The organism is Streptomyces sp. NPDC053513, from assembly GCF_044544765.1.
GTDB lineage: Bacteria > Actinomycetota > Actinomycetes > Streptomycetales > Streptomycetaceae > Streptomyces > Streptomyces litmocidini.
The window spans coordinates 67,704-177,126 of record NZ_JBITXP010000005.1 but is presented as its reverse complement, the minus strand read 5'-3'; the positions used below and the strand labels follow the sequence as shown (position 1 = coordinate 177,126).

At 73.4% G+C, this 109,423-nt stretch carries 110 protein-coding genes (1 of these 110 running past the window's edge); 48 read left to right on the top strand and 62 right to left on the bottom strand.

Translation table 11 applies throughout. The annotated features are described in order from the left end of the window. The 3 genes from ACIGW4_RS10940 to ACIGW4_RS10930 all read right to left on the bottom strand — a co-directional run. A protein-coding gene (locus tag ACIGW4_RS10940) for a sigma-70 family RNA polymerase sigma factor (RefSeq protein ID WP_399579794.1) crosses the window boundary here: on the bottom strand, window positions 1-635 show its 5' portion. It extends 337 nt beyond the left edge of the window; the window shows 635 of its 972 coding nt (coding positions 1-635); its start codon is at window positions 633-635; the stop codon falls past the left edge of the window. 84 nt (window positions 636-719) lie between these two features. Then, complete coding sequence (locus ACIGW4_RS10935; RefSeq protein WP_123454990.1) at window positions 720-1,427, bottom strand: L,D-transpeptidase; 708 nt, start codon at window positions 1,425-1,427, stop codon at window positions 720-722. A 90-nt stretch (window positions 1,428-1,517) separates the two neighbouring features. Then, window positions 1,518-2,774, bottom strand: a complete 1,257-nt coding sequence (locus tag ACIGW4_RS10930) for an MFS transporter (RefSeq protein WP_123454992.1) — start codon at window positions 2,772-2,774, stop codon at window positions 1,518-1,520. Between the two features lie 62 nt (window positions 2,775-2,836). On the opposite strand from ACIGW4_RS10930, the gene ACIGW4_RS10925 reads away from it, so the two are divergent. Further along, entirely contained in the window at window positions 2,837-3,832 is a 996-nt protein-coding gene (locus ACIGW4_RS10925; protein WP_123454994.1) for a LysR family transcriptional regulator, read from the top strand. Window positions 3,833-3,948: 116 nt separating this feature from the next. On the opposite strand, the gene ACIGW4_RS10920 is transcribed toward ACIGW4_RS10925, so the two are convergent. Together ACIGW4_RS10920 and ACIGW4_RS10915 are read right to left on the bottom strand one after the other, a co-directional pair. Then, window positions 3,949-4,734, bottom strand: coding sequence for an alpha/beta hydrolase (locus ACIGW4_RS10920; RefSeq protein WP_399579791.1), 786 nt, complete (start codon window positions 4,732-4,734; stop codon window positions 3,949-3,951). A 112-nt stretch (window positions 4,735-4,846) separates the two neighbouring features. Then, window positions 4,847-5,626, bottom strand: coding sequence for a GNAT family N-acetyltransferase (locus tag ACIGW4_RS10915; RefSeq protein WP_359589752.1), 780 nt, complete (start codon window positions 5,624-5,626; stop codon window positions 4,847-4,849). A 91-nt stretch (window positions 5,627-5,717) separates the two neighbouring features. Between ACIGW4_RS10915 and ACIGW4_RS10910 the strand changes: the two genes are divergently transcribed. Both ACIGW4_RS10910 and ACIGW4_RS10905 read left to right on the top strand, forming a co-directional pair. After that, window positions 5,718-6,872: an adenosine deaminase gene (locus tag ACIGW4_RS10910; RefSeq protein WP_123455001.1), complete on the top strand. Its 1,155-nt coding sequence runs from the start codon at window positions 5,718-5,720 to the stop codon at window positions 6,870-6,872. A 179-nt stretch (window positions 6,873-7,051) separates the two neighbouring features. Then, window positions 7,052-7,417: a hypothetical protein gene (locus tag ACIGW4_RS10905; RefSeq protein ID WP_123455003.1), complete on the top strand. Its 366-nt coding sequence runs from the start codon at window positions 7,052-7,054 to the stop codon at window positions 7,415-7,417. A 78-nt stretch (window positions 7,418-7,495) separates the two neighbouring features. Here ACIGW4_RS10905 and ACIGW4_RS10900 read toward each other — a convergent pair whose 3' ends face one another. The 5 genes from ACIGW4_RS10900 to afsQ1 all read right to left on the bottom strand — a co-directional run bounded on the left by ACIGW4_RS10900 (window position 7,496) and on the right by afsQ1 (window position 11,590). Then, window positions 7,496-7,696 carry a PspC domain-containing protein gene (locus ACIGW4_RS10900; protein ID WP_123455006.1) on the bottom strand — a complete coding sequence of 67 codons (201 nt, stop codon included), beginning with the start codon at window positions 7,694-7,696 and terminating at the stop codon, window positions 7,496-7,498. Window positions 7,697-7,786: 90 nt separating this feature from the next. Then, window positions 7,787-8,347 (bottom strand): VanZ family protein, encoded by a 561-nt coding sequence (locus ACIGW4_RS10895; RefSeq protein WP_123455008.1) that lies wholly within the window; start codon window positions 8,345-8,347, stop codon window positions 7,787-7,789. 446 nt (window positions 8,348-8,793) lie between these two features. Then, complete coding sequence (locus tag ACIGW4_RS10890; protein WP_123455010.1) at window positions 8,794-9,387, bottom strand: hypothetical protein; 594 nt, start codon at window positions 9,385-9,387, stop codon at window positions 8,794-8,796. After that, window positions 9,384-10,916: a HAMP domain-containing sensor histidine kinase gene (locus ACIGW4_RS10885; protein ID WP_123455012.1), complete on the bottom strand. Its 1,533-nt coding sequence runs from the start codon at window positions 10,914-10,916 to the stop codon at window positions 9,384-9,386. The genes ACIGW4_RS10890 and ACIGW4_RS10885 overlap by 4 nt, the downstream gene beginning before the upstream one ends. After that, window positions 10,913-11,590 (bottom strand): two-component system response regulator AfsQ1, encoded by a 678-nt coding sequence (gene afsQ1, locus ACIGW4_RS10880; RefSeq protein WP_017239746.1) that lies wholly within the window; start codon window positions 11,588-11,590, stop codon window positions 10,913-10,915. The genes ACIGW4_RS10885 and afsQ1 overlap by 4 nt, the downstream gene beginning before the upstream one ends. A 168-nt stretch (window positions 11,591-11,758) precedes the next feature. Between afsQ1 and ACIGW4_RS10875 the strand changes: the two genes are divergently transcribed. Further along, window positions 11,759-12,484, top strand: a complete 726-nt coding sequence (locus tag ACIGW4_RS10875) for a SigE family RNA polymerase sigma factor (RefSeq protein ID WP_123455014.1) — start codon at window positions 11,759-11,761, stop codon at window positions 12,482-12,484. Window positions 12,485-12,648: 164 nt separating this feature from the next. On the opposite strand, the gene ACIGW4_RS10870 is transcribed toward ACIGW4_RS10875, so the two are convergent. Further along, window positions 12,649-13,272: an ATP-binding protein gene (locus tag ACIGW4_RS10870; RefSeq protein WP_123455017.1), complete on the bottom strand. Its 624-nt coding sequence runs from the start codon at window positions 13,270-13,272 to the stop codon at window positions 12,649-12,651. Between the two features lie 118 nt (window positions 13,273-13,390). Here ACIGW4_RS10870 and ACIGW4_RS10865 point away from each other — a divergent pair, with 118 nt between their 5' ends. Beyond that, window positions 13,391-13,789, top strand: coding sequence for a hypothetical protein (locus ACIGW4_RS10865; protein WP_398707117.1), 399 nt, complete (start codon window positions 13,391-13,393; stop codon window positions 13,787-13,789). Between the two features lie 156 nt (window positions 13,790-13,945). Here ACIGW4_RS10865 and ACIGW4_RS10860 read toward each other — a convergent pair whose 3' ends face one another. After that, window positions 13,946-14,083: a hypothetical protein gene (locus ACIGW4_RS10860; protein ID WP_399579786.1), complete on the bottom strand. Its 138-nt coding sequence runs from the start codon at window positions 14,081-14,083 to the stop codon at window positions 13,946-13,948. On the opposite strand from ACIGW4_RS10860, the gene ACIGW4_RS10855 reads away from it, so the two are divergent. Beyond that, window positions 14,072-14,479, top strand: a complete 408-nt coding sequence (locus ACIGW4_RS10855; RefSeq protein ID WP_399579784.1) for a TetR/AcrR family transcriptional regulator C-terminal domain-containing protein — start codon at window positions 14,072-14,074, stop codon at window positions 14,477-14,479. The two genes, ACIGW4_RS10860 and ACIGW4_RS10855, sit on opposite strands and share 12 nt — an antisense overlap. Window positions 14,480-14,534: 55 nt before the next feature. Here the strand turns inward: ACIGW4_RS10855 and ACIGW4_RS10850 are convergent, their stop codons facing one another. Genes ACIGW4_RS10850 through deoC form a run of 3 tightly spaced genes read right to left on the bottom strand, consistent with a single transcriptional unit; the run spans window position 14,535 to window position 17,822 of the window. Next, window positions 14,535-15,428, bottom strand: coding sequence for an aldehyde dehydrogenase (locus tag ACIGW4_RS10850; protein WP_123455025.1), 894 nt, complete (start codon window positions 15,426-15,428; stop codon window positions 14,535-14,537). Beyond that, window positions 15,421-16,857, bottom strand: coding sequence for an aldehyde dehydrogenase family protein (locus ACIGW4_RS10845; RefSeq protein WP_399579781.1), 1,437 nt, complete (start codon window positions 16,855-16,857; stop codon window positions 15,421-15,423). Before ACIGW4_RS10845 ends, ACIGW4_RS10850 begins: the two co-directional genes overlap by 8 nt. 5 nt (window positions 16,858-16,862) lie before the next feature. After that, window positions 16,863-17,822 (bottom strand): deoxyribose-phosphate aldolase, encoded by a 960-nt coding sequence (gene deoC / locus ACIGW4_RS10840; protein WP_123455029.1) that lies wholly within the window; start codon window positions 17,820-17,822, stop codon window positions 16,863-16,865. 252 nt (window positions 17,823-18,074) lie between these two features. Between deoC and ACIGW4_RS10835 the strand changes: the two genes are divergently transcribed. The 3 genes from ACIGW4_RS10835 to ACIGW4_RS10825 all read left to right on the top strand — a co-directional run bounded on the left by ACIGW4_RS10835 (window position 18,075) and on the right by ACIGW4_RS10825 (window position 21,024). After that, on the top strand, window positions 18,075-19,331 hold the full coding sequence (locus tag ACIGW4_RS10835; protein WP_398707125.1) for a hypothetical protein: 1,257 nt from the start codon (window positions 18,075-18,077) through the stop codon (window positions 19,329-19,331). A 305-nt stretch (window positions 19,332-19,636) separates the two neighbouring features. After that, window positions 19,637-20,272 carry a class F sortase gene (locus tag ACIGW4_RS10830; RefSeq protein ID WP_399579779.1) on the top strand — a complete coding sequence of 212 codons (636 nt, stop codon included), beginning with the start codon at window positions 19,637-19,639 and terminating at the stop codon, window positions 20,270-20,272. 35 nt (window positions 20,273-20,307) lie between these two features. Next, window positions 20,308-21,024, top strand: coding sequence for a PH domain-containing protein (locus ACIGW4_RS10825; RefSeq protein WP_399579776.1), 717 nt, complete (start codon window positions 20,308-20,310; stop codon window positions 21,022-21,024). Window positions 21,025-21,178: 154 nt separating this feature from the next. On the opposite strand, the gene ACIGW4_RS10820 is transcribed toward ACIGW4_RS10825, so the two are convergent. The 3 genes from ACIGW4_RS10820 to ACIGW4_RS10810 form a co-directional block, all read right to left on the bottom strand. After that, a complete protein-coding gene (locus ACIGW4_RS10820) occupies window positions 21,179-22,831 on the bottom strand; it encodes a phospho-sugar mutase (RefSeq protein ID WP_123455039.1) in 1,653 nt (550 codons plus the stop codon). 480 nt (window positions 22,832-23,311) lie between these two features. Beyond that, window positions 23,312-24,115, bottom strand: a complete 804-nt coding sequence (locus tag ACIGW4_RS10815; protein WP_123455042.1) for a purine-nucleoside phosphorylase — start codon at window positions 24,113-24,115, stop codon at window positions 23,312-23,314. 197 nt (window positions 24,116-24,312) lie between these two features. Next, window positions 24,313-24,750 (bottom strand): gamma-glutamylcyclotransferase, encoded by a 438-nt coding sequence (locus ACIGW4_RS10810; protein ID WP_123457457.1) that lies wholly within the window; start codon window positions 24,748-24,750, stop codon window positions 24,313-24,315. Between the two features lie 282 nt (window positions 24,751-25,032). Between ACIGW4_RS10810 and ACIGW4_RS10805 the strand changes: the two genes are divergently transcribed. After that, a complete protein-coding gene (locus ACIGW4_RS10805; RefSeq protein WP_123455044.1) occupies window positions 25,033-26,472 on the top strand; it encodes an NAD(P)H-quinone dehydrogenase in 1,440 nt (479 codons plus the stop codon). 225 nt (window positions 26,473-26,697) lie between these two features. Continuing rightward, the gene (locus ACIGW4_RS10800) at window positions 26,698-27,624 is read left to right on the top strand and encodes a DeoR/GlpR family DNA-binding transcription regulator (RefSeq protein ID WP_399579771.1); all 927 of its coding nucleotides are present in this window, start codon (window positions 26,698-26,700) and stop codon (window positions 27,622-27,624) included. Window positions 27,625-27,691: 67 nt separating this feature from the next. Here the strand turns inward: ACIGW4_RS10800 and ACIGW4_RS10795 are convergent, their stop codons facing one another. Together ACIGW4_RS10795 and ACIGW4_RS10790 are read right to left on the bottom strand one after the other, a co-directional pair. Further along, entirely contained in the window at window positions 27,692-28,237 is a 546-nt protein-coding gene (locus tag ACIGW4_RS10795) for a TetR/AcrR family transcriptional regulator (protein ID WP_399579769.1), read from the bottom strand. Between the two features lie 93 nt (window positions 28,238-28,330). Further along, window positions 28,331-30,085, bottom strand: coding sequence for a biotin carboxylase N-terminal domain-containing protein (locus ACIGW4_RS10790; RefSeq protein WP_123455050.1), 1,755 nt, complete (start codon window positions 30,083-30,085; stop codon window positions 28,331-28,333). A gap of 384 nt (window positions 30,086-30,469) precedes the next feature. Here ACIGW4_RS10790 and ACIGW4_RS10785 point away from each other — a divergent pair, with 384 nt between their 5' ends. Then, window positions 30,470-30,907, top strand: a complete 438-nt coding sequence (locus ACIGW4_RS10785) for a hypothetical protein (protein ID WP_359589743.1) — start codon at window positions 30,470-30,472, stop codon at window positions 30,905-30,907. Window positions 30,908-31,027: 120 nt separating this feature from the next. On the opposite strand, the gene ACIGW4_RS10780 is transcribed toward ACIGW4_RS10785, so the two are convergent. The 3 genes from ACIGW4_RS10780 to ACIGW4_RS10770 all read right to left on the bottom strand — a co-directional run bounded on the left by ACIGW4_RS10780 (window position 31,028) and on the right by ACIGW4_RS10770 (window position 32,562). After that, complete coding sequence (locus ACIGW4_RS10780; RefSeq protein WP_123455055.1) at window positions 31,028-31,633, bottom strand: nucleoside triphosphate pyrophosphatase; 606 nt, start codon at window positions 31,631-31,633, stop codon at window positions 31,028-31,030. Window positions 31,634-31,675: 42 nt separating this feature from the next. Further along, on the bottom strand, window positions 31,676-31,804 hold the full coding sequence (gene mmpB, locus ACIGW4_RS10775) for a morphogenic membrane protein MmpB (RefSeq protein WP_093874383.1): 129 nt from the start codon (window positions 31,802-31,804) through the stop codon (window positions 31,676-31,678). Between the two features lie 71 nt (window positions 31,805-31,875). After that, on the bottom strand, window positions 31,876-32,562 hold the full coding sequence (locus tag ACIGW4_RS10770) for a TetR/AcrR family transcriptional regulator (protein WP_399171582.1): 687 nt from the start codon (window positions 32,560-32,562) through the stop codon (window positions 31,876-31,878). 37 nt (window positions 32,563-32,599) lie between these two features. Between ACIGW4_RS10770 and ACIGW4_RS10765 the strand changes: the two genes are divergently transcribed. Continuing rightward, window positions 32,600-34,018 (top strand): MFS transporter, encoded by a 1,419-nt coding sequence (locus tag ACIGW4_RS10765; protein WP_398707136.1) that lies wholly within the window; start codon window positions 32,600-32,602, stop codon window positions 34,016-34,018. A 69-nt stretch (window positions 34,019-34,087) separates the two neighbouring features. On the opposite strand, the gene ACIGW4_RS10760 is transcribed toward ACIGW4_RS10765, so the two are convergent. Then, window positions 34,088-34,300, bottom strand: coding sequence for an acyl-CoA carboxylase epsilon subunit (locus tag ACIGW4_RS10760; protein WP_123455061.1), 213 nt, complete (start codon window positions 34,298-34,300; stop codon window positions 34,088-34,090). 26 nt (window positions 34,301-34,326) lie between these two features. Next, the gene (locus tag ACIGW4_RS10755; RefSeq protein ID WP_359589741.1) at window positions 34,327-35,931 is read right to left on the bottom strand and encodes an acyl-CoA carboxylase subunit beta; all 1,605 of its coding nucleotides are present in this window, start codon (window positions 35,929-35,931) and stop codon (window positions 34,327-34,329) included. A gap of 134 nt (window positions 35,932-36,065) precedes the next feature. On the opposite strand from ACIGW4_RS10755, the gene ACIGW4_RS10750 reads away from it, so the two are divergent. From ACIGW4_RS10750 to hutH, 5 genes are all read left to right on the top strand, one after another. Further along, window positions 36,066-36,911 carry a biotin--[acetyl-CoA-carboxylase] ligase gene (locus tag ACIGW4_RS10750; RefSeq protein ID WP_399579765.1) on the top strand — a complete coding sequence of 282 codons (846 nt, stop codon included), beginning with the start codon at window positions 36,066-36,068 and terminating at the stop codon, window positions 36,909-36,911. 286 nt (window positions 36,912-37,197) lie between these two features. Beyond that, the gene (locus ACIGW4_RS10745) at window positions 37,198-38,343 is read left to right on the top strand and encodes an adenylate/guanylate cyclase domain-containing protein (RefSeq protein ID WP_123455068.1); all 1,146 of its coding nucleotides are present in this window, start codon (window positions 37,198-37,200) and stop codon (window positions 38,341-38,343) included. Window positions 38,344-38,405: 62 nt separating this feature from the next. After that, window positions 38,406-39,194: an enoyl-CoA hydratase/isomerase family protein gene (locus tag ACIGW4_RS10740; protein ID WP_399579762.1), complete on the top strand. Its 789-nt coding sequence runs from the start codon at window positions 38,406-38,408 to the stop codon at window positions 39,192-39,194. Between the two features lie 169 nt (window positions 39,195-39,363). Further along, the gene (locus tag ACIGW4_RS10735; RefSeq protein WP_399579760.1) at window positions 39,364-40,524 is read left to right on the top strand and encodes a GGDEF domain-containing protein; all 1,161 of its coding nucleotides are present in this window, start codon (window positions 39,364-39,366) and stop codon (window positions 40,522-40,524) included. Window positions 40,525-40,692: 168 nt separating this feature from the next. Continuing rightward, a complete protein-coding gene (gene hutH, locus ACIGW4_RS10730) occupies window positions 40,693-42,234 on the top strand; it encodes a histidine ammonia-lyase (protein WP_123455076.1) in 1,542 nt (513 codons plus the stop codon). Between the two features lie 145 nt (window positions 42,235-42,379). Here the strand turns inward: hutH and ACIGW4_RS10725 are convergent, their stop codons facing one another. Beyond that, a complete protein-coding gene (locus ACIGW4_RS10725) occupies window positions 42,380-42,658 on the bottom strand; it encodes an LPXTG cell wall anchor domain-containing protein (RefSeq protein ID WP_123455078.1) in 279 nt (92 codons plus the stop codon). Window positions 42,659-42,769: 111 nt separating this feature from the next. Between ACIGW4_RS10725 and ACIGW4_RS10720 the strand changes: the two genes are divergently transcribed. Next, on the top strand, window positions 42,770-43,105 hold the full coding sequence (locus tag ACIGW4_RS10720; protein ID WP_123455080.1) for a hypothetical protein: 336 nt from the start codon (window positions 42,770-42,772) through the stop codon (window positions 43,103-43,105). Between the two features lie 203 nt (window positions 43,106-43,308). Beyond that, on the top strand, window positions 43,309-44,577 hold the full coding sequence (locus ACIGW4_RS10715; protein ID WP_123455082.1) for an Ig-like domain-containing protein: 1,269 nt from the start codon (window positions 43,309-43,311) through the stop codon (window positions 44,575-44,577). Window positions 44,578-44,629: 52 nt separating this feature from the next. On the opposite strand, the gene ACIGW4_RS10710 is transcribed toward ACIGW4_RS10715, so the two are convergent. Next, window positions 44,630-45,496: a helix-turn-helix transcriptional regulator gene (locus tag ACIGW4_RS10710; protein WP_123455085.1), complete on the bottom strand. Its 867-nt coding sequence runs from the start codon at window positions 45,494-45,496 to the stop codon at window positions 44,630-44,632. A gap of 130 nt (window positions 45,497-45,626) precedes the next feature. Here ACIGW4_RS10710 and ACIGW4_RS10705 point away from each other — a divergent pair, with 130 nt between their 5' ends. Both ACIGW4_RS10705 and ACIGW4_RS10700 read left to right on the top strand, forming a co-directional pair. Next, window positions 45,627-46,670, top strand: coding sequence for an NAD(P)-dependent alcohol dehydrogenase (locus ACIGW4_RS10705; protein WP_399579757.1), 1,044 nt, complete (start codon window positions 45,627-45,629; stop codon window positions 46,668-46,670). A gap of 72 nt (window positions 46,671-46,742) precedes the next feature. Next, window positions 46,743-47,105 carry a DUF1330 domain-containing protein gene (locus ACIGW4_RS10700; protein ID WP_359589737.1) on the top strand — a complete coding sequence of 121 codons (363 nt, stop codon included), beginning with the start codon at window positions 46,743-46,745 and terminating at the stop codon, window positions 47,103-47,105. Between the two features lie 27 nt (window positions 47,106-47,132). Here the strand turns inward: ACIGW4_RS10700 and msrA are convergent, their stop codons facing one another. Further along, window positions 47,133-47,795, bottom strand: coding sequence for a peptide-methionine (S)-S-oxide reductase MsrA (gene msrA, locus ACIGW4_RS10695; RefSeq protein ID WP_399579754.1), 663 nt, complete (start codon window positions 47,793-47,795; stop codon window positions 47,133-47,135). Window positions 47,796-47,866: 71 nt separating this feature from the next. Next, window positions 47,867-48,976: a hypothetical protein gene (locus tag ACIGW4_RS10690; protein ID WP_123455093.1), complete on the bottom strand. Its 1,110-nt coding sequence runs from the start codon at window positions 48,974-48,976 to the stop codon at window positions 47,867-47,869. A 72-nt stretch (window positions 48,977-49,048) separates the two neighbouring features. On the opposite strand from ACIGW4_RS10690, the gene ACIGW4_RS10685 reads away from it, so the two are divergent. Then, window positions 49,049-50,203: a cystathionine gamma-synthase gene (locus ACIGW4_RS10685; protein ID WP_123455096.1), complete on the top strand. Its 1,155-nt coding sequence runs from the start codon at window positions 49,049-49,051 to the stop codon at window positions 50,201-50,203. Between the two features lie 166 nt (window positions 50,204-50,369). Here the strand turns inward: ACIGW4_RS10685 and ACIGW4_RS10680 are convergent, their stop codons facing one another. From ACIGW4_RS10680 to ACIGW4_RS10670, 3 genes are read right to left on the bottom strand one after another with little or no spacing between them, the layout of a single operon-like run. Beyond that, window positions 50,370-50,621: a hypothetical protein gene (locus ACIGW4_RS10680; RefSeq protein WP_123455098.1), complete on the bottom strand. Its 252-nt coding sequence runs from the start codon at window positions 50,619-50,621 to the stop codon at window positions 50,370-50,372. Then, a complete protein-coding gene (locus ACIGW4_RS10675) occupies window positions 50,618-51,115 on the bottom strand; it encodes a sigma factor-like helix-turn-helix DNA-binding protein (RefSeq protein ID WP_399579751.1) in 498 nt (165 codons plus the stop codon). Before ACIGW4_RS10675 ends, ACIGW4_RS10680 begins: the two co-directional genes overlap by 4 nt. A gap of 31 nt (window positions 51,116-51,146) precedes the next feature. Then, window positions 51,147-51,668 carry a MarR family winged helix-turn-helix transcriptional regulator gene (locus tag ACIGW4_RS10670; RefSeq protein WP_185094619.1) on the bottom strand — a complete coding sequence of 174 codons (522 nt, stop codon included), beginning with the start codon at window positions 51,666-51,668 and terminating at the stop codon, window positions 51,147-51,149. Between the two features lie 149 nt (window positions 51,669-51,817). On the opposite strand from ACIGW4_RS10670, the gene ilvA reads away from it, so the two are divergent. From ilvA to ACIGW4_RS10655, 3 genes are all read left to right on the top strand, one after another. Next, window positions 51,818-53,047 carry a threonine ammonia-lyase gene (gene ilvA / locus ACIGW4_RS10665; RefSeq protein ID WP_123455106.1) on the top strand — a complete coding sequence of 410 codons (1,230 nt, stop codon included), beginning with the start codon at window positions 51,818-51,820 and terminating at the stop codon, window positions 53,045-53,047. A gap of 155 nt (window positions 53,048-53,202) precedes the next feature. Beyond that, complete coding sequence (locus ACIGW4_RS10660) at window positions 53,203-54,228, top strand: ATP-binding cassette domain-containing protein (protein ID WP_123455109.1); 1,026 nt, start codon at window positions 53,203-53,205, stop codon at window positions 54,226-54,228. Further along, entirely contained in the window at window positions 54,225-55,079 is an 855-nt protein-coding gene (locus tag ACIGW4_RS10655) for an ABC transporter permease (RefSeq protein ID WP_398707152.1), read from the top strand. The genes ACIGW4_RS10660 and ACIGW4_RS10655 overlap by 4 nt, the downstream gene beginning before the upstream one ends. A 121-nt stretch (window positions 55,080-55,200) precedes the next feature. Here the strand turns inward: ACIGW4_RS10655 and greA are convergent, their stop codons facing one another. Beyond that, window positions 55,201-55,698 carry a transcription elongation factor GreA gene (gene greA, locus ACIGW4_RS10650; protein ID WP_123455112.1) on the bottom strand — a complete coding sequence of 166 codons (498 nt, stop codon included), beginning with the start codon at window positions 55,696-55,698 and terminating at the stop codon, window positions 55,201-55,203. Window positions 55,699-55,888: 190 nt separating this feature from the next. Then, a complete protein-coding gene (locus ACIGW4_RS10645; protein ID WP_399579747.1) occupies window positions 55,889-56,290 on the bottom strand; it encodes a DUF4307 domain-containing protein in 402 nt (133 codons plus the stop codon). A 98-nt stretch (window positions 56,291-56,388) separates the two neighbouring features. Between ACIGW4_RS10645 and mca the strand changes: the two genes are divergently transcribed. Further along, window positions 56,389-57,270 carry a mycothiol conjugate amidase Mca gene (gene mca / locus ACIGW4_RS10640; RefSeq protein ID WP_123455117.1) on the top strand — a complete coding sequence of 294 codons (882 nt, stop codon included), beginning with the start codon at window positions 56,389-56,391 and terminating at the stop codon, window positions 57,268-57,270. Further along, the gene (locus ACIGW4_RS10635) at window positions 57,263-57,502 is read left to right on the top strand and encodes a hypothetical protein (RefSeq protein WP_123455119.1); all 240 of its coding nucleotides are present in this window, start codon (window positions 57,263-57,265) and stop codon (window positions 57,500-57,502) included. Before mca ends, ACIGW4_RS10635 begins: the two co-directional genes overlap by 8 nt. Window positions 57,503-57,971: 469 nt before the next feature. Here the strand turns inward: ACIGW4_RS10635 and ACIGW4_RS10630 are convergent, their stop codons facing one another. Next, window positions 57,972-61,436, bottom strand: a complete 3,465-nt coding sequence (locus ACIGW4_RS10630; RefSeq protein WP_399579745.1) for a tetratricopeptide repeat protein — start codon at window positions 61,434-61,436, stop codon at window positions 57,972-57,974. Window positions 61,437-61,546: 110 nt separating this feature from the next. Between ACIGW4_RS10630 and ACIGW4_RS10625 the strand changes: the two genes are divergently transcribed. Then, complete coding sequence (locus ACIGW4_RS10625) at window positions 61,547-63,568, top strand: thioredoxin domain-containing protein (RefSeq protein ID WP_185094620.1); 2,022 nt, start codon at window positions 61,547-61,549, stop codon at window positions 63,566-63,568. 151 nt (window positions 63,569-63,719) lie between these two features. On the opposite strand, the gene ACIGW4_RS10620 is transcribed toward ACIGW4_RS10625, so the two are convergent. Further along, window positions 63,720-64,127: a rodlin gene (locus tag ACIGW4_RS10620; RefSeq protein WP_123455124.1), complete on the bottom strand. Its 408-nt coding sequence runs from the start codon at window positions 64,125-64,127 to the stop codon at window positions 63,720-63,722. 94 nt (window positions 64,128-64,221) lie between these two features. Continuing rightward, window positions 64,222-65,262, bottom strand: coding sequence for an LCP family protein (locus ACIGW4_RS10615; RefSeq protein WP_123455126.1), 1,041 nt, complete (start codon window positions 65,260-65,262; stop codon window positions 64,222-64,224). 174 nt (window positions 65,263-65,436) lie between these two features. Between ACIGW4_RS10615 and ACIGW4_RS10610 the strand changes: the two genes are divergently transcribed. Then, on the top strand, window positions 65,437-65,586 hold the full coding sequence (locus tag ACIGW4_RS10610) for a hypothetical protein (RefSeq protein WP_185094621.1): 150 nt from the start codon (window positions 65,437-65,439) through the stop codon (window positions 65,584-65,586). A gap of 81 nt (window positions 65,587-65,667) precedes the next feature. On the opposite strand, the gene ACIGW4_RS10605 is transcribed toward ACIGW4_RS10610, so the two are convergent. Continuing rightward, window positions 65,668-66,078, bottom strand: coding sequence for a rodlin (locus ACIGW4_RS10605; RefSeq protein WP_398707160.1), 411 nt, complete (start codon window positions 66,076-66,078; stop codon window positions 65,668-65,670). A 219-nt stretch (window positions 66,079-66,297) separates the two neighbouring features. Between ACIGW4_RS10605 and ACIGW4_RS10600 the strand changes: the two genes are divergently transcribed. Together ACIGW4_RS10600 and ACIGW4_RS10595 are read left to right on the top strand one after the other, a co-directional pair. Further along, complete coding sequence (locus ACIGW4_RS10600; protein ID WP_359588925.1) at window positions 66,298-66,711, top strand: rodlin; 414 nt, start codon at window positions 66,298-66,300, stop codon at window positions 66,709-66,711. 176 nt (window positions 66,712-66,887) lie between these two features. Continuing rightward, window positions 66,888-67,121 carry a chaplin gene (locus ACIGW4_RS10595; protein WP_359588924.1) on the top strand — a complete coding sequence of 78 codons (234 nt, stop codon included), beginning with the start codon at window positions 66,888-66,890 and terminating at the stop codon, window positions 67,119-67,121. Between the two features lie 102 nt (window positions 67,122-67,223). Here the strand turns inward: ACIGW4_RS10595 and ACIGW4_RS10590 are convergent, their stop codons facing one another. Beyond that, window positions 67,224-68,474: an FAD-dependent oxidoreductase gene (locus tag ACIGW4_RS10590; protein ID WP_399580008.1), complete on the bottom strand. Its 1,251-nt coding sequence runs from the start codon at window positions 68,472-68,474 to the stop codon at window positions 67,224-67,226. 26 nt (window positions 68,475-68,500) lie between these two features. Continuing rightward, window positions 68,501-69,811, bottom strand: a complete 1,311-nt coding sequence (locus ACIGW4_RS10585; RefSeq protein ID WP_398707163.1) for an ATP-grasp domain-containing protein — start codon at window positions 69,809-69,811, stop codon at window positions 68,501-68,503. Window positions 69,812-69,966: 155 nt separating this feature from the next. On the opposite strand from ACIGW4_RS10585, the gene ACIGW4_RS10580 reads away from it, so the two are divergent. Further along, window positions 69,967-71,406 carry a glycoside hydrolase family 26 protein gene (locus ACIGW4_RS10580; RefSeq protein ID WP_399579739.1) on the top strand — a complete coding sequence of 480 codons (1,440 nt, stop codon included), beginning with the start codon at window positions 69,967-69,969 and terminating at the stop codon, window positions 71,404-71,406. A gap of 27 nt (window positions 71,407-71,433) precedes the next feature. Here ACIGW4_RS10580 and ACIGW4_RS10575 read toward each other — a convergent pair whose 3' ends face one another. The 9 genes from ACIGW4_RS10575 to ACIGW4_RS10535 form a co-directional block, all read right to left on the bottom strand. After that, window positions 71,434-72,576, bottom strand: coding sequence for a GNAT family N-acetyltransferase (locus ACIGW4_RS10575; protein ID WP_399579736.1), 1,143 nt, complete (start codon window positions 72,574-72,576; stop codon window positions 71,434-71,436). After that, window positions 72,573-73,250 carry a lipopolysaccharide biosynthesis protein gene (locus ACIGW4_RS10570; RefSeq protein ID WP_123455140.1) on the bottom strand — a complete coding sequence of 226 codons (678 nt, stop codon included), beginning with the start codon at window positions 73,248-73,250 and terminating at the stop codon, window positions 72,573-72,575. The genes ACIGW4_RS10575 and ACIGW4_RS10570 overlap by 4 nt, the downstream gene beginning before the upstream one ends. 13 nt (window positions 73,251-73,263) lie before the next feature. Further along, window positions 73,264-74,397, bottom strand: a complete 1,134-nt coding sequence (locus ACIGW4_RS10565) for a glycosyltransferase (RefSeq protein WP_399579734.1) — start codon at window positions 74,395-74,397, stop codon at window positions 73,264-73,266. Next, entirely contained in the window at window positions 74,394-75,194 is an 801-nt protein-coding gene (locus ACIGW4_RS10560; protein ID WP_123455144.1) for a polysaccharide deacetylase family protein, read from the bottom strand. Before ACIGW4_RS10560 ends, ACIGW4_RS10565 begins: the two co-directional genes overlap by 4 nt. Further along, the gene (murJ, locus tag ACIGW4_RS10555; RefSeq protein ID WP_398707715.1) at window positions 75,094-76,830 is read right to left on the bottom strand and encodes a murein biosynthesis integral membrane protein MurJ; all 1,737 of its coding nucleotides are present in this window, start codon (window positions 76,828-76,830) and stop codon (window positions 75,094-75,096) included. Before murJ ends, ACIGW4_RS10560 begins: the two co-directional genes overlap by 101 nt. A 283-nt stretch (window positions 76,831-77,113) precedes the next feature. Next, on the bottom strand, window positions 77,114-78,424 hold the full coding sequence (locus ACIGW4_RS10550) for an O-antigen ligase family protein (RefSeq protein WP_398707172.1): 1,311 nt from the start codon (window positions 78,422-78,424) through the stop codon (window positions 77,114-77,116). A gap of 2 nt (window positions 78,425-78,426) precedes the next feature. Next, a complete protein-coding gene (locus tag ACIGW4_RS10545) occupies window positions 78,427-79,878 on the bottom strand; it encodes a sugar transferase (RefSeq protein ID WP_399579730.1) in 1,452 nt (483 codons plus the stop codon). Beyond that, window positions 79,875-81,011: a glycosyltransferase gene (locus ACIGW4_RS10540; protein ID WP_398707176.1), complete on the bottom strand. Its 1,137-nt coding sequence runs from the start codon at window positions 81,009-81,011 to the stop codon at window positions 79,875-79,877. Before ACIGW4_RS10540 ends, ACIGW4_RS10545 begins: the two co-directional genes overlap by 4 nt. A 1-nt stretch (window position 81,012) precedes the next feature. Further along, on the bottom strand, window positions 81,013-82,071 hold the full coding sequence (locus tag ACIGW4_RS10535; RefSeq protein ID WP_399579728.1) for a DUF3344 domain-containing protein: 1,059 nt from the start codon (window positions 82,069-82,071) through the stop codon (window positions 81,013-81,015). 382 nt (window positions 82,072-82,453) lie between these two features. Here ACIGW4_RS10535 and ACIGW4_RS10530 point away from each other — a divergent pair, with 382 nt between their 5' ends. From ACIGW4_RS10530 to ACIGW4_RS10510, 5 genes are all read left to right on the top strand, one after another. Further along, complete coding sequence (locus ACIGW4_RS10530; RefSeq protein WP_123455153.1) at window positions 82,454-82,693, top strand: chaplin; 240 nt, start codon at window positions 82,454-82,456, stop codon at window positions 82,691-82,693. Window positions 82,694-82,966: 273 nt separating this feature from the next. Beyond that, a complete protein-coding gene (locus ACIGW4_RS10525) occupies window positions 82,967-83,488 on the top strand; it encodes a hypothetical protein (protein WP_398707180.1) in 522 nt (173 codons plus the stop codon). A gap of 223 nt (window positions 83,489-83,711) precedes the next feature. Continuing rightward, on the top strand, window positions 83,712-83,975 hold the full coding sequence (locus ACIGW4_RS10520; RefSeq protein ID WP_123455156.1) for a hypothetical protein: 264 nt from the start codon (window positions 83,712-83,714) through the stop codon (window positions 83,973-83,975). Window positions 83,976-85,316: 1,341 nt separating this feature from the next. After that, entirely contained in the window at window positions 85,317-85,829 is a 513-nt protein-coding gene (locus ACIGW4_RS10515; protein WP_359588912.1) for a hypothetical protein, read from the top strand. Between the two features lie 297 nt (window positions 85,830-86,126). Further along, on the top strand, window positions 86,127-86,411 hold the full coding sequence (locus ACIGW4_RS10510) for a chaplin (RefSeq protein WP_123455159.1): 285 nt from the start codon (window positions 86,127-86,129) through the stop codon (window positions 86,409-86,411). Between the two features lie 65 nt (window positions 86,412-86,476). Here ACIGW4_RS10510 and ACIGW4_RS10505 read toward each other — a convergent pair whose 3' ends face one another. Further along, window positions 86,477-87,343 carry a tyrosinase family protein gene (locus ACIGW4_RS10505; protein WP_123455160.1) on the bottom strand — a complete coding sequence of 289 codons (867 nt, stop codon included), beginning with the start codon at window positions 87,341-87,343 and terminating at the stop codon, window positions 86,477-86,479. Then, the gene (locus tag ACIGW4_RS10500) at window positions 87,327-87,728 is read right to left on the bottom strand and encodes a tyrosinase family oxidase copper chaperone (RefSeq protein WP_123455161.1); all 402 of its coding nucleotides are present in this window, start codon (window positions 87,726-87,728) and stop codon (window positions 87,327-87,329) included. The genes ACIGW4_RS10505 and ACIGW4_RS10500 overlap by 17 nt, the downstream gene beginning before the upstream one ends. A gap of 151 nt (window positions 87,729-87,879) precedes the next feature. Between ACIGW4_RS10500 and ACIGW4_RS10495 the strand changes: the two genes are divergently transcribed. The 3 genes from ACIGW4_RS10495 to ACIGW4_RS10485 are packed head-to-tail and all read left to right on the top strand — an operon-like array spanning window position 87,880 to window position 90,075. Beyond that, a complete protein-coding gene (locus ACIGW4_RS10495; protein ID WP_221211243.1) occupies window positions 87,880-88,383 on the top strand; it encodes a DUF5949 family protein in 504 nt (167 codons plus the stop codon). Between the two features lie 17 nt (window positions 88,384-88,400). Next, window positions 88,401-89,048 carry a vitamin K epoxide reductase family protein gene (locus ACIGW4_RS10490; protein WP_399579724.1) on the top strand — a complete coding sequence of 216 codons (648 nt, stop codon included), beginning with the start codon at window positions 88,401-88,403 and terminating at the stop codon, window positions 89,046-89,048. Between the two features lies 1 nt (window position 89,049). Further along, on the top strand, window positions 89,050-90,075 hold the full coding sequence (locus tag ACIGW4_RS10485) for a glycoside hydrolase family 26 protein (RefSeq protein ID WP_399579723.1): 1,026 nt from the start codon (window positions 89,050-89,052) through the stop codon (window positions 90,073-90,075). Here the strand turns inward: ACIGW4_RS10485 and ACIGW4_RS10480 are convergent. Continuing rightward, window positions 90,041-90,640 carry a TetR family transcriptional regulator gene (locus ACIGW4_RS10480; RefSeq protein ID WP_398707190.1) on the bottom strand — a complete coding sequence of 200 codons (600 nt, stop codon included), beginning with the start codon at window positions 90,638-90,640 and terminating at the stop codon, window positions 90,041-90,043. The genes ACIGW4_RS10485 and ACIGW4_RS10480 overlap by 35 nt on opposite strands. Window positions 90,641-90,649: 9 nt before the next feature. Then, window positions 90,650-91,336: a hemolysin III family protein gene (locus ACIGW4_RS10475; RefSeq protein WP_123455166.1), complete on the bottom strand. Its 687-nt coding sequence runs from the start codon at window positions 91,334-91,336 to the stop codon at window positions 90,650-90,652. Between the two features lie 196 nt (window positions 91,337-91,532). On the opposite strand from ACIGW4_RS10475, the gene ACIGW4_RS10470 reads away from it, so the two are divergent. After that, complete coding sequence (locus tag ACIGW4_RS10470; protein ID WP_398707192.1) at window positions 91,533-93,356, top strand: phosphoenolpyruvate carboxykinase (GTP); 1,824 nt, start codon at window positions 91,533-91,535, stop codon at window positions 93,354-93,356. 124 nt (window positions 93,357-93,480) lie between these two features. Here the strand turns inward: ACIGW4_RS10470 and ACIGW4_RS10465 are convergent, their stop codons facing one another. The 5 genes from ACIGW4_RS10465 to ACIGW4_RS10445 are packed head-to-tail and all read right to left on the bottom strand — an operon-like array spanning window position 93,481 to window position 99,136. Next, window positions 93,481-94,383: a poly-gamma-glutamate hydrolase family protein gene (locus ACIGW4_RS10465; RefSeq protein WP_399579720.1), complete on the bottom strand. Its 903-nt coding sequence runs from the start codon at window positions 94,381-94,383 to the stop codon at window positions 93,481-93,483. Between the two features lie 17 nt (window positions 94,384-94,400). After that, window positions 94,401-94,991: a hypothetical protein gene (locus tag ACIGW4_RS10460; RefSeq protein WP_399579717.1), complete on the bottom strand. Its 591-nt coding sequence runs from the start codon at window positions 94,989-94,991 to the stop codon at window positions 94,401-94,403. Then, window positions 94,978-96,756 carry a substrate-binding domain-containing protein gene (locus tag ACIGW4_RS10455; RefSeq protein ID WP_399579714.1) on the bottom strand — a complete coding sequence of 593 codons (1,779 nt, stop codon included), beginning with the start codon at window positions 96,754-96,756 and terminating at the stop codon, window positions 94,978-94,980. The genes ACIGW4_RS10460 and ACIGW4_RS10455 overlap by 14 nt, the downstream gene beginning before the upstream one ends. Further along, on the bottom strand, window positions 96,753-97,940 hold the full coding sequence (locus ACIGW4_RS10450) for a toxic anion resistance protein (protein ID WP_260174473.1): 1,188 nt from the start codon (window positions 97,938-97,940) through the stop codon (window positions 96,753-96,755). Before ACIGW4_RS10450 ends, ACIGW4_RS10455 begins: the two co-directional genes overlap by 4 nt. Before the next feature lie 59 nt (window positions 97,941-97,999). Beyond that, window positions 98,000-99,136, bottom strand: coding sequence for a hypothetical protein (locus tag ACIGW4_RS10445; protein WP_399579711.1), 1,137 nt, complete (start codon window positions 99,134-99,136; stop codon window positions 98,000-98,002). 112 nt (window positions 99,137-99,248) lie between these two features. Here ACIGW4_RS10445 and ACIGW4_RS10440 point away from each other — a divergent pair, with 112 nt between their 5' ends. Next, window positions 99,249-99,659, top strand: coding sequence for a hypothetical protein (locus ACIGW4_RS10440; protein WP_398707201.1), 411 nt, complete (start codon window positions 99,249-99,251; stop codon window positions 99,657-99,659). 87 nt (window positions 99,660-99,746) lie between these two features. Here ACIGW4_RS10440 and ACIGW4_RS10435 read toward each other — a convergent pair whose 3' ends face one another. Both ACIGW4_RS10435 and ACIGW4_RS10430 read right to left on the bottom strand, forming a co-directional pair. Beyond that, window positions 99,747-100,139 (bottom strand): hypothetical protein, encoded by a 393-nt coding sequence (locus tag ACIGW4_RS10435; RefSeq protein ID WP_123455172.1) that lies wholly within the window; start codon window positions 100,137-100,139, stop codon window positions 99,747-99,749. A gap of 152 nt (window positions 100,140-100,291) precedes the next feature. Continuing rightward, window positions 100,292-101,503: a pyridoxal phosphate-dependent aminotransferase gene (locus ACIGW4_RS10430; RefSeq protein ID WP_030693207.1), complete on the bottom strand. Its 1,212-nt coding sequence runs from the start codon at window positions 101,501-101,503 to the stop codon at window positions 100,292-100,294. A 127-nt stretch (window positions 101,504-101,630) separates the two neighbouring features. Between ACIGW4_RS10430 and ACIGW4_RS10425 the strand changes: the two genes are divergently transcribed. Continuing rightward, entirely contained in the window at window positions 101,631-102,143 is a 513-nt protein-coding gene (locus ACIGW4_RS10425; protein WP_399579709.1) for a hypothetical protein, read from the top strand. Between the two features lie 119 nt (window positions 102,144-102,262). Next, on the top strand, window positions 102,263-103,669 hold the full coding sequence (mptB, locus tag ACIGW4_RS10420; RefSeq protein WP_359588899.1) for a polyprenol phosphomannose-dependent alpha 1,6 mannosyltransferase MptB: 1,407 nt from the start codon (window positions 102,263-102,265) through the stop codon (window positions 103,667-103,669). 19 nt (window positions 103,670-103,688) lie between these two features. Here mptB and ACIGW4_RS10415 read toward each other — a convergent pair whose 3' ends face one another. Both ACIGW4_RS10415 and ACIGW4_RS10410 read right to left on the bottom strand, forming a co-directional pair. Next, complete coding sequence (locus ACIGW4_RS10415) at window positions 103,689-105,278, bottom strand: D-aminoacylase (protein ID WP_359588933.1); 1,590 nt, start codon at window positions 105,276-105,278, stop codon at window positions 103,689-103,691. Window positions 105,279-105,323: 45 nt separating this feature from the next. Beyond that, on the bottom strand, window positions 105,324-106,589 hold the full coding sequence (locus ACIGW4_RS10410) for an alanine racemase (RefSeq protein WP_399579707.1): 1,266 nt from the start codon (window positions 106,587-106,589) through the stop codon (window positions 105,324-105,326). Window positions 106,590-106,934: 345 nt separating this feature from the next. Between ACIGW4_RS10410 and ACIGW4_RS10405 the strand changes: the two genes are divergently transcribed. From ACIGW4_RS10405 to ACIGW4_RS10395, 3 genes are read left to right on the top strand one after another with little or no spacing between them, the layout of a single operon-like run. Then, window positions 106,935-108,140 (top strand): PfkB family carbohydrate kinase, encoded by a 1,206-nt coding sequence (locus ACIGW4_RS10405; RefSeq protein ID WP_399580004.1) that lies wholly within the window; start codon window positions 106,935-106,937, stop codon window positions 108,138-108,140. Further along, a complete protein-coding gene (locus ACIGW4_RS10400) occupies window positions 108,137-108,898 on the top strand; it encodes an IclR family transcriptional regulator (RefSeq protein ID WP_123455177.1) in 762 nt (253 codons plus the stop codon). Before ACIGW4_RS10405 ends, ACIGW4_RS10400 begins: the two co-directional genes overlap by 4 nt. Then, the gene (locus tag ACIGW4_RS10395; RefSeq protein ID WP_398707209.1) at window positions 108,895-109,305 is read left to right on the top strand and encodes a RidA family protein; all 411 of its coding nucleotides are present in this window, start codon (window positions 108,895-108,897) and stop codon (window positions 109,303-109,305) included. Before ACIGW4_RS10400 ends, ACIGW4_RS10395 begins: the two co-directional genes overlap by 4 nt. Window positions 109,306-109,423: the final 118 nt, after the last annotated feature.

Sequence of the window (109,423 nt, the reverse complement as noted above, 5' to 3'; positions counted from 1 at the left end):
GCCGCGACGTAGCGCTCCAGGAGCGCCTGCTGCTCCTCGTCCAGCGGGTTCGCCGGGTCGGAGGCGGCCGGCGCCTGCTCGGCGAGGGTCGCGCGGGCCCGCTGGAGGGCGCTGTTGACGGAGGCGACGGAGGTGCCGAGGAGCTCGGCGACCTCGCTCGCCTTCCACGCGAGGACCTCGCGCAGGATGAGCACGGCCCGCTGCTTGGGCGGCAGGTGCTGGAGCGCGGCCACGAAGGCGAGCCGGACCGACTCCCGGGAGAGCGCCGTCTCCGCCGGGTCACCGGCGCTCGGCATCACCCGCCCGTCCGGGATCGGCTCCAGCCAGGTGATCTCCGGCTGCTTGACGAGCTGCGCCTGCGCGACGGGCGTCGGCCCGGTCAGGTCCATGGGCCGTGCTCTCCTGTTCCCCGCGTTCAGCGCGTCCAGGCAGACGTTGGTGGCGATCCGGTACAGCCAGGACCGCAGCGAGGAGCGGCCCTCGAAGGAGCCGATGGACTTCCAGGCGCGGACCATCGTGTCCTGCACCGCGTCCTCCGCCTCGAAGGAGGATCCGAGCATCCGGTAGCAGTAACCGGTCAGCTCCCTGCGGTACTTGTCGAGATCTTCGGTCGTCGCGGTCGCGGCGTCGCTCATCGGGTCCACACCCCACTCACCCCTCATCGGCACCCGTTCGGTGCCGATGAGAGGGAAGCTACCGCAGCGGACTGACAGCCGGGGTCAGGTTCCCGGCTTGCGTCCGTAGACGAACACGTCGTCGCCGTTCCTGAGCAGGTTCCAGTACGCCTTCGCGTCCGCCGGCCGCATGTTGACGCAGCCGCCGGAACCCGGCGGGTTCCACATGGACTTGGTGGTCGAGTGGAAGGCCTGGCCGCCGTCGAAGAACTGCGAGTACGGCATGGAGACGTGGTAGAGCGTCGACCAGTGGTTGATGTTCCGCCAGTAGATCTTCTTGGCGCCGGTACGGGTCTCGGTGCCGTCCTTGCCCGTGCGGACCGGCACCGGCCCGTACTTGAGGCGCGCGCCGTCCTGGATCCAGCTGAGCTGGCGGGTCAGGTCGACGCAGGCGATCCGGCCCTTGTTCGTCGGGCAGGCGCCCGAGCGGTTGGGGTTGGTGCCCGCGGCCCTCTGCTGGAGCATGGTGTTCATGGTGCGCCACGTGACCGGTCCGGCGTAGCCGACGGTCGGGGTGATGCCGTGCTTCGCCTGGAACGCCTGGATGGCCTTGCAGTCGGCGAGCGACTGCCGTCCGTCGACCGGCCGTCCGAGGAACTTCTCCACCTGCTTCTGGTACGGCCCCGTCGTCACGTTGCAGGACGCCGCCTGCGCCGGAGCCGCACCGAGCGCGATCGTCATCGGCACCACCAGCGAGGTGATGCCGGCGGCGACGGCCGCCCTTCTGCCCATGTGCCGAGCGATTCGTTTCATGATCGTCAACTCCCCCTCGAGTCCCTGTCCTTGAGGACGTACGGGGGAGTGTGACGGTTGCAGGGTCCGTGCGGGAGAGGACGAACCGGGTCAGGCCGCCAGCCGCAGCCGCCGCGCCTCGACGCGCGCGCTGTGCGTGCCGTACAGGGTGACCGAGACGACCCCGAGGACCGCGACCAGGCCGATCAGGACCGTGCCCGCCCAGCCGCCCGCGTGGAAGGCGATCGCGCCGAGCGTGCCGCCCGCGCTGCTGCCCAGGTAGTACGCGGACTGGTACAGCGCCGAGGCCTGCGCGCGACCCGTCTTCGCCGTGCGGCTCACCGAGGAGGAGGCGACCGCGTGGCCCGCGAAGAAACCGGCCGTGATGAGGACCAGGCCCGCGAGGACGAGGGCGAGCGAGTCGGACAGCGAGAGCAGCAGGCCCGCCGCCGTCGTGGAGACCGCCAGGTAGAGCGCGCCGCGCCGGCCCGTCCGGCCGACCAGCTTCCCGGCCGCCGCCGAGGAGACCGTGCCGACCAGGTAGATCAGGAAGATCGAGCCGATCACGCCCTGCGGCAGCGAGAACGGCGCCTCCACGAGGCGGTAGCCGATCACCGTGTACACGGCGCCGAAGACCGTCATGAACAGCGCGCCGATCACGTACAGGCGCAGGAGCAGCGGGTCGGCGAGGTGGCCCCGGACGGTCCGGGCCAGCGCCTTCGGGTTCAGCGTGCCGGGGGTGAAGTGCCGGGCCTTCGGGAGCAGCGCCCGGAAGACGAGCACGCAGGCCAGGGAGGTCAGGCCGACGGCGGCCAGACCGGCGCGCCAGCCCCACATCTGCGCGACCCAGCCGGTCACGAGCCGACCGCTCATGCCGCCGATCGAGTTGCCCGCCACGAAGAGGCCGATCGCGCCGATCAGCGCCCTGGGCCGCACCTCCTCGGCGAGGTACGCCATCGCGGAGGCCGGGAGCCCGGCCAGCGCGGCGCCCTGGACGGCGCGGAGCGCGATCAGGGACGCCAGGTTCGGGGCGAGCGGCACGAGCAGCGCCACGGCGACCGCGACCGAGAGGGAGGCCGTCATCATCGCGCGCCGCCCGAAGCGCTCCGAGAGGGCGCTGAGCGGCAGGACGCAGAGGGCGAGGGCGCCGGTGGCGGCGGAGACCGTCCAGGAGGCGGCGGAGGCGGTGGCGCCGAACTCGGCCGAGACGGCCGGGAGGAGGGCCTGCGTGGAGTAGAGGAGGGCGAAGGCGGCCAGTCCGGCGGCGAAGAGCGCGAGGCTCATCCGGCGGTGGCCGGGGGTGCCGGGGGCGAGGCGGGTGTCGGCGGACGCGATGGTGGCGGCCGCCTTGGTACTGGCGGAAGGCATGTCACGAACGTAGGCCGGTCCGGTTCATGCGTCCAATGCACGGAACTGCTGTAATCGTTCCCATGGTGCATGAGTACAGGTCACAGCCCCGCCTGTCACCGAACAGTAACGAAGAAGACATGGGAGCGCTGCTCGCGCCGCGGCTCGCGTACTTCGCCGCCGTCGCCCGGCACGAGCACGTGACCCGCGCCGCCGCCGAGATGGGCGTGCCGCAGTCGACGCTCTCGCGGGCCATGGTCCGGCTCGAACAGGACCTCGGCGTCACCCTCTTCGCCCGGCGCGGCCGCACGGTCTCCCTCACCCCGGCCGGCCGCCGCTTCCTCACCGCCGCCGAGCGGGCCCTCGCCGAGGTGGAGCGGGCCGCCGACACCGTACGGGCCGACGCCGACCCGGCCGCGGGACGCGTCGCCTTCGGCTTCCTGCACACCATGGGCTCCGAGACCGTCCCCGGCCTCATCCGAGCCTTCCGCGTCGACCACCCGAGGATCCGCTTCACCCTCGTCCAGAACTACGGCGAGGCCATGATCGAGCGGCTGCGCGCCGGCGACCTCGACCTCTGCCTGACCTCGCCCGTGCCGGACGCCCCCGACCTGGTGGCCCGGCGCCTCGACGAACAGCGGCTGCGGCTCGTCGTCCCGGACGACCACCGGCTCGCGGGCCGCAAGCGGGTGCGGCTCGCCGAGGCCGCGGACGAGACCTTCGTGACCCTGGAGCCGGGGTACGGGCTCCGCCGCATCACCGACGACCTGTGCGCGGAGGCCGGCTTCAAGCCGCGGGTCGCCTTCGAGGGCGAGGAGGCCGAGACCCTGCGCGGCCTCGTCGCCGCCGGCCTCGGCGTCGCGCTGCTGCCGCCGCCCGCCGTCCCCCGCCCCGGCGTCGTCGAGCTCACCGTCACCGCGCCGCGGGCGGTCCGCGAGATCGGCGTGGCCTGGCTCGACGGCCACCCGGACACGGCCCCGGTGGCAGCCTTCAAGAAGTTCCTGCTGAGCAGGCGCGGCCACCTGCTGCCGAAGGAACCGTCGCCTCCGGCCCTGGGGGACCCCTCGGCGTCGGCGTAGGCCCCGCAGGGCCCCGGACCCGGCCGGGATCCCTCGGCGTCGGCGTGAGCCGGGGCCCCGCCGACCTCCTCGGCGCCGGCACGGTCCCCGCAGGGCCCCGGGCCCCGCCGCCCCTCTCAGCGCCGGCGCGCGCCCAGGCCGCCGCCGAAGCCCGCCGCCAGGGGCATCCGCAGACCGAGCGGCGGGGGAGCCGCCATCGCGTCGGTCACCGGCCGGGAGACCGGACGGCCGAAGAGGGCGCCCAGTGTGAAGTCCGCCGCCAGGGCCCGGACCTCAGCCGCGTACTGGCGCAGCGCGTGGCCGTCCGAGTGGACCTCGAAGCGGCAGGTCTCCCGGTTCGCCTTCTTCGCCCGCTCGGCGAACCGGAACGACAGCTCCGGGTCCGTCCGCGCGTCGTTCGTGCCGTGCACGAGCAGCACCCTGCGGCCCACCAGCTGCCGCACCGGCTCCGGCTCCGCCGCCACGTCGTCCTCCGGCAGCCACGGCGCGAGCGCGAGCACCGCGGCGACCGCCGGATGCCCGGCCGCCCGCAGCGCCGCCCGCGCCCCCATCCCGTGGCCGACCAGACAGACCGGGACGTCGCCGTAGCGCCGTACCACCTCCGCGACCGCCCAGGAGGCGTCCGCCACGAGGTCCGCGTCCGCCCCGTTCCAGCCGCGTGCCCGGTAGCGCACCACGTGCGCGGCGAGCTCCTCGGACCGCCCCGCCCGGGCCAGGCCGCGCCCCAGCGGAAGCATCGCCGCGTGCGCCCGCGCGGAGGCCCGCCGCGCCGACAAGGGCTCGCCGTCCGGCAGGAGCAGCACCACACCGCCCACCGCCGCCGACGTGCGGGAACCTCCAACGGGCCGTCCGAGCCGGGGTCTCCGTGCCTCGGGCGGCCCCACGAGTGCGAAGTGCGCCATGACAGAACAGTCTCAGAAGCGGAGGTGTACGGCAGTCGTACGCGCGGTCTCTGTTACGTATCGCCGCCGCCGCGTCGCCGCGTCGCCCCGCGGGCTCGAACGGCCGTGCGCGTCAGACCCGTTCGAAGCGCGCCATCGAGCCGATGGTCGTGAAGCCCTTCCGGCCGTACCAGTGGCGCGGCCAGTCGTCCGCGTGGGCGGTGAGGAAGCGGGTCGAGCAGCCCGCGTCGGCGGCCTCGCGCAGCGCCGTGTCCAGCACCCTCCCCGCGTACCCCTGCCCGAGGTGCGCCTCCACGGTCACCAGGTCCTCGATCTGCGCCACCCCGGTCGCCGGGTCCATGTACAGGTCGACCCACGCGGCCACCTCGCCCGCCGGCGTGTGCACGGCGAAGAACCGCACGACGTCGGCGCCGCGCACCCGGGCCACCCGCCGCTCCACCAGGTCGCGGATGTGCTCCGGCGCCGCGGCCGGGGCGAACCGCGGCCAGGAGGCGGCCACCGGCCCGCGCAGCTCGTCGAAGCCGACCTCCCGCGCCCCGCCGTGCTCCGGCACCGGGCCGGTGTGCGCCATGAGCAGGGTGGTGCCCTCCCGGTACCCGGCCCGCTCCATCGGCGCCCGGCAGGCCTCGGCGACCGTCTCGTCGAGGACGTAGGAGAAGCGGTACGGGAGATGGGCGAGCGCCTCCTCCACGTACCCGGGGAGCGCCTCCGGGTCCACGGCCCCGTCGACGAGCACGTGGTTGTTGCCCCGGGAGTGCCTGTAGGCGTCGTCGAGCACCGCGAAGGCGCCCGGGAAGTCGACGGTGCGGGCCGCCTGGCGGCGGAAGAAGTCGGACAGGAAGCGGTGGACGCGCGGGAGTTCGGACGCGGCCGGGGACGAGGTCGAGGTCATGCGGGCACGCTAGACGGGCCGGTCCGCGCCCCGCCAGGAAAAAACGGCGCCACGGGAGGTGTTCTACGCGCGTAGGGGCTAGAGTGCGGAAATGACGAGCCAGACCCCCAACGTCCCCACCGCGGACCAGATCCGCCGTGCCCCGAAGGTGCTGCTCCACGACCACCTCGACGGCGGACTGCGCCCCGGCACGATCATCGAACTCGCCCGGGAGCAGGGCTACGAGCAACTCCCCGAGACGGAGCCCGACAAGCTCGGCATCTGGTTCCGCGAAGCCGCCGACTCCGGCTCCCTGGAGCGGTACCTGGAGACCTTCGCGCACACCTGCGCCGTCATGCAGACCCGGGACGCCCTCTTCCGCGTCGCCGCCGAGTGCGCCGTCGACCTCGCCGAGGACGGCGTCGTGTACGCCGAGGTGCGGTACGCCCCCGAGCAGCACCTGGAGGGCGGGCTCACCCTCGAAGAGGTCGTGGAGGCCGTCAACGAGGGCTTCCGCGAGGGCGAGCGGCGGGCCAGGGCCGACGGCCACCGCATCCGGGTCGGCGCCCTGCTGACCGCCATGCGGCACGCCGCCCGCGCCCTGGAGATCGCCGAACTCGCCAACCGCTACCGCGACTCCGGCGTCGTCGGCTTCGACATCGCCGGCGCCGAGGCCGGCTACCCGCCCACCCGGCACCTCGACGCCTTCGAGTACCTCAAGCGGGAGAACAACCACTTCACGATCCACGCCGGCGAGGCCTTCGGACTGCCCTCCATCTGGCAGGCGCTCCAGTGGTGCGGTGCCGACCGGCTCGGCCACGGCGTCCGGATCATCGACGACATCGAGGTCGCCGACAACGGCTCCGTCCGCCTCGGCCGCCTCGCGGCCTACGTCCGGGACAAGCGGATCCCGCTGGAGATGTGCCCCTCCTCCAACCTCCAGACCGGCGCCGCCGCCTCGATCGCCGAGCACCCCATCGGCCTGCTCCGCACGCTCCACTTCCGGGCCACGGTCAACACCGACAACCGGCTGATGAGCGGGACGAGCATGAGCCGGGAATTCGAGCTGCTGATCGACGCATTCGACTACACGCTCGACGACATGCAGTGGTTCACGGTCAATGCGATGAAATCAGCGTTCATTCCTTTCGATGAACGACTCGCCATGATCAACGAGGTGATCAAGCCCGGCTATGCCGAGCTGAAGTCCGAATGGCTGTTCCAGCAGACTGCCACGACCAGCGAGTCTTCCCGTACGGCGGGCTGAGAAGCGCCTCATGGAGGGGGCGGGAGCGGCCGGGGTGAGGCGACACCCGGCCGCTTTCCGGTGTTTGCGAAGGCGACGTTCGCTGGTTAGGTTGCAGAGCCGCTCTCGATTCCCCATTCCCAGGATTTCCCCTCCCGGCTTTTCCCGAAGCCCCCGGATTCCCCAAGGAAGATTTTCTGATGAAGCAGTCTGCCGCCAAGAAGCTCGGTGTCGCCGCTCTCGGTGCCGCTTTCGCCGCTGCCGCCGCCGGCACGGCCTCCGCAGCACCGGCCCTGCCGCTCGACGCCGACGCGCTGGGCACGGTGACCCAGGCCGTCCCGCTCGGTGACGGCCTCACCACCCTCCCCGACGGCGCCGCCGAGTCCCTCGGCGCCGGCCAGGGCGCCCTCGGCCAGGGAGTCGACCAGGGTGTGAAGACCCTCCCGGCCGCCGCGGGCCAGGCCACCCAGAACCTCCCGCTCGACGCCGCCGCCGGCGGCCTCGGCGCCACCCCGCTCGGCGGCCTCCTCGGCGGCCTGCCGCTGAACGGCCTGCCGCTCGGCTGACCGGCACCGCACCACGCGGAAGGGGCGCGCACCCGGCGATCGGGTACGCGCCCCTTCGGTGTGCGCCGGTGGCGGCGACTACCAGGCCGTGCTCGCGCTCTTCTCCGCCGGCAGGAAGATCCACAGACCCAGGTAGATCAGGAACTGCGGGCCCGGCAGCAGGCACGAGGCCAGGAAGATCAGGCGCATCGTCGTCGCGGAGGTGCCGAAGCGCCGGGCCAGCGCCGCGCACACTCCGCCGAGCACGCGTCCGTCACGGGGGCGGGTCAGTGCGGCCATGGTGGGCTCCTTCGGAGTAGGTCCGGGAGCCGCTCCTCCGGGCTCCCGATGACTCCATACTCCTGCCGGGAAGGGGGACGAAGCGTCGGTCTACGGGGCGATCGGGACCCTGGAAATCGTCGGGGTCGCACCCTGAGGGGAACCGCCGTCCGGGGTGCTCCCCGCGGAGGAGGACGACCTCCCCGCCTCCCACCTGCGTCGCAGCCGGGTCCGGCCGGCCGGGACCACCAGGAGGTGCGCCAGCGCGACCCCCGCGGTGTTCAGGAGCACGGAGTCCACGTCCACCACCTGACCCGGCACCGCGGTCTGCAGCAGCTCCACGGCCAGCGACACCAGCGCGCCCGCGGCGGTCGTACGGGTCAGGGAGGCCCACCCGGAGACGTGGAGCCGTCCGTCCGCCATCGGGAGCAGCACCCCGAGCGGGGCCAGGAGCAGCAGGCCCTCGCCGATCAGCCGGGCCGCCTCGGCGCCGCCGAGCGCGAGGACGGTGCGGAGGCCGTGCAGCGGGATCGTGTTCGGCGCGGTCACCCAGGCCACGTCGCGTGGACGCAGGCTGAACCAGGCGACGAGCAGCAGATGCGCGAGGAGGAGGACGAACCCCGCCACGCGGACGACCACGGCGGCACTGCCGCCCGAACCTTGACGCTGCACGCCCCCCAAGACGCCCCGAACAGCAAAATCGGTTCCGCCACCACGTCTCCCACCCCGCTGCGAGCCCGCCCACCGGGGCGCCGCCCCGGTTGCGGGCGCGCGCCCGCCGGTGCGGTGCCCCGCCGCCCCCCGTTGTGGGCAGTCGTTCCGCTGGGGCGGAACGGGTGGGCACAACGGACCCGCGCCCTTGCCGGCGCCAGAGGCTCATGTGCCCTGACCCGCACCCCTAGGTGCACCCGGCTCGTGGTGCGGGTTCAGGCGCGGGACGCGGAGGCGCCGCTAAGGGCGCCGTCCCGTGTGCCCACCCGTCCCGCCCCAGCGGGACGACTGCCCACACGGGCGGGGGCACCGCCCCGCAAGGCGCGGGCCTCACACGGGGAGGGGCACCGTCCCGGCGTGCGCGGGCCCTACGCGGGAAGGGCATCGCGGGGCCCCGGTAGGTGGGGTCAGGGGAGCGTCGGGGCCGTTGGCGGGGTGGAGTCGGGGCGCTCGCGGAGTTCCGTCGTGCACCGGTACCGCTTCGGCGCGTACGCCCCCGGCCCGCCCAGCACAGCCGTGTGCCCGCCGGCTCCCGCCGAGCTGTCCGCGAACGTGCAGACGAGCTGCGACAGCGCCGTCGGCGCCAGGTCCTCCGGCTGCCGGCTCAGCCGCAGCGTGCCCGACGGGTCGCCCGGGCGCCCGCCGCCGACCGTCAGCGGCCCGCGGACCTCCGTCGTGAAGCCGGCCTGCCGCTCGCCCTCCGACGGCGCGGCGAGCAGCTGCGCGAGCAGTCTCCCCGCCGTCCGCACCGGATCGCCGGGCACCTTCTCCTCCGGCAGCGGCGTCCGCCGGTCCACCGCCTCCAGCTGGGAGCCGCAGACCAGGAACACCCGGATCGGCACGCCCTGCGCCGCCGCCTCCGTCGTACCGTCCTCGGTCGTGCTGCACGGCACCCGGGAGGGGGCCGCGCCCGCGTCCACCGGGACCGACGTGGTCCGGATGCCGCAGCCGGTGACCAGCGAGGCCAGCGCGGCCACCAGAATCAGAGTGCGGCGCCTCATGCTTCCTCCACCTCGCCCTGACTGCTGCGGGTCTGCACCTCGCGGGTGATCCCCGACGCGTCCAGCGGCAGCCGCAGCACGAACACCGCGCCGTCGACCTTCCCGTCCTCGCCGACCGAGTTCGACGCCGTGATCGAACCGCCGTGGATCAGCGCGTTCTCCATGGCGATGGACAGGCCGAGCCCGCTGCCGTCGGACCGCGGCCGGGACGCGCTCGCCTTGTAGAAGCGGTCGAAGACGTGCGGCAGCACTTCCTCCGGGATGCCGGGGCCGTGGTCCCGCACCGCGATGACCAGCTCGTCCTCCTCCGTGCGGACCGAGACCCGCACCGGCGAACCGCCGTGCTTGAGCGCGTTGCCGATGAGGTTCGCCAGGATCACGTCGAGGCGCCGGGGGTCGAGCGGCGCCACGATCCCGCGCTCCGCGTCGAGTTCCACCGCGTCCAGCCAGGCCCGCGCGTCGATGCACGCGGTGATCTGGTCCGCGATGTCCACGTCGTCGAGGACGAGCCGCGCGGTGCCCGCGTCGAAGCGGGTCACCTCCATCAGGTTCTCCACCAGGTCGTTGAGGCGCCGGGTCTCGCTCACCACGAGCGCCACCGCCGGGGCGATCATCGGGTCCAGGGAGTCCTGCTCGTCCTCCAGGACCTCGGTGACGGCCGTCAGCGCGGTCAGCGGGGTCCGCAGCTCGTGCGACATGTCGGCCACGAAACGCCGCGAGGACTCCTCCCGCGCGCTCATGTCCGCGACCTTCTTCTGCAGCGACTCGGCCGCGCTGTTGAACGTACGGGAGAGGTCGGCCAGTTCGTCCGCGCCGGAGACCCGCAGCCGGGTGTCGAGCTTGCCCTCGCCGAGCTGCCGGGCCGCCTCGCCCAGCCGGTGCACCGGGCGCAGCACGGTCGTCGCCGCGACCTGCGCGAGCAGCACCGAGCCGGCCACCGCGAGGGCGGTGGCGATCCCCAACGACCAGGCGAGCGAGTTCAGATCGGCCTTCTCCGCGGCCAGCGACTTGAACATGTACCCGGCGGGCCCGCCGCCGTCGATCCGCGTGCCGCCGACCAGGTACGGCGTCCCGTTCCGCTCCGTACGCTGCCAGAACAGGTGGTACGGGTACGGATTGGCGTCCGTCACCGGCCGCTTCGTGTCCACGGCCTCCCGCAGCGAGCGCGGCACGTCGGCCAGGGTGAAGTCGTCCGGGTCCGAGGCGCCCACGATCGGCTTGCCCGCGTCCCGCTCGCCGAGCAGCAGCACCTGGTAGTCCGCGGCGCTGCCGGACGCCATCTGCTCGGCGGTCCGCCGCAGGTCGTCCTGGGTGGGCCGGAGCGGCAGCGTCGCCGTCCGGTTCTGCATCTCCTGCCGGAAGTCGCCCAGCGCCCCGTCCTGGGTGCGCGTCAGCACCGCCTCGCGGTTGAGCCAGTACGCGATGCCGGAGGCGGCGACGGCCGCGGTGAGCGCGACGAGGGCGAAGACGACGACGAGCCGCAGCCGCAGGCTGGAGAGCCGCAGCCGCGCGTAGATCCCCTTGCTCACGCAGGAACGTCCAGCCGGTAGCCGACCCCGCGCACCGTACGGATCAGCGTCGGCGAGGACGGCACGTCCTCCACCTTGGCGCGCAGCCGCTGCACACAGGCGTCGACGAGCCGCGAGTCGCCCAGGTAGTCGTGCTCCCACACGAGCCGCAGCAACTGCTGGCGGGACAGCGCCTGCCCGGGCCGCCGGCTCAGCTCCAGGAGCAGCCGCAGCTCGGTCGGGGTGAGCTGGAGGTCCTCGCCGTTCTTGGTGACCGTCATCGCCGAACGGTCGATCACCAGGGAGCCGTACGTCGCCGAGTCCGTCGACTCGCGCTCCCCGCGCCGCAGCACGGCCCGGATGCGGGCGTCGAGCACCCGCCCCTGCACCGGCTTCACGACGTAGTCGTCGGCGCCGGACTCCAGGCCGACGACCACGTCGATGTCGTCGCTGCGGGCGGTCAGCAGGATGATCGGCAGCTGGTCGGTCCGGCGGATCCGCCGGCAGACCTCGAAGCCGTCGATGCCGGGCAGCATGACGTCGAGCACGACCAGGTCCGGCCGCTGCTCGCGCAGCAGCTGGAGACCGTCCTCACCCGTCGCGGCGGTGGCCACCCGGTGGCCCTGCCGGGACAGGGAGAGTTCGAGGGCCGTGCGGATGGCGTCGTCGTCCTCGATCAGCAGCAGAAAAGGCACGGCGACATTCTGTCGCATGGGCCGTCCGAGATCGACCGCTCCCGGACTCGCTTCCGTCTCGTTCCCTGTGACACGGCTGTGACAGTCGACGGACAACGCCATGAAGTCCGGGGGGCAAGCTTCTTGGCACACGGACCGAAACACACTCCAACCGACGGGGGGCGCGAGATGAACGCACTGCACAGCACCACCTCAAGCGCAGTTGTCACGCGTCTCCACGACGTCGTGCGGAGCACGGAGAAGTCCGGCGCTGTCACGAACGGACGGGGGTGCGTTCGCAGCGTCGGGCGTCAGCGCAAGGCGCCGTACATGGTGGCCGTTGCTGACGGGGGAGCGGCGTACGGGGAGGTCACGGGGGAGCGCTCCGGTTGTTCGGAAGCCGAGTTCACGGCTTACGTCCAGGAGCGCCGGGCCTCCCTGTACGCCACCGCCTACCACCTCACCGGTGACCGTTTCGAGGCCGAGGACCTGCTCCAGAGCGCGCTGTTCTCCACGTACCGCGCCTGGGACCGGATCAGCGACAAGGCCGCCGTCGGCGGATACCTGCGTCGCACCATGACCAACCTGCACATCAGCGCCTGGCGCCGGCGCAAGCTCAACGAGTACCCGACCGAGGAGCTGCCGGAGACGGTCGGCGAGACGGACGCGATGCGGGGCACCGAGCTGCGCGCGGTCCTGTGGCAGGCCCTGGCCCGCCTGCCCGAGCTCCAGCGGACGATGCTGGTGCTGCGCTACTACGAGGGCCGGACCGATCCGGAGATCGCGGAGATCCTGGACATCAGTGTCGGCACGGTGAAGTCGAGCATCTGGCGCTCGCTGCGGCGACTGCGCGAGGACGAGGTGCTGAGCTTCGGCCGTGACGAGGAGGAGTCCTTCGGCGAGCTGGTGGCCTGAAGGTCGGGGGGAACGGCCCCGCGGGCGCTCACGGGGGAGACGGAGCGCTCGGGGGAACGGGGGAAACACGGGGGAACCGTACGGGGGTACGGGGAACACGAAGCGGGTCGTACGAGTCCGGGGGGTCTCGTACGACCCGCTTCGTGCGTGAGGGGCGGGCCCGCCTACACCGGTGTGCGGTGCCGGCCCGCCGCCGCGGCCGCCAGGCGCCCCAGCGCCTCCGGCTTCGCGCAGGGATGCGCCCCCAGCGCGGTCTGCCGGGCGACGATCGCGCGCTCGGCGCGCATCAGCCGCCAGCCGCGGCGCAGCAGGAACGGGACGGACTTGCGGCCCTCGCGGAGGTCGCGGAGGAGCCGGCGGCGGAAGGTCGTCGAGGGGCGGCCGCGCAGGCACAGCGCGTCCGCGAGGACGTCCAGCTCGCGGCAGCGGTTCACGATCTCGGCCGCGAAGATGCCCTCCGCCACGAAGAGCGGGGTCCGTGCGATGTCGAGCCGCTCGTGGCCCACCCGGGAGCTGGTGGCGATGTCGTACACGGGGACGTCGGTCCGTCCCGTACGGCACAGTTCGACGATCGCGGCGACGGCGGCGTCCGCGTCCCAGGACCGCGGGGAGTCCCAGTCGATGTCCGTGCTGCCCTCGACGAGCGGGAGCGACGGGTCGTCGGCCTCCTTGTAGAAATCGTCGAGGCGCAGGACCGGAAGGCCGGCGACGGCGGCGAGGGACGACTTGCCGGAGCCGGAGGGGCCCGCGAGCAGGACGACCCGGGTCGGGATCGGTTGGGAACTCACGGGACACCAGTGTGAAGCATTCCCCCGTGCAGGGGACCCCTGAGGTGGACCGTTGGTATCGAGCATCACACCTCGACTACTGTCGGTGGCCGTCCGCTCACCCCCTGGAAGGATCTCCATGGCGCGTCACGCACAACCCCGGACCTCCCGCCGCGGCGCCCTGCTGAGGGCCGGTCTCGGCGTCACGGCGGCGGGCGCCGCGGTGCTCGGCGCCGGTGCCGCGGCCCAGGCCGCCGCCCCCCTGCCGCTGCCCGTCGACTCGCTGGCCAGGACGGACGCCGGCGCGGCCGGGGCGGGCGCGCTGGACGGTGTCACCCACGGCGTGGGCCCGCTGACCCGCCTTCAGCTCGACCCGCTGGCCAACACGGGCGTCGACCCGCTCGACAACGGCCTCGGCACCCAGGTCGCCGACTTCAAGCCGGTCGGCACGAACCTGGTGACCGACCACGTCACGAAGGGCGGCGCCGTGGCCGATCTGCCGGTGGTCGGGGGGCTGGCGCGGGGGCTTCTTCCGTAGGCCGCCGCAGCGGGGTCTCCCGTACGTACCAGGCGGCGGCGAAGGCGAGCGCGGCGAGCACGGCCGTGCCGAGCGGCACCCCGTGGACGCCGCTCGTCACCGCCGCCCGGGAGGCCTCCCGTAGCGGCGCGGGAAGGGCGTCGGCCTGTGCCGGCGTCAGGCCGGGGTCCGCCGCCCCGCCGGCCGCGACGTGAACACCGCGCCGAGCGCCGCCGTGCCGAGCGAACCGCCGATGGTGCGCACGAGCACGACCGTGCCGCTCGCGGCGCCCATGGCGACGGGATGCTGCGCCACCCCTGGCCCACCCGGCTTCCGGTCCCGCTCCTCGCCCCCACCCCGGCCCGGACGGCGGCGGTCGAACGCCGGCTCGCCCCGCTCGACGGTCTCGGCCTCGACGCCGACACGATGACGGCCGCGTTCCGCGCGGTGGCCTCGTACGCGCAGGGAGCCGTGCAGCCGGAGGTCGCCCTCGCCCCGTACACGAAGGAGCAGGGCCGGGGGAGCGGCGACGACACCCGGCGGGCCCTCGCCCCCCAGATGACCTACCTGCTCGGGACCGGGCGCTACCCCACGTGTCCGCGGTACGCGCAGGGGGCGGCGCGCGAGGACGACGCGGGCCGGCAGTTCGAGACGGGCCCGGAGTGCGTGCGGGACGGGGTCGCCGGGCTGATCGGGCGCGCCGGGGCATGACGGAACGGCCCCCGGGCAGTGCTGCTGCCCGGGGGCCGTTCCGTGCGGCGGCCGTCTAGTACGAGGAGCCGCTCGCGCCCAGCGAACCCGTCGGGTGCCAGACCGTCTTGGTCTCCAGGAAGGCGGTCATGCGGTCCGTGCCGGGGGACTCGGTGAAGTCCTCGGTGCGGGGGCGCAGGACGCGCTTCAGGTTGTCCGCCGCCGCGATCTCCAGGTCGCGGGCGAGGTCGCCGTCGGTCGCGCCCGTCAGGTCGAGGGCGTTGACGTCCTGGTGGGCCGCGAGGTGCGGGCCCATCTCGGCGGCCTTGCCGGAGAGGATGTTGACCACGCCGCCGGGGAGGTCGGAGGTGGCCAGGACCTCGCCCAGGGAGAGGGCCGGGAGCGGGGCCTTCTCCGAGGCGATCACGACCGCCGTGTTGCCCGTCGCGATCACCGGGGCGATCACCGAGACCAGGCCGAGGAAGGACGAGTCCTGCGGGGCCACGACCGTCACGACGCCCGTCGGCTCCGGGGTCGACAGGTTGAAGTACGGGCCCGCGACCGGGTTCGCGCCGCCCACGACCTGGGCGATCTTGTCGGTCCAGCCCGCGTACCAGACCCAGCGGTCGATGGCCGCGTCGACGACCTCGGCCGCCTTGTTCTTGGACAGGCCCTCCGCGTGCGCGACCTCGTGCACGAACTGGCCCTTGCGGCCCTCCAGCATCTCGGCGACGCGGTAGAGGATCTGGCCGCGGTTGTACGCCGTCGCGCCCGCCCAGCCGCCGAAGGCCTTGCGGGCAGCGACGACCGCGTCACGCGCGTCCTTGCGGGAGGAGAGCGGCGCGTTCGCCAGCCACTTGCCCTTCGAGTCCGTCACCTCGTACACCCGGCCGCTCTCGGAGCGGGGGAACTTGCCCCCGACGTACAGCTTGTAGGTCTTGAAGACGCTGAGGCGATTCACATCAGACATCGAGGTAGGCCTCCAGACCGTGGCGGCCGCCCTCGCGGCCGAAGCCCGACTCCTTGTAGCCGCCGAACGGCGAGGTCGGGTCGAACTTGTTGAACGTGTTGGCCCAGACGACACCGGCCCGGAGCTTGTTGGCGACCGCGAGGATGCGGGAGCCCTTCTCCGTCCAGATGCCGGCCGACAGGCCGTACTGGCTGTTGTTGGCCTTCGCGACGGCCTCGTCGGGCGTGCGGAAGGACAGCACCGACAGGACCGGGCCGAAGATCTCGTCGCGGGCGATCCGGTGCGCCTGCGTGACGTTCGTGAAGAGCGTCGGGGCGAACCAGTAGCCGGCCGCCGGGATCTCGCACGCGGCGGTCCAGCGCTCGGCGCCCTCCGCCTCGCCCTGCTCCACCAGGGAGGTGATGCGGGCCAGCTGCTCGGACGAGTTGATCGCGCCGATGTCGGTGTTCTTGTCGAGCGGGTCGCCCAGGCGGAGGGTGCTCAGGCGGCGCTTGAGGCTGTCGAGCAGCTCGTCCTGGATCGACTCCTGGACGAGGAGGCGCGAGCCCGCGCAGCACACCTGGCCCTGGTTGAAGAAGATGCCGTTGACGATGCCCTCGACGGCCTGGTCGATCGGGGCGTCGTCGAAGACGATGTTGGCGCCCTTGCCGCCCAGCTCCAGGGTGACCTTCTTGTCGGTGCCGGCGACCGTGCGGGCGATCTGCTTGCCGACGGCCGTCGAGCCGGTGAAGGCGACCTTGTTCACGTCCGGATGGCCGACGAGGGCCGCGCCCGTCTCCCCGTATCCGGGAAGGATGTTGACGACGCCCTTCGGCAGCCCCGCCTGGCGGCAGATGTCCGCGAAGAACAGGGCGGAGAGCGGGGTCGTCTCGGCCGGCTTGAGCACGACCGTGTTGCCGGTCGCGAGCGCCGGGGCGATCTTCCACGCCAGCATCAGCAGCGGGAAGTTCCACGGGATGACCTGGCCGGCCACGCCCAGCGGGCGCGGGTTCGCGCCGTAGCCCGCGTGGTCGAGCTTGTCGGCCCAGCCCGCGTAGTAGAAGAAGTGCGCGGCGACCAGCGGGAGGTCCGCGTCGCGGGTCTCCTTGATCGGCTTGCCGTTGTCCAGGGTCTCCAGGACGGCCAGCTCGCGGCTGCGCTCCTGGATGATCCGGGCGATCCGGAAGAGGTACTTGGCGCGCTCGGAGCCGGGCAGCGCCGACCACTTCTCGAAGGCCTTCCGGGCGGCCTTCACCGCGCGGTCCACGTCCTCGGCGCCCGCCTGGGCGACCTCGGAGAGCACCTCCTCGGTGGCGGGGGAGACGGTCTTGAAGACCTTGCCGTCGGCGGCCTCGACGAACTCGCCGTCGATGAACAGGCCGTAGCTCGGCGCGATGTCGACGACCGAGCGCGACTCCGGTGCCGGCGCGTACTCGAATGCAGATGCCATGTTGATCAGTCCACCGTCACGTAATCGGGGCCGGAGTAACGGCCGGTCGCCAGCTTCTGGCGCTGCATCAGCAGGTCGTTGAGCAGGCTGGAAGCGCCGAAGCGGAACCAGTGGTTGTCCAGCCAGTCCTCGCCCACGGTCTCGTTGACGAGAACCAGGAACTTGATCGCTTCCTTGGTGTTGCGGATGCCGCCGGCCGGCTTCACGCCGATCTGCACGCCGGTCTGGGCGCGGAAGTCGCGCACCGCCTCCAGCATGAGGAGGGTGTTCGCCGGGGTGGCGTTGACCGCGACCTTGCCGGTCGAGGTCTTGATGAAGTCCGCGCCCGCCATCATGCCGAGCCAGGAGGCGCGGCGGATGTTGTCGTACGTGGAGAGCTCGCCGGTCTCGAAGATCACCTTGAGGCGGGCGCGGTCGCCGCACTCGGCCTTGATCGCGGCGATCTGCTCGTACACCTCCATGTACCGGCCGGCGAGGAAGGCGCCACGGTCGATGACCATGTCGATCTCGTCGGCGCCGGCGGCGATGGCGTCGGCGGTGTCGGCCAGCTTCACGGGGAGCGCGGCGCGCCCGGCCGGGAAGGCGGTGGCGACCGAGGCGACCTTGACGCCCGAGTCCCCGAGGGCGGCCTTGGCGGTGGCCACCATGTCGGGGTAGACGCAGACGGCGGCGGTCTTCGGGGTCGTGCGGTCGGTCGGATCGGGGTTGACGGCCTTGGCGGCGAGCGCCCGGACCTTGCCCGGGGTGTCCGCGCCTTCGAGCGTCGTCAGGTCGATCATGGAGATGGCCAGGTCGATGGCGTACGCCTTGGCCGTGGTCTTGATCGAGCGGGTGCCGAGGGACGCGGCGCGCGCCTCCAGGCCGACGGCGTCGACGCCGGGCAGCCCGTGGAGGAAGCGGCGCAGCGCACTGTCGGACGCGGTCACGTCGGCGAATGCGAGAGCTGCGGGTGCAGTGGTGGGCATGGTCACCAGTCGAGCATATCTACGCGCGTAGCGACCTGTACAGGGGAGCCCGTTCGTCGAGCCCGAGGTCACAGGGGGTCCCCCGGCGTGGTGATGCCTGTCACGTGCCTGTGACACGGAGCGGACGGCTCCCGAATACAAGATCAATAGATTTTCTCTCAGCAGCCAGCCAGACCTCACCGGACACAGTCGGACCGAGAAAAAGCGGCATGCGACTCTCCCACCCACCTGCCTGATCTCACAGGAGTCGTTATGCGCACCGCCCTTCGCACCGCCATCGCCACCGCCCTCGTCGCGGGCGTCGCGATCACCGCCCCGGCCCTCGCCGCCGGCGCCGCCTTCGCCGCCGACGGCCCGGTCGCCGTCAGCGCCCCCGGCGCGAAGCCGGCCGACACCGGTGCGAAGCCGGCCGACACCGGTGCCGAGGGCGTTGCCAAGGCCGGCACCGAGGGCGCGGCCGACGCCTCGAAGGGCACCCTCGTCCGCACCGAGACCCTCCTCACCGGCACCGTCGCCAAGATCTACAAGGTCAAGGACCTGCACCACCGCGCCGAGCTCTTCCACCAGGGCAACCCGGTCGGCGTCCTCGACGCCGTCGCCCGCCCGGTCGCGGGCAACGACAACGGCGAATTCTTCGTCCTCTTCGAGGACGGCCACACCCTGAACTGGAGCCGCAACTACGTCCCCGGCGCCCAGCCCGGCACCTACGAGCTCGCCGACGGCACCCTCCTGGAGCTCGCCCGGAAGGACGGCCGCTACGGCCTCCAGCTGATCGAGAACGGCAGGGGCCGCGGCTTCACCTACCTGAACGGCTCCCGCCAGGTCTGGCTGTACGGCAGGGCGGTCGTCGTCCTGGAGCAGGACGGAGGCTTCGCCGCCTACATCCCGGGCGCCTCGAAGCAGGCCGCCCCGAAGCTCGTCGAGACCCCCGACACCACGCCCGCTCCGGCCCCGAAGCCCACCCCGGGCCCCGTCGTCACCCTCGGCGAGTGCACCGTCCAGCAGGACATCCCCTCGGTCTTCGCGCTGCTGACCGTGACGCTCACCAACGACCTGGAGAAGGGCCCGAAAGCCGTCCTCAAGGACGAGGCCGGCAAGCCCGTCGTCACCCTCGACCGCGACCACGCAGCCGACCTGGGCCAGGGCCTCACCATCAAGGGCGCGAACACCACCACCCCGCAGCTCGGCCAGCGCACCCAGGGCGGCGACACGCCGTACGCCTGGACCGCCTTCCCGAAGCTCCCCAAGGGCTGTGAGAAGGACGCCGCCACGCCCACCCCGGCACCGTCCACCACCACCCCGGCGCCCGCGGGCAACACCGGCACCACCGTGAACAACGGCGGCCAGACCTCCGTCGTCCCGAAGGGCGGCGTCGCGGCCGGCGCCGAGCTCGCCGCCGAGGGCGACTCCACCGCGCTGATCGCCGCCGGCGCGGGCGCGGCCTCGCTCGCCGCCGCGGGCCTCGGCTTCGTCGTCCTGCGCCGCCGGTCCGCCGGCGCCCGCGGCTGACCCGTACGGCACGGGCGGCACGGCACGGGCGGCACGCCCTCACCCGTACCGCCCGCTCCGTACCGCGCACCCCGTACCCCGGCCGCCCGCGGCCGGCCCGCACCGCCTCCTGCCCCGACCCGAGCAGGCACCACCCCACCCCAGGCCGGGGGGGGCGGCCCCCCCCCCCCCCCCCCCCCCCCCCCCCCGCGGCCGGGCGGCCCCCCCCCCCCCCCCCCCCCCCCCCCCCCCCCCCGGCCCCCCCCCCCCCCGCGGGCCCCCCCCCCCCCCCCCCCCCCCCGGCCGCACCACGTCCGGAGCCTTCCGTGAACCGCCGCAGCCCCCGGCCCCGTACCGCCGCCCTCCTCGTCGCCGCCCTCGCCGCGCTCACCGGCTGTTCCGCCGGAACCGACCCCGGGGCCGCCACTCCGCCCGCCCACATCTCGCAGGCCACCGCCCCGCCCGCCCCGAGGACGACCGCGGCCCCCGTCCGGCCGCTGGCGCGCTCCCTGCCCGTCCGGGTCCGGGTGCCCGCCGCCGGGGTCGACGCCGACTCCGTCCTCTCCCTCGGCCTGAACGCCGACGGCACCGTCGAGGTGCCCTCGGTCGCGGACGCCGACCGGATCGGCTGGTACGACAAGGGCGTCACGCCCGGGGAGACCGGCCCCGCCGTCCTCATCGGCCACTTCGACACCGCGCGCGGCCCGGCCGTCCTCAAGAACGTCTCCCGGGTCCGGATCGGCGACGAGATCACCGTGACCCGCGCCGACGGCACGACCGCCGTCTTCCGCGTCCGGGAGCTGCAGCAGGTCGACAAGGACGCCTTCCCGACGGCCAAGGTGTACGGGAACACCACCCGCCCCGAGCTGCGCCTCGTCACCTGCGGCGGGGAGCTGGTCGACGGCCACCGCCCCGACAACATCATCGTGTACGCGGATCTGGTGGCCGCACGGGCCGCCTGAGCCCCGCCCCCGCCCGCTGAGGCACAATCGGCGGCATGACGACCCCCGAGCCGACCCCCGAGCCCAGCCACGAGCCGAGCCGCGAGTCGACCCCCGAGCAGCCGTCCGCGGGGCAGACCCCCGGCGGGCAGGCCCCCGCCGCGCCCGCCTCCGCCGACAAGGTCCACCGGTCGCCCCTCGGCGTCGCGAGCGGGATCTTCCTGCTGCTCCTCGCGGCCCTGTTCGCCGGGGACGCGATCGCCCGCGGCGAGGGCCGCACGCCCTGGCTCGTGCTCGCGGCCCTCGTCCTCGCCGTCCCGCTGATCGTCGCCTTCACGATCCGGCCCGCCGTGTACGCGAACGAGAACCGGCTCCGGATCCGCAACCCGTTCCGGTCGATCACGCTGCCCTGGGCCTCGGTCGCCGACGTCCGCGCCGGCTACTCCAGCGAGGTCTTCACGCAGGAGGGCACCAAGTACCAGCTGTGGGCGATCCCCGTCTCGCTGCGCCAGCGGAAGAAGGCCGCCCGCAGCGCCGCTCGCGCCTCCCAGGACGATCCGCACGGCCGCACCTCCGTCACCGCCGACGTGCGGAACGGCGCCTCCCGGTTCGCGCCCGCCGACAAGACCATCGCCGAGCTGCGCGAACTCGCCGAGGTGCACGCCACGGCCCCGGGCGCGCAGGGCGAGCCGCAGGTGCGCTGGGCGTACGAGATCGTCGGGCCCGCGCTGGCCGGGCTGCTGCTGCTCGTGATCCTGCTCGCGACGGGCTGAGCCCGGATCCGGCTCCCGGCTCTCGGAGCCGCCCGCACACGCCGAAGGGCCGGTACGGAATCGCTTCCGCACCGGCCCTTCCGCGTGCCTGCGTACTCGCGCACTCGCGTGCCCGCGTACTACTCGCGCACTCGCGTGCCCGCGTCCTCCCGTCCTACAGCCCGGCGGCCTCGGACAGGTCCCGCTTGATCGCGGCCAGCAGCTCCGCGGCCGTCGCGCGGGCCGCCGCCAGTTCGCTCGCGTCGGCGACCGGGACGACGACCTCCAGGTAGCACTTGAGCTTGGGCTCGGTGCCGCTCGGGCGGACGATCACCCGGGCCTTGTAGTCGCCCTCCAGGTGGTAGCGCAGCCCGTCCGTCGGCGGCAGCGACTCCGTGCCCTTCGTCAGGTCCTCGGCCGAGACGACCGTCAGACCGGCCAGCCGCACCGGGGGCTTCCCGCGCAGGGCGGCCATCGCGTTCGCGATGATCCCCAGGTCCTCGACCCGCACCGACAGCTGGTCCGTGGCGTGCAGCCCGTGCGCCACCGCCAGGTCGTCGAGCAGGTCGGTGAGGGTCCGGCCCTGCTCCTTGAGGACCGAGGCCAGCTCGGTGACGAGCAGCGCCGCCGTGATGCCGTCCTTGTCGCGGACGCCCTCCGGGTCGACGCAGTAGCCGAGCGCCTCCTCGTAGCCGTACCGCAGGCCGTCGACGCGGGCGATCCACTTGAAGCCGGTCAGCGTCTCCTCGTAGCCGACGCCCGCCGCCTCGGCGATGCGGCCGAGCAGCGAGGACGACACGATCGACTCGGCGAACACGCCGGTGGCGCCCTTGTGCACCAGGTGCGCGGCGAGCAGCGCGCCCACCTCGTCGCCGCGGAGCATCCGCCAGCCGCCCTCGACGGCCGCGTCCGGCACGGCCACGGCGCAGCGGTCGGCGTCCGGGTCGTTGGCGATGACGATGTCGGGGTCCACGGCGCGGGCGGCCTCGAAGGCCAGGTCCATGGCGCCCGGCTCCTCCGGGTTCGGGAAGGCGACCGTCGGGAAGGCCGGGTCCGGGTCGGCCTGCTCGGCGACGAGCGCGGGCGGCGGGAAGCCGGCCCGGTCGAAGGCGGCCGTCAGGACCTCCTTGCCGACGCCGTGCATGGCCGTGTAGACGGTCCGCGCGGTACGGGGGGAGCCGGGGGTCAGGACGGCGTCCGTGCGCTCCAGGTAGGCGTTCAGGACCTCGTCGCCCAGCGTCTCCCAGCCCTCGGCGGGGCGCGGCACGTCCTCCAGCGAGCGGACCGCGGCGATCTCGGCGGCGATCTCCGCGTCGGCCGGCGGCACGATCTGCGAGCCGTCGCCGAGGTAGACCTTGTAGCCGTTGTCGCGCGGCGGGTTGTGGCTCGCCGTCACCTCGACGCCGGCGACGGCGCCCAGGTGCCTTATGGCGTACGCGAGGACGGGCGTCGGCAGCGGGCGGGGGAGCAGCGCGGCGCGCAGCCCGGCACCCGTCATCACGGCGGCGGTGTCCCGGGCGAAGTCGGCCGACTTGTAGCGGGCGTCGTAGCCGATGACGACGAGACCGCCGGTCTCGCCCTTCGCCTTCAGGTACGCGGCGAGGCCGGCGGCGGCCCGGATGACGACCGAGCGGTTCATCCGCATGGGCCCGGCGCCGAGCTCGCCCCGGAGGCCGGCGGTGCCGAACTGCAGGGTGCCGCTGAAACGGGCGGCGAGCTCGTCGGTGGCGTTGCGGTCGAGGAGCGCGGCGAGTTCGTCGCGGGTCTCCTGGTCGGGGTCCTCGGCGAGCCACGCCTGGGCCCGGGCGAGGAGGTCGTCCTGCGTCACGGTGGTGTGCCTTTCGGGATTGCGGGCGTGTTCGGTGCGGCGGGGTGGGTGCGGGGCCTGGGCGGGTGCGGTGCCGGTCGCCGGTGTGTGTGCGGGCCGGTGGGGCGTGCGGGTGGCCGCTGCGCGGAGCCTTTCCCCACCCCGCCCCTTCCCGAACCGGGGGCAGGCCCCCGGGCCCCCGTACGGCCTTCGGCCGTGTCCTCGAACACCGGACGGGCTGGATACGGCCCCGTCGGCGTTCGAGGCGCGGGGTCCGGGGCGGAGCCCCGGTTCGGGAAGGGGCGGTGTGGGGGGAGAAGGCCTCGCGCAGCGGGCCCCGGCACCCCGGACGGTCCGGCGGGGAGGCGGCCCCGGCGCCCGGACGGTCCGGCGGGGAAGCGGCCCCGGCGCGCCGGACGGCCCGGCCGCCGGAGGCCGCCGCGGCGCTCCGAAGCCCGGTCCGCCCCCGGGGCCGACCGGGGCGAAGAGCGCCGGAAGGACTCAGATCCGGTCGAGGACCCGCGTCAGCAGCTCACCCATCCGCGCCGCCGAGTCGCGCCCCGCCTGGAGCACCTCCTCGTGGTTCAGCGGCTCGCCCGAGAGGCCCGCCGCCAGGTTGGTGACGAGGGAGATGCCGAGGACCTCGGCGCCGGCCTCGCGGGCCGCGATGGCCTCCAGGACGGTGGACATGCCGACGAGGTCGCCGCCCAGGACGCGGACCATGTTGATCTCGGCCGGGGTCTCGTAGTGCGGGCCGGGGAACTGGACGTACACGCCCTCCTCCAGCGTCTCGTCGACCTCCTTGCACAGCGCGCGCAGGCGCGGCGAGTACAGGTCGGTGAGGTCGACGAAGTTCGCGCCGACGATCGGGGAGGCGGCCGTCAGGTTGATGTGGTCGCTGATGAGGACCGGCTGGCCGGGGCGCATGCCCTCGCGGAGGCCGCCGCAGCCGTTGGTCAGGACGACGGTCTTGCAGCCGGCGGCGACGGCGGTGCGGACGCCGTGGGCGACGGAGGCGACGCCCCGGCCCTCGTAGAAGTGGGTGCGGCCGAGGAAGACCAGCGCGCGCTTCTCACCGATCTTGTACGAGCGGACCTTGCCGCCGTGGCCCTCGACGGCCGGCGGCGGGAAGCCGGGGAGCTCGGTCACCGGGAACTCGGCCTCGGGGGCGCCGAGGGCGTCGACGGCGGGCGCCCAGCCGGAGCCCATGACCAGGGCGACGTCGTGGTTCTCGACACCGGTCAGCTCGCGGAGACGTGCGGCAGCGGCCTCGGCGGCCTCGTACGGGGTGGCAGTTGCGTTCACTGACTCTCTCGCCTCGGGGAGGGGGGTCCGAGGGGAACCCCGGACGGATTTGGTACGCGAAGCAGCGTAGCCGGAGAATTCCTACGCGCGTAGATGACGATGCTGACGGACATGCGATCGTTGTCTTGTCGTTTCCGACGAACGGCGGAAATCGGTCACCCGGACGGAGCGACGGGCCCGCCGGGGACCGGCCCGGCTCAGCAGGGACGCTTGCGCAACTCCATCACGTAGTCGTGCGGCGCGCCCGCCGACTCGGCCGCGTCGGCGATCTCGCCCAGGTACCGCGCGGACGGCAGCCCGCCCTCGTACGCGTTGAGGACGTACACCCAGGCCGGCTCCTCGCCGTCCAGGGTGTGCACCCGCACCCGCATCCGCCGGTAGATGTCGAGGCCCACGCCCTCCCACCGGTCCATGGAGTCCTCGTCCATCGGCGCGATGTCGTACAGCGCCACGAAGACCTGGGAGCGCGGGGCCTCCACGATCGTGGCCAGCGCTCCCTCCCAGCCCATCTGCTCGCCGCCGAAGGTGAGCCGCCAGCCGTTCAGCCAGCCGGTGCCGCGCAGCGGGGAGTGCGGTGCGCGGCGGCTCATCAGCCGCGCGTCGAGGTTGCCGGCGAAAGCGGCGTAGAGCGACATGGGACCGAGAGTACGGGAGGGGCCGGGGTGCCCGACGAAACCCGAGGTGGGGGCCGTCCGGGGCCCGGCGCGGGGCCCCGCGGGACCGTCCGGGGTCCCGGAGCGCACGCCTCCCGGGGCCGTCCGGGCGTTCGTGGGGCCCTTCGGCAGGCCCCGGCGCGAGGTCGGGCCGGGAGTGCGGGAGAATGGGCTACGCACTTGAAGCGTGCGGGACAATGGCGTACGCACTGCAGCCCAGCGGGGGACCCCCCGGCAGAACGAGAGCGCGAGGCGTAGATCCCAGTGACCCGGATCGTGATCATCGGCGGCGGACCCGGCGGATACGAGGCGGCCCTGGTGGGCGCCCAACTCGGCGCGGAGGTGACCGTCGTCGACACCGACGGGCTCGGCGGCGCCTCCGTCCTGACCGACTGCGTCCCGTCCAAGACCCTGATCGCCACCGCCGAGGTGATGACCACCTTCGACTCCTCCTACGAGGAGCTGGGCATCATCGTCGCGGACGACACCCCGCACATCGAGCAGGCCGCCCGGGTCGTCGGCGTGGACCTCGGCAAGGTCAACCGACGGGTGAAGCGCCTCGCGCTCGCCCAGTCCCACGACATCACCGCCTCCGTCACCCGGGCCGGCGCCCGCGTCCTGCGCGGCCGCGGCCGGCTGGACGGGCGGCAGGCGATGGACGGCTCCCGCCAGGTGGTCGTCACCGCCGCCGACGGCACCGAGGAGACGCTGACCGCCGACGCGGTGCTGATCGCCACCGGCGGCCACCCGCGCGAGGTGCCCGACGCCAAGCCGGACGGCGAGCGCATCCTGAACTGGACCCAGGTCTACGACCTGAAGGAGCTCCCCGAGGAGCTCATCGTGGTCGGCTCCGGTGTCACCGGCGCCGAGTTCGCCGGCGCCTACCAGGCGCTCGGCTCCCGGGTCACCCTCGTCTCCTCCCGCGACCGCGTCCTGCCCGGTGAGGACCCGGACGCCGCCGCCGTCCTGGAGGACGTCTTCCGGCGCCGCGGCATGAACGTCATGGCCCGCTCCCGCGCCGAGTCCGCGAAGCGGGTCGGCGACCGCGTCGAGGTCACCCTCTCCGACGGCCGGGTCATCTCCGGCACCCACTGCCTGATGGCGGTCGGCGCGATCCCGAACTCGGCCGGAATGGGCCTGGAGGAGGCGGGCGTCCGGCTGAAGGACTCCGGTCACATCTGGACCGACAAGGTCTCCCGTACGACCGCCCCCGGCGTCTACGCGGCCGGTGACGTCACGGGCGTCTTCGCGCTCGCCTCGGTCGCCGCCATGCAGGGCCGGATCGCCATGTACCACTTCCTCGGCGACGCGGTGGCCCCGCTGAACCTGAAGACGGTCTCCTCGAACGTCTTCACCGACCCCGAGATCGCCACCGTCGGCTACACCCAGGCCGACGTGGACGCGGGCAAGATCGACGCCAAGGTCGTCAAGCTGCCGCTGCTGCGCAACCCCCGCGCGAAGATGCAGGGCATCCGGGACGGCTTCGTGAAGATCTTCTGCCGTCCGGGCACCGGCATCGTGGTCGGCGGCTGCGTCGTCGCGCCGAAGGCGAGCGAACTGATCCATCCGATCTCGATCGCGGTCGACAACAATCTGACGGTCGAACAGATCGCAAATGCTTTCACCGTGTACCCCTCCCTGTCGGGCTCGATCGCGGAAGTGGCACGGCAGTTGCACACCCGAAAGGCGACCGGCGAGGCCTGAGGCCCCGCCCCGCGCGGGCCCCCGCCTGCGGGAACGGTTCGCCGACTCGGACAACCCCCGGCAATCCCGGGCATAGAACGATCAACGACGGGGTCTCCCATACCACGTGGAGGCCCCGTCCATGCGCATCTTCTGCAATTCGGCGCATAGTGCTGAAAAGTATCGGCCGGTCACGTTACTGTCAGTTTCGTGTTCGCTGCAGAACGTCGCCAGTTGATCCTCGAAATGGTGCGAGCCAATGGGGCCGTGTCGCTCCGCGAGCTCGCCCGCGTCGTCCAGACCTCTGAAGTGACCGTACGGAGAGACGTACGGGCCCTGGAGGCAGAAGGACTCCTCGACCGCCGCCACGGCGGTGCGGTGTTGCCGGGCGGATTCACGCGAGAATCCGGCTTCCCGCAGAAATCCCATCTCGCCACAGCGGAGAAGACGGCCATCGCCGACGTCGCCGCGAGCCTCGTCGAAGAGGGCGAGGCCATCGTCGTCGGCGCCGGGACGACCACGCAGGAGCTGGCCCGCCGGCTCGCCCGCGTGCCCGGCCTGACCGTGGTCACCAACTCCCTGCTCGTCGCCCAGGCCCTCGCCCACGCCAACCGGGTCGAGGTCGTCATGACCGGCGGCACCCTGCGCGGCTCCAACTACGCCCTCGTGGGCAGCGGGGCCGAGCAGTCGCTCCAGGGACTCCGGGTCTCCCGGGCCTTCCTCTCCGGCAGCGGACTGACCGCCGAGCGCGGCCTGTCCACGTCCAACATGCTCTCCGCGAGCGTGGACCGGGCGCTCGTGCAGGCGGCGGCCGAGGTCGTGGTCCTCGCCGACCACACCAAGCTCGGCTCCGACACCATGTTCCAGACGGTGCCGACGGACGTCATCACCCGCCTGGTGACCGACGAACCCCCCGCCCACGACGAGCGGGCCGCCGGCGAGCTCCAGGCCCTCGCCGACCAGGGCGTGCAGATCGCCGTCGCCGGTACGGGCGCGGCGACCGGACCCACCGGCGGTGAGCAGCTCCCCCCGGGCGCCCGGCCCCGCCGTGACATGCCGCTCCCCGTCCAGCGCGGGCGGATGGCGGCCGGTCAGTTCCGGGGACCGGGCGGCGCGATGGCCGCGGAGACGCTGGAGCGCACGGCCCGGGTCGCGGACATGCGCCGCCGCTGACGTCCGCCGAAGCGCCCGAGGGACCCTCCCCCAGGGGTCCCACGCCGTTCGCGTTCGGCCCCTCCGGTCAGCCCTTGAGTCCCCGAAGCGTCAGCGAGAGCAGGCGGTCCGCCAGAAGCGCGTCCTCCGGGCACTGCTCCGCCGCCAGCGCGATCGCGTTGGTCAGCTGCATCAGGTCGCCGATCGACACGTCGGCGCGCACCTGCCCCGCCTCCTGGGCCCGCCCGAGCAGCCGCTCGCCCGCCGCCCGCAGCGGATCGCTGCACCGCGCCAGGGCCGAACTCCGGTCGTGCGAGGCGGACATCAGCGCGTGCGCCAGTCCCCGGTACTCGCCCGCGTGGGCGATCAGCGCCCGCAGCCACTCCACCAGGGCACTGCACGGCGCGTCCGCCTCCGCCAACTCCCTTGAGCGGTGGAGAAGTTCGGTCAGAGCCTCCTGGAAGACCGCGTTCAACAGGTCGGCACGGGTGGGGAAGTGACGGTAGAGGGTGCCGATCCCCACGCCCGCGCGGCGCGCGACCTCCTCCAGGGGTGCGTCCGCGCCCTGTTCCGCGAAGGCGGCGCGGGCTTCGATGAGCAGTCGCTCGTGGTTGCGGCGGGCGTCGGCGCGCATGTGCGAAAGGGCTCCCCTCGACGAAGGGCCCGCAGGCTGCTGCCTGCGGGCCCTTCGTACCGTACTGGTCGCGACGGATCAGTCCTCGACGGATCAGTCCTTGATGTCGCAGATGGTGGCGCCGGAGGTGACGGAGGCGCCGACCTCGGCGGTCAGACCCTTGACGGTGCCGGAGCGGTGGGCGTTGAGGGGCTGCTCCATCTTCATGGCCTCCAGGACGACGATCAGGTCGCCCTCCTTGACCTCCTGGCCCTCCTCGACCGCGACCTTCACGATCGTGCCCTGCATCGGGGAGGCGAGGGTGTCGCCCGAGGCGGTCGGGCCGGACTTCTTCGCCGCGCGCCGCTTCGGCTTCGCACCGGCCGCCAGACCCGTGCGCGCCAGCGTCATGCCGAGCGAGGACGGCAGGGAGACCTCCAGGCGCTTGCCGCCGACCTCGACGACGATCGTCTCGCGGCCCGCCTCGTCCTCGTCCGCCTCGGCACCGGCCGGGGCGAACGGCTTGATCTCGTTGACGAACTCCGTCTCGATCCAGCGGGTGTGGACGCGGAACGGGTCGGCGGTGAAGTCGGGGTCGACCACGACGGCCCGGTGGAACGGGATCGCCGTCGCCATGCCCTCGACCTTGAACTCCGCCAGGGCGCGCGCGGCACGCTGGAGCGCCTGCTCGCGGGTGGCGCCGGTGATGACCAGCTTGGCCAGGAGCGAGTCCCAGGCCGGGCCGATCACCGAGCCGGACTCCACGCCCGCGTCGAGGCGGACGCCGGGGCCGGTCGGCGGCTGGAAGAGGGTGACCGTGCCGGGGGCGGGCAGGAAGTTGCGGCCCGGGTCCTCGCCGTTGATGCGGAACTCGAAGGAGTGACCGCGGATCTCCGGGTCGCCGTAGCCGAGCTCCTCGCCGTCGGCGATGCGGAACATCTCGCGCACCAGGTCGATGCCCGTGACCTCCTCGGTCACCGGGTGCTCGACCTGCAGGCGGGTGTTGACCTCCAGGAAGGAGATCGTGCCGTCGAGGCCGACGAGGAACTCGACCGTGCCGGCGCCGACGTAGCCGGCCTCCTTCAGGATCGCCTTCGAGGCCGCGTACAGCTGCTCGTTCTGCTCCTGGGTCAGGAACGGCGCGGGGGCCTCCTCGACCAGCTTCTGGTGGCGCCGCTGCAGCGAGCAGTCACGCGTCGAGACGACGACCACGTTGCCGTGGGTGTCGGCCAGGCACTGCGTCTCCACGTGGCGGGGCTTGTCGAGGTAGCGCTCGACGAAGCACTCGCCCCGGCCGAAGGCCGCCACGGCCTCGCGGACGGCGGAGTCGTACAGCTCCGGCACCTCTTCGAGCGTGCGGGCGACCTTCAGGCCGCGACCGCCACCGCCGAACGCCGCCTTGATCGCGATCGGCAGGCCGTGCTCCTCGGCGAACGCCACGACCTCCTCGGCGCCCGAGACCGGGTCCGGGGTGCCGGCGACCAGCGGGGCGCCGGCGCGCTGCGCGATGTGACGGGCGGCGACCTTGTCACCCAGGTCCCGGATCGCCTGCGGCGGCGGGCCGATCCACGTCAGACCGGCGTCCAGAACGGCCTGGGCGAACTCCGCGTTCTCGGAGAGGAACCCGTAGCCGGGGTGGACGGCGTCCGCGCCCGAGTCCTTCGCGGCCTGGAGCACCTTGGCCATGTCCAGGTAGCTGGTGGCCGGAGTGTCACCGCCCAGAGCGAACGCCTCATCGGCCGCCCGGACGTGCAGAGCGTCCCGGTCCGGCTCGGCGTACACGGCCACGCTGCCGATACCCGCGTCCCGGCACGCCCGGGCCACACGGACAGCGATTTCGCCACGGTTGGCGATGAGCACCTTGCGCACGATGGCTCCCTCCTTGAAACAAGCTGAGTTTAGGGACTGCCGACACGGCCTTTCGACCCGTCCCCAGTGGTGAGCTTGCCCACACGGAGCGTGACCACGGGCCCGCTCGGGTCGTGAATTCCCTTGTCGCACCACGGTACGCAGGGTTCCTTGACGGCACAGTAGCTCCGAGGTGTGGCGCAGGTCTCTGTTCGTGCGGCCAGGGGCCATTCGGGTTTCTTTGTGGAGTCCCTACGAATGGCTCAACGATTCTTTGCCGGACCGTCCGTCAGCTTCCCGCCGTCGCCCGCCGTGTGCGAACCCTTGTCCGGGGGTTTACCGGCCAGTAGCCTTCGCGCTGTCGACCGTACTGTCGGTAACAGGCGAATCCAGGGGGTGGCCGAGGTGGCCCGCAGACCGATAGCGCTCGTGACGGCCGCGGTGCTCTTCCTCGAAGCGCCCGGCATCGTCGCGGTCAACGCCGTCATGGCGCGCTTCACGGAGGCCCAGTCGATGTCCCTCGACGGCATGGACCCCGACGCGATGGTCACCGGCACCTGGGCGCTCGGCATCGGCTCCGGCGCCGCCCTCCTCCTCTGCGGCCTCGTCGCCCTCCTCGCGGGCGTCCGCGACCGCCGTCCGGGCCGCTTCGGCCGGGCGCTCCTCATCGGCTGCGCGATCGTCCACGGCGTCCTCGGCGCGGTCGCCGTCGCCCTCCTCGGCTGGGGCGCCTTCGCCTTCCTCGTGACCGTGCTCGGCCTGGTCGTCCTCACCCTGGTGGCGTACGGCGAGGAGCGCGAGAAGGGCGCCGGCGCCCCCGGGGAGGCGCCGGCGTCCGCGTAGCGGCCTTCGGGCCGTCCTCACGGGCCCGCCCTCACGGCCCGTCCTCGGGGTCCGGCCTTCACGGGCCGTCCTCGGGGCCCGCCCTCACGGGCCTTCCTGGCGGCCCGCCCTCACGGCCCGTCAGGCCCAGAGGTCGGTGATCTCGACGTCCAGCTTGCGCAGCAGCCGGCGCAGGAGCGGCAGGGACAGACCGATCACATTGCCCGGGTCGCCGTCGATGCCGTCGATGAACGGCGCCGAGCGGCCGTCCAGGGTGAACGCGCCCGCCACGTGGAGCGGTTCGCCGCTCGCCACGTACGCGGCGATCTCCTCGTCCGTCGGCTCGCCGAAGCGGACCACGGTGGAGGCCGTCGCCGACTCGAAGCGCTTGGCGGCCGTGTCGTAGACGCAGTGGCCGGTCTGGAGGATGCCGACCCGGCCGCGCATCGCCTTCCAGCGGGCGGTGGCCTCCTCGGCGTCGGCCGGCTTGCCGAGGGCCTGCTTGTCGAGCTCCAGGACCGAGTCGCAGCCGATGACGAGCGCGCCGAACGCCTCGGGCCGGGCGGCGACATGAGAGGCCTTCGCCTCCGCGAGGGCGAGCGCGAGCTCGGCCGGCGTCGGGGCGTGGACCTTGTCCTCGTCGACGCCGCTCACGATCACCTCGGGGGCGAGTCCGGCCTGCCGGAGCAGGCCGAGCCGGGCGGGGGAGGCGGAGGCGAGCACGACACGGCGCGGATCAGCAGTCATGGGGGCAGCGTAGCCAGTGGAGGGGGGCGCACGCGCGCGTGGTCAGCGGGCGCTGGCCACGAACATCGCCACCACCATCGCCAGCGCCAGCAGCACGCCCGTGCGGCGGAGCATCGCCTGCATGTCGCGCAGGAACTTGGGCGGCTGGTTCTTCGGGTCGGACCACAGCATGCCTTCGATCCTGCGGGCGGGGCGCGCGGGACGCCTGAGTACGGATACTCAGGCGTCCCGGTGCGGAGGGACTAATTCGTCCGTTCGGCCCGTGCCCGGACGAACACCCCGTCCCGCGCGGCCGCGAGCGCCGCCGTCACCGCTCGTTCCGCGACGGCCGCGTCGAGCTCCTCGCGGGTGACCGTGAAGCGGTAGTAGAGCGGCGCGGAGACGGCGCGGAGCAGCTCCACGGGGTCCGTCCCCGCCGGGGTCTCGCCGCGTGCCGCGCCCTTGGCGACGACGGGGGCCCATTCGGCGAGCCGGGTCCGGTAGAAGCCGGCGAGGGCGCGGGCGCACTCCTCGTCGCAGGCCGCGGCGGCGATGACCGCGCGGAAGACGGCGCCCATCCGGGGGTCGGTGAGGGTGGTCCGGACGAGTTCGGCGTTGGCCCGCAGGTCGCCCGCGAGGCTGCCGGTGTCGGAGGCGGGGAGCGACTGCTCGGCCATGTCGTGCAGGAGGTCGGTGACCAGGCCGACGGGGGAGCCCCAGCGGCGGTAGACGGTGGTCTTGCCGACGCCGGCGGCCGCGGCGATCCGGTCCATGTTCAGGGCGTGGAAGCCGGTGTCGGCGAGGGCCTCCAGGGTGGCGTCGAGGACCGCCCGGCGGACCTTGGCGGTGCGTCCGCCGGGGCGCGTGGTGCCGGGCGTGGCCGGCGGGCTCTCAGTCAAACGGGACTCCTGTTCCATTAAGGCCATCGACTCTGCTACGGTACGGGACATCTTAACGGAACTCGTCTCCCATTAAGGGGTCGTACGCATGGCCGCCCTCGATCTCCCCACGTCCACATCCACGTCCACACCCGCCCCCGCGGACCCCGCCGGCACCCGGATGACCGGGCGGATGCGGCTCGTCCTGGTCGTCCTCCTCCTCGCCCAGTTCATGCTGGCCGTCGACTTCTCGATCCTGAACGTCGCCCTGCCCGTCATCGGCGAAGGACTCGGCTTCACCCTCGGCGGCCTCCAGTGGATCGCCACCGCCTTCGCCCTCGCCGCCGCCGGATTCACCCTCCTCTTCGGGCGCGTCGCCGACCTGGTCGGGCGCCGCCGGCTCTTCCTCGGCGGCATGGCCCTCCTCGGCGCCTCCTCCCTCGCGGGAGGCCTCGCCACCGGCCCCGAGGTCCTCATGGCCGCCCGCGTCGCCCAGGGCCTCGCGACCGCCGCCGTCACCCCCGCGGGGCTCTCCCTGCTCACCTCGTCCTTCCCCGAGGGCCCGCTGCGGGCCAAGGCGCTGGGGCTGAACGGAGCCCTCATGTCCGCGGGCTTCACCACCGGCGCGATCCTCGGCGGCGTCCTCACCGACCTGCTCTCCTGGCGCTGGGCCTTCCTCGTCAACGTCCCGGTGGCCCTCGCCGTGCTCCTCGTCGCCCCCGCCGTCCTGAAGGAGAGCCGCCCCGCCGTCCGCCCCCGCCTCGACGTGCCCGGCGCCGCCACCGTCACCGGCGGACTCCTCGCCCTCGTCTACGGCCTGACCCTCACCGGCGAGCACGGCTGGACCCACCCCACGGCCCTGGCCTCCCTCGCCGTCGGCGCCGCCCTCCTCGCCGCCTTCGTCCTCGTCGAACGCCGGGCCGCCTCGCCCCTCGTCCCGCTCCACGTCCTGAGGCGCCGCACGGTCGTCTGGGGCAACCTCGCCGGGCTCGTCGCCTTCGTCACCGAGACCTCCCTGGTCTTCCTGATGACCCTGTACCTCCAGGACGTCCTGGGCTTCTCCCCGCTCGCCGCCGGACTCTCCTTCGGCGTCCTCGGCGCCGGCACCGTCCTCGGCGGCGTGGCCGCCTCCCGCTTCATCGCCCGCCACGGCGCCCGCGCCGCCCTCGTCTCCGGCGGACTCCTCCAGGCCGCCGCCACGCTCGCCCTGTACGGCCTCGGCGACGACCGCGGCAGCCTCGCGCTGCTGCTCGCCGCGACCTTCGCCGGCGGCGTCGGCAACATGCTCGCGATCGTCGGCTTCATGGTCACCGCCACCTCCGGCCTCCCCGACAGCGAGCAGGGCATGGCGACCGGGCTCGCGACCATGACCCAGCAGATCGGCATCACCATGGGCACGCCGATCATGAGCGCCGTCGTCGTCACCGCGCCCGTGCTCCTCGACGGCATCGGCCGCGCGGTCCTCGTCAACGCCGCGGTCGTCGCCGCCGGAGCCGTGCTCTCCGGCCTCTTCCTGCGCCGTACGTGACCGGCTCCGGGACGTGCGAAAGGCCGGACCTCCCGCACAAGGGGTCCGGCCTCTCGCGTCATGCGACGGCTACACGGGCCAGTACGACCGCGCCCAGGCCCGCGGGCCCGGCCGCTGCCGCACCGCCCGCGCGATGCGGGAGGGATCCGACCACCCCTCCGGCACCGCCGGGCCGCCGGCCGCGGCGGACGCCGCCGCCGTGGCCGCGGCCCGGGCTTGGACCACCGCCAGTGCGGCGGCCAACTCCTCCGGAGTCGGGTTGCCTCGTACGACCTTGATCATGTCGGCTCCTTGAGGGTCCGGACGGGCTAGAGCGGGATGTTGCCGTGCTTCTTCGGAGGCAGGGATTCCCGCTTCGTACGGAGCTGACGCAGGCCCTTCACGATCTGCGGGCGCGTGTCCGACGGCAGGATCACGCCGTCGATGTAGCCGCGCTCGGCCGCCGTGTACGGGTTGAGCAGGGTGTCCTCGTACTCCCGGATGAGCCGGGCGCGGACCGCCTCCACGTCCTCGCCGTTCGCCTCCGCCTCCGCGATCGTCCGGCGGTGCAGGATGTTCACCGCGCCCTGCGCGCCCATGACCGCGATCTGCGCCGTCGGCCACGCCAGGTTCAGGTCGGCGCCCAGGTGCTTGGAGCCCATGACGTCGTACGCGCCGCCGAAGGCCTTCCGCGTGATGACCGTGATCAGCGGGACCGTCGCCTCCGCGTACGCGTAGATCAGCTTCGCGCCGCGCCGGATGATGCCGCCGTACTCCTGGTCCACGCCCGGCAGGAAGCCCGGCACGTCCACGAAGGTGAGCACCGGGATGTTGAACGCGTCGCAGGTCCGCACGAACCGCGCGGCCTTCTCCGAGGCGTCGATGTCCAGGCAGCCGGCGAACTGCATCGGCTGGTTGGCGACCACGCCCACCGGGAAGCCTTCGACCCGGCCGAAGCCGGTCACGATGTTCGGCGCGAACAGCGCCTGCGTCTCCAGGAACTCGCCGTCGTCGAGGACGTGTTCGATGACCTGGTGCATGTCGTACGGCTGGTTCGCCGAGTCCGGGATCAGCGTGTCGAGCTCCCGGTCCTCGTCCGTCACCCCGGTCTCCGCGGCCTCGGGGAAGGCCGGGGGCTCGGACAGGTTGTTCGACGGGAGGTACGAGAGCAGCGACTTCACGTACTCGATGGCGTCCTTCTCGTCACCCGCCAGGTGGTGCGCCACACCGGACGTCGAGTTGTGCGTCCGGGCGCCGCCCAGCTCCTCGAAGCCCACGTCCTCGCCGGTCACCGTCTTGATGACGTCCGGGCCGGTGATGAACATGTGCGAGGTCTGGTCCACCATCACCGTGAAGTCGGTGATCGCGGGGGAGTACACCGCGCCGCCCGCGGCGGGGCCGACGATCAGGGAGATCTGCGGGATCACCCCGGAGGCGTGCGTGTTGCGGCGGAAGATCTCGCCGTACATGCCGAGCGCGCTCACGCCCTCCTGGATGCGGGCGCCGCCGGAGTCGTTGATGCCGATGACCGGGCAGCCCGTCTTCAGCGCGAAGTCCATCACCTTGATGATCTTCTGGCCGTACGTCTCGCCCAGCGCGCCGCCGAAGACCGTGAAGTCCTGCGAGAACACCGCGACCGGACGGCCGTCCACCGTGCCGTAGCCGGTGACGACACCGTCTCCGTACGGCCGGTTCTTCTCCAGGCCGAAGTTGGTCGAGCGGTGCCGGGCCAGCTCGTCCAGCTCCACGAACGAGTCCTCGTCCAGGAGGAGGGCGATCCGTTCGCGCGCGGTCAGCTTGCCCTTGGCGTGCTGCTTCTCCACCGCGCGCTCCGAGCCGGCGTGCGTGGCCTCGTCGATACGGCGCTTGAGGTCCGCGATCTTGCCCGCGGTCGTGTGAATGTCGATCTCGTACTGCTCTGCCGGCTCGGACATCGGGATGCGGCTCCCTGCCTGGTCACGGGGGGTTCGTTGACTACGAATGGGCTACTGCTGGCCTACTGATCCGTAGAGTATCGACGGCGATACGGTTCGGCACTGCGGTCTTTGCCACACCTAGTCTGGCTTGCATGACGACCTCCCAAGGCTCCGGCGGACCCTGGTCCGACCTCGACCGGCCCCCGCTGAACACCTCCGCGCTGCGCCGCGCGCTCGTCCGCCCCGACAGCCTGTGGACCTCCCTCGACGTGGTCACCAGCACCGGCTCCACCAACAGCGACCTCGCCGCCCGGGCCGACGAACTGCCCGAGGGCGCGGTGCTCGTGGCCGAGGAGCAGACCTCGGGCCGCGGCCGGCTCGACCGCACCTGGACCGCGCCCGCCCGCTCCGGGCTCTTCCTCTCCGTCCTCCTCAAGCCCGCCGTGCCCGTCCACCGCTGGGGCTGGCTCCCGCTCCTCACCGGCGTGGCCGCCGCCACCGGACTCGCGAAGGCCGCCGGCGTCGACACCTCCCTCAAGTGGCCCAACGACGTCCTGGTTTCCGTCGGGGGCGAGGAACGCAAGGCCGGCGGCATCCTCGCCGAGCGGGCCGGCGCCGACGCCGTCGTGATCGGCCTCGGCATCAACGTCACCCTCCGGGAGGACGAACTGCCCGTCCCCGCCGCCGGCTCCCTCCTCCTCGCCGACGCGGTCTCCACCGACCGCGACACCCTCCTGCGGGCCGTCCTGCGCTCCCTGGAGCAGCGGTACGGCGACTGGGTGCGGGCCGACGGCGACCCCGCCGCCTCCGGCCTCCAGACGGCCTACGCGGCCGGCTGCGCCACCCTCGGCCGCCGCGTCCGCGCCGAGCTGCCGGGCGAACGCGTGCTGGAGGGCGAGGCCGTCGCCCTGGACGGCGACGGCCGCCTGGTCGTCGCCACGGAGGGCGGCGGCACGGAAGCGGTGGGAGCGGGCGACATCGTCCACCTGAGGACGTGACCCCCCGGTGGGGGCATGCGTTCCGCCCGGGGCGAGGGGGTCCCCCCTGCTCGAGCGAAGCCGAGAGCTCGGGGGAGGGTGGGCACACCGGAACCCGCCGCGCGCGACGCCCTCCGGGCCGCTCACCAGGGGGGCCGGGCGTGTCGGAGCCCGCACCACCGGGCACCCGGGAACACGGACGGCAGCCGTCCCGGCGTGACCGAGCACACAGCTGCCGTATCGTGGAGCGCGATCCAGGCGACAGATCGGCAGGACACGTGGGCAGGGAACGGGCAGGAGGCGGCCGGTGACCGCTGACGACGCGAACAACGGCGGCGGCGCCCAGCCGGAACCGCCGACGTACCCCACCCCCCACCACGAGGTCGACCACACGGTCGAACCGACCCACGACCCCCTCGCCATCCGCCTCGAACAGCTCATCCTCGGCGCGGACCGCCGCTACACCCCCTTCCAGGCCGCCCGCACCGCCGGCGTCTCCATGGAGCTCGCCTCCCGCTTCTGGCGGGCCATGGGCTTCGCCGACATCGGCCAGGCCAAGGCGCTCACCGAGGCCGACGTCCTCGCCCTGCGGCGGCTCGCCGGCCTCGTCGAGGCCGGGCTGCTCAGCGAGCCGATGGCCGTGCAGGTGGCCCGCTCCACCGGACAGACCACCGCCCGGCTCGCCGAGTGGCAGATCGACTCCTTCCTGGAGGGCCTCACCGAGCCGCCCGAGCCCGGCATGACCCGCACCGAGGTCACGTACCCGCTGGTCGAGCTGCTCCTGCCGGAGCTGGAGGAGTTCCTCATCTACGTGTGGCGCCGGCAGCTCGCCGCCGCCACCGGCCGGGTCGTCCAGGCCGCCGACGACGAGGAGATGGTCGACCGCCGGCTCGCCGTCGGCTTCGCGGACCTCGTCGGCTTCACCCGGCTCACCCGCCGCCTGGAGGAGGAGGAGCTCGGCGAGCTCGTCGAGGCCTTCGAGACCACCTGCGCCGACCTCGTCGCCGCGCACGGCGGCCGGCTCATCAAGACCCTCGGCGACGAGGTGCTGTACGCCGCCGACGACGCCGGCACCGCCGCCGAGATCGCCCTGCGCCTCATCGAGACGCTCAGCCACGACGAGACGATGCCCGCGCTGCGCGTCGGCATCGCCTTCGGCACGGTGACGACCCGGATGGGCGACGTCTTCGGCACCACCGTGAACCTGGCCAGCCGCCTCACCTCGATAGCCCCGAAGGACGCCGTCCTCGTCGACGGCGCCCTCGCGGAGGAGCTGACCAGGACGGGCGAGGCGCCCGCCTCGGAGACGGAGGCGGCCGAGGAGGCGACCCGCGCGGAGAAGGAGGGCCGCCGGGCCGCGACGTACCGCTTCGCGCTCCAGCCCATGTGGCAGCGCCCGGTCCGAGGCCTCGGCGTCATCGAACCCTGGCTCCTGAGCCGCCGTCCGACTTAGGATCTCCCGGTGAACGCCCGTTAACACCCGTTGACGGGCCCGAACCGGGAGGGTGTGCGGTCATGTCCGAGCAGCGCTTTGGCGAGTTCGTGGTGGTCCGGAAGGACGGTCACGTCGCGGAACTGGTCCTCGACCGGCCCAAGGCCATGAACGCCGTCTCCTCCGAGATGGCCCGATCCATCGCCGCCGCCTGCGACGCCCTCGCCGCCGACCCCGGGGTCCGCGTCACCGTCCTGACCTCCTCGAACGACCGCGCCTTCTGCGTCGGCGCCGACCTCAAGGAGCGCAACTCCTTCACCGACGCCGAGCTCGTCCGCCAGCGTCCGACCGCCCGCGCCGCCTACACCGGCGTCCTGGAGCTGCCGATGCCGGCCGTCGCGGCCGTGCACGGCTACGCCCTCGGCGGCGGCTTCGAGCTGGCGCTCTCCTGCGACGTCATCGTGGCCGACGCCACCGCCGTCGTCGGCCTCCCCGAGGTCTCCGTGGGCGTCATCCCCGGGGGCGGCGGCACGCAGCTGCTCCCGCGCCGGGTGGGCGCGGCGCGCGCCGCCGAGCTGGTCTTCACGGCCCGCCGGGTGGAGGCGGCCGAGGCCCGTGAGCTCGGGCTCGTCGACCTCCTGGAGGAGGACGCGCGGACGGCGGCCCTGGAGCTCGCCGGGCGGATCGCGGCGAACTCGCCGGTCGGCCTGCGCGCGGCGAAGAAGGCGATGCGGCTCGGCCAGGGCCTGGACCTGCGGGCGGGCCTGGAGGTCGAGGACGCGGCCTGGCGTTCGGTGGCGTTCTCGGGCGACCGGGCGGAGGGCGTGGCGGCCTTCAACGAGAAGCGGAAGCCGAACTGGCCGGGGGAGTGAGCCCCACCGGCCTCACCCGCCCCGGGGGCCGGTCGACCCCGCTCGCCTCGGGGGCGAGCCCCACCGGCCTCATCCGCCCCAGTAGGTGACTTTTACCGTTTCGTACCAAATGTGACTTACGGTGACGTCTCGGTAGGGAAAACGGATCAAACCTCCCTAAGCTGGAGGAATGGGTGAGGACGTACGGCTGCGGGCCGTAGTGGCGCTGGCGCAGGCGATGGCGGCGGCGCACACCCCGCGCGAGTTCTGGCGGGCGGCGGCGCTCGGGGCCCGCGCGGGACTCGACGGGAGCTTCGCCGCCCTGTCCGTCTGGGAGCGGGACCACGGCCGCCTCAAGGTCCTGGTGAACGCCGGGGACCGGGCCGTGGGCGAGGAGGAGTTCCCGGACTCGGAGACGTACCCGGTGCACCAGTTCCCCGAGATCACCGAGTTCCTGCACGAGCAGTGGGCGGGCGGCGGCGAGCCCGACGCCTGGGTGGAGACCGCCGCCGACCCCGTGCCGACCGGCCGGGTGACGGGGCTGCGGCGGCGGGGGCGCGGCTGCTGCGTGGTCGCCCCGATCGTGCTGCACGGGCGCGCGTGGGGGGAGCTGTACGTGGCCCGTCCGCCCGAGCAGAAACCTTTCAGCCGTGCGGACGCCGACTTCGCGACCGTCCTCGCGGCGGTCGTCGCCGCCGGCATCGCCCAGGCCGAACGCCTGGAGGAGGTCCGCAAGCTGGCCTTCACCGACCCCCTGACGGGGCTGGCCAACCGGCGGGCCGTCGACACCCGTCTGGACGAGGCCATCGAGCGCTACCGGGCGGACGGCTCCGTCGTGAGCCTCATGGTCTGCGACCTCAACGGCCTCAAGCGCGTCAACGACACCCACGGCCACGCCGTCGGCGACCGCCTCCTCGAACGCTTCGGCTCGGTCCTCTCCCGCTGCGGCGCCATGCTCCCCGGCGCCCTCGCGGCCCGCCTGGGCGGCGACGAGTTCTGCCTGCTCACCGTCGGCCCGACGGCGGACGAGGTCGTCGCGGTCGCCGAGGAGCTGTGCGTGCGGGCGGCGGAGCTGGAGCTCGGCGAGGGCGTGGCCTGCGGGGTCGCGTCCACCGGGGATCCCATCGGCCCGCTCAGGTCGGCCCGCCGCCTCTTCCGGCTCGCCGACGCCGCCCAGTACCAGGCCAAGGCCGACCGCTCGACGAAGCCCGTCGTCGCGGGCCGTGACGGCACGGTGATCCGGCTCGCGGACGCCCCTCCCGGGGCCCGCGACCGCCGCCGCTTCCGCGACGCCCCGGCGGCCGGTCCGCGCGCGGCGGAGCCGGACGCCCCGGACGGGGGGCGCCCGTAGGGGCGCGGTCCGGGCGGCGGTTCCGGCACCGCCCGGACGGCCTTCCGGCGCCCCTGCGGGAGGTCGGCGGCGAGGTTCGATCGGGTAAGGGGCCGCCCCGTGTGGGGACGGTGACAGAATCGGCTAGTGACATGTTGGTCTTCAGTCCGTAGGGTGCTGAATATGGATATGCAGACAGTCGTCCTCGGCACGTCCGGCACGACCCCGCAGGACGTCATCGACGTCGCCCGCCACGGCGCCCGCGTCGAGCTGTCGGCCGAGGCCGTGGCCGCCCTGGCCGCCGCCCGGGGCATCGTCGACGCGCTCGCCGCCAAGCCCGAGCCCGTCTACGGGGTCTCCACCGGTTTCGGCGCACTCGCCACCCGGCACATCAACCACGAGCTCCGCGCCCAGCTCCAGCGCAACATCGTCCGCTCGCACGCCGCAGGCATGGGCCCGCGCGTCGAGCGCGAGGTCGTCCGCGCCCTGATGTTCCTCCGCCTCAAGACCGTGGCCTCCGGATACACCGGCGTCCGCCCCGAGGTCGCCCAGACCATGGCCGACGTCCTCAACGCCGGCATCACCCCCGTCGTCCACGAGTACGGCTCCCTCGGCTGCTCCGGCGACCTCGCCCCGCTCTCCCACTGCGCCCTCGCGCTCATGGGCGAGGGCGACGCCGAGGGCCCCGACGGCGTGGTGAAGCCCGCCGGCGAGCTCCTCGCCGCCGCCGGCATCGCGCCCGTCGAGCTCAGGGAGAAGGAGGGCCTCGCCCTCCTCAACGGCACCGACGGCATGCTCGGCATGCTGATCATGGCCCTCGCCGACCTCGACACCCTCTACAAGTCGGCCGACATCACCGCCGCCCTCTCCCTCGAAGCCCTCCTCGGCACCGAGAAGGTCCTCGAACCCGAGCTGCACACCGTCCGCCCCCACCCGGGCCAGGCCGCCTCCGCCGCCAACATGCTGGCCGTGCTCAAGGGTTCCGGCCTCACCGGCCACTTCCAGGCCGGCGAGGCCCCCCGCGTCCAGGACGCCTACTCGGTGCGCTGCGCCCCGCAGGTCGCCGGCGCCGGCCGCGACACCCTGGCCCACGCCCGGCTCGTCGCCGAGCGCGAGCTCGCCGCCGCCGTCGACAACCCGATCGTGCTGCCCAGCGGCGAGGTCCGCTCCAACGGCAACTTCCACGGCGCCCCCGTCGCGTACGTCCTCGACTTCCTCGCGATCGCCGCCGCCGACCTCGGCTCCATCGCCGAGCGCCGCACCGACCGGCTCCTCGACAAGAACCGCTCGCACGGCCTCCCGCCGTTCCTCGCGGACGACGCCGGCGTCGACTCGGGCCTGATGATCGCCCAGTACACCCAGGCCGCCCTGGTCAGCGAGATGAAGCGGCTCGCCGTCCCGGCCTCCGCCGACTCCATCCCGTCCTCCGCGATGCAGGAGGACCACGTCTCCATGGGCTGGTCCGCCGCCCGCAAGCTGCGCACCGCGATCGGCAACCTCAACCGGATCATCGCGGTCGAGCTGTACGCCGCCACCCGCGGCATCGAGCTCCGCGCGGGCCTCACCCCGGCGCCCGCCTCGCAGGCCGTCATCGAGGCCCTGCGCGCGGCCGGCGTCGAGGGCCCCGGCCCGGACCGGTTCCTCGCCCCCGACCTGGCGGGCGCGGACGCCTTCGTACGCGAGGGGAAGCTGGTCGCGGCCGTGGAGCCGGTCACCGGCCCGCTGGCGTAACGACGGGCCGTACGTGAGTGAAAGGGCCGCCCCCGGCCTTCCGGGGGCGGCCCTTTCGCACGTACGGGAGGACGGTCACGGAAGGACGATCACGGGAGAACTACCCCGGGAAGACCACCCCGGGAGAACCGCCCCGGGCGGACCGTCAGAAGGCGCGCCCCCGGCGTCGCATCGCGAGCGTCACGAAACCCGCCCCGACCGCCAGGAAGGCCGTCCCGCCGAGCAGGTACGCGGTGGTGTTCCGCCCCCCGGTCTCGGCCAGGCGCCCGTCGTCCGTGAGGGACGTGAGGGGACCGTCCTGGGTGACCCCGATCCGCGCGCCGCCCCCCTGGTCGGTGGCGTTCGCGGTCGGCACGAACCACAGGGCGCACAGCAGCGTCCCCGCGGCGAGGGCGGTCAGCAGCAGGCGGCGGGTGGCGGACACGGAAATTTCGATCCCCCTTGCGGAAACCGCGAATTGGTCGGTACGCCGATGCTACGGAACACAGCGGGTCGTGGGAAAGCCGAGGCCCTCCGGCCCCCTACGCTCCGACCCATGAGCGCAACTGAGTCCACACGCTATGTCCGCCTTCGCGTCGATGTCGTCCTGGAGATCGACGGCCCCGCCGAGCTGACCGAGGCCGCCGAGGCCCGGATCGACGACGACGAGTTCATGCCCGAGGAGGAGCGGGCGCACGCGCGGGAGGCCGCGCGCGAGGACAGCGCCGAGGCCCTCGCCTACCTCGTCGAGCCCTTCGACCTGATCCGCGACGTCCCCGGGATCGAGATGGTCCAGGCCTCCTGGAGCAGCGAGGAGGTCGAATACGACCCCGATGCGCTGGAGTGGGACCTCGGCGAGGAAGATGGAGCCGGGGAGGACGACGACCGCTGAGGCGGGACTCCGCACGAGGCGCGGGCCCCGGGACACCGTCCCGGGGCCTTTCCGCGAGGCCGGGAACCGGACACGGGGCTCCGCGCGTGTGGGACGGTGGTGTTCCCCGTGGATCAGTGGCGTTGCCCACAAACCCTCCGGTCACGGAACCGTACGGGGTGTCATGGGCGTTCATAGAAGAAGTTGGCAGGGAACCGGCGACGATGGAGAAGCGTGTGATGACGGTCGGCAAGCGCCGCAGGAGCCTGGTGGCCGCGGCCGCGGTGCTCAGCAGCGTACTCGTGCTCTCGGCGTGCAACGACGGGGACAAGGACGGCAGTGCCTCCGGTTCCGCGACGCCGCAGTCACAGGCCCAGGTCGACGAGGCGGCCGCGCAGAAGACCTCCAAGGCGCAGATCACCATCTCGCCGAAGAACGGCGCCCAGAACGCCTCCATCAACAACGACGCCAAGGTCACCGTGACCGAGGGCAAGCTCACCCAGGTCACCATGACCTCCGCCGAGGGCGTCGCCGTCAAGGGTGAAATAGCGGCCGACGGGCTCAGCTGGAAGCCGAGCGAGCAGCTCGAGCGGGCCACGGTCTACAAGATCGCCGCCACCGCCACCGACGCGGAGGGCCTGGAGGCCCACGAGAACTCCTCGTTCACCACCGTCTCGAAGGCCAACAGCTTCATCGGCAACTTCACGCCCGAGGACGGCTCGACCGTCGGCGTCGGCATGCCGGTCTCGATCAACTTCAACAAGGCGATCACCCACCAGAAGGCCGTCCAGAGCGGCATCACGGTCACCTCCAGCTCCGGCCAGGAGGTCGTCGGGCACTGGTTCAACTCGACGCGTCTCGACTTCCGTCCCGAGACGTACTGGACCGAGGGCTCGACCGTCACGCTGAAGCTGAACCTCGACGGCGTCGAGGGCGCGGACGGCGTCTTCGGCGTCCAGCAGAAGACGGTCACCTTCAAGATCGGCCGCAACCAGGTCTCGATCGTCGACGCCGCCGCCAAGACCATGACGGTCCAGCAGGACGGCAAGACGATCAAGACCATCCCGATCTCCGCCGGCTCCCCGGAGAACACCACCTACAACGGTCAGATGGTGATCTCCGAGAAGTTCAAGGAGACCCGGATGAACGGCGCCACCGTCGGCTTCACCGACGACGACGGCAAGGGCGAGTACGACATCAAGGACGTGCCGCACGCCATGCGCCTGTCCAGCTCCGGCACCTTCATCCACGGCAACTACTGGGGCGCGCGGTCGATCTTCGGCAACGTGAACACCAGCCACGGCTGCGTCGGCCTCGCCGACGTCAAGGGCGCCGGCGACCCGAACCAGACGGCCGCCTGGTTCTTCGACCACTCGCTCATCGGCGACGTCGTCATCGTCAAGAACTCCAACGACAAGACGATCAAGCCCGACAACGGCCTCAACGGCTGGAACATGAGCTGGTCGGAGTGGAAGGCCGGCTCGGCCGCCTGACCCGCACGCACGTGACGAAGGCCCCCTCCCGCACCGGGAGGGGGCCTTCTCGTCATTTCCGTACGCTCGCGGGCTCGTCCACACCCCACTGCGCGAGCAGTCGCAGCGCGTCCGCCGACGGCGTCCCCGGCTCCGCGTGGTACGTCACGAGCACCAGATCCGGATCGTCCCCCGCCACCTTCAGCGACTCGTACGACAAGGTCATCTCGCCCACCAGCGGATGCCGCAGCCTCTTGCTCCCGTGCCCCTTGTCGATCACCGTGTGCGCCGCCCACAACGACCGGAACTCCTCGCTCCTGACCGACAGCTCGCCGACCAGCGCGAGCAGCTCCTTGTCGTCCGGATAGCACCCCGCGTACAGCCGCAGCGCGCTCACGACCTCGACCGCCTTGCACTCCCAGTCGACGTACAGATCGCGCGCGTTCGGATCGAGGAACATCATCCGGGCCATGTTCCGCTCGCCCGGCTCCCACGCGGCGAAATCGCCGAACAGCGCCCGCGCCATCCGGTTCCAGGCCAGGATGTCGCCCCGGCGGCCGAGGACGAAGGCCGGCACGCCCTCCAGCGAGTCCAGGAGCTGCGCGAGCCCCGGTCGGATCCGCTGCGGACGGGCGATCGCCGCCCGCTGCCGCTTCTTCACCGTCGGCTTCGCCAGATGCGTCAGATGCGCCCGCTCGGCGTCGCTCAGCCGCAGCGCCCGCGCGACGGCGTCGAGGACCTCCATCGAGACGTTCCGCCCGTTGCCCTGTTCGAGCCGGGTGTAGTACGCCACCGACACCCCGGCCAGCTGCGCCAGCTCCTCCCGGCGCAACCCCGGCACCCGCCGGTGCCGCCCGAAGTCGGGCAGCCCCACGTCCTGCGGCTTCAGCCGGGCCCGCCGGGAGCGCAGGAATTCACCGAGTTCGGCACTGAGGTCCATACGCCCCAAGTATCACCGGTCGCCCGGCACGGCCGGACGTACGTTCCTGACCCTGCCAGTGGTAGGCACACCGGTCGTAGGCAGAACAGGTGGCTGGGTGAGGCCGTACGGCTCGGGCAGGCTTGCCACCATGACCACCCACGTTCCCGCTTACGCCGCCCCCGCCGCCAACGCCCCGCTGGAGCGCACCACCGTGCCGCGCCGGCCCGTCGGCGAGCACGACGTCCTCATCGACATCAAGTACGCCGGCATCTGCCACTCCGACATCCACCAGGCCACCAACGGCTGGGGCGAGGGCATCTTCCCGATGGTCCCCGGCCACGAGATCGCCGGAATCGTCGCCGAGGTGGGCCCCGGCGTGACGAAGTTCCAGGTCGGCGACCGCGTCGGCGTCGGCTGCTTCGTCGACTCCTGCCGCGCGTGCGAGTACTGCCTGCGCGGCCTGGAGCAGTACTGCGTCACGGGCGGCACCGGCACGTACAACGCCCTCGACAAGAACGGCGAGCCGACCTACGGCGGCTACTCCACCCAGATCGTCGTCGACGAGAACTACACCCTGCGCATCCCCGAGGGCATCGGCCTCGACGAGGCCGCCCCGCTGCTCTGCGCCGGCATCACCCTCTACTCCCCGCTGGCCCACTGGCAGGCCGGCCCCGGCAAGAAGGTCGCGATCGTCGGCCTCGGCGGCCTCGGCCACATGGGCGTCAAGATCGCCCACGCGCTCGGCGCCGAGGTGACCGTCCTCAGCCAGTCGCTCAAGAAGCAGGAGGACGCCCTGAAGCTGGGCGCCGACCACTACCACGCGACGAGCGACCCGGAGACCTTCACCACCCTCCGGGGCACCTTCGACCTGGTGATCTCCACGGTCTCCGCGCCCCTCGACTTCAACGCCTACCTGAGCCTCGTCAAGACGGACGGCGCCCTGGTGAACGTCGGCGCCCCCGAGGAGCCCGTCTCCGTCGGCCTCTTCTCCCTCATCGGCGGCCGCAAGACCCTCGCCGGCTCGATGATCGGCGGCATCGCCGAGACCCAGGAGATGCTCGACTTCTGCGCCGAGCACGGCCTGGGCGCCGAGATCGAGCTGATCAGCGCCGACCGGATCAACGAGGCGTACGCACGCGTCGTCGCGAGCGACGTCCGCTACCGCTTCGTCATCGACACGGCGACGATCTGACCCACCACGGCGGCCGGGGCATGACGTCCGGGGTAATCGACCCGGCACGGCACGCCCCGGCACGCTTGCGGCATGACCGCATACGCCATCGGAAACCTGCACCCGAAGCCCGTCCTCGACGAGGAGGTCTTCGCCTACATGGAGCGCATCCAGGCCACCCTCGACCCCTTCGACGGCCGCTTCCTCGTCCACGGCGCCCCCGCCCGCGAGGTCCGCGAGGGCACCTGGCCCGGCGCCCTGGTGATCATCGGCTTCCCCACGTACGAGGCCGCCCGCGCCTGGTACGACTCGGAGCCCTACCAGGCCCTGATCCCCCTCCGCACCCGGCACATGGACGGCGACGTCCTCCTGATCGAGGGCACCCCCGACGGCTACGAGCCCGCGAGGACGGCGGCGTCCCTGCGCGCGGCGCAGGGCGGATCCCCGGCCGGCTGAGCGCGACCGAGACCCCGCCGAGGGCCCCTACCCGGCCTTCGCGACCCCGATCGGGCAGGACAGCCCCGTGCCGCCGATGCCGCAGTAGCCCGCCGGGTTCTTGTCCAGGTACTGCTGGTGGTAGGCCTCCGCCGGGTAGAAGGGGCGGGTCTCGTCGGCCGGGAGGACGTGGGTGGTGATCTCGCCGTAACCGGACGCCGTCAGGACCTTCTGGTAGGCCTCGCGGGAGGCCTCGGCCCGCTCCGCCTGCTCGGGGGAGTGGGTGTAGACCGCCGAGCGGTACTGGGTGCCGACGTCGTTGCCCTGGCGGAAGCCCTGGGTGGGGTCGTGGGACTCCCAGAAGAGCTTCAGGAGCGTCTCGTACGACACCTTCGACGGGTCGAAGACGACGCGGACGACCTCGGCGTGCCCGGTCAGGCCCGAGCAGACCTCCTCGTACACCGGGTTCGGCGTGTGGCCGCCCTGGTAGCCGACGAGGGTCGTCCAGACGCCCTCGGTCTGCCAGAACTTCCGCTCCGCGCCCCAGAAGCAGCCCAGCGCGAAGTCGGCGACCTCCAGGCCCTCCGGGTAGGGGCCGAGGAGCGGGTTGCCGAGGACGGTGTGGCGCTCGGGCACGGAGAACTCCGGCTCGGGACGGCCCCGCAGGGCCTGCTCGGGAGTGGGGAGGACGGGGGTCCGGGACAGGAACATGCTGCATCTCTCCTCGACGGTCGGCAGCGGTGTCAACGGCCCGGACCGGGGCCTGATTCCCCGGCGGCCCGTCAGCGCGGCAGCGTCGCCGGGCTGCCGCCGTTCGCCTCGTACCCGGCGACCGCCAGGTTCCGGAAGACCGTGAACTCCGCCGCCGGGTCGGCGCTCAGCGTCCACGGGACCGCGCCCACGTGCCCGTCGACCCGCACCAGCTGGTGCATGGCCTCCGCCCAGCGCTCGGAGCGGACGAGGAACCAGACGAGCAGATGGCGGACGTGCGCGAGCATCGGGTCGTCGGGGCGGGCCGAGTGGACCGCGTACAGCGCGCCGTCCATCGCCTTGGACACCACCGCCGTGCGCCAGAAGTCCTGCACGAGCACCACGTCCGGCACGTGCTCGAACACCGCGAACAGCGGCAGCGCGGCGAGCAGCGACCCCTGCGGTGCGCGCGCCGCGGCCGTCGTCGCGAAGTGGTCGGCCTCCTCGCGCGAACCGTGCCACTTCTCGCACCAGTAGTGCAGGGCCGCCAGATGCGCCCCCATGTGCTGCGGCGCGCGGTCGATCACCTTCGCCCACACCTGGTCGAACTGCTCGTGCCCGTAACCGAGTCCGCGCGCCACCGCGAGCCGCGTGATGTACGGCACCGGGTCGGCGGGGGCGAGCAGCGCCGCCTCCTCGGTGACCTTCAGCGCCTCCTCCAGGATGATCCTGAAGTCGTCCGTCCCGGCCGCCGAGGAGCGCCACGCCTGCTGCACCAGGAACTCGGCGTGCACGGCCGCGCCGCCCGCGTCCTGCGGCTCCTCCGCCCGCCAGGTCCGCAGCCACGCGCCGCCGGCGCCGGGCCGCTCCTGGAGCTCCAGGGAGGCCGCGCCCGCGAAGGCCTGCACGCGCTGCCAGCGCACCTCGCCCTCCGTGCCGGTGGCGGCGAGCAGCCGGGAGGCCGGCCGCCAGTCCTGGGTGGCCTGGACGACGTCGAGGACGTGCAGCAGCTCGTCGTCGGCGCCGGGCAGCCGCACGTCCTGCTCCTCCTGGCGCACGAAGCCGTAAGCCTCCGGGTCCGCCGCGTCCGGCGCCCCCGGCGCGACCTGCCGGATCCCCCCGCCGCCCCGGCGGCGCAGCACGTAGGGACCGAGGACGCCGAACAGCAGCCCGAGCGCGATCAGGAACCAGAGAATGTCCATGTGTCCATTGTCCAGGACACCCGGTGAGACGATCGAAGCGGTGGGAGGCGTACGCGACTACGCTCCTGACCCATGAGCGACCAGCACTCCCATCAGAGCTTCGAGACCCGCGCGATCCACGCGGGCAACACCGCCGACCCGCTGACCGGCGCGGTCGTCCCGCCCATCTACCAGGTGTCCACCTACAAGCAGGACGGCGTGGGCGGGCTGCGCGGCGGTTACGAGTACAGCCGCAGCGCCAACCCCACCCGCACCGCCCTGGAGGAGAACCTCGCGGCCCTGGAGGGCGGCCGCCGCGGCCTCGCCTTCGCCTCGGGCCTCGCCGCCGAGGACTGCCTGCTGCGCACCCTCCTCGTGCCCGGCGACCACGTGGTCATCCCGAACGACGCCTACGGCGGCACCTTCCGGCTCTTCGCCAAGGTCGTGGAGCGCTGGGGCGTGGACTTCTCCGTCGCGAACACCTCCGACATCGAGTCGGTGCGCGCCGCGGTCAACGAGCGCACGAAGCTCATCTGGGTCGAGACCCCCTCGAACCCGCTCCTCGGCATCACCGACATCGAGGCCGTCGCCGGCGTCGCCCGCCAGGCCGGCGTGAAGCTCGTCGTCGACAACACCTTCGCCTCGCCGTACCTCCAGCAGCCGCTGGCGCTCGGCGCGGACGTCGTCGTGCACTCGCTCACCAAGTACATGGGCGGCCACTCCGACGTCGTCGGCGGCGCCCTGGTGACCGCGGACGAGGCGCTCGGCGAGGAGCTCGCCTACCACCAGAACGCGATGGGCGCGGTCGCCGGTCCCTTCGACTCGTGGATCGTGCTGCGCGGCATCAAGACCCTCGCCGTGCGCATGGACCGCCACAGCGAGAACGCCGAGAAGATCGCCGAGATGCTGACCCAGCACCCGAAGGTCACCCAGGTCCTCTACCCGGGCCTCCCGGAGCACCCGGGGCACGAGATCGCGGTCAAGCAGATGCGGTCCTTCGGCGGCATGATCTCCTTCCGCGTGCAGGGCGGCGAGGACGCGGCCGTCGAGGTCTGCAACCGCGCGCAGCTCTTCACCCTCGGCGAGTCGCTGGGCGGCGTCGAGTCCCTCATCGAGCACCCGGGCCGCATGACCCACGCCTCCGTCGCGGGCTCCCTCCTGGAGGTCCCGGCCGACCTGGTGCGCATCTCGGTGGGCATCGAGAACGTCGACGACCTGCTCGCCGACCTGCGCCAGGCCCTGGGCTAGTCGCAACCGGCGGGACGGCCGGGTGCTCCCGTACGCGGGGGGTGTCCGGCCGTTCCCGTGCGCGGGGAGTACTCGGCCGTTTCCGTGCGCGAGGAGCGCCCGGCCGTTCCCGTGCGCGGGGCCAGGGCCCCGGCCGTTCCCGTACCCGGAGACCGTCCGGCCCTCGTCACCAGCCTTCCACCGGCGGTGTCGTCTCCGCGGGAGGGACCTCCCACGGGTGGGCCGTCGACGCCCACACGACGAAGGCGAGCACGGCGACCGCGCCCAGCACCCACAGCGCGCGCCGGACGCGCCGGGCGTGGTGGAGCCGCCGGGCCCCGCGCTCGGCGGCCCGCAGCGCGAGGTCGCGGGGGACCGGCGGGTGCGGCGTGTCGAGCAGCCGCCGCACCGCCGCCTCCTTGTCCTCGTACCGGCTCATGCCGCGGCCCCGGAGTCCTGGCGGGCGACGGCCCCGGCGGCGCCGTCCCGGGCGGCGGCCCTGAGCGTGGCGACCGAGCGGGCGCACACCGCGCGGACGCGGGCCTCGGAGAGGCCCAGCAGGGCCGCGACCTGCTCCTCCGCGACCCCCTCGCACAGCCGCAGGACGACGACCAGCCGCTCCTGCGGGGAGAGCGCGGCGAGCACCCCGCCCTGCCCGCCGTGATGGCGCCAGGCGGTGCGGGCGAAGCGGGCGGCGAGATCGCGGCGCGCGAGCTCGTACGGGTCCTCGTTGCGCAGCCGGCCCCACACCGCGTACACATGCGCGAGGGCGGCGGTCAGCAGGGACTGGGCGTACGGGTTGTGGGTGCGGGTCTCGGCGGTGAGCAGCGTCGCGGCGTGCAGCAGCCGCCCCGCGGCCCCGGCCACGAACGCCTCGAACTCCCGTGTGCGGGGGGCGTGTTCGGTGCCCCGCCCGCGCTGATGCTCTCGCACCTCCTCATCTGAGGACAGCGCGGGGGCGGGGTCAAGAGGTCTGCGTGGACTCGGCCCCGGCCGCCGCGTGGCCCGTGTGCGCCGACTGCCGTGCGGACAGGGCGGTGTTGAAGCGGGTGAGCAGCGTGCAGAAGGACTCCCGCTCCTCCGGGGTCCAGCCCTCCGTGACCTCGACCATCAGCTGCCGGCGCGAGGAGCGGACCTCCTCCAGGCGCGCGAGGCCGCGCGGCGAGAGCTGGAGGACGACCGCCCGCCCGTCCTCCGGGTGCGAGGTGCGCTTCACCAGGCCGGTGTCGACGAGCGGGGCGACCTGGCGGGTCACGGTGGACGAGTCGATCCCCATGCCCGCCGCGAGCGCCTTCACGCCCATCGGCCCTTCCTGGTCGAGGCGGTTGAGGAGGAGGTAGGCCGCGCGGTCCATGGAGTTGCGGAGCTGGCCGGTGCCGCCGAGGCGGGTCTGCTCGGCGCGGCGGGCGAAGACGGCCACCTGGTGCTGGAGGGCATCGAGGAGACCGGGGTCGAGCGCAGTCGTCATGTCCTGAGAATTGGGCATGGCTGTGGGTCTCTCTCGTGCGGGGGTGGTCGGTCGGTGGGGGACAGAGTACGCGGCCCCGCCGGGGTCCGTACCAGGGCTGCGCAAACCCGTCCGGGGGCCCGCTCGCCGGGCGACCACGGGGGCCGTGAGCTGCGAGACTTGCTGTCATGAGCTTCCGTACGCCAGACCCCTTGCACCGGCTGATGCTCGACGACGTGCGGGGGGCGCAGAAGATGCTGGCCGGGGTGGCCAGGATGACGGCGATGGAGGGCAGCCGGCACCTGTCCTCGCTGGTGGGAGCCCCGGTCCACCTCAAGTGCGAGAACCTGCAGCGGACCGGTTCCTTCAAGCTGCGCGGGGCGTACGTGCGGATCGCCGGGCTGCGGCCCGAGGAGCGGGCGGCCGGGGTGGTCGCGGCCTCCGCCGGCAACCACGCGCAGGGCGTCGCGCTCGCCTCGAAACTGCTGGGGGTGCACGCCACCGTCTTCATGCCGGTCGGCGCCCCGCTGCCGAAGGTCGCGGCGACCCGCGACTACGGCGCGGACGTCCGGATGCACGGCCACGTCGTCGACGAGACGCTCGCGGCGGCGCAGGAGTACGCCCACGAGACCGGCGCGGTCTTCATCCACCCCTTCGACCACCCCGACATCGTCGTCGGGCAGGGCACGGTCGGCCTGGAGATCCTGGAGCAGTGCCCCGAGGTGCGGACGGTCCTCGTCGGCATCGGCGGCGGCGGGCTCGCGGCCGGCATCGGCCTCGCGGTGAAGTCGGTGCGGCCGGACGTGAAGGTGATCGGCGTCCAGGCGGAGGGCGCGGCCGCCTACCCGCCCTCGCTGGCCGCAGGGCATCCGGTGGTGATCGAGTCGCCGGTGACGATGGCCGACGGCATCAAGGTCGGGCGCCCGGGCGACGTGCCGTTCGCCCTGATCCAGGAGTACGTCGACGAGGTCCGCACGGTCTCCGAGGACGCGCTCTCCTCGGCGCTGCTGCTCTGCCTGGAGCGGGCGAAGCTGGTGGTCGAACCGGCCGGCGCGAGCCCGGTGGCGGCCCTCCTCGCCGACCCGACGTCCTTCCGGGGGCCGGTCGTCGCGGTCCTCTCCGGCGGGAACGTCGACCCCCTGCTGCTCCAGCGGATCCTGCGGCACGGCATGGCCGCCGGCGGCCGCTACCTGAGCCTGCGGCTGCGCGTCACCGACCGGCCGGGGGCGCTCGCGACCCTCCTCGCGGTCCTGACGGTGGTCGACGCGAACGTCCTGGACGTGAGCCACGTACGGACCGATCCGCGCCTCGGACTGACGGAGGCGGAGGTCGAGCTGCACCTGGAGACGAAGGGCCCGGAGCACTGCCGGGAGGTGGAGGAGGCGCTGCGGGACGCCGGGTACACGGTGCTCGGCTGACCGGGACGCCGGGCACACGGTGCTCGGCTGACGTCCGCGCGTACGCCTCCCCCGGCCGCCGGGCGCGCGCCCGGCGGCACGGACTCACCGGGCGAGGGCCTCCCCGGAATCCTAGGATCGGTAGGAAACGCCCGAATCTCCCTGGGAGAATCCACATGCCAGGCGCGATATACGCCGAGGGTCTGGTGAAGACCTTCGGGGACGTACGAGCTCTGGACGGGGTGGACCTCGACGTGCCGGAGGGCACGGTACTCGGTCTGCTCGGCCCGAACGGGGCGGGGAAGACGACCACCGTGCGGATCCTGACGACCCTGATCCGGCCGGACAGCGGAAGAGCCGTCGTCGCCGGGATCGACGTCCTCAGGCATCCCAACGAGGTCCGCCGCTCGATCGGTCTCTCCGGTCAGTTCGCGGCCGTCGACGAGTACCTCACCGGCCGCGAGAACCTCCAGATGGTCGGGCAGCTCTACCAGATGAAGGCCAGGGCGGCGAAGGCGCGGGCCGGCGAGCTGCTCGAACGGTTCCACCTCGCCGACGCCGCGGACCGGCAGGCCAAGACGTACTCCGGCGGCATGCGCCGCCGCCTCGACCTCGCGGCGGCCCTCGTCGTCTCCCCGCCGGTCATGTTCATGGACGAGCCGACCACCGGCCTCGACCCGCGCAACCGGCAGGAGCTCTGGGACGTCATCAAGGAGCTCGTCGCCGGCGGTACGACCCTGCTCCTCACCACCCAGTACCTGGAGGAGGCCGACCACCTCACCCACGCCATCTGCGTCGTCGACCAGGGCCGGGTCATCGCCCGCGGCACCTCCGACCAGCTCAAGGACCGGACGGGCGGCGAGCGCGTCGAGGTCGTCGTGCACGAGCCGGAGATGATCGACGACGCCCGGGACGTCCTCGCCCGCTACGGCGCCGCGGGGATCGGCCACGGCGAGGTGTCCGTCGAGGAGCACACCCGCAAGCTCACCGTCCCCGTCACCGGCGGCGCCAAGCTGCTCGCCGAGGTCATCCGCGACCTGGACGCCGTCGACGCCGAGATCGACGACATCGGGCTGCGGCGCCCGACCCTCGACGACGTCTTCATCTCCCTCACCGGCCACGCCGCCGAGCGGGGAGGGGAGGAGGGCGCGCGCGAGCCGGCGGCCGGAGGCCGGAAGAGCCGGAAGGAGACCGCGAAGTGACCACCGTCCCGGAGTCGGCCGACGGGCTGACCGCCCCGCGCCCGCGCGGGGGGATCGTCCAGTCCGTCAACGACTCGCTCGTGATCGCACGCCGCAACCTGATCAAGATGTCCCGGATACCCGAAATGATCGTCTTCGGGCTCATCCAGCCGATCATGTTCGTGGTGCTGTTCAGCTACGTCTTCGGCGGTTCGATGCAGATCGGCGACTCGACCTCCCCGACCGTCTACCGCGAGTTCCTGATGGCCGGCATCTTCGCCCAGACCGTCACCTTCGCCACGGCCGGAGCGGGCGCGGGCATCGCCGACGACATGCACAAGGGCCTGATCGACCGCTTCCGCTCCCTGCCGATGGCCCGCGGCGCGGTCCTCACCGGCCGCACGCTCGCCGACCTGGTCCAGACGACGCTCACCCTCGTCGTCCTCGCGATCGTCGCCCTGCTGGTCGGCTGGCGCATCCACGAGGGCGTCCCCAAGGCGCTGGGCGCCTTCGCCCTCCTGCTCCTCCTCGGCTACGCCTTCTCCTGGATCGGGGCGCTGATCGGCCTCTCGGTCCGCACCCCGGAAGCGGCGACCTCGGGCGGGCTGATCTGGCTCTTCCCGGTCACGTTCATCTCGAACGCGTTCGTGGACTCCGGCAACCTGCCCTCCTGGCTGCAGCCCGTCGCCGAGTGGAACCCGTTCAGCGCGACCGTCCAGGCCTGCCGCGTGCTCTTCGGCAACCCCGGCGTCTCGACCTCCGACGCCTGGCCGATGCAGCACCCGGTGTGGGCGTCGCTCCTCTGGTCGGTCCTGATCATCGCGGTCTTCCGGACGCTGTCGGTACGGAAGTACCGCTCGGCGACGGCGTGAGGAGCACCTCGCCCGTCCCGCCGGCGCCTCGTACGGTCCGTCCACCGCATGTGCGCGATGCGCGCGCAGAGCGAAGGGCCGGTCCCCACGGGGGCCGGCCCTTCGCTCGGGAAATGACGGATCAGCTGCTGTACGGCTTGGCGCTGAGGATCTTCACCATGGCCTTCTTGCCGTTCGGCAGCTCGTACTCCGCGTCGTCACCGGCCTTCTTGCCGTTGACGCCGACGCCGAGGGGCGACTGCGGGGAGTAGGTCTCGATGTCACCGCTCGCGTACTCGCGGGAGGCGAGCAGGAAGGTCATCGTGTCGTCCTCGTCGCCGTCGAAGGCGATCGTCACGACCATGCCGGGCTCGACGACGCCGTCGTCCGCCGGCGCCTCGCCGACCTTGGCGTGCTGGAGCAGCTGGGTGAGCTGGCGGACCCGGAGCTCCTGCTTGCCCTGCTCCTCCTTGGCCGCGTGGTACCCGCCGTTCTCGCGCAGGTCCCCCTCTTCGCGCGCCGCGGCGATCTTGGCGGCGATCTCGGTACGCGCGGGACCAGACAGGTACTCAAGCTCGCCCTTGAGCTTGTCGTACGCCTCCTGGGTGAGCCAGGTGACGTTGTCGCTGGTCTGGGTCACAGGTGCTCCTCGTAGGTACTGGGAATACAAAGCATCGCCCTACACGGAAAAGCTGCGCTGTCCCGGGTGGGCGAAACCACGAGCCTAACAATGAGTGGCGAAAAGCGGGAGGACATAAACCACCGGAATGGCGTCTCCCCAGGTCACCGTGGTGACTCGCCGGGACTCGTCACCCCGTCCCTACCCACCGCTACCGCGCCGTACACCCGAGGAGCTCGGCGCTCGTCGCGCGGGCGGTCGTACGGAGCGAGAAGACGCGGTCGACCCGGCTCGCGTCGTCGTCGATCCGGACGTCCTTGCGGGCCACCTCGGCCCCGTCCTCGGAGCGCGAGCGCAGCGTGCAGACGCCCTTGACGCCCTCGTCCTTGCGGATCTCCAGGTGCACCTGGACCTCGTCGGCGCTCACCACGTCGAACTTGATCAACTCGGCGCTGATCTTGCTGTCCACGACGTAGTGCCAGCCGAACCAGCCCATCATGCCGAGGAAGAGGACCCCGAGCACCGCTCCGGCGATCTTGAGCTTGCGGTCGGCCCGCTCATCCGCGGAGCGCCCGTAGCGCCCCTCGGGCAGCTGCTCTCGCACCGCGCTCATGGGTGATCCTCTCGAAGCCGGGGGTGGCGGAATTTTCACTCCCCCGATTCCGTCACTATAGAGACCACGCTCCGCGTCGAATCACTGAGGATCGAGTCTTGACTGAGCAGCTGCGACTGATGGCCGTTCACGCCCACCCCGACGACGAGTCGAGCAAGGGTGCGGCCACGATGGCCAAGTACGTGTCCGAGGGGGTGGACGTCCTGGTCGTGACGTGCACGGGCGGCGAGCGCGGCTCGGTCCTGAACCCCAAGCTTCAGGGCGACCCCTACATCGAGGCGAACATCCACGAGGTGCGCCGCAAGGAGATGGACGAGGCCCGCGAGATCCTCGGCGTCTCCCAGGAATGGCTCGGATTCGTCGACTCGGGTCTCCCCGAGGGCGACCCGCTGCCCCCGCTGCCCGAGGGCTGCTTCGCCCTGGAGGACGTCGACACGGCGGCCGGGGCGCTGGTCCGCAAGATCCGCTCCTTCCGTCCCCAGGTCATCACGACCTACGACGAGAACGGCGGGTACCCGCACCCCGACCACATCATGACCCACAAGATCACGATGGTGGCCTTCGACGGAGCGGCCGACGCCGAGAAGTACCCGGAGGCCGAGTTCGGCCCGGTCTGGCAGCCCCTGAAGCTCTACTACAACCAGGGCTTCAACCGCCCCCGCACCGAGGCCCTGCACAAGGCCCTCCTGGCACGCGGCCTGGAGTCGCCGTACGGGGACTGGCTGAAGCGCTGGGACGAGTTCGGCGGCAAGCCGCGCAACCTCACCACGCACGTCCCCTGCGCGGACTTCTTCGAGACCCGCGACAAGGCCCTGATCGCCCACCGCACCCAGATCGACCCCGACGGCGGCTGGTTCCGGGTCCCGATGGAGATCCAGAAGGAGGTCTGGCCGACGGAGGAGTACGAGCTCAGCAAGGCGCTGGTCCCGACCTCCCTCCCCGAGGAAGATCTCTTCGCGGGCATCCGCGACAATGCCTGACATGAGCGCACACCTGGCACTGACCCAGCTTGTCCCCTTCGCCGCCGAAGAGCTGGACAAGAACAAGGTGACCCCCGGCGTCCTCGGCTTCGTCGTCTTCGCGGTCCTGGCCCTCGCGGTCTGGCTGCTGATGAAGTCGATGAACCGCCACATGGGCAAGATCTCCTTCGAGGAGACCCCGGACCCGAAGGCGAAGCCCTCGGACGCCCCGGCGGCCGCCCCCGGAAAGTAGCCCCTAACGGCCCGGCCCCCCTCCGGGGAACCCGGGCCGTCCAGGCCTCCGTCCCCGGCCGCGCCGCGCCCGACGGGGCGGTGCCCCTGCCCGTGTAGGGCCCGCGCCTGCTGGGCGGCTCCCACCCGCCCGTGTGGGCAGTCGTCCCGCTGGGGCGGGACGGGTGGGCACACGGGACGGCGCCCATCAGCGGCGCCTCCGCGTTCCGCGCCTTGACCCGCGCCACCGGTGAGCTGTGCACGGGGTGCGGGTTCAGGCTCATGAGCCTCGGGCGCCGGCAGGGCGCGGGTCCGTTGTGCCCACCCGTTCCGCCCCAGCGGAACGATTGCCCACAACGGCGGCGGGGCGCCGCACCGGCGGGCGCAGCCCGCAACGGGGCGGGCGGGGGCACCGCCCCGGCGGGCGGGCGCCCACAACGGGGGCACCGCCCCAGCAGGGGTGCGCGCCCGCGGGGGAGGCGTCGCCCCGCTCAGGTCGTCGGGGGCACTCCCAGGACCTCGCGGGCGGAGCGGGTCGGGACCAGACCCAGGTCCCAGGCCTGCCAGGGGGTCGACGGGGCGACGCCCCGGTCCAGGAGCAGGCCGTGGGCCTCGGCGCAGTCGTCGAGCCTCGGGTCGCGCGCCGGATGCCGGTCCGCGACCAGCGCCGCGAGCTCCTCGCGCGCCGACGCCACCCCCGGCTCCGGACGGCCCGGCACCGCGTGCGGCAGCAGCCCGCAGCGCAGCAGGCGGGCCCAGTCCGAGCCCCGCCGGTCGCCGTACCCCTCGAAGAGCGACCGCGCCTCCTCGCACAGCGCGAGCGCCTGCGGGACCCGCCCGTTCCCCGCGTCGACGATCGCGAGCTCCAGGCAGGCCCACGCCTCGCCGTGCGGGACCCCGATCCGGCGGAAGTCCGCCCGCGCGTCCACCAGGAGCTGCCGGGCGAACCCCGAATTGCGCAGGTTGCCCGCCCGCGCCGCCTGCTGGTCCCGGGTGACCCGCCCCAGGTGGTGCCGGGCGCACGCGAGGCCGTACAGGTCCCGCATCCGCGAGAACATCGACCGCGCCCGCCCCAGCTCGCGCACCGCCTCGTCCCGGTCGCCCCGCTCCTCCAGGGCCTGCCCCAGGTGGTACAGCGTCCACGCCTCGCCGCGCGCGTCCTCCTGCTCCCGGTGCCGGGCGAGTGCCCCGCGCAGTTCCTCCACCGCCGGCTCCGCCTCCCCGGCGGCGAGCCGCGTCCGGGCCAGCTGGGTCAGCGCCCAGGCCTCCCCGCGCCCGTCGTGGACGCGCCCGTACGTCTCCAGGGCGCGCCGCAGCTCGTCCTCCGCGCCCGCCGTGTCGCCCCGGACCAGCAGCACCTGCCCGCGCTGGAAGTGGGCCCACGCCTCGCCGTGCAGCGACTCGTGCTCCCGGTGCAGGGCGAGGGACCGGTCGAGCAGCGCCGTCGCCTCGGCCAGATCGCCCCGGTCGCGCTCCACGGCCGCCAGCGCGTGCAGCGTCCAGGCCCGGTCGGCGGCCAGGGACTCCGGCTCCTGGAGCGCGAGCGCCTCCCGCAGGCGCGCCGCGGCCTCCGCGAGCCGCCCCTGGTGGTGCAGGGTGATCCCGAGCGAGCAGAGCGCGAGCGCGGCCCCCGCGTCCTGGTGGGCCTCCTGGTAGAGCGAGACGACCGAGGTCAGCGTCTTGTGGGCCTTGTCGAGCTCGCCGAGCTGCCGGGCCGCGATGCCGGTCCGCCACCGCACCGAGCGCGTCAGCAGCCCCTGCCCGACGGACTCGGCCAGCTCGTTGATCTCGCCGAGCCGGTAGAGGTCGCCGCGCAGCAGGCAGTAGTCGCAGAGCGCGCCGAGCAGGTCGAGGACGGTCTGCTGGTCGACGCCCTCCGCGTGCCGCAGGGCCGCCGTGAGGAAGCTGGACTCCTCGTCGAGCCAGCCGAGCGCCGCCTCCAGGGAGCCGAAGCCGTGCCCGTCGAAGCGGTCGGCCCGGGTCGACATCTTGCCGTCGACCATCCGGATCACCGCGTCGGCGAGCTCCGCGTGGTTCCGCACGAGCCGTTCCTGCGCCGCCGCGATCTCGGCCGCGTCCTCCTCGTCCAGGAGCCGGACGGCCGCGAAGGCGCGCACCGCGTCGTGCAGCCGGTAGCGCTCCCCGCGCACGTGGTCGAGCAGTCCGGCCGCGGAGAGCTCCCGCAGCCGTTCGGCCGCCTCCGGACCGCTGCCGCCGAGCAGGGCGGCGGCCGCCGCCGCGCCGAGGGACGCCCGCCCGGCCAGCGCGAGCCGCCGGAGCAGTTGCCGGGCGTCCTCGTCGAAGTCGAGGAAGTACCGTACGGACAAGGCGCGTTCGACGGGATCGTCGCCCCAGCCGGGGCGGGCGAGGACATGGCCGACCTCGTCCATGGAGCGGCGTCCGAGCAGGGAGCCGACGACCCGCAGCGCCAGCGGCAGCCCGCCGCACAGTTCCCGTATCCGCTCGAAGGCCTCGGCGTCGTACGGGCCGGGGTCGGGCGCGCCGGCCGTCGCGCGCAGCAGCTCCTCGGCGCCCGCCGGGTCGAGCGCGGCCACCGGCAGGGCGTGCACCTGGGCCGGTGCGTCCGCGCCGAGGTCCAGCGGCTCCCGGCAGGTCACGAGGACCAGGCTGTCGGAACGTTCCGGCAGCAGGGCCCGCACCTGCCCGGCGTCGGCGGCGTCGTCGAGGACGAGCACGACGGGCACTCCGCTCAACTGCCGCTGGTACAGCTCCGAGAGCCGCCGCACCTGTTGCTCCGCCGAGGCACCCTCGCGGAAGAGCAACCGGTCGCGCGGGGCGCCGAGCCGGTTGAGGAGGTGCAGCAGCGCCTCCCGGGTGGTCACGGGCCGCTCGCCGGTCGCGCCGCCCCGCAGGTCCACCACGCAGGCCCCGCGGAACTGGTCGCGCAGCGCGTGGGCGGCCCGTACGGCGAGCGCGGTGCGGCCGGAGCCGGGCTCGCCGTGCAGCAGCACGACGGTCGGCCGGGTGACCGTCGCGGCCCGCCCGGCCCGCACCCACCGGGTGATCCGGGCCAGCTCCTCGCGCCGCCCGGCGAACGCCCCGCCGGGGTCGGGCAGATGGGCGAAGGACCGCTCCAGCACGACCCGGGCCCGAGCCACCGCACTCCGGTCGACCCGCCGCCCTCCACCCGTGCCGCTCCCCGACCCGAGCGCTCCGCCTCCGGTCGCACCCGCACCCACGCGGGTCCCGAACGCCCCGCCTGCGTCTGTGCCTCCGCCTCGGTCCGCGCCCGGGTCCACGCGAGTCCCGAACGCCCCGCCTGCGTCTGTGCCTCCGCCTCGGTCCGCGCTCGGGTCCACGCGAGTCCCGAACGCCCCGCCTCCGTCTCCGCCTCGGCCCGCCCCCGCATCGAGCGACGCGCCCCCGGCCGCGCCCGTCCCCGACCGCTCCGCCGCCGGCGTCTCCCGCTCCCGCTCCAGGAACGGCCGTATCCCCTGGACCTCAAGAGCCGTCAGCCAGGCGAGCCGCGCCTGCTCGGCCGCGTCGGGTCGCCCCGGCCCACCGTCCCCGTCGCGGCGCCCCGCCGCCCCGCCGCGCCCCGTCGTCGCGCGGAGGACGGTCGCCGCCGCCCCGGCCACGGCGACCGCCGCGCCCGCGCCGAGCGCCGTCCCCGCCGTCGTGCCGAGCGCCAGGTCCGCGCCGAGGGCGGCGACCGCGGCGACGCCCGTGACCAGGGCGGGGCCCCCGGTCACGGGGCCGGTGAAGCGATCCGCCGGAGGCCGCGGCGTCCGGCCGGAGCCCGCCTCCGCCTCCTCCACCACCCGCAGGTAGACCGCGTAAGCGCCACCGGCGCCCTCCGCCATCGCGTCCAGCTCCGCCCGGCCCCGCGCGAGCAGCGCCTCCGCGTCGGCCGGGTCGCCGCCGGAGGTCCGCACCTCCTCCGCCACGGCCCGTTCCAACAGCCGCTCGGCCTCGGCCCGGTGACTCTCCCGCATCTGCGTTCCCCCTCCGCACGTGCCCGACGAATCCGGCCCAGTCTGCTGCGTCGCGCGCGTCGGCGCGAGGGAGCGGGGAAAGGAGGAGACCGCTGCGGCAGGATGGGCCCATGCCGAACCGACTGGCCCATGAGACCTCCCCGTACCTCCTGCAGCACGCCGACAACCCCGTCGACTGGTGGCCGTGGTCGGCCGAGGCCTTCGAGGAGGCCCGGCGCCGCGACGTCCCCGTGCTGCTCAGCGTCGGGTATTCAAGCTGTCACTGGTGCCATGTCATGGCGCACGAATCCTTCGAGGACGACACCACCGCCGCCCTGGTCAACGACAACTTCGTCGCCGTGAAGGTCGACCGCGAGGAGCGCCCCGACGTCGACGCCGTCTACATGGAGGCCGTGCAGGCCGCGACCGGTCAGGGCGGCTGGCCGATGACCGTCTTCCTGACCCCGGACGCCGCCCCCTTCTACTTCGGTACGTACTTCCCGCCCGAGCCCCGCCACGGCATGCCGTCCTTCCCCGAGGTCCTCGAAGGCGTCCGGGCCGCCTGGGCCGACCGTCGCGGCGAGGTCGACGAGGTCGCGGACCGCATCGTGAAGGACCTCGCGGGCCGCTCCCTCGCCTACGGCGGCGACGGCGTCCCCGGCGAGGAGGAGCTGGCGGGGGCCCTGCTCGCCCTCACCCGCGAGTACGACGCGACCCGCGGCGGCTTCGGCGGCGCCCCCAAGTTCCCGCCGTCGATGGTCCTGGAGTTCCTGCTCCGCCACCACGCCCGGACGGGCTCCGAGGGCGCCCTCCAGATGGCCGCAGACACCTGCGAGGCGATGGCCCGCGGCGGCATCTACGACCAGCTCGGCGGCGGCTTCGCCCGCTACTCCGTGGACCGGGCGTGGGTCGTCCCGCACTTCGAGAAGATGCTCTACGACAACGCCCTGCTCTGCCGGGTGTACGCGCACCTGTGGAAGGCCACGGGCAGCGACCTGGCCCGCCGGGTCGCCCTGGAGACCGCCGACTTCATGGTCCGTGAGCTCCGCACGCCCGAGGGCGGCTTCGCCTCCGCGCTCGACGCCGACTCCGACGACGGTACGGGCAGGCACGTGGAGGGCGCCTTCTACGTGTGGACCCCGGAGCAGCTGACCGAGGTCCTCGGCGCCGAGGACGCCGCCCTCGCCGCCGCCCACTACGGCGTCACCGAGGACGGCACCTTCGAGCACGGCAGCTCCGTCCTCCAGCTCCCGCAGGAGGCGGGCCCGGTCGACGCGGACCGGATCGCCTCGATCGCGGCCCGGCTCCTCGCCGCCCGTGAGGAGCGGGCGCGCCCCGGCCGCGACGACAAGGTCGTCGCGGCCTGGAACGGCCTGGCGATCGCCGCCCTCGCCGAGACCGGCGCGCTCTTCGACCGCCCCGACCTGGTCGAGCGCGCCACCGAGGCCGCCGACCTCCTCGTCCGCCTCCACATGGACGAGACCGCCCGGCTCACCCGTACCTCCAAGGACGGGCGGGCCGGGACCAACGCCGGTGTCCTGGAGGACTACGCCGACGTCGCCGAGGGGTTCCTCGCCCTCGCCGCCGTCACCGGCGAGGGCACCTGGCTGGAGTTCGCCGGCTTCCTCCTGGACATCGTCCTCGACCGCTTCACCGCCGAGGGCGGCGCGCTGTACGACACGGCCCACGACGCCGAGGCCCTCATCCGGCGCCCCCAGGACCCCACCGACAACGCCGCCCCGTCGGGCTGGACCGCCGCCGCCGGGGCGCTCCTCTCGTACGCCGCGCACACCGGCTCCGAGCCCCACCGCGCCGCCGCCGTGGGCGCCCTCGGCGTGGTCAAGGCCCTCGGCCCGCGCGCGCCCCGGTTCATCGGCTGGGGCCTGGCCGTCGGCGAGGCCCTCCTCGACGGGCCCCGCGAGATCGCCGTCGTGGGCGACCCCGCCGACCCGGCCTTCCGGGAGCTGCGGCGTACCGCGCTCCTGGCCACCACGCCCGGCGCGGTCCTCGCCGCCGGAGCCCCCGACGGCGAGGAGTTCCCGCTCCTGAGGGACCGGCCGCTGGTGGGCGGGTCGGCCGCCGCGTACGTCTGCCGTCACTTCACCTGCGACGCACCGGTCACCGACCCGGCCGAGTTGCGCCGGAAGCTCTGACCCGGACGGTTCCGAGGACCCCGGCGGTTCCGAGGACCCAGGCGGCTCCGGGGAACCCGGTGGTCCCGGTGCTCCCCGCCCGGAACGGGGACGGCCCCGCCACCCCTCCGGAGAGGGGCGGCGGGGCCGCGCCGTGTCCTGGCGTCGGGGCTCAGTGGTTGCCGGCGCCGTTGCCGGACAGGACCGGGATGTCGTCCAGGATGTGCGACAGCGGCTCGTCGCCCTTGGCCTGGGTGGAGTTCTCGGTGCACTGCTGGTTCTGCGGGGAGGACAGGACGTTGACGTCCTGGACCGCGATCGGGATCAGGCCGATGAGCGAGCCGGCGTTGACCTTGGCCGGCAGGCCGACGCAGGGCTTGTTCAGGGAGCCCTGGACGAGCGCGAACTGCGGGCTCATGTTGCCGTAGGTGGCGGAGTTGCCGAACTCCTGGTGCGCGCCGTTGCCCGACAGCGAGGTGGTGCCGCCGTCGTCGGCGATCGCGAGCGCCTGCCCGGCGCCCGCCGCCGTCGCGCCGAGCACGGACGCGGCCACAGCGGCCGTCGCCAAGAGCTTCTTCATTGTTCAGGCCTTTCGGGTACTGGCCCGCTGAATGGCGAGCCGCGCTGATCAACTGGTCAGCGGTCCGGAGGTTCCGGGAAGTCCACCGGACGGGCTACGGGCAGATGAGCGATGACCCCGTGGCCGGCCGGTACACGGCCGCCGGGATCTGGCTCGGCGTGACGGCTCCGGCGGCGGGCAGCGGCCGGTCCTCGGCCAGCCGCCCGAAGACCTCCGCCGCCCCCTCCTCGTCCCAGGCGAGCGTGGACCCGACGCCCTCGATGTCCGGGTTGAAGCCCCGGACGGGCACGGTCGCGAACTCCATGCGCTCCGGGGGCAGGTCCCGCAGGTGCGCGGCGAGCGTCAGCAGCTCCGCCTCGGAGATCCCCCGTTCGGCCGCCGCCGTCCCGCGCAGGGTGGCGGCGAAGGCCTTGAGCCGCTCCGGGTCGTCGAGGATGCCGTCGTGGAGCCGGTGCAGGGTGTTCACCACGAACTGCTGCTGCTTCCGGATGCGGCCGAAGTCCATCTGCCCGTCGGCCTTCCGGGACCGCACGTACTGGAGGGCCTCGCCGCCCGCGACCCGCTTGGTCCCGGGCTGGAGGTCGATGCCGGTGGACGGGTCCTTGAGCGGCTGCTCCGTACAGACCGGGACGCCGCCGTCGACGCGGTCCACGGTGTCCATGAAGCGCCGGAAGTCGATCTCCAGGTAGCGGTGGACGGGCAGCCCGGTCATCGACTCGACGGTCTCCACGGCGAACGCGGAGCCGCCCTCCGCCCAGGCGTTGTTGATCTTCGCCTGGTGGGCGGCGTGCGTCCGCCCGGTGCGCCGGTCGCGGTGCCCCGCCGGGAAGGAGGTGAGGGAGTCGCGCGGCAGGCTCACGACCTCGACCCGGTCGTTCGCCGCCGAGACGTGCACGAGCATCATCACGTCCGTGCAGTCGCACTCCTTTCCGCCGAGGTGGAAACGTTCCTTCTCCTCCGCGGTGACGTTCTTGCGGCTGTCGATGCCGACGACGAGCAGGTTCAGCCCCTTCTCGGGGGCCGGGAGGCCGCCGGGGGCCAGGGCGAGGGCGCCGGGGGCGAGGGCGGCGAGGGTGGCGAGAGCAGCCGCGGCGAGCAACGGACGCCGGGACAGCCGTGGACGCGGGAATTTCATGTCCGCACCGTATTTCGACCCGCTCGCACACAGGTACGCGACGCGACATGGACAGGACGAATCACTCTCCTGCGGCGCCTGTGGAATGATGCGGGAATCGCAGCGGAAGGAGCGAAAATGGCGCCGGGCCCCGGGAAATGGGAACGGATGGCCTTCATTCCGAAGAGCCGATATGTGAGCGACCCGCCTCCGGCGGACAGCAATCCCTTCCCCGTCTATTCCGAGCTGGTCGCGCAGTGGGTGCAGGCGGGGCGGGCGGTGCCGGGGATGCCCGACCGGGAGTGGGAGCGCCTGATGGCGACGCCGGTCTGGCCGACCTGGTAGCGGCGGGGACGAGGAAGGCGAAAGGGGCCGCCCCGGAGGGCGGCCCCTGACGTGTGAACGCCGTCGCGCTCGGGCGGTACGTCAGTGGTTGCCGACGCCGTTGCCCGAGAGGACCGGGATGTCGTCCAGGATGTGCGACAGAGGCTCGTCACCCTTGGCCTGGGTGGAGTTCTCGGTGCACTGCTGGTTCTGCGGGGACGACAGGACGTTGATGTCCTGGACGGCGATCGGGATGGCGCCGATGAGCGAACCGACGTTGGCCTTGGCCGGCAGGCCGATGCAGGGCTTGTTCAGGGAGCCCTGGACGAGCGCGAACTGCGGGCTCATGTCGCCGTGGGTCTCGGAGTTGCCGAACTCCTGGTGCGCGCCGTTGCCCGACAGCGAGGTGGTGCCGCCGTCGTTGGCGGTGGCGAGGGCGGGGGAGGCCACGGCGGCGGTGACGCCGACGATGGAGACGGCTGCGGCCGCGGTGGCCATAACCTTCTTGATCACGGGAGTTCCCTTCTAGAACCGGCTCCGTGCAGGGAGCGACCTGATCAACAGGCCGTCGGACGCCGGGGTTCCGCTGTGTCACCCCCTTGGCGGAGCGCGCGCGGCAGCGCGGAACGTGGACACAGTCGAACGAGTGAAGCGCCGGAACCAAAGCCCGCGGCCGCAGTTGATCCCGTCGCATCAATCAGGTCGATTGGTGGGAACAGGAACGGAATCACCGTGATCAAGAAGATTATGACGGCTGTGGCTGTGACGGCCTCTGTTGTCGGCGCTTCTGCTGCGGCGGCCTCCCCGGCGCTCGCCATCGCCGACGACGGCGGCACGACCTCGCTCAGCGGCAACGGCGCGCACCAGTCGTTCGGCAACTCCAAGACCACCGGCGACGCGAGCCCGCAGTTCTCGGCCGTCCAGGGCTCGCTGAACAAGCTCTGCCTCGGCGTCCCGGTGAAGGGCAACGTCGGCCCCCTCTTCGGCCTCCTGGTCCCGGTCGCGGTCCAGGACGTCAACGTCCTGTCCTCCCCGCAGAACCAGCAGTGCGCGGAGAACTCCACCCAGGCCAAGGGCGACGAGCCGCTGTCGCACCTCGTCGAGGACATCCCGATCCTCTCCGGGAACGGCGCCTACAACGGCTGATCCGTTTCGCGCACGACAGGGCCGGAGGGAACGAACGCGTTCCCTCCGGCCCTGTCCCGTGCGGGCAATGGAGTGAAAGAGAAGGTGTCGGTGTTATTTCTGTTTCCTTTGTGCGGCATGTTCGTTGTGTCGTGTGCAGCGGAAATTCATTCCGCCGAGGAAAGGACTCAGACGAAATGAACTGCAAGAAGGCCGCGGCCGTCGTCGCCGGAATCGTCCTGGCCATGGGTGTGGCGTCGCCCGCCTTCGCCGACGCGGAGGCCGAGGGCTACGCCATCGGTTCGCCGGGTGTCCTCTCCGGGAACGTCGTCCAGGTCCCGATCCACGTGCCGATCAACGTCTGCGGCAACAGCGTGAACATCATCGGCCTGCTGAACCCGGCCGCCGGCAACACCTGCATCAACGCCTGAGTTCCGGCGCCCGCGGGCACGGAGGGCCGGTTCCGGAGAGCGTCCGCTCCCGGGGCCGGCCCTCCGTCACGCCGGTGGTCACGCCGATGGACACCCCGACAGTCACGCCGGGACCCGCGCCCTCCCGCCCGTACGCGGCCGGCCCGGGGCGCCGGCGCCCGCCCGCAACCGCTGCCGGACCCCCCTCACCAGGCGTCCCGCCGTGTACTCGGCGCCGAGGACGAACCGCATCGACGGGCCGTACGAGGGGGCCGTGAGCAGACCGGCGAGGAAGAGGCCCGGCCAGGAGGACTCGAAGAGGCCGCCGACCTCCGGGGCGCCGCCCGCGCCGACCCTGCGCAGCGCCCCGCGCAGCGCGGGGGAGAGGACCCCGGCCCGGTCGAGGCTCGGGGTGAAGCCGGTGGCCGCGATCACGTGGTCCGTCTCCAGGACGGTCGCCCCCTCCGGGCCCGCCACGTCGAGCCGGAGCCGCCCGTCCCCGGTCGCCGTCGCCGAGGTGACGCGGTGCCCGAGGCGGACGTCGCCGACCGCCGCGAACCGCTCGCGGAGCCACCAGGCGCCCGCCGGGCCGAGCGCCTGCTCGAAGATCCGCTCCCGGGTGGCGGCCGGCAGCCTCCGGAAGATCCCGGGGGTGTCCGCGTACAGCCTGTTCCGCCAGCCGCAGCCGAGCCCCGTGTGCGGGGCGCGCAGCGAGGGCCACAGGCCGCGGTCGAGGGCCGGCGGCAGGGCGTTCCAGCGCAGCCGGTCGGCCCGGGCGACGATCCGTACGGCGGCGGCGCCCCGCTCGGTGAGGAGCGCGGCGGTCTCCAGGGCCGCCTGGCCGGCCCCGACGACGGTGACGTCCCGGCCGGCGAAGCCGTCGAGCTCGCCGTGGTGGCTGGAGTGGGTGACGTACCGCCGGGGCAGTCCCCGCAGGGGCTCGGGGAGCTCGATGAACGGCAGGACCCCGACGGCGAGCGCCACCGTCCGGGCGCGCAGCGACTCGCCGTCCTCGGTGCGCAGCTCGAAGCCCCCGGCGGCGGGCGCGACCGAGCCGATGAACCGCTCGTCGAGGGCGGGGACGGCCTGCCGGGCGAACCAGTCGCCGTACGCGGCGAAGAAGTCCACCGGGAGGGGCACGCCGTGCTCGGCGCGGACGCCCCTGGCCGCCGCGTAGGCGTCGAGGCCGTACGTCCCCTCCGGGTCGGAGAGGTGGGAGGCCCAGGGCTCCGACTTCAGGAACATCCCGGAGGGCATGGCGTGCCAGGACTCCATCGAGCGACCGAAGGTCCTCAGGCGCAGTCCGTGGACGGCGGCGTGGGCGGCCACGGAGAGGCCGTAGGGTCCGGCCCCGACCACCACCAGGTCGTACATCGACTTCGACATCGTGCCTTCCGCGTTCATCGGGGGGTGAGCTGGTCGACGGAGGTGCGGGCCGGAGGCGCGGCCGCGGTGACGGCCGGGGGCGTACGGCGGGACGCGAGCGCCCGGCGGAGCGCGGCGAGGGCCTTGCGCAGCAGGTGCGCCAGCCAGGCGCCGCCCATCGCGAGCGCGGGCGCCGGATCGTCGGCCGCGAACCAGGCGCACTCGGTCCGGCCCCGGCCCGCGCCGGGCTCGGGGGCGTACCGGCGGCGCGGGGAGGCGAGCAGCGAGAGCGCCGCGTAGTTCTCGACCAGGAACCGGCGGCCGTACACGGGGGAGTGCGGCGGTACGGGGCGGCCGGTGAGGTCCAGGTGCAGCGCCCGGACCACGTCCAGGCCGTCCGGGTCGGTGAAGAGCCGGAACTGGGCGCCGGGCCGGGGGTTGAAGTCGAGCAGGTGGTACGCGCCGGTCGCCCTGTTCAGCCGGAAGTCGAGGTCGCACACGCCCCGGTAGCCCAGCGCGTCGAGGAGGTCGCGGGCCGTCCGTTCGACGGTCGGGTTCACCGTCCAGCGGCCGGAGGCCGTGAGCCCGGCGCCGTCCGGCCAGGAGCGCTCCTTGCGCCCGGTCGCCCCCGGCGCGCAGCGGCCCGTGGAGTCCACGTACCCGTGGAAGAACCAGTCGAGGTCCCGGCCCGCCGGCAGCAGCTCCTGGAGCAGCAGCCGGCTGCCGGCCTCCGGGGTGCGGGCGTACAGCTCCCGCACCTCGGCCGGGGAGCGCACGATCGAGGTGCTCCGCAGCCCGCCGCCGGCCGGGAGCAGCCAGGGGCGGCTCCATTTGGCGACCACCGGAAGGCCGAGCGACCAGGCCATGGCGGCGGCCTCGTCGGCGTCCTCGGGGAGCTCGGTGCGGGGGTGGGGCAGGCCCAGGCCCGCACAGGTCTCGGCGAGCTCCGCCTTGTCCGCGACCTTCAGGAGCTGCTCCTCGGTCTGCTCGGGCAGCAGGAGGCGCGGGGCGAGCGAGGAGCGGCGGCGGGCCAGGGCGAGGGCGCTGACGTCGTCCAGGGGCACGGCGAGGACGGGATGTGACGGGTCGTCAGTGATCTCGTCCGCGACGCGGGTCAGGAGCGAGGCGAGCTCGGCGGCGGAGTCGGTCCCGGGGCGGACGCGGACCGAGCGGAGATGACGGGAACGGGCGACCGGACTGGTGCTCGATTCGATGACGGCGTGGACCGGAATTCCCGCCCGCCCCAGCGAACGCGCGGCGCCGAGGGTGCCGTGATGGAAGGGATTCCGGTCGAGCCGTACGAGGACGGCGGGGACGCTGGTGTCGAAACGCTGACGGCGCGGCACGGCATGCCCTTCATCTCGGTGCCCCAACTGGGCGATGAAATCCTCTAATGGACTACTGATCAAGGGAAGCCGAGTTCACGGTCGGCCCATTAGGAATACTTTCGGAAGATCGGATTGACGGATCATCAAATGGCGTACTACGCGAAGGAGTGGCCATGGCATCTGCATACCGGAGAAGATCGAGAACGTGGCTGGGGGTGTTCACCGCCGGTCTCCTCGCTTCGGGCTCAGTCGCGCTCTCCGCCCCCGCCCACGCCGCCGAATCCGCGACGACGGACCCCGGGCCGGCCGCCACCGGCGCCATGGGCGCCTTCCTCGACTCGGGCAGGCTCGGCGTCACCCGCATCAGGCAGCTCGAACGGTGGCTCGGCGGCCACGAGCTCCGCGTCGCCCACACCTACCTCCCGGGCGACCTCTGGTCGAACATCGAGGGGACCCCCGGCTTCCTGGAGGCCTGGGCCGACTGGCGCAACGAGCGCGTCAACCGCATGCTCGTCCTCAACGTGCCCATGCTGGAGCGCAACGAGGCCCGCCTCTCCGACCGCGAGGTCCGCCGCCAGCTCCAGCTCGGCGCCGCCGGGTACTACGACCACCACTTCACGACCCTCGCCGAACGCCTCGTCGAACAGGGCGCCAGGGACACCGTCCTCGTCCTCGGCTGGGAGATGAACGGCACCACCTACAGCCATCGGTGCGCCCCCGACCCCACGGCGTGGAAGAAGTACTGGAACCGGATCGTCACCGCGATGCGTTCCGTGCCGGGCCAGAAGTTCCGGTTCGACTTCAATCCGAGCCGCGGCCTCGACGCGATTCCGTGGACCGAGTGCTACCCGGGCGACGACGTCGTCGACATCATCGGCATGGATTCGTACGACCAGCCGTCCGGAAGCAGTTTCGACCGGCACGTCAGCGAACCGTACGGGCTCCAGAAGCAGGTCGATTTCGCCGCCGAGCACGGGAAGCGGATCTCCTATCCCGAATGGGGGCTCTTCCGGAACGGCGACAACCCGGAATACATGCGGCGCATGCTGGAATGGATGAGGCAGCACAAGCCGCTGTACCACACGATCACCGACTACTGCCCGCACGGCGTCTGGCAGTGCGACGACAACCCGCGGTCGTCGCTGGTGTTCCGCCAGATGCTGTACGGCACGGAACCGCAACTCCCGACGGACCCGGTCGACCCGACGATCCCGGAACCGAAGCCCGAGCCGAAGCCCGAGCCGAAGCCCGAGCCGAAGCCCGAGCCGAAGCCGGAACCCAAGCCTGAGCCGAAGCCCGAGCCGAAGCCCGAGCCGAAGCCGGAACCGAAGCCCGAACCGAAGCCGGAACCCAAGCCTGAGCCCAAGCCGGAACCGAAGCCTGAGCCCAAGCCGGAACCGAAGCCTGAGCCCAAGCCGGAACCGAAGCCTGAGCCCAAGCCGGAACCGAAGCCCGAGCCTGAACCGAAGCCCGAGCCCGGCTGTTGGACCGTGGACCTCGGTTCGTGGGTGGAGCACTGGCTCGGTGGGACCGTCTGCGTCCCCGAGGAGCACTGGAAGGACGAGGTCGACTTCGACTGGAAGGACACCCTGACGGGGGTCTGGCCCTTCTGACGCCCGTCACGCCGGCGGTGGCGGAGATCATCCGCCACCGCCGCCGCGGCCGAGCAGCCGCCCCACCCAAGCCCGTTCCCGCGCCTGCCGGGCCGCCCAGCGGCGGGCGTCCGCCGCGCCCGCGCGCAGCCACAGGAGCGGGGCCGTACCGCGCCCGGCGAGGAGCAGGCGGCGGTTGCGCACCGGCTCGGGCCGCCAGTGCTGCTTGTACGACTCGCTGCCCCGCAGCATGCTCAGCGTGGCCCGCCCGCCCGCGCTGGTCTCGCGCGCCCCGTGCCGGAGCAGCATCGTCGCCACGTCGACCTTGCGGGCGCGCAGCGCCGGGTCGGCGCCGTACAGGTAGCCGCCCGCGAGCCGCGGGGACATCAGGGTCAGGTCGGCGGCGACCACGTCCCCGGCGAGCCGGAACTCGGTGACCATCGCGTCGCCGCGCTCGACCATGGGCCGCACGGCACGGGCGAGGTGCTGGGCGAACCGCTCGCTGGTGTGCTCGGCGGTCACGCCCCGGCCCTGCCACTGGAGCCGGTGGAGCCTCAGGAGCCGGTCGAGGGCGGCGGGGACCTCCTCGCCGGACACCACGCGCGCGTCGATGCCGAGCGCGTCCAGCTTCCGCAGCTTGGCGCGGACCCGCTGGGCCTTCCCGGACGGGATCCGTTCGAGGAGCCCCTCCATGGGGACGGCGGGCAGCTCCAGGCAGAGCGAGTCGGGCAGCCGGCGGCGCGGGCCGCGCCAGTGGGCGAAGACGCGTTCGCTGGCCGCCCCGGGCCGGACCTCCCGCAGGTCGACGACCGCGCCCCGGGCGGCCCGCGCGACGGCCCCGGCGAGGGCGGGCGCCGCCTCCGGGCAGGCGTCGTCGAGGAGGACGTCCGTGAAGTCGGTGATGCTGCCGCCGAGCTGGGTGAGGACGGGCAGCGGCCCGCGGCCCCGCATCAGGGGCGCGGCGGCGACGAGTTCGCCGCTCTCCCGTCGTACGAGCACCACCCGCAGCGCACCGGGCCGGCCGTACGAGAGCCACCAGGAGTGCAGCCAGGAGTGGGACTGGAAGGGGGTGGCGGAGGAGCAACGCCCGTACAGTGCCGTCCACTCGGCCGAAAGCCGCCCGAACTCCTCCTCCTCACGGCAGATCTCGCTCCGCAGGGCTCGCCGGTCGACCACGGTTCCCGCGCTCACACCGCCTCCGGCTGGTGCGCGGCGGCCGTCGGGGCGGGCACCGCCGCGGACGCGGCCGGGGCGGTCGCCTGCCGGGAGTGCCGGGCCTCGCCGCGCGCGGCGGGACGCCTCGGGCGGACCAGGAGGACCAGGCCGCCGAGGAGACCGCCCGCGCAGCCGCCGACGAGCGCGGAGAGCGGCGCGGAGGGCGAGACGGGCGAGACGGGCTTGGTCGCGCGGGAGAACTGGACCACCTTCACGCCCGTGCTGCCCGCCACGTGCGAGCTGTCGAGGACGAGCGCGCGGGCCACCCCGTCGGCCATCGAGACCGCCTGGGCGGGCTTCGCCGAACGTGCGGTGATCGAGATCATCGGCGCGTCCGGGGAGGTCTCGGCCTGCACGTTCTTCCGCAGGGTGTCGGCGGTGACCCCGGCCCACACCTGGGCGTCGCCGGTCACCGCGATGTCGGTGGCGACCCGCCCGTACGCCTGGGCGAAGCCGACCGCCGCCGCCGGGTCGGCCTTCTCGGCCGGCACGACGATGACGTAGCTCGTCGCCGCGTACTCCGGGGCCTTCACGGCTCCGTAGCCGCCGCCGAGGGCCGCCCCGGCGAGGACGGCGGCGGGCAGCACCGCCCAACGGCCGGGGGACCGCAGGCCGGCGGGGAGGAGGGCACGGGGTGGGGTGGTGTTCATCGGACGGGTTCTCTCACTTCGCGGGGGAGGGGATGCCGTGGACGGCCTGGTCGTAGAGGGACATCAACTGCCGTGCGCTGTGCGCGATGTCGTAGTGGCGGGCGGCCGCCGGCAGCGGGAGCCGGGCGGGCCGGGCGTCCAGGACGCCGCGCAGCGCGGAGATCAGCTCGGGCACGGAGCCGCCGATCCGGCGTGCGCCCGGTGCCGCGTCCGGGGACAGGTCGTCGATCGCCGGGCAGGCCGCGTACAGCACGGGAAGGCCCGCCGCGAGCGCCTCGACGATCGCGAGCCCGAAGGCCTCGTCGGGGGAGGTGGACACGAACACGTCCATGGCGGAGAGGAGTTCGGGTAGCGAGGGACCGAGCGCCCCGGGGCCCGGCGGGTCCTCGCAGGCCCCGGCGAGGAGGACCCGGTCGGCGGCCCCGCACTCCCGGGCGATCCGCAGCAGCTCCGCGCGGTGCTCGCCCTCGCCGACGAGGAGCAGCCGGGCCTCCGGCACCGAGGCCACCGCCCGGACCAGCCGGTCGAACCGCTTCCCGGGCGTGAGCCGCCCGACGCCGCCGACGACGTACGCGTCCCGGGGGATGCCGAGCACGCCCCGGGCGAGGTGCCGGCCGCGCGCGTCGAAGGCGAACCGGTCGGTCTCGATGCCGTTCGGCACCACCCGGACGCGGTCCGGCGGCACGCCCCAGTCCGCGAGCCGGCGGGCGACGCTGGGCGAGACGGCGACCGTGGAGGTGCCGAGCCGCTCGGACGCCAGGTAGAGCGCGCGGGTGCCCGCGGAGAGCGGCCGGCCCTCGATCTGGGTCTCGCCGAGCGAGTGCTCGGTGGCGATGACCCGGCGCACCCCGGCGAGCCTCGCCGCCGCCCTGCCGTACACGCACGCCCGGTACAGGTGCGTGTGGACGAGGTCGTAGCGGCCCTGCCGGACGATCCGGGCGAGCCGGGGCAGCGCCCCGAGGTCCCGGTTCCCGGCCATGCCGAGGTGGGTGACGGGCGTGCCGTCGGCCTCGATGCCCGCGGCGACCGCGCCCGGGTTGGTGAGCGTGACCACCCCGCCGCTCACCGGCAGATGCCGGAGCAGCAGCCGGAGCTGCTGCTCGGCGCCGCCGATGCCGAGCCCGGTGATGACGTGCAGGACCTTCACGGCGCACCGACCGGGGCCGGGCCGTACGGGACGGGGAGCAGGTCGACGGGGTGGCGGCGGCGCAGCGGGTGCAGGACCCGCTTGGCGGCGAGCCGCCAGGAGGTGTCCTGCTCGCCGATGTGGACGCGGGGCAGGGCGTACGTGCCGGTGTGCGGGCCCGGGTCGATCGCGCTGCCGTAGCGGTAGCCGGCCTTGCGCACGGCGCGGATCACGCGCGGGTCGACCCGTCCGTACGGATAGCAGAAACCGTCCACCGGCCGGCCAGTGATCTCCTCCAGGAGCTCACGGCTGTGCCGGGTCTCGGCCGCGAGCGTCGTGTCGTCGGCCTCGGTCAGCGGGACGTGCCGCAGGCCGTGCGAGCCGACCTCCATGCCGGCGTCGGCGATCCGCCGGATGCCGTCCTCGTCGAGCAGCGGTTTGCGCGGCCCGTCCGCGTCCCAGCCGTTCTCGCCGCCCAGGCGGCCCGGCAGGACGTACACCGTCGCCGTGAACCCGTGCCGGCGCAGCAGCGGCAGCGCCGAGTCGAGGAAGTCCGCGTACCCGTCGTCGAAGGTCAGGCCCACGAGCCCCTCGGCGCGCCCCTCGACGGTGGCGGCGAGCAGCTCCCGCACCGACACCCCGCGCAGCCCCCGGTCGCCGAGCCAGTGCAGCTGCCGGGCGAAGCGCACGGGGGAGACGGTCACCCGGTACGGATCGTCAGCGGTGTCCGTGATCGAGTGGTACATCGCCACCCACAGGGGCGGCTTCCACAGGGGCGGCTTCGGCAGCGGACGGCGCGGCGCGGTGGCGGCGGGCATGGGGGGTCCTCCGGAAGGCGGAGCGGGGCAGGGGCGGGATCTCGGGCGCCTTGGCGGCGCAGGCGATGAACAGCAGGAAGACGCCGGCGACGACCAGGCCGGCGACGGCGACGGCGAGGACGGCGGAGCCGATCGCCAGCTGGCAGAGCCAGCCGGCGCCGGTGGCCCAGGCGCTCGCGGTGGCGAGCCGGAGCAGTCCCTCGCCGAGCCGGTCGACGTGGACCGGCACGGCCTGGCGGTGCGCGCCCCGCAGCAGCAGGACGGCGCTGAGGGTGATGCCGAGGGCGTTGGCGGCGGCGATGCCGACCGCGCCCCAGTAGTGGGCGCCGGGAACGCCGGCGGCGGCGGTCGTGGCGAGCCCGGCGGCCATGGCGGCGGCCGGGTACCAGAGCGGGCGGGCGGCGGAGAAGTAGCAGCGGACGAGGGCGCCGACCATCGTCTGGCCCAGCAGACCGAGCGCGTACACCCGCATGACGGCGGCGGTGGCGGTGGTGTCGGCGGCGGTGAACTCGCCCCGCTCGAAGAGCAGTTCCACGATCCGGGGGGCGGCGGCGATGACCGTCGAGGAGCCGACGAGCACGACGACCGCGGCGAGCAGCAGATCCCGCTCGACCCGGCGGCGGGCCGCCTCCGGGTCGCCGGCGGCGAGCGCGCGGGCCACCACCGGGAAGCTGACCGTGCACAGCATCAGGGAGAGGATCATCGGCATCTGCGCGACCTTCTGCGCGTAGTTCAGGTGCGAGATGGCGCCGGCGGGCAGCGGCGAGGCGAGGAACCGCTCGATCAGGGTCTGGGACTGGCGGCACAGCGAGAACGCGACGACGGGCGCGATCAGGCCGAGGACCAGGACGCGGCCCTCGCCGGTGGGGGCGGGCGGCGCCTTCGGCCGGGGGGTCCGCCCGGGCGCCCGCAGCGCGCGCAGCAGCGAGGGGGCCTGTACGAGGACCATCAGGACCCCGCCGACGGCGACCCCCGCGGCGGCGGACCGCACCCCCCACGGCTCGCGCAGCACCAGGATCGTGCCGATGATCCCCGTGTTGTACGCCACGTAGATCGCCGCCGGCGGCAGGAACCGGCCGTGCGCCCGCAGCGCCGCCGAGCAGTACCCCACCAGGGCGAAGGACAGCACGCAGGTCCCGGTGAGCCGCGTGCAGTCGACGGCGAGCCCCGGGTCGGGCAACCCCGGCGCGAGCGCGGCCACGAGCAGCGGGGCCGCGACGATCAGGACGACGGCGGCGAGCCCGAGGGCGAGGACGATCCGGGGGAGCGTCCCGCGCACCAGCTCGCGCACCGGGTCGCCGGGCAGGCCGGCCGAACGGCGGGCCAGGGCGCGGGAGAACGCGGGCACCAGGATCAGCGCCATCGCGTCCTCGATGAGCAGCGTCGAGGCGAACTCGGGCACCGTCCACGCCACCAGGAACGCGTCCGTCCCGGCCCCCGCCCCGAAGTACCCGGCCATGATCTGGTCCCGCACGAGCCCGAGGACCGCCCCGGCCGCGGTCAGCCCCGCCGTCACGGCCGCCGCCCTCGCCAGGAACCCGCCGCCCCCGGGGGCCCCGGCACGGGCCACGCGCGTGCGTGCGTGCGCCCGGCGACCGCGCGGACGGGCCGGGCCGCCCGGCACCCGCGCGGACACCGGAGGCCTTACGGGCCGCCCCGGGCCCGTGTCACCGGGGCGGCGGGCCACGCGCCGGGCCCCGGCGAGCAGCCCGGTGGAACCGGCCCCGCCCGTGACCGAAGCGGCCGCGGTGCCCGCCCCCGGCAGCACGACGGCCTCCGGGGCCCACAGGGAGTCCGTGGGGCCCGGAGGCGAGGCCTGCCAGGGGTCGGTCAGCGGGGTGCCGCAGGGCGGCCGGGGCGCCGGGCGCGGCCCGGCCGCCCACGGCGCGTCCGTGGGCTCCGGTTCCCCGGCCCACGGGTCACGCACGCCTCACCTCCGCCAGCGACCACCAGGCCGCCAGGCCGAACACCACCGACATCAGGACCGTCGAGGGGCCGCCGATGTCCGCGTAGAAGAAGTCGACGAGCTGCCAGACGAGCAGGCCCGTCGCGACGAGCGCGCGGTCCGCGCCGAGCCGCTGCCGCCGCAGCGCGCCGACGAGCAGCGCCACCCAGCTCCCGGTCAGGGCGAGGAGACCCACCAGACCCTGCTCGCTCAGCACCAGGAGGTACATGTTGTGCGGGGAGAGCAGCGGCTGGCGCGCGAAGGCGGCGCCCGCGCCGGCCGTGTCGCTGCCGGAGGAGAGCGCGAGGGAGGCGTTCGAGTCGCGGTACCGGGGGAAGCCCTTGAGGCCGACGCCCGTGACCGGCTCCGCGCGCCACATCCGCCCGGCCGCCGCCCACATCGTGTACCGGTCCGTCACCGACTGGTCCGGCGCGGCCGTCACCTGCGTGATGCTGGCGACCCGCTCCTCCACCATCTCCGAACCGATCCCGAGGCCGCCGACCAGGACCACCCCGAGCGCGGCCGCCGCGAGCGCCACCCGCACCGCCCGCCGGACCCCGGCGAGCAGCAGCTGGACCGCGCAGGTGAGCACGGTCGCGATCCACGCGCCCCGGCTGAACGACAGCACCAGCGGGACGAAGAGGAGCCCCGCGCAGACCGTCGCGACCGTGCGGACGCGGCCGGGGCCGCTGCCGAGCGCGATCCCGGTGACGACGACCAGCCCGTACGCCACGACCGTCGCCATGCCCATCACGTCGGTGGCCCCGAAGGTGCCGACGGCCCGGATGTCCTCGCCCTGGTACGAGGCGCCCGTGCCCGTCAGGTACTGGACGACGCCGACCGCGCCCTGGAGCAGCGCGAACGCGACCAGGCCCCAGGCGACCACGGCGAAGTCCCGCCGGTCGCGGATCGTCAGGAGCACCGCCGCCGGGACGAGGACGAAGACCTGCAGGTAACGGGCGACGCCCGGCAGGCTCGCCGCCGGGTCGTTCGAGGTGATCGCGGCCAGGCAGATCCCGAGCACCGGCAGGCCGAGGACGACGGCCGCCGCCCGGGTCAGCGGCCGGGCCCCGCCGCGCAGCACCCGCACCAGACAGATCAGGACGAGGAGCCCGGAGGCCGCGTCCGCGACCGTCCCCGTCCCTCCGGTGCCGCCCTGCGTGCCGCCGCCGCCCGGGACGAGCAGCAGCGCGACCACGGCGAGGACCGGGGACAGCGCCCCGACCCGACGGGCCAGGTCCCGTACGTCCGCACCGGAGTGCGGCGCCGTCACGGCCGTGGCCATCCTCAGCTCCCCGTGGGCCGGACGAGCCCGGCCGCCGTGCGCAGCAGGATGCAGACGTCCTGCCAGAGCGACCAGTGGTCGATGTAGTGGTTGTCGAAGCGGCAGCGGTCCTCGATCGAGGTGTCGCCGCGCAGCCCGTGCACCTGCGCAAGACCGGTGAGCCCCACGGGCATCCGGTGGCGGGCCGCGTACCCCGCGTGGATCTTGCTGAACTGGGCGACGAAGTAAGGCCGTTCGGGCCGCGGGCCGACCAGGCTCATGTCGCCGCGCAGCACGTTCCACAGCTGCGGCAGCTCGTCCAGGGAGGTCTTCCGCAGGAAGCTCCCGGCCGCGCTCATCCGCCGGTCGCCCGCCACGTTCCAGCGGGTCGCCGACTCGGTGTCGTCGGAGGGGCGCAGCGTACGGAACTTGAGCAGTGTGAAGTGGCGCCCGTGCTGGCCCACCCGCTCCTGCCGGAAGAGCACCCCGGGACCGTCCGAGAGCCGCACCGCCAGCGCGCACAGCAGCAGCACCGGCAGCGCGAGCGCGAGCGCGGGGGCGGCCAGCACGATGTCGAGGGCCCGCTTCGCGGCCCGCCCGCGCCGCTCGCGCAGCGGGACGATCCGGTGCCAGGCGTACCCCCACAGGTGCGCGCCCATCGGCCCGTCCTGGTGCCGGCCGCCGACCCGCCAGGTGGCGCAGCCGTACTGCTGGAAGAGCGACACCAGCCCCGGGTCGTCGTCGAGGAACAAGACGTCGCGCACGGTGTTCTGGATGACAGCCCGGTGGATCTCCTCGGTCGTGGTGAGCACCGGCAGCCCGGCCTCCCCGGCCGTCCGGGAAGCGCCGCCCTGCTCCGGCACGCCGACGATCCCCACCGGCCGCACCCCGTACTCGGGGTGCTGGGCGGCCGCCGCCGCGAACCGGCGCGCGGCCCCCGTCCCGCCGATGACGAGCGCCGAGCGGGGCCGCTTCCGCGCGATCCGGCGCCGCCGCCCGAGCAGCACGGAGCGGACCAGGCACACCAGGGCGACGTGCGTGCCGTAGGCGGCGCCGAGCCGCAGCGGTCCGATCGCCAGGGAGGGGGAGTACGCGGCGACCGCGGCCGCCGCCAGGCACCAGGCGAATCCGGCGCGGGAGGCCAGCGCGGGCAGCTCGTCGAGGGCCCGGGTGTGCGCGGCCGGCCGGTAGAGCCCGGCGTGTCCGTCGAGGACGAGGACGACCGCCACGACCGGCAGCACGAGCCGGACGTCGTGGTGCGCCGCGCTCAGCACCGACGCGGCGGCGAGGACGGCCAGGGCGTCGACGGCCACGAGCGCCGCCACGCCGGACCGCGGCCGCTCGCGCCGGTGGCGCGGCAGCGCGAGCCGGTCGGGCGTCCCGCGGCGCGGCGCGAGGGAGGCGAGGCCGAAGGTCTGGCCCGCCGCGGGCCAGGGGCCCGGCGAGGAGGGAACGCTGGTGCTTTCCGTGGTCACTGCGCAATCGGCTCTCTGTGCTCGGCCCCCCGCACTCCGGCCAGCTCGCGGTAGAGGTCCGCGACGGCCGCGCCGGTGCGCCGGACATCGAATCTGCTGAGTACGTGTTCGTGGGCCTCGCGGCCCAGGCGGTGCCGCAGCTCCGGCCGGCCGAGGAGGCGGCCCAGAGCGGCGGCGAGCGCGGCCGGGTCCTCGGGCGGGACCAGGCAGTGGGGCTCGTGGGCGGGCGGGAGGCTCTCGCGCGCGCCGTCCACGTCGCTGACGACGACCGGCCGGCCGGCGGCCATGGACTCCAGGGGCGCGAGGGCCATGCCCTCCCAGCGGGACGGCAGGACGACCACGTCGGCGGCCCGGTACCAGGGCACCGGGTCCTCGACGGCCCCCGTGAACCGCACCGACGGGCCGGCGGCGGCCCGCAGCGCCTCGGCGTCCGGGCCGTCGCCGACCAGGACGAGCCGGGCCCCGGGCACGTCCGCGAGGACGGCGGGCCAGGCGGCGAGCAGGACGTCCTGCCCCTTCTGCCGGCAGAGCCGGCCCACGCAGACGACCGTGGGCGCCGCGTCGCGGGGCGGCCCGTCGGTGGCGAACCGGGCCGTGTCCACGCCGTTGTGGACGACCGACCAGTCCGCCGCGATCCCGGCCGCCTCGCCGGTACGGCGCTCGGCCTCGCTCACGCAGAGGATCCGGTCCGCCCAGCGGGCGCCGAACCGCTCCCAGCGCCGGGCGACCGCGGCGGTCCTCCCCTCGACCGCCTCGAAGGACCAGGCGTGCGGCTGGTACACCGTCGGGATCCTTCCCCGGACGGCGAGTCGGGCGCACAGACCGGCCTTGGCGCTGTGCGCGTGGACGAGTCCGGGCCGGACCGTACGGACGATCCGGGCCAGCTCCCGCGTCTCACGGAGGACGGCGGGGCCGGGGTCGCGGCCGGCCCGCCAGTCGTGGGTCTCGGCGCCCTCGGCGCGGACGTCGGCGGAGAGCCGGGTGCCGGGCGGGCAGGCGACCGCGACCCGCAGGCCGGCGGCGCGCTGGGCGCGGACCAGGTCGACGACGACGCGGGCGACCCCGCCGTCGCCGGGCTGGACCGCGTGCAGGACGGTGACGGACCCGAGGCCCGTGTCGGATGGTGACAGCACGTCAGCGCCGGACGTCCGCCTGGAGGAAGACCGCGCCGAGCCAGACGGTGTCCTTCCGGCTGCCGACCCGGACGTGGACCCGGTCGCCCCCGGCGCGCAGCGCTCCCCGCAGGTCGAACACGTCGGAGTCGTATCCGAGGGTGTTCGTACGATCCGGTCGGCGTACGGTACGACCGGCGCCGAATTCGGTCACGGTGGAGTTCAGCACGTCGTCCGCGGAATTGGCGGAATCGGAGAGACGGGTGCTCTTCGAACGGCTCGTTTCCACCGTCAGGTAATCCCCGGAAGTCCCGCGGTCACCGTCATAGGCGATCAGCCCGAGACGACCCCGGGTGTCCTTGGGGAAACGGTTTCCGTCGACCGGTACGCGCAGCTCCCCGGCGCGCGGACCGATCGTTTGGAAACCGTCCCAGACACTGATCCTGCGCAGCGGTTCCGAGGCCTTCTCGTACGCGGCGACGAGCGTCCACCCGCCCCAGCCGCCCACCGGGGAACGGCCCATCGCCACATTGACCTGCGCGACGGTCCACAGCCCCGGGTGCGAGCGGCGGACCAGCTCCGTGACGTCGGCGGAGGCCTGGAAGGCGTCGGCGCCGTCGGCCGTGCGGTGGCCGATCACGGAGTCGGCGAACAGCGCCTTGTACCGCCCCCCGGGCTCGGCGATCAGGACGCGGCCGTCGTCCTTCGGCGGCTTCTGCTCGCCCACCCGCAGGTTCCCGCCCCAGTAGAGCCGGGCCCAGGTGACGCGGGCACCCGCCGGCACCGCGAGCTCGGCGCGGCTGGAGTTGTACGTGTGGGGGTCGTCGTCCACGTCGACGTACCGGATCGAGGCCCCGTCGTTGACCGACTCGGTGCCCTTCGCACCCTTCACCGAGGTGTTGGCGGCGCGCACGATCCCCCCGTGCTGGACGGCCTGGTGGCGGGCGGCGAACGGGACGCGGGCCGCCTCCCGGGGCCGGGGCGCGGCTGCGGAGGCGCCGGGCAGCGCGGCGGTCAGGGCCGCACACGACAAGGCGCACAACACGCTGCGACGCACAGCAAGAACCGCTGAATTCCGCATACAGGTTCTCCGCTTTGATGAGAGAAGGGAGGGAAGACCCGAGTAGGCCGGGGGAGAGGAAGGTGTCGTCCGCACGAAATGGATGAACGCGCGGCGGGCCCGGAAGCAACGTTCGGGAACGTTATAACCCCGATGCGGAGCGATAGTAAGCATTAGATGCCCGGAAACGCTAACTCCCGTATCCAGGCCGCCGGTTCCTCGTTGAGCGTGTTGCGCCATTCCACGCCCAGTCCCTCCAATGGCCCTCTTATGGCCCAAAGATCTGTTGAACGTCACCCGTTCGGGAGAGCAACCGATGAAAAGCCGGGGCGTTGTTGAAGGAGTCGGGCCGAACAGCCCGCGCAGTCCGAGTTGGATGAAATCGACCGAGGAGCGCCTCCCCATGTCCCGTATCGCCAAGGCCGTTGCCCTGACCGCCACCGCCGCCGCCACCGTCGCCGGTGCCGCCGGTGTCGCCGCCGCCGACGCCGGCGCCGAGGCCGCCGCCGTGAAGTCCCCCGGTGTCCTCTCCGGCAACGTCGTCCAGGTCCCGGTCCACGTTCCGATCAACCTCTGCGGCAACACCGTCAGCGTCATCGGCGCGCTGAACCCGGCCTTCGGCAACACCTGCATCAACGCCTGATCTGGCACGCCTGATCGGTCCTTCCGAAGCCGGTGCGCCCCCCGCCTGGGTGGGCGCACCGGCTTTTTCCTTGCCGCCACTGGTCCGGTACTCGTTCGGGCGCACCCTCGTGCGCCGCCCGGTGCAACGGCGTACGCCCCTCCGGGGGCAGGGTCCGGGGGCGGATTCACCCGAACGGGGGCGTGGCGCTCCGTAGTTCCGCGGTTGCGGAGGGCTATACCCGCAGGCACCGTGAGAGAGCAGTTGTCCGACGCATAAGGAAAAGGAACACATATGCGTCCCCTGGCCACACGCCGCCTCACCGCCCTGGCGATATCCGCCGCCCTCACCCTCGGCGCGGCGGGCACCGCCTTCGCCGACGAACATCCCCCGTCCTCCCCGGCCGACCGGGCCGTGCACGCGCCTCTCCCGGACACCCCCGCCCTCGATCTCCCGGCCGCGCCGACGGACGTCGTGTCCGACGCCCTCACGAGCGTCCAGAAGGCGATCGCCGGCCTGCTCGCCACCGTCACCTCCGGAGCCGGCGGACTCGTGCCGCAGGTCACCTCCACGCTGACCTCGCTGGTCGACCTGGCCCTCGGCACCGTGCTCGGCGCACTGCCCAAGCTCCCGGCACTCCCGGGCATCGCGCCCGAGGCGCCGGCCACCGCGCCCGAGGTCCCGGCCACCGCGCCCCAGCTGCCCGTCACCGCGCCCGAGCTGCCGGTCGAGCCGCCCGTCGAGTCTCCGGCCGCGGTGCCCGAGCTGCCCGCGGTGCCCGAGCTGCCGGTCGAGCTCCCGCTGCCCGCCGGGTAGCACCCCCCACCCCGTACCGGCCCGGCCTCCGCCGGGCCGGTACGGGCGTGCGCGATCGGCAAATAGCACCGGCCCGCATCGATCGGGTGCAGTACCGAGAAATCCTTCCTCCCGGAGTTTCCGGCGCGCTCACTCCTCGTTACAGAAGCAGAACGATGTACCGGATTCGGCCAAGAACCCTGTACAGAACGTGACTTGAAAGCACAGAGGAAGGATTCACTCCATGAAGCCCACCAAGGTCGCCGCAGTCGTCGCCGGTTCGCTGATGGCCCTGGGCGCCGCCGCGCCCGCCATGGCCGCGGAGGCGCTGACCCCCACCAGCCTGAACGGTGGCCTCGAAGCGATCGCCGCCAACGGGCTCAAGAGCGACATGCTGAGCAGCACCACGGACGGCTCCCCGGTCCAGACCGTCACGAAGGCGGCGGACCAGCTGAACAACGCCACCAAGGGCGGCTCGCTGCTGGGTGGCCTCCCGCTCGGTGGCTGACGTCACCTCATCGACACCTGCCCCACGGGCACTTGCGGCGGTCCTGAGAGCCGCTGTTCCTCACGGTCGGCTGATCGAATGATTTTCTGATCAGCTGCCGTGTGGCCCCGGCTGTGCGCCGGGCGCCGACCCATACCCTCTGGCCGATCCCACGTGAACGTCGGTGCGGATCAGGCCGGTCGGAGCGAGGGGGGATCCTCGCCGGTCTCTCCCTTTCTCCAGAGGAAGAGCGGTATGCGGTCCATCATCAGCAGGAAAGTACTCACCGCGGCGGCAGCGACCGGCATCCTGTCGCTGAGCGGGGGCTTCGCCCTGGCCGCGAACTCCCACACCCATACGGGCGACAGGCCCGGCTCCGGCACGGCCGGCCACGTCCGGTCCACCCTGCCGGCGGACGTCTGCGGCAACCTGGAGCTCGGCGGCGTCGCCGCTGCGGCCGTCGGAGACCTCTGCGCCCACGCGGAGGACTCCGACGGCTACGGCGACGAACCGGGCGGCTACGGCGAGGGGCCGGGGCCGACGGGTCACCCGACCGGTCACCCCACGGGTCATCCGACGGGTCATCCGACGGGTCACCCCACCGGGCACCCCACGGGTCACCCGACTGGCCACCCGACGGGACACCCCACCGGGCACCCCACGGGTCACCCGACCGGCCACCCGACGGGACACCCCACCGGGCACCCCACGGGCCACCCGACCGGCCACCCGACGGGACATCCGACCGGCCACCCCACGGGTCACCCCACGGGTCATCCGACGGGTCACCCGACCGGCCACCCCACGGGTCATCCGACGGGTCATCCGACGGGTCACCCGACTGGTCATCCGACGGGTCACCCCACGGGTCATCCGACGGGTCACCCGACCGGCCACCCCACCGGGCACCCCACGGGTCACCCGACCGGCCACCCCACGGGTCACCCCACCGGTCACCCCACCGGGCACCCCACGGGTCACCCGACGGGACACCCGACGGGACACCCCACCGGGCACCCCACGGGCCACCCGACCGGCCACCCGACCGATCACCCCACTGACCACCCGACCGGCCACCCGACCGATCACCCCACCTGTGAGCAGGGCCCCCACCACGATTGTGGGGAGCTGCCCGGGACCGGTATGGACCCCGCGCTCATGGGTGCGGCCGCGATCAGTGCCGCGCTGGTCATCGGCGGTGGCGTCGTCTACCTCCGCGGCGGACGGCTCGCCCGCCGGCACTGACCCCGCCCGCCGGCACCGCGTCAACCAGGGCCCTCGCCTTCACCGGTGAGGGCCCTGCGCGTTGCTGCACACGGGTTAGTCCCGCGACGTTTCGGCCGAGGGGCTCGTTCTCCTCACATGACTCTGCGTTCTCACGCCGGCATGGGGCTCCTCATGACCGCGTTCGCCTCCGCCGCCCTGGTCTCTCCCGCCGCCGCCGTCGAGGCTCCGGTGATCGTCCCGCTGCAGGGCCTGGAGCCGGTCCTGCCGATGGACGCGCCGACCGTGGCGACCGGCGTTCCCGTCCCGATGCCCGGCGCGCCCACCGGTTTCCAGAAGGGCGTCGGCGCGCTCCCGGACGTCACCCTGCCCAGCGTCCCGCTGGCCGGCACCCTGCCGGAGACCGTCGTCGACGCGCCGCTGCCCGAGCTCCTCAAGGGCAGCGAGCCCGGTCGCGCCCTGCTCAGCAGCCCGCACTCGGAGATGAAGGCGGCCACCCCGGGCGCCGTCGTCGGCAACCCGGTGGAGGCTCCGCGCGGCAACGGGCTCGCCGGGCTGCCGGGCCTGGCGAAGCCTCAGCTCGGGCTGCTCACCCCGGTGCTCAGCGGAGCCCTCGACCCGCAGCTGGGTCTGGCGCCGGACGCGGGCTGAGACCTTCACGCACCCGTTCATTCGTACGACTGTTGACCGGGCGGGTGAAGACACGATTCTTCCCCGCCACCCCAAGGGTCGTCGGTCGTTGCAAGAGAAGGCTTGTCGCATGGCCACGGCCCGCGGGTCGAAGGCGTCCCGTCGTATCCGGCGGCGGACGGCATTCGACTCGCGGGCCATTTTCCGGTTTTCCTTCTTCCCTTTCGGCCCAATGCCCGTGACCCCCTCCGGTGACCGGCGTTGAACGGAAGTGACGGCCGTGATTCCTGCGGTCGCTTTCCACTCAAGGAGTTCTTGATGTCTCGCATCGCGAAGGCTGCCGCCGTTCTCGCCGGTACGGGTGCCGTTGCCCTCAGCGGAGCCGGCCTGGCCGTCGCCGACGCCGGCGCCGGGGCCGTCGCCGCCCACTCGCCCGGTGTCGCCTCCGGCAACGCCGTCCAGGTCCCGATCCACGTCCCGATCAACCTCTGCGGCAACACCGTCAACATCATCGGTCTGCTGAACCCGGCGTTCGGCAACACCTGCGCCAACGTCGACGGCAACGGCGGTCACGGCAACGGTGACGGCGGCTACGGCGGCTGATCCCCCCCGCTCCACGCGGATGTCCCCCCGGCCGCGACGGCCGGGGGGACATCCGCGTGCGGGGCTCACGCGTACCGGTAGATCCGGCTGTGGTCGAACATCGACACCGGGGTCACGCCCCAGGGCGCCATCGGCTCGTGCCGGGCGACGACCTTGCGGTACTGCGCGTCGCCCAGGGGCGGCGGCTCCGCCGGCAGATAGGCGGCGCCGGGGTTCCGCTGCTGCCAGCGGGACCAGATCAGGTCGACGAAGGAGTGGTGCAGCCAGAAGACCGGGTCGTTCACGGAGCCGCCGCCGAGCATCAGGCCGCCCACCCAGCGGTGCACCCGGTTGTGGATCCGGAACCGGTCGTTGCCCCGGCCGGGCGCCCAGCCCTCCAGGGCGTTGCGGAAGCCGGTGGCGCTCGTCGAGTTCCAGGGCGCGGCGTCGTACACCCGCTCGCGCATCACCTCGTCGAGCTGGGCGGCGGTGGGGAGCGTGATCGGGTCGCGGGGGCGGCCGAAGTCCCTGGTCAGATAGCGGGTGTCGGTCATCGACTGGGTGATCGTCCACCGCCCGGTGGAGTGCGCGAAGGGACCCGTCATCACCTGGAGGTCGGCCCGGCGGCCGTTGCCGCCCATGAAGTCCTCGCGCCAGATCGAGGAGGCGGGGGAGTTGTCCCGGGTCCAGTCCCAGTACGGGACGGAGACCGTCGGGTCGATCCGGCGCAGGGCCGTCTCGAACTCCAGCAGGAACTTGCGGTGCCAGGGCAGGAAGCTCGGCGTCATGTGGGCGGTCCGGAGCCGGCCCTCCCCGTCGGCCGTGTAGTGGTCGATGTGGGTGCGGACGAAGCGGTCGTACGCACCGGTGCGCTTGAGCTCCAGGACGGCGGCGACGAACTTGCGGCGCTCGGCGCCGGTCAGATCGCGCTGGTTCTTACGCGTGTACACCACGCGGGCTCCCTCCCGTCGGGTCGGTGGGGACGCCGTGGGCGCCCGCGAGGGGGGAGAGCCGGGCGGTGCCCAGTTCGTCCACGGCCGCGCGGGTGGCCGCCAGGGGCGTCGGGCAGGACTCGTAGTGGTCGATCGGGGTGACGTAGCCGCCGTCGGCGCAGCGCATCAGATGCAGCGGCCGGCCGTCGACGAGGACCGTCGGCTCGCCGCCGGGGCCGGAGAAGCCCAGGAGGCGACGGCCCCGGTACATCTCGTCGAAGGCGTGCGGATCGCGCGTTCCCCCCGATTCCGGCCGGCTCGCGACACGGCCGAGCGCCCCGCCCGTGAAGGCGGTGACGGCAAGGGCGAACAGGGACCGCAGTGCGACGCGGCGCGGGACGATCATCAGTGATCTCCTGGTGGTCGGCTTATGCCCTCAGGGGCACAACGATGAAAACCCGGGTTCGTTGCGGCGGAAATGCCAGCGGCGTGAATGTCGGCCGTTCGGGTGAAAGCGGCACGGGGGAAGGATGGTTGGAGCATTAGCATCCGGTTGCATGACCACTTCCCACGTCGTTTCCTCGGCGCGCAGCGCCTCTCCGCTGGGGACTCTCACGGTGATTCCGTGGGCCAGCGAGCCCTCCGCCGATGCGGCGGGCACGCCGTTCCTGATGGCGTATTCGCTCGGTGACGGCCGGGACGGCCCGGAGGCCGGTCAGCAGGCGATGCGCGCGACCCTGGAGTCGATGAACCTCTCGGTCGGCGACCGGCTCTTCGATCTGGAGAAGGACGCCGGGATCAACGCCACGCTGCTCGTCGAGGGCGGTTCCGCCGTGCTCACCCTGCCCTTCCTGAAGGTCCAGTGCCCGGTGCCCGAGGAGTGGGAGGCGGCCGCCCACGCCCAGGGCAAGGTCTACCTCCTCTGCTCCGTACGCCCCTGGTCCGAGGGCGTGCCCGGACAGCCCGTCGACGAGGCGCGGCTGCGGGCCTTCGTCTCGGACGAGGAGATGCTCGCCGACTGCGCCCACGTCCTGCTGCCGGTCCGCCGCATCCAGGGCTGAGCGGAAGGAGCCGCGTCATGGCGACGGTGAACGTACGGGGCGGGGTGCCGGGCCAGCGGCGGGACGAGGCCGCGCCGGAGACCGGCGGGCCGGTCGGCGCGAGCCGGGCCCTGGCCTGGCTGCTGGTCGTCACCGGAGCCGCGGGCGCGCTCGCCGGCTGGGTGATCACGATCGACAAGTTCCTGCTCCTGGAGGACCCCGGCTTCCAGCCCGGGTGCAGCCTGAACCCGGTCGTGTCCTGCGGCAACATCATGAAGAGCGAGCAGGCGGCGGTGTTCGGCTTCCCGAACCCGATGCTCGGCCTCGTCACGTACGCCGTCGTCGTCGCTGTCGGTGCCGGGCTGCTCGCCGGGGCCCGCTACCGGGGCTGGTTCTGGCTCGGCCTCAACGCCGGGATGCTCTTCGGCGTCGGCTTCTGCACCTGGCTGATGTACCAGTCGCTGTACGAGATCAACGCGCTCTGCCTGTGGTGCTGTCTGGCCTGGACCGCCACCATCACCATGTTCTGGTACGTCACCGCGCACAACGTCCGGGAGCGTCTGCTGCCCGCCCCGGCGGGACTGCGGACCTTCCTCGGCGAGTTCGCCTTCGCCCTGCCGGTCCTGCACATCGGGATCATCGGGATGCTGATCCTGACCCGCTGGTGGGACTTCTGGACGAGCTGACGTGAACCGCCTCCCCACCTGGTTCACCTGGCCGCGGGCCGCACTGACCGTGCTGCTCGCGGCCGTTGTCGTGCTCCTCCTGCTGCCCGGCCGGTTCGGGCCGGGCAGCAGGCACGCCGGGACGGGGACCGCGCCGGAGCAACAGCCGCTGCCGGGCGTCCCGTCGGGGTTCTTCACCGGCTCCGACGAGGCCGGGGTGCGGCGGATCGCGCAGGTGCAGGCCTGGCTCGGCGGCGACTCCCTGAGCGTCGGCCACACCTATCTGCCGGGTGACCGCTGGTCCAACATCGAGGGGCATCCGGCGCTCTTCGGGCCCTGGGCGCGCTGGAAGGCCGAGCGGCCGGGGCGCCTCTTCGTGCTGAACGTGCCGATGCTCGACCGCAACGAGGCCGGCCTCCCGGACCGCGAGGTGCGGGCCGGGCTGCGGCGGGGCGTCGACGGGGCGTACGACGGGCACTTCCGGACCCTGGGGGAGCGGCTCGTGGAGCACGGGCTCGGCGACGCGGTCCTGGTGCTCGGCTGGGAGATGAACGGCACCACGTACGGCCATCGCTGCGGGCCGGACCCGACGGCCTGGAAGGCGTACTGGCGGAGGGTGGTGGGGGTGCTGCGGGACGTGCCGGGGCAGCGGTTCCGCTTCGACTTCACGCCGAGCCGGGGGCTCGACGCGATCCCCTGGCCGCACTGCTACCCGGGCGACGACGTGGTGGACATCGTCGGGATGGACGCCTACGACCAGCCCGCCGGGCTCTCCTTCGAGGAGCAGGTGGACGAGGAGTACGGGCTCGCGTACCAGGTGCGCTTCGCGGCGGCGCACGGCAAGCCCGTCTCGTACCCGGAGTGGGGGCTCTTCAGGAACGGGGACAACCCGGCCTACGTGCGGGGGATGCTGGACTGGTTCGCGACGCACCGGCCCGTGTACCAGACCGTCACCGACTACTGCCCGCACGGAGTGTGGGAGTGCGCGGACAATCCGGAGTCGGCGCGGATCGTCAGGGCCGCGCTGGGAGCGCCGGGCCGCCCCTGAGGGCGTCGACCGCGCGGTCGAGGAGGGCGACGAGGTCGTCGGCCCCGTCGTGCTCGGCCCAGTAGACGGTCGCCTCGCGCAGGGCGCCGAGGGCGGCCGCCGTGAAGACCCGTACCTCCAGGTCGTCCGCGTCCCGGCCGGTGCGGTCGGCGATCGCGCCGGCGAGGCGGCGGCCGGTGACCGCGGTGGTCTCGGTGAGCCGGGCGCGGACGGCGGGGATCTCCGCCATGAGCCGGGCGCGCAGCCGGGTCTCCTCGGGCTCCTCGTCGAGGGCGGTGCGGACGGCTTCGAGGACGACCGCCCGGAGCGAGGCGAGGGGGTCCTCGCCGGCGGGGCGGGCGCGCAGCCGGGCTTCGAGCTCCTCGTCGTTCTCGGCGGTGAGGAGGATGTCCTCCCGGACCGGGAAGTAGCGCACGACGGTGGAGGGGGAGACCTCGGCGGCCTCGGCGATGCGCTCGGTGGTGGCGGCGTCCCAGCCCTGCTCGGCGGCGAGCCGGTAGGCGGCCTTCCGGATCGCCGCGCGGGTCTTCGCCTTCTTCCGTTCGCGCAGGCTCATGGGGGCCATTGTCCCGGGTCAGGCGTGCTGGTACGCCACCAGCGAGATGCCGACGTAGTGGACGATGAAGGCCGCCAGGGTCAGCGAGTGGAAGACCTCGTGGAAGCCGAACCAGCGCGGTGAGGGGTTCGGGCGCTTGATGCCGTAGATGACGCCGCCCGCGCTGTAGAGCAGGCCGCCGACGATGACGAGGACGAGGACCGCGATGCCGCCCGCGCGCATGAAGTCGGGCAGGAAGAAGACGGCGGCCCAGCCCATCGCGATGTAGCAGGGCGTGTACAGCCAGCGAGGGGCGCCGACCCAGAAGACGCGGAAGGCGATGCCGGCGGCGGCCGCGACCCAGACCGCCCACATGAGCGGCTTCGCCGTGGAGTCGGGGAGCAGCAGCAGGGTGAGCGGGGTGTAGGTGCCCGCGATGATCAGGAAGATGTTGGCGTGGTCGAGGCGCCGGAGCACGGCCTCGCCGCGCGGGCCCCAGTCGCCGCGGTGGTACAGCGCGCTGATGCCGAAGAGCAGGCAGGCGGTGAGGACGTAGATCCCGCAGGCGATGCGGGCGCGGGGCGAGTCGGAGAGCGCGACGAGGACGAGGCCGGCGACGACCACGGCGGGGAACATGCCCGCGTGCAGCCATCCCCTGAGCCGGGGCTTCGTCGGGAGCGGCAGGGCGTGCTCGATCGGGGTCGCTTCCGGCGTGGCAGCAGTCATGAGACGGAATCTTAGCTACGCACCCGTAGGTAGCGGATATGAGTGGCGATGCTCACATGTGCACCCCCCTGGACATATGGGCGTATCCATCGGATGATCAAATGAGTGCGGTCGGCACCGGATGAGCAGCTACGAAGCATCCGGGTCGCGGCCCCCACGGGGCATACATCAAAAAACCCCTCTTCAAGGAGCAATCGTGGCGCGCGACAACGCGGCTCCCACCGACGTCCCGACCCAGCACCAGGAGCTCGTCTCCTGGGTGAACGAGATCGCAGAGATCACCCAGCCGGACAACATCGTCTGGTGCGACGGATCCGAGGCCGAGTACGAGCGCCTGTGCGAGGAGCTCGTCGCCAAGGGGACCTTCAAGAAGCTCGACCCGGTCAAGCGCCCGAACTCCTACTACGCCGCCTCCGACCCGTCCGACGTCGCGCGCGTCGAGGACCGGACCTTCATCTGCTCCGAGAAGGAGGAGGACGCGGGCCCGACCAACCACTGGAAGGCCCCCGCGGAGATGAAGGACGTCTTCGCCGGTGAGAAGGGCATCTTCCGCGGCTCCATGCGCGGCCGCACCATGTACGTCGTGCCCTTCTGCATGGGCCCCGTCGGCTCCCCGCTCTCCGCCATCGGCGTCGAGATCACCGACTCCGCGTACGTCGCCGTCTCCATGCGCACCATGACCCGCATGGGACAGGCCGTCCTCGACGAGCTCGGCACCGACGGCTTCTTCGTCAAGGCCGTCCACACCCTCGGCGCCCCCCTGGAGGAGGGCCAGGAGGACGTGCCGTGGCCCTGCAACACCACCAAGTACATCTCGCACTTCCCCGAGACCCGCGAGATCTGGTCGTACGGCTCGGGCTACGGCGGCAACGCCCTGCTCGGCAAGAAGTGCTACGCGCTGCGCATCGCCTCCGTCATGGCGCGTGACGAGGGCTGGCTCGCCGAGCACATGCTCATCCTCAAGCTGACCCCGCCGCAGGGCGAGGCCAAGTACGTCGCCGCCGCCTTCCCGTCGGCCTGCGGCAAGACCAACCTCGCGATGCTGGAGCCCACGATCTCCGGCTGGACGGTCGAGACCATCGGCGACGACATCGCCTGGATGCGCTTCGGCGAGGACGGCCGCCTCTACGCGATCAACCCCGAGGCCGGCTTCTTCGGCGTCGCGCCCGGCACCGGCGAGCACACCAACGCCAACGCCATGAAGACCCTGTGGGGCAACTCCGTCTTCACGAACGTCGCGCTCACCGACGACGGCGACGTGTGGTGGGAGGGCATGACCGAGACGGCCCCCGCGCACCTCACGGACTGGAAGGGCAACGACTGGACGCCGGAGTCCGAGACCCCGGCCGCCCACCCGAACGCCCGCTTCACCGTCCCGGCCGGCCAGTGCCCGACGATCGCCCCCGAGTGGGAGGACCCCAAGGGCGTCCCGATCTCCGCGATCCTCTTCGGCGGCCGCCGCGCCTCCGCCGTCCCGCTGGTCACCGAGTCCTTCGACTGGAACCACGGCGTCTTCCTCGGCGCGAACGTCGCCTCCGAGAAGACCGCCGCCGCCGAGGGCAAGGTCGGCGAGCTGCGCCGCGACCCCTTCGCCATGCTGCCCTTCTGCGGCTACAACATGGGCGACTACATGGCCCACTGGGTCAAGGTCGGCGCGAACGCGGACCAGGCGAAGCTGCCGAAGATCTACTACGTGAACTGGTTCCGCAAGAACGACGCCGGCAAGTTCGTCTGGCCCGGCTTCGGCGAGAACAGCCGCGTCCTGAAGTGGATCGTCGAGCGCCTCGACGGCAAGGCCGAGGGCGTCGAGACCCCGATCGGCATCCTGCCGACCGCCGAGTCCCTCGACACCGAGGGCCTGGACCTGCCGGCCGAGGACCTGGAGTTCCTCCTCAAGGTCGACCGTGACGTGTGGCGCGAAGAGGCCGCCCTCGTCCCCGACCACCTGAACACCTTCGGCGACCACACGCCGAAGGAGCTGTGGGACCAGTACCACGCGCTCGTGAAGCGCCTCGGCTAGTCCCCCCCGAACTCGTGGTGGGCTGCCCCGAAACACCGCCCTGACCAGTGGGGTCACGACGGTCCATCACGACGCAACCGGCCCCCGGAGCCCCCTCAGGCTCCGGGGGCCGGCGCACGTCCGGCTACAGGATCGGCTGGCCGGCCTCGACGGTCGCGATGGCACGACGACAGGCGTCACGGAACTTCACGAACTCGCCGTTCCAGGTGGCCGCACGGGCGGAACGGGACGAGTAGTCGTCGAAGAAGCTCTGGCGCAGCTCCGTGGTCATCTCGATCTGGGCGCCCTTGCCGAGCATCGTGAGGTTGCACGGGTTGGTGACGTGGCTGCCGTTGAAGTCGTTGAGCCTCGTGCCGTACTTGGGGTCGAAGGCGTCGATCGCCGGGAAGCCCGCCTTGGTGAGCTCGCTCACCAGGGCCGTGCGGAACGCCGGGTTGAGACCGCCGACGACGGCCAGCCGCGGGTCGGTGCTCGGCGGCCAGATCGTGGGCTCGGGCATGCCCAGCTGGTCGTACTTGCAGCCGTGCAGCGACAGCACGTTGAGGTGGCTCCTGGCGAGGGACAGGGCGACGTGGTCGTCACAGTTCCTCGAAGTGACGTGCAGCGCCGTGTTTCCGCTGGAGAGCAGGCCCTCGAACATCCAGTAGTCGTACGTGGTCGGCAGGACCGGCGCGCCGGCGGCGTCGCTCGGGCTGTAGCCGGCGATGCCCAGGGCGAGCTCGCTGGTGCCGATCTCGATTCCGCCGCCGTGCAGGGCGAGGATCGCCGTGCGCGGGAAGTCGTACTTCTCGCCCTGCTTCAGGTCGGACTTCTCGTGGCGGCGGTAGCGGCGGCTGTACGCGGTGCCCTCGACGCGGGCCGGGTCGCTGTACAGCGCGGTGTTCGAGGGGTACTCGCCCGGGTCGGCCTCGGCGAACGCCGGGGCGGCGGCGGCCAGCTGTCCGACGAGGGGGGTGCCCGCGGCAGCGGCGGCGGCGAAGGCCGTCAGGACCGTGCGGCGGGACGTGGTGCGCTCAGAAAATGTCATGCGCGGAACATAACCGATCACTGGCCGCGCTCCTCCAGATACCGGGTGTGAATCTCCTGACGGATCGCCTCCGCCTGCCGGAGGGCGACGGCGATCTCGGACATCTCCCCGCGCAACAGGGACAACTGACGTACGAGATGGCGCTCGGGCGGCTCCGCGCCCGGGGCGACCCGCGACCACCACCGCGTCCGTACGAAGGTGTCGACGGCCTCCGGGACGTCCTGCCGCACCGCGCGGGCGAGGACGTGCAGGTGCTCCGGGTCGCTCACCCACCCCGGTTCGAGCAGCGCCTCGACCAGGGCGTCCAGTTCGGTGAGGCGGTCCCGCGCGGCGGACGGCAGCTCCACCTCGGCGAGGTACTCCCGCAAGGTCGCGAAGTCGGCGCGCAGGGCGTCGAGTTGCTCGTCCGCGTCCGGGAAGTGCGGGGTGCCGGGGCGCTCGGGCGGGGCGATCAGGGCCCCCGCCGCGTACAGCCCCGCGACCACCAGCGGCCAGAGCCCGCCCGCCGCGCCGGTGAGGGCGATCCCGACACCGGCCAGACCGCAGGCGCTGCCGGTGAGGTTCTTGCGGGACTCGACGTACCCGAGGAGGCGGCTACTGGTACCCACGGATCTCCTCGAAGGCGCCGTCGAGCGAGCCCTGCGTGGCGTCGAAGAGCTTTCCGCCGGTCAGGGCCGCGATGTGGTCGAGCTCGCCGCGGTCGGAGTCCCCGAAGAGGATCGGGAAGACCGGGGTGCGCTGCTGCTCGGCCGGCAGGGAGCGGTAGAAGGCGTCGAAGGCCGACGCCGGGTCGCCGTCGGTGTTCTCCCCGTCCGTCATCAGGACGACCGAGGTGAAGGTGTCGGAGGGGGCCTTGCCCAGGAACCGGTACGCCTCCTGGAGGCTGGAGTAGACGGCCGTGCCGCCGGAGGCCGAGAGCCGCCGGGAGTCGGCGCGGATCGCGTCCAGCGCGGCCTTCGGCGAGGCCGGGTCGACCGTGTGCGTACGGACCTCGCCCTGCTTCACCGAGGAGCCGAAGGGCATCAGGGTCACCTCCTCCCGGTCCCGGAAGTCGCCGGTCAGCTCGGCGAGCGCGGACTTCAGCCGGTCGAGCCGCTCCCCGCCCATGGAGCCCGAGGTGTCGAGCACGTAGACCGTGCGGGACGGCCGGCGCAGGGTGTTGTCGTACGCGTCGAGCAGACCGTCGGCGACCGCCCGGCTGCCCGGGAACGGCAGCTCGCGGCGCTGGTCCCGGGCGAGCGCCGAGGCAGGGCGGACCCCGGCGACCACCGGGCGGCGCAGGGTCGTCTCGGTGATCCGCCGCTGGACGTCCGGGGTGCGCAGGTACGTGGTGAGCCGGTCCGCCGCCGCCTTCGCCTCGGGGCGGGCGGAGGTGAGCAGGGTGAACGGGTAGTCGGCGGTCACCACGCCGTCGGACGGTCGGATCACGGTCAGTTTCTCGGGCGCCGACAGCAGCACGGACTCGTAGTTCACCAGCGCGTCGACGTCGGTGCGGCGGGCGTAGGCCGTGGCCAGCCAGCCGGAGGAGCCCGAGGTCAGTTTCTGGCCCGTGAAGAACTCCTTCAGGCGCGGGGTGGCCTCGGTGACGTCCTGCTCGGTGAGGGCCGACTGGGCGCCGGAGAGCCCCGAGGCGACCGAGACGAGCGCGGAGAAACCGGAGTTGGAGCGCTTCGGGTCCGTCATGCCGTACGTCAGCTTCCCGTCGGCGACCGCCCGGTGCAGCTGCGACCAGGTCACCTTCGCCGGGTTCCAGCCGAGCCGGGCGACGGTGGCGGGCCGCACCCCGAGCGCCACCGGCGAGGTCATGATCGGGGTCTCGTCGGTGATCTTCCTCGCCGTGTCCGGGCGCAGCCGGAGGTAGTCGTCGGAGGACAGCCACACCGCGTCGTAGCCCTTGTCCGCCTCGCCGGACGCGATGCGCTCGACGGCGTCCAGGGTGCCGGCGTAGGTGGGGCGGACGGTGACCCCGGTCGCCTTGGCGGCCTCGTCGAGGACCGGGCCCATGTCGGCCAGCTCGGAGGAGGCGAGGACCCGGAGGGTGCCCGCCTTGTACTCCATGCCGTGCCCGTCGGGGCGGTCACCGCCACCGTCACCACTGCCGGAGCAGGCGGTGGCGAGGAGCGCGAGGGCGAGGACGGCGGTGGCCGCGCGGCGGGGCGTGGGTGCGGCGGTCGTGCCGTGGGCCGTGGGTGCGGTGGTCGTGCCACGGGCGGCGCGCGTGGTGGCCGTGGCGGGGGAGCCGCTCCGGTCGCTCCGGTCGCCCGCGAGGCGGGCGACGGTGTCGGCGGCCGTGCGGCGCAGCCGGGCGGTGACGCGGCGGGCCGCCCTCGGGGCGGTCCGGTCCGCGGGCGGGCGGGTGGTGCCGTGGTTCATCCGAGACCGCCTTCGAGGGCGCCGGTGCGGCGGCTGCGGTCCAGGTGGGCGCTCGCCTCCCGGAGTTCGGCCGTGAGCGACTCGACGGTCGCCGCCATCGACTCCGTGGCCCGCACCTTGTACGTGTCGATCGCGTCGAGCGTCCGGTAGATCTGCTGGAAGGCCGTACGGAGCGTCTCCGCGCCCACCGCCGGGTCCGCCGCCAGGACCTGGATCTCCCCGGCCTGCCGCTCCAGCATCTCGGCGTTGCGCCGGACGAGCTCCTCGGTCGTCGAGCGCAGCGCGGTCACCTGCTCGGTGACCTTCCGCTGGTTCTCGAGCGCGGCGGAGAGCATGACCGCGATCCGCAGCGCGGACAGGGTCGTCGTCGCCGCCCGGTCCACGCCCTTGATCAGCTCGTCGTTGTTCCGGCGGACCATGTCCATCGCCAGGTACCCCTGCGCGCAGACGGCGAGCTGGGTCAGCAGGTCCTGGTGCTTCTGCCGGACCGGGAAGAGGACGTCGGCGCGCAGCGCGTCCGCCTGGGCGGGGTCCGGCGTGCCGGCGATGCGCTCCTCCACGGCCGCGTCGAGCGCGTCGGTGAGCACCGCGTACTCCTGGAGCCTGCCCATGGTCTCCCACAGCCGGGCCCGCTCGGTCTGCAACGCGGCGTTGTCGCGGCGCAGTTCGTCCTTGCCGCCGAGCAGCGAGTCGACGATCCGGTTCAGCGTGGCCTGCGAGGAGGCGTACTTGGCGACGTGGTCGCGCAGCCTGTTGCCGCCCGGGAGCTTCGAGAGCAGCCCCTTGAGGCCCTTGGCCGGGGTGTCACGGGGGTCCAGGTCCTCGACCGTGCGCCGGAGTTCGACGAGGGAGGAGCCGACCCGGGCCTGCGCGTCGCGGCCTCCCGCGCCGTCGCCGAGGGAGCGGATCGTGCGGTCCAGCATCCGGTTCGACTGCTGCGCGGCGGAGCGCATCTCGCCCGAGCCGAGCGCGGCGATCTCGCCGATCCGGCCGGCGAACTCCGGGGAGCGCGGGTCGAGGCCGGACAGCGAGCCGACGTACTCCTCGGCCCGGCGGGCCATCTCCGTACGGACCGACTCGTCCAGCGGCACCAGGCCGGAGGCCTGCTCGGCGCGGACGGCGGGTACGGGCTCGGGCGGGGTGAGGACGAGCGGGGCGTCCTGCTCGGGCGGGGTCAGGGTCATCGTTCTCGGGTCGGTCGTTCTTCCGGGGTCGGTCGTTCTTCTCGGGTCGGCGGGCGTGGTCATGCGGTGTCCCCCTGGTCGCGGGCCCGCAGCGCCATCTCGTGCAGCACCTTGCTGGTGGGCACGGGCGCCTGGCGGACGCCGGTCAGCGTCTGGTTGAGGTATTCGGTGTGGCCGTCGGTCGCGGTGGTGAACTCGCTCGCCGCGCCCTGCGGACGGAAGCCGTGGCGGACCGCGAGCTTGCGCAACTCGGGGTCGGTGGAGAGGAGTTCACCGAGCCTCCGGCCGTTCTCGGTGAGCGGTACGAGGGTGTGGTCGCTGTTGACCGTGGTGTCCGGGTAGAGGACGACGAGGTCGCCCATGGGCCGCCCGGCGAGCAGCTGGGAGGCGACCTGCGACTCGTACACGAGCACGAGCGGGTTGCCGACGCCGCTGATGAAGTCCCGGAAGGGCGCGTCCGAACCGGACTGCTGGGCGCCCTGCACCTGGACCAGCTTGCGCAGGAGCGGGGCCGTGCGGGTGACGGCCGCCTCGTCGCCCGCGACCCGCCCGCCGTCGGCGACGTAACTCGCGGCGGCGAGGTACAGGGCGCCGGAGTTGGAGGCGACCGGGTCGGTGGAGGTGATGAAGAGGGTGCCGCTCAGCTCGGCGTGCCCGGCGGCGCCCTTGAGCTGCTGCCAGGTCCGGTCGGCGCGGGCCGCCGCGAGGTAGGCGTCCATCTTCAGGGTGCCGCTCGTGCCGCGCGGACCGAGGGTCGCCAGGCCGTTGTCGGCGAGGACCTTGGCGGCGCCGCTGTGCGCGACGACCACGAGGGGCGAGTAGAAGGGCCGCAGCGGAGCGCTCGCCGCCTTGTCCTTCGCCTGCTTCTGCGCCTTCGCGCGCAGTTCGTCGGCCGGTCCCTTGGAGGACGGGAAGGCGAAGTCGTAGCCGTCGAGGGGCAGTTCCTCCATGTCCCAGGACCCGGAGGTCTCGGTCCCCACGGTGAAGCCCTTGGCGGCCAGGGCCTTCACCACCTGCGGATCGGCGAAGAACTCGGCCTTCTCCGATCCGATGACTCCTCGCACGGTCTTCGTTGCCGTGCCCGTGTCCTTGTCGCCGCCCGCCACGAGGACGGCCGCCACGCCGCCGAGGAGCAGGACGGCCAGGACGATTCCCAGGATGCGTCTCACGCGGGCAGCGTGCTCGCGGAAACCCACATTCCAGGGGGAGTCGGGTGTACGGGGAGTGAAGGAGCGGTCCCGTTAGCGAACCGGAGCGGGGGGTACTGTGAGGCCCCTGTGTGAAGGGGGTGGCAGGGTGCCGCGTGGGGTGGTCGTGTTGCTGGTGGCGATGGGCGCACTGTTCGTGCTGGTGCCGGTCGGCGGACTCGCCGCGTACATCTACACCTCGGGGAAGGTCCACGAGGGCATGCGGTTCCCGGACCAGGACGTGACGGTGGCGCGGTGCGCCCTCGATCCGGCCACCGGACGGCCGGTGGCGGAGCTTTCGGTCACCAGCCGGGCGGCCCGCCGGGGCACCTACACGGTGACGGTGGAGTTCCAGGACGAGCGGGAGAAGGCCGTCGACCGGGGGACCGGAACCGTCGGGGACCTCGCGGTCGGGGCGGTCGGCCGGACGGCGGTCACGGGTGCGAAGGCGTACGGCGGGGGCGTGCCGCGGTGCGTCGTCTTCGACGCCGTGTTCGAGTCGACCGAGCCGGTGGCGACGGCCGGCCCGTGAGCCGCCCGTCGGCTCGGGCCGTCGGTGCGGGCGCGCCGGTTGGGTGGCGCCCGGTCCGCGTGGTTCGTGCCACGCGGACCGGGGCCGTCAGGGGGCGGTGACCAGGGTGTCCCCGGCCAGCGCCGCGGTGTGCGCGTCCATGCGCTCGGCGGCGAGGATCGCGGCGGCCGTGTCGGCCCGGGAGGCGGCGACGACCAGGGCGCGGCCCGCGAGGGCGTGGGCCTTGCGGTGCAGGTCCCGCGCGGGCGAACCGCTCAGTCCGGCGTGCCGGGCGGGCGGTGCGCCGCGCAGCCGCGCCACCTGCCGGGCGATCAGCTCGCCGGCCTCCGTGTCGCCCAGCTCGTCGGTGACGGCGAGCAGGGCGGCGAGGTGTCCGGCGAGCTGGATGTCCAGCTCCTCCTCGCGGGAGCGGTGCGGGTACGTGTCCTGGGCGTCGTCGGCCATCCGGTGGACCGACTTGGTGCGGATCGGTTCGTACATGGGGACGGCCTCCTGAGATTCTCTGAAGGCCATCCTAGCTTGGATTCAATCTAAAGTTGAGCCGCGTCCGGAGTTCGGGACGGGGTGGCGGCCGGAGGACGGGGCTCCGCCCGCAAGCGGGGCTCCCGCCGGGGTCGGGGCTCCGTCCGGGGTCAGGGCTGGCTGTACCCGTCCAGGAACCGGCCGATCCGGGTCACCGCGTCCGCCAGGTCCGCGGCCGCCGGCAGCGTGACGATCCGGAAGTGATCGGGCTCGTGCCAGTTGAAGCCCGTCCCGTGCACGACCATGATCTTCTCGGCCCGCAGCAGGTCCAGGACCATCTGCCGGTCGTCCTTGATCTTGTAGACGTTCGGGTCGAGACGCGGGAAGAGGTACAGCGCGCCCTTCGGCTTCACGCACGTCACGCCCGGGATCTGCGTCAGCAGCTCGTACGCCGTGTCCCGCTGTTCGAGCAGCCGCCCGCCCGGCAGCACCAGGTCCTCGATCGACTGCCGGCCCTGGAGGGCGGCGGCCACCGCGTGCTGCGCCGGCATGTTCGCGCACAGGCGCATGTTGGCGAGGATCGTGAGGCCCTCGATGTACGAGGACGCGTGGTGCTTCGGACCGCAGACCGCCAGCCAGCCGGAGCGGAAACCGGCCACCCGGTAGTTCTTGCTCATCCCGTTGAAGGTGAGGACGAGGAGGTCGGGGGCGATCGCGGCGGTCGGCGTGTGCGTGGTGCCGTCGTAGAGGATCTTGTCGTAGATCTCGTCCGAGCAGACGACCAGGTTGTGCCGGCGGGCGATCTCCGTCAGCGAGCGGAGCATCTCGTCGTCGTAGACGGCGCCCGTCGGGTTGTTCGGGTTGATGATCACGATCGCCTTGGTGCGGTCGGTGATCTTCCGCTCGATGTCCGCGAGGTCCGGCATCCAGTCCGCCTGCTCGTCGCAGCGGTAGTGCACCGCCGTACCGCCCGCGAGCGAGACCGAGGCCGTCCACAGCGGATAGTCCGGGGCCGGGACGAGGACCTCGTCGCCGTCGTCGAGCAGTGCCTGCATCGACATCTGGATCAGCTCCGAGACGCCGTTCCCGAGGTAGATGTCCTCGACGGAGAGCGGGATGCCCTTGGTCTCGTAGTGGCTCATCACCGCCCGGCGGGCCGAGAGCAGCCCCTTCGCGTCGCCGTAGCCGTGCGCCTCGGAGAGGTTCCGGAGCACGTCCTCCAGGATCGCGGGCGGACACTCGAAGCCGAAAGCGGCCGGATTGCCCGTGTTCAGCTTGAGGATGCGATGACCCGCAGCCTCAAGCCGCATCGCCTCTTCGAGCACCGGACCCCGGATTTCGTAACAGACGTTGGCGAGCTTCGTGGACTGGATCACCTGCATGACGAGAGCTTACGGCGGGGGCGGCCGGGACGCCGAGTGTTTTGGGACACGTCGGACAACCGGACCGGGCGCGGCGGACTGTGACCCGGATCGCATCGGCGATGTCGTGCTCCCTACAATCCGGGCCATGGACCACCACGACCCCGGAGCCGCCGGAGCCGCCGGAGCGCCCGGAACCGCCGGGCCCCGGCGCGGCCGCCGCCGTCACGCCCCCGCGCGCCGGGCCCGCGGGCCGGTGTGGCTGATCGCCGGGGGCGGCGTCACCGTCCTCGGGCTCGCCGCCGCGCTGCTCGCCGGGGGCCTCGGCAAGAGCGGCGGCACGCGGTCCCCCGTCGACGACGGGGCGGACGGGCCGCCCTCGATGATCCAGGCCGACCCGTCCGACGGGACGTCGGACACCTCGGGGGCGGCGGGAGCCGCGGCCTCCGGCTCCTCCGGAGGCGGCGCCACGTCCGTGCCCGGCGTCCGTACGAGCGCGCCCGCGCCCTCCGTGAAGACGACGGCCGGCGCTGCTCCGTCCGGGTCCGCGACCACCGCCCCGGACGCCTCGCCGACGGCAGGGCCGTCCGTCACCACCTCGGCTGCCGGAAGGACGGAGAAGCCCGGTAAGGGACGGGGCGGGAGCAGGCGCCCGAAGTAGGACGCAGGGCGGGGCGTACGGCGGGGACCGGAGGCGGGGGGAGGCACCGGGGGGTGCGGTGGTGCCGGGGGGCGTGCGCTCGGGGCGGGGCTTCGCGCGCTCGGATAGGTTGGCACGTCATGTGGTCCTTCAGTGCCTCCGGATGCCGGTGGCTGGGTGCGGGCGGTTCGCTCGCCGTCGCCGTCGGCGGCTACGCGGCCGGCACCCTTCCGGTCCTCGGCGGCGGGCCGCTGTGGCAGCCGCACGGCTCCGCGCTCACCGTCGCCGGAGCCGTCCTCGCGTACCTCGGCCTGACCCTGCTCGTCGCCGCCTGGTGGCGCTACGGCGTCCTCCTCGCCCGCGGCCTGCGGGACGGGGTCCTCGCCACCCTCGCCTGCTGGACCGCGCCGCTGCTCCTCGCCCCGCCGCTGCACAGCGCCGACGTCTACAGCTACATCGCCCAGGGCGCGATGGTCCTGTCGGGTCACGACGTGTACGGGGCCGGGCCCTCCGTCCTCGCCCCCGGCGACCTCGGGGCCGACGCGGCCGCCAGCGTCGGCGGGAACTGGACCGACACCCCCGCGCCGTACGGGCCCGCCTTCCTGCTCCTCGCCGCGGCCGTCGCGAAGGCGACCGGCGGGGCGATCGTGCCCGCCGTCCTCGGGATGCGGCTGATCGCCCTCGGCGCGCTCGCGCTGATCGTGTGGGCGGTGCGCGGGTTCGGCGGCGGTGGGGGTGCCCTCTGGCTGGCCGCCCTCAACCCGTTGTTCCTGGTCCACGTCGTCGGCGGCATGCACAACGACGGCCTGATGATCGGCCTCATGCTCGGCGGCGTCCTGCTCGCCACGCGCGGACGGTGGGTCCTCGGCTCCGTCCTCGTCGGCCTCGCCGTGATGGTGAAGTCCCCGGCGGCCGTGGCCCTGCTCTTCATCGGGGTGATGGTGGCGCGCGGGGGCGGTGTACGGGGGCTGGTGAAGGGCCTCGTTCTGCCCGGGGCCGTCGCGGGGGCGGTGGCGGCGGGGGCGTCGGTCCTCGCCGGGACCGGCTTCGGGTGGCTGCGGACGCAGGGCGTGGCCGCGGCCATCCACACGCCGCTGTCCGTGACGAGCGACCTGGGGCTGGGGCTCGGGCTGCTCCTCGGCGACCCGGACCCGGTCAAGGCCGTCGTGCAGAAGCTGGGCCTCGCCCTCGCCCTCGCGGTCATCGCGGCGCTGGCCTGGCGCGCGTACCGGGGCCGTCTCGATCCCGTCCTCGGGCTCGGGCTCTCGCTGGTCGCGCTCGTCGTGCTCTCGCCGATGGTCCAGCCCTGGTACCTGCTGTGGGGGACGGCCGTCGTCGCGGCGGTCGCCTGGCGGGGGCGGGTGGGGCAGGTGCTGGCGGTCGCTTCGACGGCGCTTGTGTACGAGACCCAGCCGTCGGGCCACACCCCCTGGTACGGGTTCGCGCTGGCGGGGGCGGTGCTGCTGGCGGGGCTCTCGTGGGTGCGGCGGGAGCCGTGGGGGAGCGGCGCCTCGGAGGATGCCGCTCCTGTGGCCGCCGGGCGGTAGGGGCTCGGGCGCAGCGGGGTCAGAGGGTCCTGCGGATCGACCTTCCCGCCAGGACGTCCGTCCGCTTGCCGTCCTCCATCACGAACCTGCCGTCGATCAGGACGTGGGGGATGCCCACGGGCAGGGTTCGGGGGTTCTCGTACGTCGCGCCCGAGGCGATCGTCGTCGGGTCGAAGAGGACCAGGTCCGCCACGTTGCCCTCCTTCACCAGACCCCGGTCCGGGAGGCGGAGGCGGGCGGCCGGGCGGGAGGTGAGGTGGGCGACGCACTCCTCCAGGGAGAGGACGCCCAGCTCGCGCACGTACCGCCCCAGGTACTCCGGGAACGTGCCGTACGCGCGCGGATGCGGCTTGAGGCCGTGGAGGATGCCGTCCGAACCGCCCGTGTGCACCCGGTGGCGCATGATCGTCCGGACGTTCTCCTCGTGGCCCACGTGCTGGAGGATCGTCGTGCCCAGGCGGTCCTCCACGAGGAGGCGGCGGGCCGTGGGCCAGTCGGCCACCCGGCTGCCCACCCGTCCCGCCAGGGCCGGGTCCGTGACGCCCGCGATCTCGATCGTCGACCAGTCGACCGGCACCCCGTGGCAGCCGTCCGAGCCGAGTTCCTCCAGGTGGTGCCGGATCCGCTCGGCCGCGGCCGGGTCGCGGAGGCGGTCCAGGGTCGCGTCGGGGCCGCCCTCGCCCGCCCAGCTCGGGAGCAGCGCGAGCAGGGTCGTGCTGCCGGGGGTGTACGGGTACGTGTCGAGGCTGATGTCGGCGCCCGCGTCGAGGGCCGCGTCGAGGAGGGCCAGGAGCTCCGGGGCGCGGCCCTCGTTCACGTCGAAGTTCATGGTGGCGTGGGCCAGGTGGAGGGCGCAGCCGGCCTCGCGGGCGAGCGTCACCATCTCCTCGTACGCGCGGAGCGCCCCCGCGCCGTACGAGCGGTGGTGCGGGCAGTAGTAGCCGCCGTACCGCGCCACGACCCGGCACAGCTCGGTGAGCTCGGAGTCCGGCGCGTACATCCCGGGGGTGTAGGTGAGGCCGGAGGACATGCCGACCGCGCCCTGTTCCATGCCCTCGGCCACGAGCCGCCGCATGCGGTCGAGCTCGGCCGCCGTCGCCGGGCGGTCCTCCCAGCCCATCGCGTACATCCGGACCGTGCCCTGGGGGACGAGGTACGCGGCGTTCACGGCGATCCCGGCGTCCAGCCGGTCCAGGTACTCGCCGACCGTGCGCCAGTCGAAGTCGACGGTCGTGTCCCCGGGCGCACCGCCGTTCCAGCCGGTGATCGCCCGGCGGACCTCCGCGAGCGTGCGGTCGTCGACGGGGGCGTACGACAGTCCGTCCTGGCCCAGGACCTCCAGGGTCACGCCCTGCGCGGCCTTCGCGCTGTGGTCCGGGTCGCGGAGCAGCGCGAGGTCGCTGTGGGCGTGCATGTCGATGAAGCCGGGGGAGAGGACGAGCCCCTCGGCGTCCAGGACCCGGCGGGCGGTCGGGCGCTGGCAGCCGGCCGCCGCGGCCTCCTTGACGATCGAGACGATCCGGCCGTCCTCGATCCCGACGTCGGCCCGGTAGGAGTCGCCGCCGCTGCCGTCGACGACCTCCGCGTCGCGGAAGACGAGATCCATCACCCCGGCGCTCCCTCGCTGCTGGAAGAACATGCGGATGTGGTCGAGCTAGAAGAACGTGCGGATGTGGTCGACCACCGTGCCGTCCGCCTCGACGAGCGGGATCAGCTGCCACTTGTCGAAGATCGTGCAGGGGTGCGACAGGCCCATCCCCACCCAGTCGCCGACCTCCAGGTCCGCACCCGGGTCGGTGCGGAGCCAGGCGTGCTGGTCGGAGAGGCCCGTCACGGTGATGCCCTCCGCGGCGCGGATCTCACCCGTGCGGGCGTCACGGACCACCTGCGCCTCGGGAAGGTGCAGATCGTGGGCGGCGTCCCGCTTGCCCGCGTTGGTGAAGGCCTGCTCGGCGGTGGGGCGGGAGACGACCTGCGACCAGAGCCGGAACGCGGGGTGCAGCGCGCCCTCCTCGGGAACCCGGTTGAAGGGGGTGCGGTCGCGGTACTGGCCGTCGTCGTGCGAGACGTACGCGCCGGAGCGCAGCAGCTTCAGGACGGGGAGGGAGAGGTCGGGGATCTCGGCGAAGACCTCGGCGACCGTGTCGAACCACTCGCTGCCGCCCGCGCTCACCACGATCTCGCCGACGGCGGGGTCGAAACGGCCGGCCTTGTCGAAGTCGGCCGCGAGCCCGACGAGCCGGTGCAGCCAGGCGCGCACCGAGTCGGCGTCGGCCCCGGGCATCGTGCCCTCGTAGCCGGCGACGCCGACGAGCCGCAGGGTGGGGACGGCCGCGACCGCGTCGGCGACGGCCGCGCACTCCGTCTCCGTCCGCACGCCCGTACGCCCGGTCGCCCCGGCGGCGAGCTCGACGACCACGTCCACGGGGCGGGTCGCGCCGGCCGCGCGCAGGGCCTCGTCCATCAGCTCGACGCCGCGCACGGAGTCGACGTAGCAGATCAGGCGGAACTCCGGGTCGGCGTCCAGCTCGGCGGCGAGCCAGCGCAGGGCGACCGGGTCGACGACCTCGTTGGCCAGGAAGATCCGGGCGACGCCGTGCGCGCGGTAGACGCGGGCCTGGTGGGGGACGGCGGCGGTGATGCCCCAGGCGCCGTGCTCCAGCTGCCGGTCGAAGAGCTGCGGGGCCATGGAGGTCTTGCCGTGCGGGGCGAAGGCGAGGCCGTGGCGCTCGGCGTAGGTCTCCAGGAGGCGCAGGTTGTGCTCGACGGACTCGGCGGAGAGGGCGAGGACCGGGGTGGTGTAGCCGCCGGTGAAGAGGTCGCGCCGCTGGGCGGAGAGCTCACCGACGGTCAGGCCCTCGGCGTCCGGGGGCAGGGCCTTGAAACGGTGGTCGACGCGCTCGTTCGCCAGGTCGGGCATGAGGCCTCCTCGTTGTGGGCGTTGCGGAATGTGCAACGCTCATTGCGCATGGTGCTCACGGCTGTCTAACATCCGGGCCGAGGCCGGGTCAATGGACCCGTAGGAGGCGGAGGGAGCCCGATCGTGAACGGATCGGCGTCCGGGCCCGGGGCCACGGCCGGGCCCGTGCCCGCGTCTGCGTCGGGGCCAGTGCCCGCGTCTGCGTCCGAGCCCGTGTCCCTGTCTGGGGCTGCGCCCGCGTCTGCGTCCGAGCCCGCGCCCGTGCCCGTGTCTGCTTCCGAGCCCGAGCCCCTGGTCGCGGCCTCAAGCGGCGTCGGCACCGATGTCGTCTGCCTCGGCGAGTCCATGGTCGCCTTCCTGCCCTCCCGGGCCGGCCGCCTCGCCGACGTCCCCTCCTTCACCCGCGCGGTCGGCGGCGCCGAGTCCAACGTCGCCTGCGCCCTCGCCGCCGCCGGACACCGCGCCCGCTGGGTCGGCCGCGTCGGCCGCGACGGCTTCGGCGACCACCTCGTCGACACGATCGCGGGGTACGGGGTCGACGTCGACGCCGTCGGCCGCGACCCGCACCGGCCGACCGGCGTCTACTTCCGCACCGACGAGGACCGGGCGACCGACGCCCACGAGGTCGTCTACTACCGGGCAGGTTCCGCCGCCTCCGCGATGTCGCCCGCCACCGTCCCGTACGACTCCGTCGCCGGCGCCCGGATCCTCCACCTCACCGGCATCACCGCCGCGCTGTCCGCGGACTGCCTGGCGCTGATGCGGGACCTCACCGCGCCGCGGCCCGGACGGCCGCTCGTCTCGTTCGACGTGAACCACCGGCCGGGGCTGTGGCGGGACGGCGGCGCCTCCGCCGTGCTGCTGGAGCTCGCACGCCGGGCGGACGTCGTCTTCGTGGGCGCGGACGAGGCGGCGGCGCTGTGGGGTGCGGCGGAGCCGGACGCGATCCGGGCGGTGCTGGCGGAGCCGGCGGTGCTCGTGGTGAAGCGGGGAGGGGAGGAGGCGGTGGCGTTCGAGCGCCGCGCGGCTTCTTTCGCGCTCTCGAACGCCGGGCGGGCCGAATTTCCGCCCGGCGGGCGGAAACCTCAGGCCCGCCGGCGTCTGAGGCACGGGGCCCGGGGCGGAGCCCCGGTTCGGGAAGGGGAGGGGTGGGGAAAGGCCCCGCGCAGCGGCCCAGCCCCCGATGCGCCCGCGCCCGGCCTTGCCGCACCCGTGCCCGGCCTCCCCGCACCCACCGGCCCCGCCCACCCCGCCCCCGACACCGTCACCCGCGCCCCCGCCCCCCGCGTCACCGTCGTCTCTCCCGTCGGCGCCGGCGACGCCTTCGCCGCCGGGTTCCTCTCCGCCACCCTCCGCGGCCTCGACATGCGGACCCGGCTCCGGCACGGGCACCTCATGGCCGCCGCCGCGCTCACCGCCCCCGGCGACCTGGCGCGGCCGCCCCACCGGGCCCGTGCCGACCGGCTGGCCGCGCTCGACGAGGCCGCCTGGGGGACACTTCACCTCGGCCCCGGCTGGACGGGGGACGACCAGGAGGTACGTACGCCATGAGCCAGACCGTCGACCGGGCGCTCAGCATCCTGCCGCTGCTCGCCCAGGGGCCCGCCGACCTCGGGCAGGTCGCCGAGCGGCTCGGCGTCCACAAGTCCACGGCCCTGCGGCTGCTGCGCACCCTCCACGAGCACGGCCTCGTCCACCGGCAGCAGGACCAGCGCTACCGCCTCGGCGCCCGTCTCTTCGCGCTCGCCCAGGAGGCCGTCGAGAACCTCGACGTCCGCGAGATCGCCCACCCGTACCTCCTCGCCCTCAACGAACGGACCGGGCACACGGTCCACCTCGCCGTGTACGAGGAGGGCGAGGTCGTCTACATCGACAAGGTGGAGAGCCGCTACCCGGTCCGCATGTACTCGCGCATCGGCAAGCCCGTCGCGATCACCGTCGCCGCCGTGGCCAAGCTGCTCCTCGCCGATCTGCCCGAGCCGGAGCGGCGCGCCGTCGCCGCGAAGCTCGACTACCCCCCGTACACGCCCCGTTCGACGCCGAACGCCGCCGCCTTCCTCAAGGAGCTGGCGACCGTGCGCGAACAGGGGTGGGCCACCGATCTCGGCGGCCACGAGGAGTCCATCAACTGCGTCGGCGCACCCGTCCGGGGCCCGGACGGGCGGGTCGTCGCCGCCCTGTCGGTCTCGGCGCCCAACGTGGTCGTCACCGCCGAGGAACTCCTCACCCTCCTCCCGGAGGTGCGCGGCACCGCGGACGCCATCAGCCGCGAGTACTCCGGAAAACCCGCTACGAAGGACACCGCATGAGCGAGAAGACCGCGATCACCCCCGCCACCCACGCCGCCCCGCCCGCGAGGTTCTCGCACGGCGTGCGGAAGGGGAACATCCTCCAGGTCGCCGGCCAGGTCGGCTTCCTGCCCGCCGTCGAGGGCCGGGCCCCGGAGGTCGCGGGACCGACCCTGCGCGAGCAGACCCTGCAGACCTTCGCCAACGTCAAGGCGATCCTGGAGGAGGGCGGCGCGAGCTGGGACGACGTGATGATGCTGCGCGTCTACCTCACCGACGTGGACCACTTCGCCGAGATGAACGAGATCTACGACGAGTACTTCGGGGAGCAGAACCTCAAGGCACCCGCCGCCGCCCGCACCACGGTCTACGTCGGCCTCCCGCCCGGCCTCCTCATCGAGATCGACGCGCTCGCCGTCCTCGGCTGAGCCGGGACCGGACGCGGGGGTGGGGGGGGGGGGGGGGGGGGGGGGGGGGGCCGGCCGGCGCCCGGCGCGGCGGGGGCGGGGGGGGGGGGGGGCGGGCGGGGGGGGGGGGGGGGGTGAG

What these genes read in the sequence shown, in the direction of transcription:
- ACIGW4_RS10935 (WP_123454990.1), bottom strand. Translation starts at nt 1,427, where the DNA reads ATGAAACGAATCGCTCGGCACATGGGCAGAAGGGCGGCCGTCGCCGCC.
- ACIGW4_RS10930 (WP_123454992.1), bottom strand. Translation starts at nt 2,774, where the DNA reads ATGCCTTCCGCCAGTACCAAGGCGGCCGCCACCATCGCGTCCGCCGAC.
- ACIGW4_RS10925 (WP_123454994.1), top strand. Translation starts at nt 2,837, where the DNA reads ATGGTGCATGAGTACAGGTCACAGCCCCGCCTGTCACCGAACAGTAAC.
- ACIGW4_RS10920 (WP_399579791.1), bottom strand. Translation starts at nt 4,734, where the DNA reads ATGGCGCACTTCGCACTCGTGGGGCCGCCCGAGGCACGGAGACCCCGG.
- ACIGW4_RS10915 (WP_359589752.1), bottom strand. Translation starts at nt 5,626, where the DNA reads ATGACCTCGACCTCGTCCCCGGCCGCGTCCGAACTCCCGCGCGTCCAC.
- ACIGW4_RS10910 (WP_123455001.1), top strand. Translation starts at nt 5,718, where the DNA reads ATGACGAGCCAGACCCCCAACGTCCCCACCGCGGACCAGATCCGCCGT.
- ACIGW4_RS10905 (WP_123455003.1), top strand. Translation starts at nt 7,052, where the DNA reads ATGAAGCAGTCTGCCGCCAAGAAGCTCGGTGTCGCCGCTCTCGGTGCC.
- ACIGW4_RS10900 (WP_123455006.1), bottom strand. Translation starts at nt 7,696, where the DNA reads ATGGCCGCACTGACCCGCCCCCGTGACGGACGCGTGCTCGGCGGAGTG.
- ACIGW4_RS10890 (WP_123455010.1), bottom strand. Translation starts at nt 9,387, where the DNA reads ATGAGGCGCCGCACTCTGATTCTGGTGGCCGCGCTGGCCTCGCTGGTC.
- ACIGW4_RS10875 (WP_123455014.1), top strand. Translation starts at nt 11,759, where the DNA reads ATGAACGCACTGCACAGCACCACCTCAAGCGCAGTTGTCACGCGTCTC.
- ACIGW4_RS10865 (WP_398707117.1), top strand. Translation starts at nt 13,391, where the DNA reads ATGGCGCGTCACGCACAACCCCGGACCTCCCGCCGCGGCGCCCTGCTG.
- ACIGW4_RS10855 (WP_399579784.1), top strand. Translation starts at nt 14,072, where the DNA reads ATGCTGCGCCACCCCTGGCCCACCCGGCTTCCGGTCCCGCTCCTCGCC.
- ACIGW4_RS10850 (WP_123455025.1), bottom strand. Translation starts at nt 15,428, where the DNA reads ATGTCTGATGTGAATCGCCTCAGCGTCTTCAAGACCTACAAGCTGTAC.
- ACIGW4_RS10845 (WP_399579781.1), bottom strand. Translation starts at nt 16,857, where the DNA reads ATGGCATCTGCATTCGAGTACGCGCCGGCACCGGAGTCGCGCTCGGTC.
- deoC (WP_123455029.1), bottom strand. Translation starts at nt 17,822, where the DNA reads ATGCCCACCACTGCACCCGCAGCTCTCGCATTCGCCGACGTGACCGCG.
- ACIGW4_RS10835 (WP_398707125.1), top strand. Translation starts at nt 18,075, where the DNA reads ATGCGCACCGCCCTTCGCACCGCCATCGCCACCGCCCTCGTCGCGGGC.
- ACIGW4_RS10825 (WP_399579776.1), top strand. Translation starts at nt 20,308, where the DNA reads ATGACGACCCCCGAGCCGACCCCCGAGCCCAGCCACGAGCCGAGCCGC.
- ACIGW4_RS10810 (WP_123457457.1), bottom strand. Translation starts at nt 24,750, where the DNA reads ATGTCGCTCTACGCCGCTTTCGCCGGCAACCTCGACGCGCGGCTGATG.
- ACIGW4_RS10800 (WP_399579771.1), top strand. Translation starts at nt 26,698, where the DNA reads ATGGTGCGAGCCAATGGGGCCGTGTCGCTCCGCGAGCTCGCCCGCGTC.
- ACIGW4_RS10795 (WP_399579769.1), bottom strand. Translation starts at nt 28,237, where the DNA reads ATGCGCGCCGACGCCCGCCGCAACCACGAGCGACTGCTCATCGAAGCC.
- ACIGW4_RS10780 (WP_123455055.1), bottom strand. Translation starts at nt 31,633, where the DNA reads ATGACTGCTGATCCGCGCCGTGTCGTGCTCGCCTCCGCCTCCCCCGCC.
- mmpB (WP_093874383.1), bottom strand. Translation starts at nt 31,804, where the DNA reads ATGCTGTGGTCCGACCCGAAGAACCAGCCGCCCAAGTTCCTGCGCGAC.
- ACIGW4_RS10770 (WP_399171582.1), bottom strand. Translation starts at nt 32,562, where the DNA reads ATGTCCCGTACCGTAGCAGAGTCGATGGCCTTAATGGAACAGGAGTCC.
- ACIGW4_RS10765 (WP_398707136.1), top strand. Translation starts at nt 32,600, where the DNA reads ATGGCCGCCCTCGATCTCCCCACGTCCACATCCACGTCCACACCCGCC.
- ACIGW4_RS10760 (WP_123455061.1), bottom strand. Translation starts at nt 34,300, where the DNA reads ATGATCAAGGTCGTACGAGGCAACCCGACTCCGGAGGAGTTGGCCGCC.
- ACIGW4_RS10755 (WP_359589741.1), bottom strand. Translation starts at nt 35,931, where the DNA reads ATGTCCGAGCCGGCAGAGCAGTACGAGATCGACATTCACACGACCGCG.
- ACIGW4_RS10750 (WP_399579765.1), top strand. Translation starts at nt 36,066, where the DNA reads ATGACGACCTCCCAAGGCTCCGGCGGACCCTGGTCCGACCTCGACCGG.
- ACIGW4_RS10740 (WP_399579762.1), top strand. Translation starts at nt 38,406, where the DNA reads ATGTCCGAGCAGCGCTTTGGCGAGTTCGTGGTGGTCCGGAAGGACGGT.
- ACIGW4_RS10735 (WP_399579760.1), top strand. Translation starts at nt 39,364, where the DNA reads ATGGGTGAGGACGTACGGCTGCGGGCCGTAGTGGCGCTGGCGCAGGCG.
- hutH (WP_123455076.1), top strand. Translation starts at nt 40,693, where the DNA reads ATGCAGACAGTCGTCCTCGGCACGTCCGGCACGACCCCGCAGGACGTC.
- ACIGW4_RS10720 (WP_123455080.1), top strand. Translation starts at nt 42,770, where the DNA reads ATGAGCGCAACTGAGTCCACACGCTATGTCCGCCTTCGCGTCGATGTC.
- ACIGW4_RS10715 (WP_123455082.1), top strand. Translation starts at nt 43,309, where the DNA reads ATGGAGAAGCGTGTGATGACGGTCGGCAAGCGCCGCAGGAGCCTGGTG.
- ACIGW4_RS10710 (WP_123455085.1), bottom strand. Translation starts at nt 45,496, where the DNA reads ATGGACCTCAGTGCCGAACTCGGTGAATTCCTGCGCTCCCGGCGGGCC.
- ACIGW4_RS10705 (WP_399579757.1), top strand. Translation starts at nt 45,627, where the DNA reads ATGACCACCCACGTTCCCGCTTACGCCGCCCCCGCCGCCAACGCCCCG.
- ACIGW4_RS10700 (WP_359589737.1), top strand. Translation starts at nt 46,743, where the DNA reads ATGACCGCATACGCCATCGGAAACCTGCACCCGAAGCCCGTCCTCGAC.
- msrA (WP_399579754.1), bottom strand. Translation starts at nt 47,795, where the DNA reads ATGTTCCTGTCCCGGACCCCCGTCCTCCCCACTCCCGAGCAGGCCCTG.
- ACIGW4_RS10690 (WP_123455093.1), bottom strand. Translation starts at nt 48,976, where the DNA reads ATGGACATTCTCTGGTTCCTGATCGCGCTCGGGCTGCTGTTCGGCGTC.
- ACIGW4_RS10685 (WP_123455096.1), top strand. Translation starts at nt 49,049, where the DNA reads ATGAGCGACCAGCACTCCCATCAGAGCTTCGAGACCCGCGCGATCCAC.
- ACIGW4_RS10680 (WP_123455098.1), bottom strand. Translation starts at nt 50,621, where the DNA reads ATGAGCCGGTACGAGGACAAGGAGGCGGCGGTGCGGCGGCTGCTCGAC.
- ACIGW4_RS10670 (WP_185094619.1), bottom strand. Translation starts at nt 51,668, where the DNA reads ATGCCCAATTCTCAGGACATGACGACTGCGCTCGACCCCGGTCTCCTC.
- ilvA (WP_123455106.1), top strand. Translation starts at nt 51,818, where the DNA reads ATGAGCTTCCGTACGCCAGACCCCTTGCACCGGCTGATGCTCGACGAC.
- ACIGW4_RS10660 (WP_123455109.1), top strand. Translation starts at nt 53,203, where the DNA reads ATGCCAGGCGCGATATACGCCGAGGGTCTGGTGAAGACCTTCGGGGAC.
- ACIGW4_RS10645 (WP_399579747.1), bottom strand. Translation starts at nt 56,290, where the DNA reads ATGAGCGCGGTGCGAGAGCAGCTGCCCGAGGGGCGCTACGGGCGCTCC.
- ACIGW4_RS10635 (WP_123455119.1), top strand. Translation starts at nt 57,263, where the DNA reads ATGCCTGACATGAGCGCACACCTGGCACTGACCCAGCTTGTCCCCTTC.
- ACIGW4_RS10630 (WP_399579745.1), bottom strand. Translation starts at nt 61,436, where the DNA reads ATGCGGGAGAGTCACCGGGCCGAGGCCGAGCGGCTGTTGGAACGGGCC.
- ACIGW4_RS10625 (WP_185094620.1), top strand. Translation starts at nt 61,547, where the DNA reads ATGCCGAACCGACTGGCCCATGAGACCTCCCCGTACCTCCTGCAGCAC.
- ACIGW4_RS10620 (WP_123455124.1), bottom strand. Translation starts at nt 64,127, where the DNA reads ATGAAGAAGCTCTTGGCGACGGCCGCTGTGGCCGCGTCCGTGCTCGGC.
- ACIGW4_RS10615 (WP_123455126.1), bottom strand. Translation starts at nt 65,262, where the DNA reads ATGAAATTCCCGCGTCCACGGCTGTCCCGGCGTCCGTTGCTCGCCGCG.
- ACIGW4_RS10595 (WP_359588924.1), top strand. Translation starts at nt 66,888, where the DNA reads ATGAACTGCAAGAAGGCCGCGGCCGTCGTCGCCGGAATCGTCCTGGCC.
- ACIGW4_RS10590 (WP_399580008.1), bottom strand. Translation starts at nt 68,474, where the DNA reads ATGTACGACCTGGTGGTGGTCGGGGCCGGACCCTACGGCCTCTCCGTG.
- ACIGW4_RS10580 (WP_399579739.1), top strand. Translation starts at nt 69,967, where the DNA reads ATGGCATCTGCATACCGGAGAAGATCGAGAACGTGGCTGGGGGTGTTC.
- ACIGW4_RS10570 (WP_123455140.1), bottom strand. Translation starts at nt 73,250, where the DNA reads ATGAACACCACCCCACCCCGTGCCCTCCTCCCCGCCGGCCTGCGGTCC.
- ACIGW4_RS10560 (WP_123455144.1), bottom strand. Translation starts at nt 75,194, where the DNA reads ATGCCCGCCGCCACCGCGCCGCGCCGTCCGCTGCCGAAGCCGCCCCTG.
- ACIGW4_RS10550 (WP_398707172.1), bottom strand. Translation starts at nt 78,424, where the DNA reads ATGGCCACGGCCGTGACGGCGCCGCACTCCGGTGCGGACGTACGGGAC.
- ACIGW4_RS10535 (WP_399579728.1), bottom strand. Translation starts at nt 82,071, where the DNA reads ATGCGGAATTCAGCGGTTCTTGCTGTGCGTCGCAGCGTGTTGTGCGCC.
- ACIGW4_RS10530 (WP_123455153.1), top strand. Translation starts at nt 82,454, where the DNA reads ATGTCCCGTATCGCCAAGGCCGTTGCCCTGACCGCCACCGCCGCCGCC.
- ACIGW4_RS10525 (WP_398707180.1), top strand. Translation starts at nt 82,967, where the DNA reads ATGCGTCCCCTGGCCACACGCCGCCTCACCGCCCTGGCGATATCCGCC.
- ACIGW4_RS10520 (WP_123455156.1), top strand. Translation starts at nt 83,712, where the DNA reads ATGAAGCCCACCAAGGTCGCCGCAGTCGTCGCCGGTTCGCTGATGGCC.
- ACIGW4_RS10515 (WP_359588912.1), top strand. Translation starts at nt 85,317, where the DNA reads ATGACTCTGCGTTCTCACGCCGGCATGGGGCTCCTCATGACCGCGTTC.
- ACIGW4_RS10510 (WP_123455159.1), top strand. Translation starts at nt 86,127, where the DNA reads ATGTCTCGCATCGCGAAGGCTGCCGCCGTTCTCGCCGGTACGGGTGCC.
- ACIGW4_RS10500 (WP_123455161.1), bottom strand. Translation starts at nt 87,728, where the DNA reads ATGATCGTCCCGCGCCGCGTCGCACTGCGGTCCCTGTTCGCCCTTGCC.
- ACIGW4_RS10495 (WP_221211243.1), top strand. Translation starts at nt 87,880, where the DNA reads ATGACCACTTCCCACGTCGTTTCCTCGGCGCGCAGCGCCTCTCCGCTG.
- ACIGW4_RS10490 (WP_399579724.1), top strand. Translation starts at nt 88,401, where the DNA reads ATGGCGACGGTGAACGTACGGGGCGGGGTGCCGGGCCAGCGGCGGGAC.
- ACIGW4_RS10480 (WP_398707190.1), bottom strand. Translation starts at nt 90,640, where the DNA reads ATGGCCCCCATGAGCCTGCGCGAACGGAAGAAGGCGAAGACCCGCGCG.
- ACIGW4_RS10475 (WP_123455166.1), bottom strand. Translation starts at nt 91,336, where the DNA reads ATGACTGCTGCCACGCCGGAAGCGACCCCGATCGAGCACGCCCTGCCG.
- ACIGW4_RS10465 (WP_399579720.1), bottom strand. Translation starts at nt 94,383, where the DNA reads ATGACATTTTCTGAGCGCACCACGTCCCGCCGCACGGTCCTGACGGCC.
- ACIGW4_RS10455 (WP_399579714.1), bottom strand. Translation starts at nt 96,756, where the DNA reads ATGAACCACGGCACCACCCGCCCGCCCGCGGACCGGACCGCCCCGAGG.
- ACIGW4_RS10450 (WP_260174473.1), bottom strand. Translation starts at nt 97,940, where the DNA reads ATGACCCTGACCCCGCCCGAGCAGGACGCCCCGCTCGTCCTCACCCCG.
- ACIGW4_RS10435 (WP_123455172.1), bottom strand. Translation starts at nt 100,139, where the DNA reads ATGTACGAACCGATCCGCACCAAGTCGGTCCACCGGATGGCCGACGAC.
- ACIGW4_RS10430 (WP_030693207.1), bottom strand. Translation starts at nt 101,503, where the DNA reads ATGCAGGTGATCCAGTCCACGAAGCTCGCCAACGTCTGTTACGAAATC.
- ACIGW4_RS10425 (WP_399579709.1), top strand. Translation starts at nt 101,631, where the DNA reads ATGGACCACCACGACCCCGGAGCCGCCGGAGCCGCCGGAGCGCCCGGA.
- mptB (WP_359588899.1), top strand. Translation starts at nt 102,263, where the DNA reads ATGTGGTCCTTCAGTGCCTCCGGATGCCGGTGGCTGGGTGCGGGCGGT.
- ACIGW4_RS10410 (WP_399579707.1), bottom strand. Translation starts at nt 106,589, where the DNA reads ATGCCCGACCTGGCGAACGAGCGCGTCGACCACCGTTTCAAGGCCCTG.
- ACIGW4_RS10405 (WP_399580004.1), top strand. Translation starts at nt 106,935, where the DNA reads ATGGTCGCCTTCCTGCCCTCCCGGGCCGGCCGCCTCGCCGACGTCCCC.
- ACIGW4_RS10400 (WP_123455177.1), top strand. Translation starts at nt 108,137, where the DNA reads ATGAGCCAGACCGTCGACCGGGCGCTCAGCATCCTGCCGCTGCTCGCC.
- ACIGW4_RS10395 (WP_398707209.1), top strand. Translation starts at nt 108,895, where the DNA reads ATGAGCGAGAAGACCGCGATCACCCCCGCCACCCACGCCGCCCCGCCC.